Genomic DNA, 82,269 nt, shown 5'->3' with positions numbered 1-82,269 from the left:
GGCAGTGGGGGTAGCCCCCACTGCCGGCGCGCTGCATTATCTGCTCGACCCCACTTCCGGAGTACCCATGCCACGCGAAACCAGCTGGTTTACCCACTTCACCCGTGGGGCCTCCCGGATTTCCGGAAAGCCAGCGACATTCTTCACCGCAGTCGCATTGATCGTGCTCTGGGCAGTGACGGGTCCGCTCTTTCACTTCAGCGACACCTGGCAGCTGGTGATCAACACCACGACCACGGTGATCACCTTCCTGATGGTGTTCGTGATCCAGAGCACGCAGAACCGCGATTCCGAGGCGATGCACGTCAAGCTCGACGAACTGATCCGCGCCATCGACGTCGCCAACAACTGCATGCTCGACCTCGAGGAGCTGGAGGAACAGGACCTCGATGAGATCCGATCGGAATTTCAGGCGCTGGCGGCGCGCGCGCGCCAGGCATTGAAGGACAAGGCCCTTGCCGAGGAGGAACCGTGACTGCACTGCTGTTGACGATGCGGGTGTTGCATGTACTGATGGGTGTCTTCTGGGCCGGGTCGATCTTCTTCCTCAACGGCCTGCTCGGGCCGAGTGTCGCAGCAGCCGGACCGGAAGGGCTCAAGGTGATGGGCGAACTGCGCAAGCGGAAGTATTTCGAACGGATGCTCGCGGCAGCCACCGTCACCATCCTCTCGGGACTGGTGCTCGTGTGGATCGACTCTGCCGGGTTCGATGCGGCCTGGTTCCGGACCCACTTCGGGATGGGGATCTCGACCGGGATGCTCGCCGCGATCATCGCCTTCGGCTTCGGTCTTTTCGGAACCAAGCCTGCGATGGAAGAACTTGCAGCGCTCGGCGCGCAGATGGCGCAGGCCAGCAGCGAGGAGGCGCGCAATGCCATTCTCGGCCGGATCGGTGCTGCCCGGGCTCGACTGATCCGCTTTGGCGGCATCGGCGCCGCAATGCTGCTGATCACCGTGCTCGCGATGGCGACGGCGCGATACCTCTGAACGTGCGTCTGGCACGAGGGTTCCCTCTGGTCGGCCTCCTGCTGTGCGTCCTCGGGCCAGAGCGGGGGGCCGCACAGCAATTGCAGCTCCGCACGCTGTCGCCCGTCGCGAGTTACCAGCTCGCGCCCGCGCTCGGTGTTCCCGAAGATTCCCTGCACACCGCCGGTCGGGGCATCTGGTATCATGACGTGCAGCTCGGCGACGGTGTGCCGCTCGCAGCGGGCGATGCGATCAGCGTACACTTCGTCGGATTTCTGGCGGATGGTACCCAGTTCACCGCGACCGATCGCAAGCCTTTCCATTTTCAGCTCGGTGCCGACCAGGTCATCGCCGGATGGGAAGACGGGCTGACCGGAATGCGTGTGGGTGGTCGGCGACAGCTGATTGTACCGCCCGAACTCGGCTACGGCGCCAAGGGGAAAGGAACGATCCCGCCGAATGCCGTCCTCGTGTTCGATATCACTGTGGTTGATGCGATTCACCCGGAGAAACGCTGATGCTGCGCTGTCCTGCTTTCGCGACAATCACATTGGTACTGTCTGCCGTCTCGCTGACGGCACAACGACCGGTGTCGGCCCCCGTGGTGCCTCGCTCGCTTCCGAAGGGCTTCGACGCATACGTCGCAAGAGTGATGGCGCGATACAAGGTGCCGGGCGTTACGATCGCTGTGGTACAGGACGGCGAGGTTGTGCTTGCCAAGGGCTACGGCGTGAAAACCCTCGGCAAGCCGGAGCCAGTGACGCCGCGGACCGCGTTCGCCATCGCGTCGAACAGCAAGGCGTTCACGGCGACCGCGCTCGGCCTGCTGGTCGAGGATGGCAAGCTCAAGTGGGACGACAAGGTCATCGACTACCTGCCGTGGTTCAGGCTCTCGAATCCCTATGTCAGCAACGAAATCACCGTACGCGATCTGCTGACGCACCGCAGCGGCCTCGGTCTCGGTGCTGGCGATCTGCTCATCTGGCCGAGCACCGACTACAACCGTGAGGAGCTGGTACGGCGACTGCGGTTCGTGCCACTCAGCACTTCGTTCCGAAGCAGCTACGCCTACGACAACGTCCTCTATCTCGTCGCTGGCGAGGTTGTAAAGGCCGCCAGCGGAATGAGCTGGGAAGAGTTCGTGCAGCGCCGGATACTCACGCCGCTCGGGATGCGTGATGCGAGCTTCCTGACGGGAAAGAAGCTGCTTCCGACGGTGGCGACACCGCACGCGGAAGTTGGCGGAAAAATGCAGGTGGTCGAAGCGAGCATCGGGACGAACACCAATCCTGCAGGAGGCATTCTCGCGAGTGCCGAAGACATGGCGAAGTGGCTCCAGGTACAGCTCGACTCGGGCAAGGTGGCGGCCGGGAAGCCGCTCTTCTCGCCGCGGGTCACTCGCCAGCTCTGGCAGATGGTGACGCCGATTCCTGCTGGACTCCCGCCGGCACCCCTGGCCCCGCTCAAGGCGACGTTCAACGGCTATGCCCTCGGCTTCGGCGTGCGCGACTGGCGCGGACAGCAGCTGCTCACGCACACCGGCGGGCTCGCCGGCTTCGTCTCGCGAGTCGCGATGCTGCCGGGGCAGCGATTCGGAGTCGCGGTGCTCACGAACGCCGAGTCCGACGCGGCTCGCGATGCGATTGCGTGGCGCTTGATCGATCACGCGGTGGGTGAGGACTTCGACTGGCTCACGGCATTTGACGCGGCCGCAAAGTTGCCTGGCGCGAGCGACAACCTCGACCCGGACAAGCCGACCATTGCGAAGAGCCCCGATGCGAAGCCGTCGATGCCGCTCGCGCGGTACGCCGGGAAGTTCGAAGATCCCTGGTATGGCGGCGTGACCGTCACGCTGGAGGGTGCCGGCCTGGTGATGCGCTTCTCGCACACGCCGGGGATGGTCGGCGATATGGTGCCATGGGGCGGCGAGACCTTCGTGGTGCGGTGGCGTGACCGGAGCCTGCGTGCCGACGCCTTTGTGAATTATCAGCTGGCGGCGGGCGGGAGTGTGGCGGCGGTGCGAATGGCTGCCGTGTCACCGGCCGTGGATTTTTCCTATGACTTCCAGGACCTGCTGCTCAAGCCGGTGGGCGCGCCGTAAAGTCGTCATCGGTGGGCACGCGAAACGAGACGTCGAGTGCGAGATAGAGCGTCTTCGACCAGGGGAAGAGCACGAAGGGGAGGAGGACGGCCACGATGACCGTGCCGATGGTGATCGCCTCGTAGTTCGGTGAGGGCCACGAGAGTGCGATCGCAGCCGGGATGCCGACCACCAGCGAAACCAGGGTGACGGCGGTGTTGACGGCGAGGGAACCGACCTCGTAGCCGGATTCGAAGCGATCGAAGTGGAAGCCGCAGCTGGAGCAGGCGCGCCGGGCCTTGAACCACGATGCCATCACCGGCGCCTTGCCGCAGACCGGACAGCGGAGCCGGAGGGCCCGGCCGAGGGCGCGGAGGCCGTTCACGGCAGCGGGATGCGATCTCGCACGAGAACGAGAATCGCGGCCTGGGGCACCACGAGGAAACGCTTCTCCTCGAAGGTGATCTCGACTGCCGCCTTGCGGAAGAAGATCGCGTGGTCGCCGACGCGCGCCTGCAGCGGGCGGTGGCGTGGAGTCTTCTCCTCGACGCGCCAGGGCTCATCATCAAACGCCGACGGGTCGGGCAGCGGATCGCCGGGTCCGGTCGCGACAATCAGCCCGGTCTGTACCGCTTGCGACTCGATGGCCGTGGCCGGGAGGTAGAGCCCGACGCGAGTGCGCTGCTCCTCGCCATCCTCCGGTGTGATCAGGACCCGATCGCCGACGACAAGCAAGTCCTTCGGGATCGAGTCCACCGCTATTCCTCGACGGCCATGGCGTGGATCGTGGTGAGTTCGAGTACCCTCAGCTTGCGGCGCATGGTTGGAAGCTGGAGGTGCACTTCTTCGCCTACCTGGCGGTCCTTGAGGGCGCGTCCCAGCGGCGAGGCGAGCGAGATGTGCCCGGCATCGATATCCATCATCTCGGCGAGGACGAGGGTGTACTCCTCATGGTCGCCAGAGGCGATGTCCTCGACCTTGACCCGGGAGCCGAGGCCGACGCGATCGGTCGGGGCCTCGGTGTTGGCGAGTTCGTGGAGCTGATTGAGGCGCTGATGGAGCTGGCCGAGTCGGGCCTGCACGAACTGCTGGCGCTCGAGCGCCGACTTGTATTCGGAATTTTCGCGAAGGTCGCCCATCTCGACGGCGGTCGCGATCGCCTGCGGCAAGGTCACCGCCAGCTCATGGGTGAGCTCGGCGATCTCCTTTCCAAGCTTTTCCCGCATGGCCCTGATCATCGACTGCTTCTCCGGGGGACAGTAAGACCGTGCGGCCCACCTGGCGGGAGGCCGGGTGGACCGCGATTGACAGGGTGAACATACGCCCGGGACCGGGGAAAGGGGAGGGAAGGGAGGTGGCATCGGGGGGGCCCGACGCTAGATTCGCGGGATGCGACCCCACATTCCGATGTTGCTGGTTGCCGCAATCGCCGCCTGCGGGGGGAAGCCCGCGGCTGCCGTGGTGGCCAATGCCCAGGAGCAGCCGGTCGCGGCCGATTCCGTCGCCCGGACGCGATTGCTGGAACTGAGCCGGGCGGTGCCCGGAATCCAGCTCGATATCCGCTACGCCACAGCCAACAATTTCACCAAGGCTCCGCTGCCGGGGTACGGCGTCCCGCGCGCGTTTCTACGGCGCGAGGCTGCCGTGGCGCTGGCCCGGGTTCAGGCCCGGCTGGCGGCCCGAGGCTACGGCCTCAAGGTCTGGGATGGCTACCGGCCGGTGAGGGCCACCCTCGCAATGGTGGCCTGGTGTGAGCGCACCGGCCAGACCAAGCTGCTCGACGACGGATATATCGCCCGTCGGTCGCGCCACAATCAGGGGGTCGCGATCGACCTGACGGTGGTCCAGCTCGCGACCGGAAGGGAGCTCGAAATGGGGACGCCGTTCGACGAGTTTTCCGACCGGGCCCACACCGCCAACGCCACGGGAGAGATTGCCAGCCATCGCAAGCTCCTGGGCGATGCGATGGCGGCCGAGGGCTTCGTGAATTACGAGAGCGAATGGTGGCACTTTTCCTTCGCGGTTCCTGATCCAGTGCCCTTCGATTTGCCACTTGAACAGTGGTAAATGGAGGATTTTAGCTTGACCGCACCCCCCTCCGCGGGGTATCCTGTACCCGCGAAAAATCATCTTGTGAATCTCTTCACAAACGTCGAGACCCGAAGCGGGGAACCTCAGTTGATGCGACTCCTGCGCGTGCCGCGGTGGCGAAAGCTTCCGCTCGGCCTGCTCGCTGTCCTGGCGGTGGTGACACTGGCCGGCTGTACCGGTGGCACCCATCCCCAGTCGACGCTGGCGCCGAAGGGCGACTATGCGGAGATGGTGGACGGTCTGTTCATGAAGACGGTGTACCTCGCGACGATCGTGTTCGTGCTCGTCGAGGGGGCGCTGCTCTGGGCCATCTTCAAGTTCCGCGGCAAGCCCACTGATCCCGCTCCAGAACAGACTCACGGCAACACGATGGTCGAAATTGTCTGGACCGTGATCCCGGCCGTGGTGCTGGCGATCGTGGCGGTCCCGACGGTCAAGACGATCTTCGCGACGGCGAAGGTGCCGACGGTCTCGGCCGACGGCCAGGTGCCGCTCAAGGTCGAGGTAATCGGGCATCAGTGGTGGTGGGAGTTCCGCTACCCCGAGCTCGGCATCACCACCGCCAACGAGCTGCACGTGCCGGTCGGTCGGACCATCGATCTCCGGATGAAGTCGTTCGACGTGATTCACTCCTTCTGGATTCCGCAGTTCGCCGGCAAGCGCGACGTCTTCCCGAATCGCGAGACGCGACTCTGGTTCACGGCGAAGGTTGGCGGAGCGTACCCGGGTGCCTGCGCCGAGTTCTGCGGCCTGCAGCACGGCCGGATGGACTTCTACGTGATGGCCGACTCGCCGGAAGAGTTCGCGACCTGGAAGAACAACCGCCTCGCCGACACGATGCTCGCGGCCACGGGATTGCCGAAGCCGGCTCCGAAGCCCGACACCACGGTGAAGGCTCCTGCCGTCAAGACTGGAGCTGCTGCGCCGGCCGCACCAGTGGCTGTCGCGATGGGCCCGGCGGTGGCCGATACGGCGATGGACCCGCAGGTGGCCGAGGGGATGAAGCTGTTCAGCACCAAGGGGTGCATGGGCTGCCATACGTCGAGCGCGATGACACCGATGAAGGGGATGGTCGGTCCGAACCTCAGCGGCATCGGCAGTCGCAAGATGATTGCTGCCGGCTGGCTGCCGAACACCGATGACAATCTCAAGCGCTGGCTGCACGATCCGCAGGCGGTCAAGTCGGGCGTCGGGATGATCATCCCGAAGTTGACTGATGTCGAAGTCAATGCGCTCGTGGCCTACCTCCGCACCAAGCGCTGACCGGGACGAGGAGAGAGACTCTAATGGCAACTACCGTACTCGACCCGACGCACGCCCACGCGGCCAAGCGCAGCGCCGTCGTGGAGTGGCTCACGACTGTCGACCACAAGAAGATCGGCATCCTCTACGGGGCGTCGGCCTTCATCTTCTTCCTGATCGGCGGCCTCGAGGCGCTGATCATCCGCACCCAGCTGATGAAGCCCGACAACACGCTGGTGTCGCCGGAGATGTACAACCAGCTGTTCACGATGCACGGCACCACGATGATCTTCCTCGCCGTGATGCCGCTGAGCGCGATGTTCTTCAACTTCTTCGTGCCGCTGCTCATCGGCGCGCGAGACGTCGCCTTCCCGCGCCTGAACGCGATGTCGTTCTGGGTCTTCCTGCTGGGCGGGCTCTTCCTGAACGCGTCGTTCCTGATGGGCGCCGCGCCGAATGGCGGCTGGTTCGGCTACGCACCGCTCTCGTCGCGGCAGTTTGCCGGCGGCCTGAACATGGATTTCTGGGTCATCGGCCTGCAGATCCTCGGCATCGCATCGCTTGCGGCCGGCGTCAACTTCTTCACTACGATCCTCAACATGCGCGCACCAGGGATGACCCTGATGCGGATGCCGATGTTCGTCTGGATGACGCTGATCACCCAGATCCTGGTGCTGCTCTCATTCCCGGTGATCACCGTTGCGCTGATCATGCTGATGGCCGACCGCACCTTCGGGTCGAGCTTCTTCTCGTGGGCCGGCGGCGGCGATCCGATGCTCTGGCAGCACCTCTTCTGGGTGTTCGGTCACCCTGAGGTGTACATCCTGATCCTGCCGGCGTTCGGGATCATCTCCGAGATCCTGCCGGTCTTCTCGCGCAAGCCGCTCTTCGGCTACAGCGCGATGGTCTTCTCGGGCGCGTTCATCGCCTTCCTCGGCTTCGGCGTCTGGTCGCACCACATGTTCTCGACCGGGATGGGTCCGCTCGCCGACTCGTTCTTCTCGCTGATGACGATGCTCATCGCCATTCCGACCGGCGTGAAGATCTTCAACTGGATCGGCACCATCTGGGGCGGTTCGGTGCAGCTCAAGACCCCAATGTGGTTCGCCCTCGGCTTCATCGCGATGTTCATCATCGGCGGGTTGTCGGGCGTGATGCACTCGGTGGCACCGGCCGACCTGCAGCAGACCGACTCGTACTTCGTGGTGGCACACTTCCACTACGTGCTCTTCGGTGGGTCGATCTTCGCGCTCACCGCCGGCGGCTACTACTGGTGGCCGAAGATGTTTGGCCGGATGCTCGACGAGAAGCTCGGGATGACGCATTTCTGGCTGATGCTCGTCGGCTTCAACCTGACCTTCTTCCCGATGCACTTCGCCGGGTTGCTCGGCATGCCGCGCCGGATCTACACCTACCCGGCCGGGCTCGGGTTCGAGCTCTACAACATGATGGCGACCGCGGGCGCGTTCCTGCTCGGCATCTCGTTCCTGGTCTTCATTGTCAACGTGATCAAGACGTGGCGTGGCCCGGCGAACGCTCCGGCCGACCCGTGGGGTGGCGCCACGCTTGAGTGGGCGATTCCGTCGCCGCCGCAGGAGTTCAACTTCCCGAAATTGATCACCGTGCACGAGAAGGACGCGCTCTGGCAGATGAAGCGTGAGGCGGGTGTCTCGCGCCTGCCCGAGCCGGATCTCGTGAGCGGCAAGGGGATCCATATGCCCGGGCCGTCGTGGTGGCCGCTGGTGGTGGCCTTCGGGATCCTGATCTTCTTCATCGGCTTCATGATGAAGGATCCGTGGGCGTTCCCGTTCCGCCCGGTCAACATCCTCGGGTTCGCGATCACGACGTTTGGCATCTTCAAGTGGGCGTATGAGGCACCTGATGCCCACGCCCCACAACACTGAGGCAGCGGCCACGATGACGACCGCCGTAATCGACCACCACGACGCACCCGAGCACGAGGAGCACCACTCCTCGATGCCGATCGACAACCGGAAGCTGGCGATCTGGACCTTCATCGGTTCGGAATGTCTCTTCTTCGCGTCACTGATCTCGACCTTCCTGGTGTACCGCGGCCAGAGCCTCAAGGGCCCCGGACCGAAGGACATCTTCTCGGTGCCGCTGGTGACCTTCGGCACTGCCGTCCTGCTCTTCTCCTCCTTCTTCGTCGTCATGGCGCTGAACGGGGCGCAGGAAGGGAACCGCAAGAAGCTGATCACCTGGCTCTCGCTCACGGTGCTCGCGGGCTGCTTCTTCATCGGGATGCAGGTCTACGAGTTCTCGCACTTCTATCACGAGGGGATGGGATACACCACCAACCTCTTCTCGGCGAGCTTCTACACGCTCACCGGGTTCCACGGCACCCACGTCGCCATCGGTACCCTCTGGCTCGCCACGGTGCTCAAGGATGCGATCAAGGGAAACGTGCCGAAGGAGAAGGCGCTCAATCTCGAACTCGCCGCGCTGTACTGGCACTTCGTCGACGTGGTGTGGATCATCATCTTCCCCGTCGTTTACCTGATGTCCCTGGGGAGCTGACCAATGGCCGCCCATGCTGTCGAGGAGCACACGCACACGAGTGCGAGCAAGTACATCCAGATCGCCGTGGTGCTCTTTGCGCTCACCGCGCTCGAAGTGCTGCTGTACGAGGCCTGTTTCGGCCACCTCAAGGAGTCGATGCCGGGACTGGCATCAAGCCTCGGACCGTACTTCGTCCAGCTCCTCCTGATCCTCTCGGCGTTCAAGTTCTGGCTCGTCGCGATGTTCTACATGCACCTGAAGTTCGACATGAAGGTGCTGAGCTGGGTCTTCGGCTTCTCCCTGGTGATTGCCTCGGTGGTGATCCTCGCGCTGATCGCGTTGTTCACGTACAACCGGACGTTGTGGTGGATTGGCGGCGTGAAGTGGTAACCTTTGGGTGATGGGTGATGGGTGATGGATGATGGATGATGGATGAGGGGCTCCGGGATTCCGGGGCCCTTCGGCGTTATGGGGATTTGTGTTGCGGTGGTGCAACGTTTCTTGTGGAATGGCTGCCCGGTGAGGTATTGGCTCACCGTGCAATTTGTAGACACCTCGCAACAGATATGACGTAAGTAATTGTATTGCAATGACTTATATGGGGTTGACGCCTCGCCGTGTCGCGGCCCGGTAGTTGCCCTATCAGGGGGCAACTGATAGCTGACCGCGTCCACGGAGCCATTGCATGTCCAGTCCTGTTCGTTCGCTGCTTTTCGCTGCCCTCATCGCCGCCACTCCGGCGATCGCGTCGGCAAAGCCGCACGACAATCCGCCACCGCCGCCTGCGAATCCCGCGTTCAACCTGAACGCCGGTGTGGTGTCGAATCTGACCTGGACCAATGTCTGCTCGACTTCGGGCTCGGGCGGTTCATTCTTCTCGACCTGCGCTTCTGCGTCGCTCTTCCTCTTCGATAACGGCTGGATGCAGCTCCGCTACTGGAACCGCGCCGGCGTTGACGGGACCTACGCCAGCTCGACCACCAATGCCATCGCCCTCGGCGGCGTGCCGGGTGCCACCGGCACCCGTGGGACCAGTGCCGGCAATGGCTGGGATGCACTCTTTGGAGCGACGCAGATCAACTGGAATCCGGCCTCGAACATTCCGGGCCCGAACACGGGTGACGGCTTCCGTACCAATGGTCAGGGCGCGTCGTTCTGCAGCGACCTGGAAACCAGCTGCCCGGGCGGGATTACCACGCCTTGGACCTCAATCACGGGCGGCGGCTACGCGGCGTTCGACTGGTATGTTGGCTCTGCACTGACGACCCTCGATGCCGCGCTCATCAACCTGCAGTTCCATGAGCAGGCGGGCCCGAATGGCTGGTCGACCGGTTACCTCTGCTACTCGGATCAGTCGGGGATCACGTCGAAGGTTGAAGGAAACGTGACCTGGGCCTGCGCCGGCGAGCCCGATGGCAACGCGGGTGGTCAGGGTGGCGAAGACAACGTGGCGCCGGAGCCGGCAACGATGTCCCTGCTCGCGACCGGCCTGATCGGCATGGCTGCCGCAAAGCGTCGTCGCAAGAAGGGCTGATCAGCGCAGAATGGCCGCCGCGATGGTGGTCACGGTCCACCCTGCTGCCGTCACGACCTCATCGACCTCCTCTGCTTCATACTCGAAGCGGAGGAGGTCGAATGGCGTTGGGGCGAGCGACTCGTAGTCGGGGAAGTCGGCCTGGATCGGGCAGGCGTTCTCCAGCACGTCGCCCTCGGGCGTGACCAGCGAGAGGCCCATGAGGCGGCAGGTCGCGGGGCGGTGCGCATAGATGCCGCAGCCACCGGCGTCATCGAGGGCGGGGCAGGGCAACTCGGCGAGCGCTTCGGAAAGGACGTCGAACTTCTCCTCACCGAGTGCGGTCACATCCCACGGGCTCTGCCATTCGGGGAGCACATCGCGGTAGCGCTGCAGTTGCGCTTCAGCTCGCGCACGCAACTGTAGCTGCGCATCCGGCGTGAGCTGGCGCACGCCCTCGGCAACGAGCGCGGCATCGGCAGGCGAGATATCGAAGGGGCCATGGCAACAGGCGGTGCATCCGGTGGTGCAGGGCACTACACCGGACCCGGCCGCCGCAACGCCGTCGCGAAACCAGGCGTCCAGCTTAGCCAGGAGCCCGGGATAGTTCGTCACATTTCCGTCTTCCACGCGGCCTGCGCCAGCAGCAGCCAGCCGAGGATGAACGCCAGGCCGCCGAGCGGAGTGACTGCGCCGAGCCACCGCTGTCCGGTGCCGACGAGCAGGTAGAGCGAGCCACAGAAAATGATGCTCCCTGCCAGAAAGGCCCACGCAGCATTGCCGGCGCCACTGCCCCCGCGCGCGAGGACCCACGCCGCTGCGAAGAGCGCAAAGGCGTGATACATCTGGTAGCGTACCGCCGTCTCGAAGGTCGCGAGGTCGCGAGCATCGAGACGATCCTTCAAGGCGTGCGCGCCGAATGCGCCGAGCGCCACTGCGATGGCGGCTGAGAGGGCAGCAATCGTAGCTGCGGTGCGAGGCGTCATGTTGCGGGGGGCTCCGGCGGAGCCACCGCCATCCCCATCGCGTGGTAGCCGTTGTCGACGTACATCGTGGTGCCGGTAATGCCGGCCGCCAGCGGCGAAGCGAGGAATGCCGCGGCATTGCCGACATCCATTGCCTCGAAATCGCGGGTGAGCGGCGAATTGGTCTTGCAGTAGCGGATCATCGTGTCGATGAAGCCGATCGCGGATGCGGCGCGCGACGCGTAGGGGCCCGCCGAGATGGTGTTCACCCGCACGCCGTGACGCCGGCCGGCTTCGTAGGCGAGGGTTCGCGTGTCGGACTCGAGCGCGGCCTTCGCCGTGGACATCCCGCCACCGTAACCCGGGATCACGCGCTCACCGGCCATGTACGTGAGTGAGAGGAAGGAGCCACCCCGGCGCATTAGCGGTGAGAGTTCCCGGATGAGTGCGACGTTGCTGTAGGCCGAGACGCCAATCGCATCGAGATAGCCGCGACGCGAGGTGTCGAGCAGCTGCTTCTTGACCTCGGGGCCGTTTGCAAGCGAGTGCACCACAATGTCGAGTGGCGAATCGCCGAAGTCGGCCTTGAGGGAGGCGACGACGCCGGCGATCGTGAAATCGCCGCGCTCGCGATAGCGCTTGTTCTCGCGGATTTCTGCCGGCACATCATCGAGCGTGTCGTAGGCCGCATCGAGCGGATAGATCCGCTCGAACGCCATCGACTGGCCGTTCGAGAGCGTCATCGACCCCGCCATCTTGCCGCGCTCGATCAGGTTCTCGAAGATCCCCATCGCCGGTGGCCAGGTGCCCACACAGACGGATGCGCCCGCTTCGGCGAAGGCCTTGGCGATGGCAAATCCGAATCCGCCATCATCGGCGACTCCGGCAATGAAGGCACGCTTCCCCGACAGATCGATCCCGAGCATCCGCTGAACTCTCCACTGGTGAGTGCCCCGAATATAGAAGCACCGGGGGAGAGCAGTAAGCAGGTCGGGCTATTCGGCGCGGAGAACCTCAAGTGGCGGGCGATTCAGGACATCGAGCGAGTTCCAGAGCCCGACGGCGGTGGTCAGCGCGACGAGGCCCGCGGCCAGCAGCGTCATCGAAAGCCACGGAATCGAGAAACTTGCCTCGAAAACGAACTTCGAGAGCGCCCACCCCGCACCGGCCGCCAGGACGGTGGCGACCAGCGCCGCTCCGAGGCCGAGGGCCGCGTACTCCACGCTGAGGATCTGGAGAACCTGAGGCCGCGTGGCGCCGATGGTTCGCAGCAGGGTCCCTTCGCGAATGCGCTGCCAGCGCGACGTCGCGATGGCGCCGATCAGGACGATGGTGCCGGTCACGAGCGAGAAGAGCGCCATGAAGCGGATGGCCAGCACAATCCGGTCGACCACCGTCTCGAGGGCACGCTGAATGTCGCCGAGGTCCACCGTGGTGACGTTGGCAGCGCGCTCGGCGAGGCGGCGCTGCACCTGCCCGCGCGTCGCAGCATCGGTGATGCGGGCGAGCGTGACCCACGACTGCGGTGCCTTCTCGAGGGCACCCGGGGCAAAGACGACGAAGAAATTCGGCTCGAAGCGCGCCCAGTTCACCTCGCGCAACGACGTCACCTTGCTGTAGACCAGCACGCCTTGCAGGTCCCACGTCACCACATCACCCACCGCGATCGACAATTCGCCGGCAAGAGACGTTTCGACCGAGATCGGCACTGGATCCTTGGCGCTGCGACCACTCCCCCACGGTCCGCTGCCGAACCACGCGCCCTTGGTGAGCTTCTCCGACGCGCCGAGCGTGGCGCGGTAGGTCGAGCGATACTCGCGCCGATAGGCCCAGAGCGAGCCTTCGCCGCCCGGGCCGCGGGCACCTCGCGGCCGACGGGTTGTCGCGGTGGTGTCGTCGTGCAGGGTGTCGGCACGCGCGAGGATCTCCTTCACGGGCCGCCCCTTCACCGAGGCGAGGCGCATCGGGACAATCGGCGTGAACGCCGACGGCGTCGTCTTGCCGATGGCACGCACTGCCGAATCGACGACGGCCTTCTGGTCGTTCTGGATGTCGAACAGAAAGAGATTGGGACGACCACCGCCCACGTCATCGATGCGCAGGTCGCGCAGGAGATTGTGCTGTGCGGTGAACAGCGTCGTGAGCAGGAACGCGCCGAAGCCGAGCGCGAGCACGACGGTAACAGTCTGGTTCGCGGGGCGATGCAGATTGGCGAGCCCTTGCCGCCAGAGGTAGGGCCAGCGCGCTGGTGTCCAGCGCCGGGCAGCAGCAATCAACCCGAGCGATGCGAGCCAGAGCACCAGCAATGCCACACCGATCGCGGCCGCAAACCAGGTCCCCTGCTTGAGAGATCCGACCTGCACTGCCGCGAGGCCCACGACACTCACCACGAGCGCCGCGATGGCGGTGAGGCGGAGGATGTCACGCCGGGCCCGCGGTGGCACCACGTCACGCCGCAAGGTTGCCAGCGGCGAGATCTCGCGAATGCCGAGCAACGGCAGCAGCGAGAAGACGCCGGCAGTCCAGACGCCGAGCCCGATGCCGATCAGGATGGCGCGGGCCGAAGGAAGGACGTGGACATCGACCGGGAGGAAATCCTTGAGCACCAGCGGCATCACCTGCTGCAGTCCAACGCCGACGAGGGCGCCGAGAACGGAACCAAGCAGTCCCATCGCCAGCGCCTGCAGCAGGTGGATCGCGAAGACTTGCCACGATGTGGCACCCAGGCAGCGGAGCATCGCGATGGTGTCGAGCTTCTGCCGGATGAAGACATGTACCGCGCTGGCGACGCCGAGTCCGCCGAGCAGCAGCGCGGCAAGCGCGACCAGGCCGAGATAGTTGCCGAGCCGCGTGAGACCATCGGTGAGATTGTCGCGATCGTCGGCGACGGTGCGCACCCGCATTCGGTCGGCGCGCAACGCGGGTCGGGCTGCCTTCGCGACGACCTGTGCATCAATGGCAGGCGGGAGCTTGATGTAGGTGGTGTAGTCGGCGCGGGCGCCAAAGCCGAGGAGCTTGGTCGAGGCCAGCGCCGAATGGGGAATGAAGACGCGCGCGCCGAAGGCCATCTGCAGCCCGACATCGCCGGGGACATTGACGACCGTGCCAAGAATCTTGAACCGCGCATCGCCGAGACCGATGGTGTCACCGACCTTGGCGCCGATCGCCTGCAGGAGTGACGGATCAACGATGGCGCCCCCCTGCTGCAGGGAAGTCCAGATCCCCGCTGGTGCGGTCTCGATGGTGCCGTAGAATGGCCACCCCGGATCGACCGTGCGCACTTGCACTAGTCGCGCGCCTCCAGCGGTAACGAACGCCATCGCCGCAAACGAGGTGGAGTTGGCGGTGTGCAGCGCGGGGCCACCGGCCTTCGTCAGCGAATCGAGGAGCTTCTTCGCTGGCGCGACCTCTGCCACCGCCTTGCGGCCGCCGAGCGAGAGATCGGCGCCCAGAAGCGACTGGGCCTGTTCGCTCACCGAGGTCTTCAGGTTTTCGGTGAACGAGTTCACAGCCACCAGCGCCCCGACGCCCGCCATCACCGAGGCAGTCAGCAGCATCAATCGGCGGCGCGCTGCACGCGCTTCGCGCCACGCCATGCGGAGCACGAACGCGGTGCTGGTCACTGTGCGCTATCCGAGACGACGACGCCGTCGGCAAGCCGAATGGTGCGCCGGGCCAGCGCGGCGAGCTCGAGGTCGTGGGTGACCAGCACGAGCGTCGTCCCGAACTCCTCATTGAGTGCGGTCATCAGCTCAACCACGGTCGCGCCATTCGCGGCATCGAGGTTGCCCGTGGGCTCATCGGCAAAGAGGAGCTTGGGTCGCGTGCTGAAAGCGCGCGCGACTGCCACCCGCTGCTGTTCGCCGCCGGAGAGCTGTGCCGGGTAGTGGTGTCCGCGCTCGGCCAGGCCAACGCGCGCCAGGAGGGCCTCGGCGCGGGATGCGGCATCGTCGGCACCGGCGAGCTCGAGTGGCACCTGCACATTCTCGCGTGCGGTGAGGGTCGGGATGAGCTGGAACGACTGGAAGATGAAGCCGACCTTTTCGCGGCGGAGGCGGGCACGCGAATCCTCGTCGAGCGAACCGAGGTCGACGCCATCGAGAACCACGCGACCGTGCGATGGACGATCGAGGCCAGCGAGGAGGCCGAGGAGCGTGGTCTTGCCGCTTCCCGATGGACCGACGATCGCGAGGAAGCCACCGGGCTCGAGGCGAAAGGTGATATCCTTGAGCACGGTCAGCTGACGGCCGCCCGAGAGATAGGCGTGACTCAGGGCTTCAACCGACAGCATGGCGGACTCCGAAGCAGAAGCAAGCGAGGATACGAATGCGTTGGGCACGAAACGGATACCGGTGGACCTGGTGGATTGGTTCCCTGCTGGCAGCGTGCAGTGGTGCGGCCGATCGCCCGGCGCCAGCGCCTCCGGCGAAGGATATCCCCGCCCCGGCCGATCCGCGCCGGACGGTGCTCTTTGTCGGGACATCACTCACTGCCGGCCTCGGACTCGATCCCGCTGACGCCTACCCGGCACAGGTCCAGCTCAAGATTGACTCTGCCGGCCTCCCTTTTCGTGTCGTCAACGCCGGCGTGAGTGGCGAGACATCGGCAGGTGCGTTGCGGCGCATCGACTGGCTGCTGGGCCAGGGTCCGACGGCAGTGCTGGTGATCGAAACTGGCGCCAATGATGGACTGCGAGGGCAGCCGATCGACTCGTTGCGCTCGAACCTCGCAGGTATCCTCGCCAAGGCCTCGACTGCGACACCGCGGCCCGCGCTCGTCGTGGCGGGAATGGAGGCAATGCCGAACCTTGGCCGACAGTACGGCGATGACTTTCGCGCGCTCTTTCCAAAGGTGGCCAGCGAGTACGGCGCCCACTATCTGCCGTTCCTGCTGAACGGTGTCGCCGGGATCGACACACTCAATCAGGCCGATGGCATTCATCCGACGCCGCGCGGTGCGCGGATCGTGGCGAGTAATGTCTGGAAGACGTTGAAGCCAATACTGGATTCGATCTCCAAGTAGCGAGAAGGGAGAAGGAGAAGGGGGAAGCGGGAAGGGGGGAAGGGGGAAGGGGGAAGGGGGAAGGGGGAAGCGAGAAGGGGGAGGGAGCCGGAGCTCCGCCCCCTCGCTTCGCTCAGGGTGACAAACTGGCCCCTTCTCCCTTCTCCCTTACCCCTTCCCCTTCCCCTTCCCCTTCTCCTACTCCGTCCGGATCGCATCGATGGGCGAGAGGCGTGCGGCGCGGGTCGCAGGATACAATCCGAATGACATCCCGATGATGATGGCGGAGAGCGCTGCGATGAGCAGCGTACTCGCCGACAGCGCCGCGTGCACTGGCGCCTGGGTCTTCGCACGCATCACGGCAGTGGTGGCGATGGCGACCCCGGCGCCGAGGAGGACACCGAGGGCACTGCCCGCACCGGTGACCGCGACCGACTCCGCGAGGAACTGGGTCAGGATGTCACGACGCCTGGCGCCAGTGGCGCGACGTACACCGATTTCGCGCGTCCGCTCGAGCACCGACGCGAGCATCACGTTCATGATGCCGATACCTCCCACGAGCAGGGAGATTCCGGTGATCGACCCCATCAGCAACTTGAAGATCAGCATACTCTGCCGGGCCTGATTGATCCGCTCCGTGCGACTCTGCACGTCGACACGATCCTTGCCTCCGGGCCAGCGCGCGGCGGTCCACGCTGTTGTCTTCGCGATCATCGCCGGCATGACTTCGATCCGTTGCGCCTGCACCAGCAGCATCGGCGGGCGCGCGGTCGCAACGGGGAGCACGGTGCGCGGGAAGGTCCCGAACGGCACCCGGGTGATCATTTCCGGTGTGGCAGGCGTGGTGGTCACGCCAATGACCTGGAGTGTGGTGCCCTGCACGGTCACACGCTGTCCCAGCGCCCTGGTATAGTCGGTGGAGCCGGTGAGTCGCCCGGCGAGCGCGGGCGAAATGATGGCGATGGCCGAATCGCCGTTCGCTTCAGCCTCATTGAACCAGCGGCCTGCGGCGAGTGCGGTCGCCTCCACGATCGGTGCTCCGGCGCCCTGAGCGACGACCTGCGTGGCCCGCAAGGAATCATTCGGCAATCCGGTAACGATGGCTGCTCCGCTCCAGCGAAGGACTGCGCTGGCTTCGGGGCCCAGCGCGCGCGTGAGGTCGGCGAGATCGGCCGGCGTGAATCGCAGTGTGTCAGGTCGGGGGAACGAGACGCCATCGACTGAGCGAGTGGTGCGAGGCACCACCGAGAGAAGTTGCAGGTCAGTGGTTTCGGCGAGCTGCCGGCGAGCAAACGCCTCGACGCCGTCTCCCACCGAGAGGACTGCCACCAGCGCGCCGGTTCCCATGATGACGCCGAGGGTCGAGAGGACGGTCCGCAGGGGATTCGCTGCCAACGCACGGCAGCCGATCAGAATCGAGTTGGCAGTCATCCCGGAGATGACGGCGCAAAGCCAGGGAAGTTTCATTCCGGAACGACCGCCACCTTTGGGTAATGGCGACGGCAGCCGGGCGGGGGTAGCCTTGGCGATGCCATTCTTCGATACCAATCGTGAGCGCGCTTCCTGGCTGGTCGCCATCCTCGGCGTGGTCATTGTCTTTGCGCTCTTTCCGTATGCCTCGGGGCTGCTGGGCGCTCCAGTCCTCTATGTCGTTTTCGCACCGATGCACGAGTGGCTCTCGAGTCGACTGCGCAGTCGACCGATTGCCGCCGCGATTGTGATCGTGGTCGCCATTGTCGGGATCGTCCTGCCGACGGCCTACATGGTGTCGCTGCTGGTGGGTCAGGCGCAGGACGCAGTCAAGTCGGTGCTCTCTTCGCCGCTGCTGCAGCGACTTGATACCTTGCGCATCGGCACCTTCAACATCGGGCCGCAGATCAAGGCCGCGGGGGCGCAGGCGCTCTCGCTGGTAGGTGGCAGTGCCATCTCGCTGCTCGGTACCGCGACGCGGCTGACGCTGAATCTCCTCTTCACCTTCTTCGGACTCTACTACATCCTGCTCGATCCGAAGGGAGCGTGGGACGGCCTGCGACCGGCGATCCCATTCTCGGATGCGAATGTCGAGATCCTCAAGGATCGCTTCGGTGCGGTGACCAAGTCGACGCTCATCGGCACCGGACTCGCTGCGGTGGTGCAGGGCCTGATGGTCGCCCTGGCGTTCTTCGTGACGGGGATTCCGAATGCGATGTTCTGGGGATCGGTCACGATACTGCTCTCGATTCTGCCGGTTGTCGGCAGTGGAATGGTATGGGCCCCTGCCGCCGTGTACCTGTTCACCCACAATGAATCGGGATGGGGAATAGGAATGATCGTGTGGGGGCTGATTGCCGTCGGTAACGTCGACAATTTCATCCGGCCGTACGTGGCCAATCGGTATGCCCAGACCCATCCGCTGATCACGCTGGTCGGCGCCGTCGCCGGCGTGAGTTATCTCGGCATCATCGGACTGCTGATCGGACCGCTCGCGTTGAGCTACTTCTTCGAACTGCTCGCGATGTATCGACGCGAATACCTGCATCCGGTGGTGACTTCGAGCACGATCATCTAGCGAGATCGCTACGAAAAAGGCCGCCGGAGCAATCGCTCCGGCGGCCTTCTTCGTTACTGGTCGGGCGAGATCAGTTGTTCTGCTTGATCTCGGCACGACGGTTCTTGGCACGGCCTTCGGCGGTGTCGTTGGTTGCCGTCGGCTCTTCCTCGCCACGCCACTTGACCATGATCCGGTCGGCGGCAACGCCCTGGGCGATGAGGTACTTCTTGACGGTCTCGGCACGCGCCTGCGACAGCTTCATGTTGTAGGCGTTGGTTCCGACCCAGTCGGTATGTCCGACCACGTCGACATTGACCTCAGGATGGCTCTTGAGGGTGGTGGCGACAGTGTTCAGGGTGTCCATCCCGCCCTTGGTCAGGTCGGAGTGGTCGAATCGGAAATTCACCGACGCGAGCTCGAAGGTGTACATCGGCTTCGCAGGGGTGACCGGCGCCGGCGGCGGCGGCGGAGCCTGCTGGACCGGCGCCGGCGGCGGCGGGGGCGTCGGCGTACGCGTGCAGACATTACCCGTCGAGGTCAGCTTGCCCTTCTTGCTGGTGGCCGTCACGGTCGCGCAGCCATCGCCGGCCGAGGTGTAGAGACCCGTCATGGCGTCGATGGTACCCGGGCCGCTGGTGCTGTACATCACGTCATCAGCCTTGCCGCAGTAGGTCGACGTCGCAGTGAACTGCTGCGTCTGGCCAGGGGTCAGCGTGGCGCTGCTCGGGTTGATGCCGATCATGTCCTTCGAGTGATCGCAGCCACCGCCGAACAACAGCGAGGCGCCGAGCTGGGCACCGAGATAGGTGTTGGCATTGTCGCCATACCCGCTCGGGAGGTAGTCCAGCGTTCCTTCGGCGCGGATATTCAGCCACTTGGCGAGCTTGAGCCGGAGGCCGGTCATGGCGCCGACAGAGACGTCACCTGCGTCGATGCCCTTGCGGAGCTTGGTGTAGCCCGGGCCAGCGCCCAGCATCCACGAAATCCCCGAAGTGAGCGGGGCGTTGTAGACAGCCTGGAGATGGAAAGGGATGTACTGGAGCGGGAGCGACCGGAGGCCAGCCGTGGCAGGCACCTTGGCCTGATTGCCGGCGAGGTCGGTCGGATTCAGCGAGCCATCAACCTCGATCGCCCAGTTGTTGGCGACGAAGAGTCCGAGGCGGGCGCCGCCGCCGAAACGGTTGTCGTCCGGCTTCCGGAGGTCGTAGGCTTCTGTGAACTTGGTATAGCGGCCAAAGCCGCCGATTTCAAAGGTCCCCTTCTCCTGCGCTGCCAACGGGGCAACGGCGAGAATCGAGGCCGCGAGCACCAACCCAGCGTGACGCATACTTCTCCTCCTTGTGTGCGGTTCCTTCCGAGGCTGATTCCAACCCCATCAAAAGACCGTAAGTCAAGCCTGCACAACGGTGTAGAACGGAAACATCCGGGATATCCCTGCGCAAGGTTGACGCCAGAGCGGCCGCTTGTGACACACTCCGGAACAATCCGGCCTGCGGGGTCGTTGGGGAATTCTGCCGCTCTGGCGTATACCGGGATCAGCGGCAGGTTGCATTACTTAACGGCGGGGCTCCCCATGCCGTTACCTTCTTCCGCCGTCTCTCAGCCACAGGACCCGAATGCCGTCTCTCAGAAAGGTTGGTAACCCGCTGGGTGCGATTCGACGGCTGGCGAGTGTGCTGTCGCTGGTCCTGGCGGCGCTCGGCGTGACGCCGGCACCGGCGCAGGCCCAGTGGCGCCTTGAGGCCTGGTTCGGAGACGCCTATAACGCGCGCGCCCCGCTCACCATTCATCAGGATGGTCAGCCCGACATCAAGCTCACACCGAACTGGTCGACCCGCCCCTGGCGCCCGACCTGGTACTACTCCGGGCGGGTCTCGAAGTGGTCAGGCAGCCACGCCTGGGCCTTCGAGTACATGCACCACAAGCTCTACCTCGACAACCTCCCGGAGCCCGAGGTGACCGCCTTCCGGATTACCAATGGCGTCAATCACCTGATGGTGGAGCGGCTCTGGCGGAGTCGCGGTTGGGAGTATGGCGTGGGAGCTGGGCCTATTCTCGCCGTGCCTATTACGACAGTCCGCGGGAAGACCTATGGGCGGGCCGACGGGATCTTTGGGTCGAAATACGAGCTGGACGGTGGGGTCGTCTCGGCAAACCTCGCGAGGCGGTTGAAGCTCCTGCCGTTTACTTATGGCTCGCTTTCGGTGAAGGCCACGGTGGGGTACCTCAATGTCGACGTCGCGGACGGCAATGCCACCACGATGAACTACGCCCTGCACTTCCAGTACGGGCTGAGCCTGCAGTCGAAGAAGTAGAGACTAGAGACTAGAGACTAGAGACTAGAGACTAGAGACTAGAGACTAGAGGCTAGAGAAGGGGGAAGGGAGAGCCGGGTGTGTGGGCTCCGTTTGGGGTGTTCGTCGTAGTGCCAACCCCAAAAGGAGTAGTCCCTATGTCAGTCGCTGCGGCGCTCAGCCTACTGGCCGTGCTTGCGCCCACCCCTGTCCGTCCGCTCACTGCTGTTGCTCCAGTTCCAGCCATTGTCTCTCCACGCTCCGATTCCGCCGCCATCCTGTTTGCCCGGGCTCGAGCCCTTGCGAGGCAGGGTGAGCCTGCGGCTGCGATGGCGAGCTACGTGGCTGGCGTTCGCGCTGCCGATGGCGCCACCGATTGGGCGCTCTACCGCCGCGACCTCGCATGGGTCGCAACCCGCGCCGAGCTGACGTTGTGGGACAAGGCGGCACCTGCGGAGCGACCTGCCCTGGTGCGTGCCTTCTGGAGCGACCGCGATACCCGGGACGAGCTGGCCGAGGGGGGCCGATTCGCGGAGCATGTCCGTCGGCTCGATGTCGCCGTGCAGGAGTACCGGATTCATCCGCGACGGGGGAAGACGCCGATCACTCGGGCGAGTCTTGCCGATGTTCGCCGTTCATCGCTCCGTGACTACATCCCGACCCAGGGTGAGCTGGATGACCGCGGCGTGATCTTCATGCGACAGGGCGTGCCGGATGCCAGGGTGCTCTCGGCGGCACCGTCGGTAGAGAGTTGGGTCTACCAGCGCGACAACACCACGATGGTGGTCCACTTCGCCGAATCGACCTATGGCGGTTCATCGGGCAATGGCGTCCTGATTGCGACGCCGCCGCCCTCGACCTTTGCGAGCATCTGCGAGGTCGATCAGGAGTCGTGCCGCATTGCGGCGCAGGGCAGCTTTTCGACGCCGGAGATGCGCGAACATTTCCGTCAGCGGGCGCTGGCGGCGATCAAGTTCCTCACCAGCACGGATACGGCGGCACCCGGCCAGAAGTAAGCGGGGCACCGCCGGTCGGCCAGCGCGCAACGGTGTCGCGCTGGCCGATTCGCGGTTATGCTCAACCCGCAGGCCTTCCGTCCCCCCAGCGGAGTCCACCATGGCGCTTTCTGGCAAGGCTCGTGCGGTCCATTTCGCGCTCGGCGCTGCACTCGTGATGAGTGCCGTGCCGGGCGTTTTGCGGGCGCAGGTTGCGGCGAGTGATCCGCCGATCGTCGTGCATGGCAAGGTCTCATCGAGGGAGAGTGGCGCTCCTCTCGCTGGCGCACTGGTGACGCTCGAAGACAGCACCGGTGTTGCGCGGTTGCGGGTGGTGACGTCACCGAGCGGTGCCTACTCGATCCCGGCGCCGAGTGCGGGTCGCTGGCGATTGCGCGTTGCGGCGATCGGATACGACCCGTCGCCGGCGCGCTCCTTCACGCTCACGCTCATGGGCGATCAGGTTGTCGATGTCGTGATGATCCGCCGCCCGTTCCAGTTGCCTACGCTGGTGGTGCGAGGGAAGGGCGAGAAGTGTTTCCCGGATCCGGTCGGCGATCCGATCGTGACGCGGCTGGTCGGCGAGGCCGAGACGGCACTGCAGCTGGTGGAGGCGTCGATCGCGTCGCACCGACTCGAATTCGTCACCGAGGCCTGGCAGTCGCGGGCGCTGCTGGGGAGCGCCGACACCTTGCGAGGCTTCGGTCGCAGTCAGGCGCGCGCGTCGTGGCCAATCGCGAGCACGGATCTCGAGCTGCTGCGCACCGGCGGCTTCGTCCGCGACACTGGCGGGCGGCCCCCGTCGCAGGGCTATTCCAGGGACAGCGGCCCGATCTATTACGGTCCGGATGCCTCGGTGCTCTTCTCGCCGTGGTTCCGGGCGCAGCATTGCTTTGCCCTCGACCAGCGCGCCGGTGGCGACTCGCTGGTGGTGCGCTACACCCCGAAGTCGCTCGCGAAGGGGCGGGTCGACGTTGAGGGGGCGCTCGTGCTCGATCGGACGACTTTGGCCCTTCGACGGCTCGTCTTCCGCTACGTGGGGCTGCCCGGCTGGGTGCCGCGCCAGCGGGCGGGCGGAGAGGTGAGCTTCCTCCGCCTCTCGACCGGACTCTGGGCCGCGAATTCGTGGCAGATGCGGGCACCAATCCAGCTGTGGCGACGGTGGGGGACCGGCGGGCTGACGCTCGGCGGCTGGGCGGAAATGGGGGGCAGGGTGGTGGAGATGTGGGAGGCGGGTGTTCGCGAGCGGCGGCCCCTTGCGGACGGCCCCGCCTGACTGCATAGTTATGCACTATGCAAAATCCCATTCTGGCGCTCGCCTTCTCCGGCGGCCTCGACACCTCCTACTGCGTTCCCCGGCTCACCGAGCGGGGCTACGTGGTGCATACCGTCTTCGTGAATACCGGTGGTACCACGCCGGAGCAGTGCGCCGCGATCCGGGCCCAGGCAATCGCCGTGGGCGCGGTGGAGCACCACGAGGTTGATGCCCGGGCGCTGGTGTTCGATCGCTTCGTCAAGGTCCTGATCCAGGCCAACGTCCTGCGCGGCGAGGTCTACCCATTGTCGGTCGCGGCCGAGCGGACGCAGCAGGCGATCTCGGTGATCGACGTGGCTCGTGAGATCAAGGCGGGTGCCGTGGCCCACGGCTCCACCGGAGCTGGCAACGACCAGATCCGCTTCGACATTGCCCTGCGTGTCCTCGCGCCCGAGTTCGACATCGTCACGCCAATCCGCGAGGAGTCACTCTCGCGCGAGCAGTCGATCGCCTACCTCGAGGCGCGTGGCCTTCCGGTGCCGCCGAAATCGGGCGCCTTCTCGATCAATCGGGGGCTTTGGGGTACCACCTGGGGCGGTGGCTGGACGCACGACACCTGGGCCGCGCCGCCGGCTGAACTGCTCGATCCGCCCGCCGACGCACCAGCGCCTGCGGATCACGTGATCGAGTGGCACGAGGGCGTGCCGATGTCGCTTGACGGTGTGGCGATGGCGGGCCACGAGATCGTCGATGCACTGACCGAACGCGCCGCGCAGTTCGGGATCGGCCACGGCATTCACGTGGGCGAGACGGCGCTCGGCATCAAGGGGCGCATCGGCTTCGAGGCCGGTAGTGCGTTGATCCTGATCGCCGCGCACCGCGAACTCGAAAAGCTGGTGCTCACCAAGTGGCAGACGTTCTGGAAAGATCAACTTGGTCGCTTCTATGGCGATCGGTTGCACGAGGGTCACTATTTCGACCCGACTCTGCGGGACATCGAAGCCATGGTGACGTCTTCTCAGCGGAAGGTGTCCGGTGAGACCCGGGTCCGGTTCGCGCCGGGGCGGTTCCTGGTGACGGGCGCACGCTCGCCGTATTCGATGATGGATCGTGCCGTCGCCACATATGGCGAGGAGAACCGTCTCTGGACCGGCGACGAAGCCAAGGCCTTTGCGCGGGTGGGCGCGATCCCCGAGTTGCTCGCGATGCGCGCCGAAGCGCGCGCGACTGGAGCGGAGTGAGATGGTAGTGACGACTCGGGTCCGGCTCGACCGGATTGCTTCCTCGACCAAGAACGCGGCGCTCAGCACCGAGGTGATTGTCGGCGACCAGATTGTTGCCGCCGAAGGGTACGTGCTGGCGGTGCGCCTGCTGACGGACAAGAGCACCTACAATCAGGTTGAGGATCTCTCGGGTCGGATGGTCGCGCTTCGTGCTGGCGATGTGCTCGCCGGGACGCTTGGCGTGCGGCGGGCGCTCCGCGGGTATGCAGGCGAGGTGCCCAAGACGATCGCCGTCGGCGATATCATCGAGGTGCTGAACCTCGGCGGCATTCTCGGCAAGTGCACGTCGGCGAACCCCGACATCGGCCCGCCGTTCCAGGCCGAGGTGCTCGGGGCTGTGCTGGCATTTCCGGAACTGGGTGACCGGATCGGACGCCCGGCGCATATCCGCGATCGCGCAGTGCCGCCGGCCGAGACGCTCACCTGCGATGTGCCGGTGGTGTATGTGGCCGGGACCTGCATGAACTCCGGCAAGACGGTGGCAGCCACCGAGCTGGTGCGGGGCCTCGCGCGGAGCGGGTTGCGAGTGGCCGCCACCAAGCTCACGGGTGTCTCGCTGATGCGCGACGCGCTGTCGATGCTGGATGCAGGTGCCATCGCGGCGCTCACCTTCAACGACGCGGGTGCCGCCAGCACGCATGCCGGGATGACGGTGCCAGTGGCGCGCGGGCTCTTCAACCGTCTCTCCGATCCGCGCGGCCCACGGCCCGATGTGATTGTCGCTGAACTCGGCGACGGCATTCTCGGCGAGTACGGTGTCCAGGACATCCTGCGGGCCAAGGACCTGATGTCGATCGGCGCAGCCTATGTGATGGCGGCGCCTGATCCGGTCGGGTGCTGGGGCGCGCGCGAGCTGATGCGCGACGACTTCGGTCTGCCGATCACGGTGATCACTGGCCCCGCGACGGACAATCACGTTGGCAGCGATTACATCACGGCGTCGCTCGGACTCCCGGCGCACAACTCGCGGCGCGATGCGCCGGGGCTGGTGGCGCGCGTGCTGGAGTCGCTCGAGGTGTGGCGCGCGGCGCACGGAGTGACGTCGTGAAGGTCGCCGTGCTGGGCGGTGCCGGTTACGCCGGTGGCGAGTTGCTGCGGCTGGTGCTGCAGCATCCTGACATCACCGAGGTCGTGACGACGTCGCGCTCCCAAGCGGGCAAGCCGATCGCGGATTTGCATCCCGCGTTGGCAATGCTCACGGATGCCCGCTTTGCGGCCCACGCGCCGGGTGATGTCGCCAAGGGGAAGGATGTGGTCTTCCTGGCACTCGAGCACGGCGAGTCATCGCGACTGATGGGCGAGATCGTCGATGCCGGGCCGGGGATGATCGTGGATATCTCCGCCGATTTCCGGATTCAGGATGGCCGCCTGCACGAGCAGTACTACGGCGCGCATCCGGCACCGGCGCTGGTGCATCGCTTCCGGTACGGCCTCGCCGACGTGCTGGGCAAGGAACTCCTCGGGGCGCGGGCGATCGCCGCGCCGGGCTGTTTCGCGACGGCAGCGCAGCTCGCCCTCTATGCGATTGCCGACCTGCCCCTGGCCGCGCCACCAGCCATCTTCGCCGTGACCGGCTCGAGTGGCGCGGGCGTGACACCGCGGCCCACGACGCATCACCCGGCGCGAGCACACAACTTGTTCGCCTACCAGCCGATGGGCCATCGCCACGAAGGCGAAGTGCTCGAGCAGTGGCGGAGCTGGCGCAACGATCCGCTCGCACGGGCGCGATTGATGACGCATTCGGGGCCGTTCGTGCGAGGGATTCACGTCACGTTGCACGCGCATCTCGCGGAACCGGTCACCCATCACAAAGCTGCGGCGCGATTCGCGGGGCGACCGTTCGTGCGCGTGACTGACACGCCGCCGGAGTTGACTCACGTCGTGGGGACCAACCTCGCGCAGATCCATGCGGTTGCGTCACCTGATGGCCGTGAAGTGCAGGTGATGTGCGTGATCGACAATCTGATCAAGGGCGCCGGCGGACAGGCCGTGCAGGCGATGAACCTCGCGCTCGGCATCGATGAACGTGCCGGGCTGCTCGCACCAGGACCGTTTCCATGCTGACTGCGACTGAATCGCCGACGCTGTTGCCGGTGTACGGCACCTTCCCGCTCCGGGCGGCCTCCGGCTACGGCTCGTGGCTGGTCGATGAAGCAGGCAACGAATGGCTCGACGCCTATGGTGGCCACGCGGTGGCGAGTTCGGGGCATTCCCATCCCGACGTCGTCGCAGCGATTGCCGAGCAGGCGGCGAAGCTTCTGTTCTATTCCACAGCCGTGCCCCACGCCGGCCGTGAAGATCTCGCCGAGAAGCTGGCGCTCCTCGCCCCGGACCCGCTCGGCAAGGTGTTTTTCTGCAACTCGGGCGCCGAGGCGAATGAGAACCTGCTCGGTCTCGCCCGGCGGAAGACTGGCCGGATGCAGGTGATCTCGATGCTCGGCGGCTGGCACGGCCGGACGGCCGCCACGCTCGCGTGCACCGACGGCGCCAAGTACGAAGCTGGCGCGAAGCGCGCCGGCGTGCCGCTCTCGATCCGGGTGCCGTTCAACGACATTGCCGCGCTCGAAGCGGTGATGGATGACAGCATTGCGGCAGTGCTGCTCGAGCCGGTGCAGGGCTTCCAGGGTGCGCGTTCGGCCACCGCGGAATACCTCCAGGCAGTGCGGGCGCTCTGCGACAAGTTCGGCGCGAAGCTCCTCTTCGATGAAGTGCAGTGCGGCGTCGGGCGCCTCGGGACCTTCACGGCGGCCGAATTCTTCGGCGTGGTGCCGGATGCGCTTTCGATGGCGAAGGGACTTGCGGGTGGACTGCCGATCGGTGCGGTGCTCGCAGTTCCTTCCCTGGTTGATGACATCAAGGTTGGCGATCTCGGCTCGACCTTCGGTGGTGGTCCGGTCGTGTGTGCTGCAGCGCTCGCGAATATCGGCGTGCTGGAGCGCGAGGGGCTGCTCGAGAACGTCCGCCAGGTGAGCGAACAGATCCAGGCCGCGGCGGCCACGATGCCCCATGTGCTGAGGGTGCACGGACATGGTTTCCTGCTTGGCCTCGAACTGGATATTCCGGCCGCGCAGGTCCAGCAGGCGTTGTGGCCGAAACGCATCCTCACCGGGACTTCCACCGACCCGATGACGCTGCGGCTCCTGCCGCCGCTGGTCTTTTCGCGGGACGAGGCGGAACTGCTGCTCAACGGACTGCGCGAGGTGCTCGCCGGATGAAGCGGGACTTCCTCGCCATGGAGGAGTGGTCGCCGGAGCTGATCGACCAGCTGCTCGCACTGGCGGTGCGCTGCAAGCGGGGCGAGATCGATGGTGGGCTCGCGAAGAAGGTGCTGGCGATGGTATTCCTCGATCCATCGCTGCGTACACGCTCGTCGATGGAGACGGCGATGTTTCTGCACGGCGGCCACGCCCTCGCGCTCGAGCCGGGGAAGGGGAGCTGGGCGCTGGAGACCGAGCTGGACACGGTGATGGACGGGACGTCGGTCGAGCACATCATCGAGGCAGCGCGGGTGCTCGGCCGCTACGCTGATGCGCTCGCTGTGCGCTCCTTCCCCAAGGGGACGGACTGGCAGGTCGAACGACAGGATCACACGCTCCGGACCTTCGCGAAATACTGCGAGAAGCCGGTGATCAATCTCGAGTCGGCGCGACGGCATCCCTGCCAGGGACTCGCCGATGCGCTCACGATGCGCGAGCATCTTGGTGAAACCCAGGGCAAGCGGTTCGTGCTGATGTGGGCCTGGCATCCGAAGGCGTTGCCGACGGCAGTGCCTGCCAGTGCGGCGCTCGCCGCGGCACATCTCGGCATGGAAATCACGGTCGCACGTCCGGCGGGGTTCGATCTGGATCCCGAGGATTACCTCGCGATCGACATGCTCGCGTCGGCGCGCGGTGGCACACTGCGGGTGACGGACGACGTGGACGGGGCCATCGATGGGGCGCACGCGGTCTATACCAAGGCCTGGGGATCACTGCTGCACTTCGGCAAGCCCGAGGAAGAGCGCGCCCTCCGCGACGGCAAGCGCGACTGGCGGCTCACGCAGGCACGGATACGTACCACGGCACACGAGCGTGGCATCGCGCTGCACTGCCTGCCGGTCCGCCGCAACGTCGAGATCGATGGCGAGGTGCTCGACGGCCCGAACAGCGTGGTGATCGATCAGGCGGAGAACCGGCTGCATGCGCAGAGGGCGTTGCTTCTGGAGTTGATCGGCGATACGAGATGATGGATGACAGATGACAGATGACAGATGACAGATGACAGATGACAGATGACAGATGACAACCGCGCACGCGGTGCACTATCTGTCATCCATCATCCATGATCCTTTTGACAGCAATTTTGACTGAGGCGGGGAGATAGATGGCAATCGATACCACAAAGGGCATCGCCGGACTCAAGGGAGCGCTCCGCTATGTGCGAGCGTACCGTGATCACGTCTTTGTTGTGAAGCTCGGTGGCGACGTCCTGTCGGACGCGCACAATCTCGACATGGTGGCCGGGCAGCTGGCGCTCCTGTCGTCGCTCTCGATCCGGATCGTGGTCGTGCATGGCGGGGGGCCGCAGGCGAGTGCGGTCGCGCGGCGGCTCGGGCAGGAGCCGCAGATGGTGGCGGGGCGGCGGGTCACCGATGATGGGGCGCTCGAAGTCGCCAAGATGGTGTACCGCGGCTTGCTCAACACCGACCTGGTCTCGGCGCTGCGCCGGCATGGCGTGCAGGCGACCGGTGTCTCCGGTGTCGATGGCGACCTGCTCACGGCACACCGTCGGTTGCCGATCCGCGTCGTGGATGATGCCGGCGAGTCGCGCGTGGTGGACTATGGCCACGTCGGCGATATCGACAAGGTTGACCCACGGGTGCTCACCACGCTGATGGATGCCCGCTTCGTGCCGGTGGTCTCTTCGCTCGCGGGCGACAACGAGGGCAACGTCTACAACGTCAATGCCGACACCGTTGCGGAGTCACTCGCGATCGCACTCAAGGCGCAGAAGCTGATCTTCCTCACGGGCGCCCCGGGCGTCCTGCGGAATCGGAATGACCCCAGCACGCTGGTGACGTTCGCCGATCCGGACGATCTCGCGGAGCTGATGGCCAGCGGTGCGCTGGTGGGCGGGATGAAGCCGAAGGTTGAGGCCTGTATCCGGGCGGCGACTGGTGGCGTGGAGCGCACCCATATCATCGACGGCCGCGTCCCCGACTCGCTGTTGTACGAAGTGTTCACCGGTGCCGGCTTCGGGACCATGATCGTGGGCCGGAAGGAGAAGGCGACCTACCTTGGCGTTGACCTCGCCGACTGAAATCGACTTCCTCCGCGAGCTGGTCGCCGTCCCGTCCATCAGCGGGAACGAGGCGCCGGCAGCGGAGCTGGTCGAGCTGGCCGCGCGCCGGCTCGGCCTCGACGTCGTGCGCGACGAAACGTCGGTGCGAGTCTCGGTCGGCGACGAGCACGCCGGTCCGACGCTCGCACTGGCCTCGCACCTCGATGTCGTGCCGCCCGGCGAAGGGTGGACGCGCGATCCATTCACGCCCGTCATCGAGGGCGATCTCCTCTATGGTCGCGGCTCGGGTGATGCGAAAGCATCGGTCAGCGCGATGCTATTTGCGCTCGCCGACCTTGCCGCGAGCGGCAGCACGCTCAAGGGACGTGCCCTGGCCATCTTCGCCTACGGTGAGGAGACCAGGAACGCCACGATGCCGCAGGCCGTGCAACGCGCGGGCCGGCTCGACGCGGCGCTGGTTGGCGAGCCGACCAACCTGAACCTCGCGATCGCCCAGCGCGGCCTGATGATGGTCGATCTGGTCACCAAGGGCGATCAGCGGCACGCGGGGTATGCGGCGAGTTCCGGCTTCACCAATGCCATCACGGTACTGGCGCGCGAACTCGTAAAACTCGATGACATCGTCGCGGAGCGGGTCCATCCGCTGCTCGGGGTCACGACCGTGACTCCGACGATGCTGGAAGCCGGTGTCTCCCGGAATGTCACGCCGCCCGTGGCACGGGCGATCCTGGATGTGCGCTCGACCCCGGCGTGGACGCACGACGAACTCGAGCAGGCCCTCACCGAGCGGCTCGCGTGCGAAGTGATCGTTACGTCGAAGCGACTGGTGCCGTGCGAGACGCCGGCGGATTCCCGCCTGCTCACGGCCGCACGCCAGGCGGCGCCCGCAGCGGGCACTTACGGTTCGCCCACTTGCTCCGACTGGTGCTTCCTGCGCCACCTCGATGCGATCAAGGTCGGACCAGGCACCTCGCAACGATCGCACACACCCGATGAGTCGGTGAACATTTCCGAAGTCACAGCGGCCCGCGCGTTCTACGCGCGGGTGGCGGAGGCCTACCTGGCGTGAAGCGCTCCGAGACACTCTGGTCACCCGGCGCCGCTCCCGATGCCCAGATGCTCGCCTACACGGTGGCGGACGACCGGGAAGTCGACAGCCGACTCCTGCGCTGGGACGTGCTCGGCTCGCTCGGGCACCTCGAGGCACTCGCCAAGGGGAAGATCATTTCGGCGAAAGAACGCGCCGGCATGCGGCGGTCACTGCTCGCCGCCCTCAAGGCAGTGGACGCTGGTGAGTTGCGGATCACTCCCGCGCACGAGGACGGACATTCGGCGGTGGAGTTCTGGCTGACCAAGCGCTTCGGCGATGTCGGCGAGCGACTGCACGCCGGGCGTTCCCGCAACGACCAGGTCGTCACCGATCTGCGGCTCTGTCTCAAGGACGAAGTGCTCACACTGCACGCGCGGATGCTCGAGCTCGCCGATGCGCTCCTCGCCTTCGCCGCACTCCACAAGCGCGTACTCTGGCCCGGGTACACGCACCAGCGCATCGCGATGCCCTCGTCGGCCGGCATCTGGGCTGCTGGCTACGCCGAGGGTCTGCTTGACGCGGCGGAAGGAGTGCACGGATTCTGGAATCGGCTCGATCGGTCGCCGCTGGGGAGCGCGGCGGGGTATGGCGTGCCGCTTCCGCTCGCGCGTGAGGCGGCGGCGAAGGCACTCGGCTTCGCCGGACTGGATCAGGTGGTGACCTCGGTGCAGGGCGGACGCGGCACGCTCGAAGCGGCGGTGCTCTTCTGGTGCACCGAGGCGGCCCACCACTGCGCCAAGCTGTCGGCGGACGTGATTCTCTTCTCGGCCGATGAATTCGGCTGGATCACGCTGCCACACGAACTCTCCACGGGGTCGAGCATCATGCCGCAGAAGCGGAACCCGGACCTCTTCGAGCTCAGCCGCGCGCGGGGCGCCGCCATCGAGGGTGACCTGGCGACCGTCCTCGCGCTCAAGGGGCGACTCGCTGGTGGATATCACCGGGATTTCCAGTTTCTCAAGGCGCCGCTCTTTCGCGGCATCGACCGAATGCGTGAGATGCTGGCGATGCTGACGACGGCAATGCCGCGCCTTGGCGTCGATGCGGCCGCCGGGCGCGCCGCGCTGGCGGGGGACGTCCTCGCCACCGATGAGGTGATGCGACGGGTTCGCGCCGGAATGCCGTTCCGGCGGGCCTATCGCGAGGTGGCCGCGCAGGTGAAGAGTGGGGTGCCGATGCCGGCACTGAGTACGGCCGACCTGATTGCCGCGCGAAGCCGGAGTACCGGCGGAATAGGCAACCTCCCGCTCGCCGGATTGCGGCAGCGGATTCGCGCCGCCGCTCGGTGGAATGCGATGCGACGTGCGAGCTTTGCGCGCGCGCTCACTCGCCTCACCGTGGCGAGGCCGCGATGAGCCTCGAGCGCCGCAAGCGTCACCTCAAGATTCTCGAACTCGTGGCGACGCGACCGATGCGCACCCAGGACGAGGTGGCCGATGCGCTTGCCCAGGAAGGGTGGGACGTCACCCAGAGTTCGGTATCGCGCGACATTTCCGCTCTCGGGCTGGTGAAGTCCGACGGCATCTACCAGCGTCCCGCCTCGGCCCGACTGAAGGAGATCGCCGATCCCAACGAGCGACGCCTCGCGGAGTCGTTGCTCGCGGTGGAGGCGGCCGGCGAGGCATTGCTGGTGCTGCACACGCCCCCGGGCGAGGCGCAGCGAGTTGGTAGTGCCCTCGACCTGCTGGCGTGGCCGGAGATCGTCGGCACTATTGCGGGTGACGACACGATCTTCATTGCGGTGCATCACGCCAGCGCGCAGGCCAAGATTCTGCGACGGCTCCGCACGATCATGGGGAAGGAGCGCGCTGAGTGATCCCGCGCGTGCGTGGCACGCTCCTGCTCGCCCTCGTGGCGGGCTGCACCACCGATGCACCCGTGCGTCCCGCCGGACGCCCCTCGATTGAATGGCCGAACTACGGCGGCGACCTGGCCGCGACGCGCTGGTCTCCCGCTGCCGACATAACTCCCGACAACGTGCATCGGCTCCAGCCGGTCTGGCAGTGGCGCACGGGCGAGTATGCGCACGTCGATCGTCATACCGGCGATCACATGCTGCCCGGACTGTTCGAGGCCACCCCGGTGATGGTGGGAGACACGCTGTTTCTGAGCACGCCGTTCTCGCGAGCCGTGGCACTCGATGCCATCACGGGGAAGCAGTTCTGGGCGTTCGACCCCGATGTGACCCGTTACGGACTCATCGCCAACGAGCACTCCGGCTTCGTGCATCGCGGTGTTGCCCTGTGGCGCGGCGGTGGCGCCCGACGGGTGTTTCTCAACGCGCGCTGGCGGCTCTTCGCACTTGATGCGCACACTGGCAAGCCGATTCCGGAGTTCGGCGATGGCGGCGCGGTCGATCTCTCGAAGGATCTTCGCTGGCCCGTCAACCGGCTGCATTTCGGCCAGACCTCGCCCCCACTGGTATGGGGCGACATCGTCATCGTCGGGAGCGCGATCGGCGATGGCCTGCTCTATCCGCGGGATCCGCCGGGCGACGTGCAGGCCTTCGACGCGCGCAGTGGCAAGCGGCTCTGGCGTTGGGATCCGTTGCCACCGCTCGGAGCGCCGGCGGATTCTGCCTGGGGTGCTGGCGCCGCTGCGGTAGTCGGGCATTCCAACGTCTGGGCGCCGATGTCGCTCGACAGCGCACGTGGTCTGGTCTATCTCCCGGTCAGCGCTGCGAGCAACGACTTCTATGGTGGCCATCGCCCGGGAGACAACCGCTGGTCGCAGTCCGTGGTCTGCCTCGATGCGCGGACGGGCAGGATGGTGTGGGGTCAGCAACTCGTGCATCACGGCCTCTGGGACTACGATCCGCCTGCGGCCCCGGTGCTGCTCGATCTGGTGCACGAGGGAGTGTCGGTGCCGGTGGTCGCGATCGCGGGGAAGACCGGATTCCTCTACCTCTTCAATCGACTGACCGGGGCGCCACTCTGGCCGATTGAAGAGCGCGCCGTACCATCGAGTTCGATCCCAGGCGAGGTCACCGCGGCGACCCAGCCATTTCCGACACGCCCGATTCCGTTCGCGCGGCAGGGGATCGCCGACAGTGATCTGGTCGACTTCACGCCGAGGGTGCATGCGATGGCGCGGACCCTGGTGGCCGGCCGCACGCTCGGACCAATGTTCACCCCGCCATCGCTTGCCGGTACGATCGCGGTGCCTGGCTGGATCGGCGGCGCCGGCTGGGGCGGCATGACGGCAAACCCCGATCGCGGAATCATTTTCATCAAGGGCACCAACAAGCCGTCGTTGCTGACTCTGGTGGCTGCTGATTCGATGCGTGGCTACGTGCGTGACCCCGCGCCCCGATCGATCGAGACGCCGATCATGCTGCAGCTGCCACCGTGGCGAGACTACGGCATTCTGGGTTCGCACGTCGCGACGCTGCCCGTCATCAAGCCCCCCTACGGAACACTCAGCGCCTACGCGATCGCGACCGGCGAGCGGTTGTGGCAGATCACCCTCGGCGACCTGCCGGAAGTCCGCAATCACCCGTGGCTGCGCGATCTGCATCTGCCGCCGCTTGGTGTGCCTGGCGCACCCGGCGGGATGACCACGCGCGGTGGACTGATCTTCATCACCGGCGGCGGAACGGTGCTCTACGCCATCGATCAGCGTGATGGGGCGGTGCGTTGGAGCAGCGACCTCGGGGTACCCGGCTACAGCAATCCGATGTCCTATCGCGCGAGCGACGGACGTCAGTATGTGGTGGTCGCTACCGGCGATGGCGCCGAAGCGAGCTTGCGCGCGTTCGCCCTTCCGCTGTAGCAGGAGGAATGATGAGGGGAATCCGTCGAGGACTCCTGATACTTGCTGGCGTCTGCGTGGTGCTGTTGCTGGGATCCGCCGCGGGATTCGTGGTCGGTCGCCGCTGGCCACTCGCCCGGCTCGAACGAGCCCGCGCCAGGTTTTTCGGTAAGCCCCCCGAGGGGTGGAGTATCGTCGCTCGGACCGATCTCAATCGCTACGAAGTGATGCGGCTGCAGCACGGCTCGTCGCTCTTTCTTTTCAGCGGCTTCTATACCGACGACCAGAAGGTGACCGCACGCGTGGAGGCGCTTGATTTGCTCAATGGCGTCTGGACGCGGAAGCGGGACATTCCCCAACCACTGACCCACACGGCCCCGATCGTGGTGCGCGATACCGCGTGGTTCGTCGGCGGCTTCGAGGGGAATCATCCGGGACCGGCCACGACCCGGGTCTGGCGCTATGCCATCAACGATGACAGCTGGTCCAATGGCCCGCCGCTCCCCGCGGCACGCGGCGGTGGTGGGCTCGTGGCGGTGGGTGACACGCTGCACTTCTTCGGGGGATGGCTCCCTGATCGGAACACCGATTCACCGGACCACTGGACGCTGGTGATCGGTGATTCAGCGTGGCGCTCGGCCGCGCCGCTACCGCTGCCGCGCGGTCACCTCTCGGGGGGACTGCTATCGGGCGCGATTTACGCGATTGGTGGCGTGCTCGGCCACGACCCGGTGCCTATCGACGTCGATGCCGTGCATCGATTCAATCCTGCGACGCAACAGTGGGACAGTGCGCCGGCGTTGCCGTTCCCGGTCTCGCACACCGAACCCTCGACGACGTTCTACGACGGTCACCTGCTCATGGTCGGTGGACGTTCCCGTGGGAGTGGCCGCGAGAACATCGACGACATTCTTGCATTTGATCCAGCCCTCGGTCGCTGGCTTCATCTTGGCAGAACGCCAAAGCCATTCCTCGGCGGGATCGCCGCAACCATCGGCGACACCCTCTATGCCGGACTCGGCGCATCGCGCGGTGCCGACCCGGACAATCCGATCGTCTGGCGGACCACACTGCGCAATCGCTGGCGACGTGCTGATTCGCTGCTGGTCCCGCTCGGAGAAGTCGCCGGCGGGATCATCGATGGCCGGCTCTATCTCGTCGGCGAAGGCGATCGATCCACGGCGGTCTACGACATTGCGGCGGGTCGCTGGCAGTCCGGTGCAGTGCAGGAGCGGCCGGCCGCTGGCAATCATCACGCTGCCGAGGTTGTCGATGGCAATCTCTATCTCCTCGGTGGGCTCGGCCGCGACGCCGAAGGGCGCGTGCAGATCTACGACCCCGTGCGCAATCGCTGGCGACTCGGGCCATCGATACCCTTCGCGGCCGGGTCGAGCAGTTCGGCGTACATCAACGGCAGGATCTACGTCGCGGGCGGCATCGTCGGTAAGACCACCACGGCCAACGCGGCGGTGCTCGACATCGCATCGGGAAACTGGTCCACCATCAAGTCGATGCCTCGCCCGAGAAACCACGCGGCAGGCGGCACCGACGGCCGTCGCTTCTATGTCTTTGGCGGACGCGGCCCCGGCAGCGGTGACAGCAATGCGGTGGCCAACGGCTTCAATGACGTGCAGATCTACGACCCGGAGAGCGGCACATGGAGCGTGAGCGATGGCTCGCCAGGGGCGCCGCAACCGATGCCGCAAGGACGCGGCGGTGCCGGGAAGGCCGTCTGGCTCGATGGGGAGTTCTGGGTGATCGGCGGCGAGACACTCACCGGTGCCGGCGCGTCGAAACAGGGCACCTACGCGCGGGTCGACATCTATGATCCCGTGCGCAACCAGTGGCGCATGGGCGCCGGGTTGCCGACGCCTCGCCATGGAATATTCCCACTCAGCTACGGCGGGATGATTTTCGTGGCGGGTGGCGGGAGCGTGGCAGGAGGAAGCGAATCAAACGTGTTCGAGATTATCTGGCCGAGGAAAGCTGCCACGCTGAAATAGTCACGTCCTTCGGCAGATGGAAACAAGACGGGGTCGCCGATGGCGACCCCCTCTTGTTTACCGGCGTGCTGCGTGACGAGTTCAGAGCGCCGGGCCGGCGTTCGCGCCGAGCATCGCGGCCCGCACCAGCGGCACCGGTGGACCGCCGAAATTGAGGAAGGCATCGTGGAAGGCCTTCCACGAACTCTTGCCACCGTGCGTGGCGGTCCAGTCCTCGCGCAGCTTCCGGATCATCAACTTGCCGAGGGTGTAGTTGAGGTAGGCCGGGTCGTAGGTGCCGCGCGCCGCCTGCTGCCGCGCGGTTCCGGCATCCTGGAAGGCCTCCTCGCGGAAGAGCTTCTCGCTCTCGGCGACGGTCATCGTGCCGCTATGCAGGCCGATTGCGGAGAGATAGCGAGCGTTGCGCAGCAGCGCGTTGGAGAGCTGGCCAATGTGTGTTTCCGGATCGCCGGCACCGAGCCCGGCGTCCCACATCATCTCCTCGCTGTAGTGCGCCCATCCTTCCGAAAAGGCATAGCCTACGAAGAGCCGTCCGATGCGAGACGGTGCCCGATTGGCGTGGAGAAACTGGAGAAAGTGCCCTGGCCACACCTCGTGAACCGAGGTGAAGAGCAGGTCCTTCACGCCGGGGATGTAGGAATCCTGCTCGGCCTTGCTCCATTTCGGGTCGGCCGGCGCGATGTAGTAGATCGACGGCAGTCCCTTCTCGAACGGCCCGGGAATGTCGATGTAGGCGGAGTTCGCGCGCTGGTATGGGGGTGACTCGTGCACCTGCGCGATCTCGCTACCGGGAATCGTGACGAGGTCCTTGGCCCGAAGAAACGCCTGCAAGGTGTCGAGCTGGGAGGTGGCCTCTGCCACAGCGCCGAGCTTGGGTTTGTGGGCATTCATCTTCGCCATACACTCGGGGACGCTCTTCCCGGGGGCGAATGCAGCACATGCTTCCTTGAGTGCGGCAACATTGCGCGCCATATCCTCTCGGCCGACCTGCACCAGTCGGTCGAGCGGCACATCGACGCGCTCGGTGGCGTGCAACAACTCGGCGAAGAGCTTCGGCCCGAGCGCAAAGGTCTCGGTCTGGGTCGCCCGCTGCGCTTCAAGCCAGCTGTCGAGGTCAGTGAACGCCGCCGCAGCGGCGGCGTTGGCTGTGCGGAACTCGCCCTGGAGCGCTGTATCGGTCACGGAGGTGAACACGCCCGGCACGTCGTTCTTGAGGTAGGCCGCGAGTCCGCCGTAGCGCGTGCGGCCGATGTCGATCAGCGGTCGTGCGAGGGGCGGGCGGAGGTTGCTCTTGACCTGCGCCAGCGCGGCCGGAAGGCCCTTGGCCCAGGCAATGTAGGCCCGCATCCGGTCGGGAAGCGGTGCGTATGGGCGAGTCAGGTAGACGTCGGGGGATACGCCGGGTCCGAGCATGAAGAAGCCGATGTAGAAGTCGGGATTCTTGTGCGGCGCGTCGGCAGCCTCGGTCCAGAAAAGCGACTGATCGACAACGGCGACGAGGTAGTCGCGCTCGAAGCGACGCACCGAGTCGAGTGCCTCGGTCGGGAAGGCTTGTGCGGTGTCACGCGCTGTCCTGAGCCGGGCGATTTCTGCCGTGATGCCGGCCTCGCTCCAGTCGGGGAACTTGCCGTCGAATTCGTGGCGGCCCTGATACACTGCGAAGGTCGGATTCGCGGCGAGGTGGCCCTCGATGAACTTGTCGCGAAAGGCATCCCAGTCGGCGTTGCGGTCGGGTGGCGCGGGTTTGGCGCAGGCGGCAATGAACGCGAGGGCGGGCAGGATCAGGTAGCGGCGACTCACGGATTTCTCCTCGGGGAGAGCGAGTGGAATCCGGACGATAGCGGGGATCGGCTCCCCCTGCTAGGCGCGAATCAACCTCAGTAGTTCGTCGGGGGTGTCGCAGTAATAGTCGGGTGCAGCGAACTCGAGGTGGGCGCGGTCGAACGGCCCCCAGGTGACTCCGGCCGTCAGTACACCGGCCGCGCGACCAGAGTAGATGTCGTGATGCGAGTCGCCCACGAAGATCGTGGTCTCTGCCGACTCGCCGAGTCGCTCGAGCGCCAGCAGCACCGGCTCGGGGTCGGGCTTCGGCTTCACGACATCGTCGGCGCCCACGATGACTTCCATCACGCCCTCGAGTCCCATCAGCCGGAGCCCGCGTTCGGCGCCACCGCGGTTCTTGCTGGTGACCAGGCCGAGCCGGTGTCCCGCGGCCGCAATGCGACGGACCATCTCGACCGCCCCGGGATAGGCCCGGGCGCGCGCGTCGTGGTGGGCGAGATTGTATTCGCGATAGGTCGCGACCCACGCTGCGATGGTCGCCGGATCATCGGTCATTCGCCCGAAGACGGCGTAGAGCGTGGTGCCCAGGCCGGCGAGAATTTCGTCTCGCGTCATCGGTGTCAGCGAGTGGGCCGCCAGCGTATGGTGATAGCTGTCGACGATCAGGTCGACCGAATCGAGGAGGGTTCCGTCGAGGTCGAAGAGTACGGTCTGGATGTCAGGCATCCGGGCAACGTAGCGGCGCAGCCGAAGAACGGAAGAGGAGCGCCGCGACGACGCGAGCCGCGACGGCCGATTGCCGCGGCAGGTCGGGAACCGGGGTCCGGAGCAAGTCGCGATCAGGGGCCGCCGCAAGCGTGTCGATCAGGATTCGACCGCCGAGCGTTGGCGGAGCGATCGCGAAGCGGAGCAACCGATCGAGCGCCGCCAGCGCCGCGGCGTCGCGACGCGCGGCCGCGGTGCGCGCGAGTCGCTGGATCCTGCCGGTGAGGGAGGGAGTGCTTCCCGGGGCGGGCGCGAGCGCACCCACGACTTCGCGCAGGGCTGTGGCGAAGTCGAACGCGAGATCATCAGGAATGGCTGCGAGGGTCCCACCTATGCCCGCGTGTGCACGTTGCCACAGGGCGGCGGCAGCAGCGGGGTCAGCGCACCACGATTCATCGCCAATGCGAACCAGTATTCGCGCGCCGGTGTGTGTCCCGCGACTTGTGGCCACGACAAGTAGCGCGGCATCGGGGGAGCCGTCTGCAACTGTTGCCACGAGGGGCACGGCGGGAAGCGCTGTCACTGTTGCCGCGGAGCGACCGAGGGCTGCCAACCAGCGCTCGCTGAGCGAGCGCTTGCGTCGAATGCGTGCGCGGCTCGCAAGTGCCGCTTCCATGGCAGGAGGCGGAACCCTGACGACCACTCGTACCTGCTGGTGCTGCTGCCCGATCCGGAGCAGACGCCCCTCACGCTGCTCCACGCGCATCGCCGTCCACGGCAGGTCCACGTGAACGAGGCATCCGGCGGATTGCAGGTCGAGCCCCTCCGCGGCGACATCGGTCGCGATGAGCAGCCGGGGTGGCTCCCGCCGGGCCCGCCAAAGGTGCCGGCGCGTTCCAAACGCTTCCAGCAAGACCGCGCGCGTGAGGCGATGCGGACCGATGCCCGCGTCACTTCCCGTGACCCAGCCGACCGCATCCCCAAGGGATTCGCGTAGCGCCTGGGCCGTGGCTCGATGACGGGTGAAGCAGACGGTCACACCGGCGTCGGCTTGGCCTCGGACCCCGTCCCCAGAATGAAGTGGCGGTATCGCAGACACGAGTTCTTCAATCCAGGCGGAGTCGTCGGGGGGAGCTGCGCGAATGGTGTCGACTCGGTCGATATCCTCGAGGGCGAGTTCGCCATCGTGGTCGGTGCCGAGCAGATCCCAGAACACCAGCTGCTCGAGGGCCTCGCCAGCGAATTGACGAATGCTCGCCCGCGAGACTCCACCGGCATCGCGGCCGTGCAGCAGGAGTGCGCGATAGCGCGCGCAAGCGCGGTGCAGTGCGGCATCGCTCGATGCGGCGGCATCGAGGAGCACGCTCCGAAGCAGGCGACGAAAAGCCGGGGTGCGGCTCAACACCAGCGAGTCTATCCCGGCAATCGCTCGCTCGATCCGTGCCGCTTCCTGTGGACTGGTGCCGATCCGGTGGAGCTGGCGATCGGCGTAGCGTGGTGTGGCCGCGCTGCGGATGACCAGTCGGCGCAACGCGACCGGTGGTATCTCGAGCTGTGCGATGGCAGGGAGACTCGGAATGCCATCGAGCAGGAGGGCATCCTCGGGTACGATGAGACGAAGCAGCGTGACGAGATCCCGCAGCTGGTTGACGATTGGTGTTGCGGTGAGCAGCAGCGTCCGCCTGCCGAGGAGCCACGGCGCGAGCGTCGCAACGCGGCGAATCGCCGGATCGCGGAAACGATGTGCCTCATCGACGACGACAAGTGAATGCTGCCCCGGTGGCAGGGAACCACGACTGAGCCGTTCGTGCGACCAGGTCTGGATGGGCACTCCGGCTGCCGCTGACGTCTGGTGCCATTGTTCGAGCAACACGGCAGGTGCGATCACGAGTGCTGGTCGGTGCTCGGAGTGCGCAAGACCAAGTGCAATCCAGCTCTTGCCGCTGCCGACCGGCTCTGCGAGCAGGGCGCCACCAAACCGGGCCATGGCAAAGTGTGCCCGGCGCCAGGCGTCGACCTGATGCAGCTGAAGAAACGCTGGCGGTCGCTCGATAGCGCGCCCCACTGCAAACGCCGCGACTGCTGCGGCCTGCACCGCCGCGAGCGTTGCGCTCTCTGGCCGGCGACCCACGGTGCGGAGGGGGTCGCTCACACCGGCCAGCGACTCAGCGACGATGCGCGGCCAGCGGCGCGAGGAGGGCGCGGTCATTCCGGTCGAGTCCGAGGAGGTCAGCAGTGCAGTCATCGAGTGCCTCGGCCACATCGTGAGTCGCCGCCGAGTGGGTCAGTGCGGCGAGCACCGGATGTCCGAGAACGGCGCGAGGCAGTGGTACCCGGCCAACCGCGCGCGCACCAAATCGCGCGGCACCTCCGGCTGCAGGCTCGGCGCGCAATCGCGCGAGGGCGCGGATCCAGCTGCAATTGAGCCAGGCAGTGAGGGATTCGGCGGCGCTCGCCGTGGGGAGTGCCGCCACATAGCAGCTGTTGATCGGAATGACGCGCGGGTCGGTGACGACGGTGGCCTCGAGTCGCCGGGCGAGATCGCCCCACGCCACCCGATGCGCGGCAGTCGCGGCCCCGGTACGGAAGAGCCGCCACCAGGTGTCATCGTGCAGATCAGTCCGTCGACGCAGCATCGCCTGGTGAGGAGCGAGGTGTTCCTGCAGTTCCGGTGGCAGCGTCGGCCACGGTGCTCCGTGCGAGTCCGCCGGCCAGAGCATCCGGGCACTCGGGTGACAGCGGAAAGCGCGCACATCACGCCCGCGAAGCGCCAGCAGTGACCACGCCGCAAGCGCATCAGGCGGGTCAAGAAAGGCATCGTTCGCCCCAGTCTTCACCCCGAGTTGCAGCGCGACGACATCACTTAGCGCCGGGTGCTCGTCGAGCATGCGATGGGCGAGGCTCTGGACGGCTGGCGATGCCAGGAGCCAGGCATCGGCCCGGGACCACTCCGCTTGCGGTGTGGCTGGTGCGTCGAGGGTGAGGCCGAGATGCACCTGATGCCTCGCGTGTGGACCGCGCCGAGAGGCGACAATGGCGAGTGGGTAGGTGGTAGCGTCGAAGCCGGCGCGGGCATCATTGGCGAGGTCGGCGACGCGATGCAGGGTGGCCACCGTCCCAAGCGCATCGCGGCAGACCCGCGCGTAGCTGGCGGTGGCGAGTTTGGCGGGGACCAGGAGGGCCACTGTGCCATGTTGCGCCAGCAACTGGTAGCTCCGCTCGAGGAACGCAACGGAAAGGTCGGGAAGGTGGCGCCACCCGCTGCCGGTGGATCGCCACCAGCGGTATCGAACGGCGAGCGCGCGGCGCATCGGCTCGGGGAGCCGCTCGGCTCGCACCCAGGGTGGATTGCCCACGACCAGATCGAAGCCGCCGCGACGTGCCAGCACGGGGCCGAATGCCGCAGCGATTGCGAACGGCGCGGCGCTCTGTGCCCGGCCCGTCCGGCGCCGTTCGCGACGCACTTCGGCACGCTCCTGCCGCAGCACAGCGATGGCGCGACCGTCACTCTGCGGCAGCCGGGCGCGCTCGCCAAAGAGATCGGTGCGCCGGCCGGAAGAGAGGAGGTCGGTGATTCGTCGCTCGAGTGCCGCTTCACGATGCATCAGGGCGTCCACGATGCCGCGGGATTCCAGGCGCCGGAGGTCGGCGAGGACGCTGCGCTTGGTCGAGCCACTCGCAGCGGCGAGGGCGCGCTGTCGCCGGGCGAGCGCTGCGATACTCCCCGGCGCCAGCGGATGCCCTGCGAGCGGATCGAGCAGCGCGTCACCCGCTCGCACGGCCGCATCAAGATTGGGGAGCGGTGGCACGCGATGGGCCGGGCGACCACGCATCGCGCGGAGCACTTCGAGCCAGAGCCGGAGTTCCGTGAGCCGCACCGCGTCGGGGTGACGATCGACGCCAAAGAGTCGCCGCGTGACGAGATGTCGCACCCGTGCTGGATGTCGTGGTCCCGGCCCGTGAAGCAGGCCGAGCGCGCCCACCAGGAAGGCGCCAGAGCCGACGGCAGGATCGAGAATCGTGACGTCGAGCAGCGCGCGGGAGAGTTCGGTGTCGGGGTCGTGAAGCGATCGCAGCACCGCGGCTTCCGAGCGATGCAGGCGGTATGCGAGGTGACAGCCCAGGGCCTCGCGAACGATGCCATCGACGAGGCGGGGCGGAGTGAAGAATGCCCCTTCCTGTTTTCGCTCGTCGACATCCATGACCCCTTCGAAGACTCGCCCGAGAAGTTCTGGCGTCACTCGGCCATCGCTCGCTTCGGCATCGAGCGAGACCTCAACCCGATCCACCAGCGCAGCGAACGTGTCGCGCCAGAATTCTGTGGGGAGGCGCATCGGGCGCGCCCGCTCGATGGGATGCGGTTCGAAGAGGCCACCGTTGAGAAAGGGGACTGCGCCGAATCGCTGTGCAAAGCGTGAGCGAAGTGCGTGGGGCCGATTCAGCGTCCCGAAGAAGAGCGGATGCAGCAGGTGACGAGTCGGGTCACGACGCGTGCCGAGGCACTGATCAATGGCGTCGGCGAGGAAACGGGGATTGCCGTCGAGCCACCCTTCCGATTCCACGAAACGGAGGAAGAGGAGCCGCGTGAGTTGCACCAGGGTCCAGGCGTGGCGCTCTTCGCGAGGCACTCGGCCGGGGAGAAGCGCCGTGGCCCGATCGAGCAATCCGCGCAGCAATGAAAAGGTACGCCGACCGGCTGCGTCGACGTCGAGGGCCTCGGCAAAGGCGATCGCCTGCTCGAGTGAGGTGGCGCGCGCGTGGTGCATCCCGAGCGCAACTCGACGGAGGGGAAGCGCCGTCAGTGGCTCCGGCCCCAGCGCCACCAGGCGGAAGGGCGCGATGGTGACGCCGATGCTGTGATCGCCGCTCGCGGGATCGCGCGCGAGCAGGAGGCCCAGATGCCCACCCCGGGTAAGCAGCCGGCCGAGTGCGCGCGCGGTGGCGGCGGTGGCGGCAGTGCTCCACACCGGGAGCTGAGCGAGCTCTCCGACTTCGAGGTGCGCGCCGCGCTGTGATGCCGGCACCGGTACAAGGCACGCCGCACCACCGAGCTGGTGGATCAGGGCCGCGTGCAGTTGCGCTGTCGATAGCGAGGTGGAAGTGAACACGCCGGCATCCTCGCGGGATGCCGGCGTCTGACACGGCGCAATTGCGCGCGCCCAGGTACTGCGTGACGCGCGGCGCTACGGCAGCCTGGTCAAGGTCGCCGAGACCGTGGTGGTCATCGGAATGCTGGTGCCGCCCATCGCCATCGCCATCTCGGCCTTGGTCTCACTGGTGCCTTCCCGCGGCGGTCCCTGCCTGGTAGCGACCAGATGCTGCTTGCCGCTGGTGGTGGCCTGCACGTCATTGCCCATCAGGTTCATCGTCGTGGTGCCCGTGGTGGTGGCGTCGAGGACGACGTTGTCACCGTCGCGCGCGGTCACCGTCCATGTGGTCAGGGTCTTGTTGGCGATGTGCATGTCGGTTCCGGCCACCGACGCCGTGCTGTCGACGACAAGCGTATCCACCCACGACGAACCAACGGCCCGGTCCGCCTTGATGCCGGAGAAGAGCATCTGCACTCCAGGGATGGCCTGCGCCGCGCCCATGCTCATCTGCGATGGAGTCATCCCGCCCTTGATGCGACCGTCCACGATGTAGAGATGGAAAAACGTCCCGGCCTTGGTCTGCAGCATCGAGTCCGGCAGCATCGCTCCCATCTGGCCAGCGTCGAGCTGGAGCGAATCGATCAGCACGTGCGCGATCTGGCCGCCAGTGGTGTCGGTCATCGTGACGGCGAAGAATGCGGTGACGCTCATCGCGATATCCTGCTTGCCCTGACCCATCGCGGAGAGATCGGCTGAGGTCACGTTCTTCGACGTGAACTTGTACTTGATCGGCGGGCCGCCCGGGCCAACTCCAGCAAGGAGCGAAAGCGCCAGCAGCGAGGGGAGCAACACGAGGGCCTCAGCGGAGAAGGGAAGGGATGGCGAGCGGCAGGAAAGCTAACCCGCCGTCAGGATCTCCGTCGTATCTTCCACCGACTGATTTCGTGACATCCAGTGAGGAGTGGCCCGATGAAGCTTCAGTGGCCGGTCGTGTTGGTTCAGGTGGCTTTCGTCCCGGGTCTGATGGCCCAGGCGCACGATCATCAAGCGATGTCGGGGCCGCTGTCGCCCAAGGCCGCCGCCCAGGTCGCAGAAGCCCGGCAGGTTGCCAGCGCGTTCGACACTCCCGCAAAAGCGGCGGCGGCAGGGTACGTCGCGCGCTTCGGCGATGTGCCGCTCCAGGGTGAGCACTGGATCAAGCGCGACCTGGTGCTGAACGCGACGTTCGATCTGGCGCACCCGCCGGTCCTGATGTTCTCGCGCATGAACGGCATGGCGAAACTTGTGGGCGTGGCCTACGCCTATCAGGTGACGCAGGCTGCGCCGACGCCCGAGGGATTCGATGGCGACGCCGACGAATGGCACGAGCATCCCCTGCTCTCGTTGCCAGGCAGACGCCTCACGATGACCCACGTCTGGTTTGTCGATTCACCCAACGGCGTCTTCGCGCATGACAATCCGACATTGCCATTTCTCTCGCGCGGATTGCCGTTGCCGCCGACTGGCTGGCTCGATCCCCAGGCGTTCACGTCACTCGCGCGATCGCTCGGATTGGCGGAGGCGCCCGCGGGGCCGCGGATGCGACTCGAGCAGCTTGCGGGCGATTCAGTCCATCGCGCCCTCGAGGTGCACCGTGGTACCATCGCGGCCGAGGTCGCGGTGCTGGACCGCGCCGTCCGCGCCAACGATGTCGCGGCCTACCGTGCGGCGGCCACTCGTGCGATCGCGGCAGGCGCCGGGATCCTTGCAACGTGGCGAGCGGCGCCGAAGAATCCGCTGATGCAACAGCTGATGGGGAAGGCGATGCAGGAACTGCTGGGGGGTGAGATCAGTGTCGCGCCGTAATGGCACCGAGCTCCGATTCGAAGACATTCAGCTGCCGGCCGACCGAATCGGCGGTGGCTTCGGTGAGCGGGTGTTCGGTTTGCTCGTCGGTCATCATCAGCGAGGCCACCAGCGCATCGGTGTAACCCACCACGGCGAAGGCGATACCGCGGTCGATGATCGCGTTGAGGCGGAGGAAGACGGCCACGGCCCGACGCGGCCGCATCGCCGCCACGAACGGACCGATATACTTGATCAGCATCACGCGGAGCTGCTGCAGCTCCTCGACCACCTCGCCGGCGGCGAGCCCTCGCGCTGCGGCCGTCCGGCCGTAGTGTTCCATGGCTTGCTGCCAGACCGGGTTGGCTTCGCGACGAAGCGGCCCCAGCATTTCGACCAGGGTGTCGATGATCAGGCGATATTGCCGCTCGATGCTCGGGCGCGGAATGGCGCTGGAACCGGCGCGATCGTCGAGCCAGTCAGCCCATTCGGCGACCATCGCCTCGCGGGCATCGAGAACGGCCTTGGCGGCCGCCAGTTGAGTCGGATGGGACGAGCGCAGGCGCCGTCTCCTGAAAAAGTCGTTCAATCGTAACCGGAGTTCTGATGCTTCCCAAGCCGATTCTGCCACCTCGCCTCGCGCCCGGTGCACGCGTTGCCTTGATCGCACCTTCCGGGCCATTGCTGGAGCGCGACGACCGCGACCGCGGTGCCGAGCTCTGTCGCGCCCTCGGCTTCGAACCGACCGTGGGGCCAAACGCAGGCAAGGCCTACGGTTACCTCGCCGGGACCGACGACGAGCGACTTGCCGATCTCAACGCCGCGCTCGCCTCGAGCAGCGTGGATGCCGTCTGGTGCCTGCGTGGTGGCAACGGGATGAACCGGATTATCGACCGGGTCGACTTCGCCGGGTTTGCGCGTCACCCGAAGCCGGTGATCGGCTTCTCGGACATCACCGTCCTGCTGCTGGCACTCTGGAAGAAAACCAGCGTCGTGACATTTCACGGACCAATTGCGCGCACGCCGATGCCGAATTTCCAACGGTGGCATTTCGACCGCGTCCTGACAACCGTCAGCGCGCCCGGCACCCTCGGCAGTCCGGCTCCCAAGCCGGATGTGCTGGTGCCGAAGGAAGGGCGGATCATCTCCATTTCCCCTGGCGCAGCACGCGGCCCTCTCATTGGCGGCAACCTGACGTTGCTTCAGGCGCTCATCGGCACGCCGCACTTTCCTGACCTCGATGGCGCGATTCTCTTCATCGAGGATGTGAGCGAGGATGTCTATCGCATCGACCGGATGCTGGCGCACTTGCGCGGCGTTGGTGCCTTGCAGAAAGTGGCCGGTGTGGCGGTGGGGCGATTCACCGAGATGAAGAACGGCACCGATGGTGGTGCACTCGGGCTCGACGAGGTGCTGCACACGTACTTCGCCCCGCTCAAGGTGCCCGTGGCCGCCGGTTTCCCGATCGGCCACATCGACGATCAATGGACACTCCCCATCGGCGTGACAGCCGAACTCGATGCCACGCGTGGCGAGCTCGCCCTGCTTGAAGCCGCGGTGCGCTAGGGGTTCGCCGCACTCCCCTTGGGCCACGGATTGCTGAAGAGGGTGTTACCGACGAAGTCGCTGTCGGTGAGTGCGTTGAGGAAGGCCAGCAGGTCGGCGCGCTGCTGCGTCCCGAGAACGAATCCGTTGACGCGGTTGCTCTTGAACGGATTGTTGCGACCGTCGCCGGCATTCGGGCCGGTGGCAATCAGGCGGCCACCCCGGGCGTAGATATCGAGCACTTCATCGAGGGTCGCCACGCTCCCGTCGTGCATATAGGGCGCGGTAAGTGCGATGTTACGAAGCGTCGGCGCCTTGAATCGACCCATATCCTGCACAACGCCGGTCACGGCAACAAGGCCGGTGTTGTCGGCGGGATAGGCACCGGTCCCGCCCAGATTGTAGAGCCCGTTGTTGAAGAACTCGGTCGGCGGTGCCCCCGGCGGTGGCTGAGACGTTGCCCCCGAGAAGGTGAATCCGCCGTGACAGGTCGCGCACGCCAGCTGTGGTGAACGAAAGAGCTGCTCGCCGCGAATCGCCGACGCCGACATCGTCCCCTTGTCGAAGGCGCTCCCTCCCGAAATCAGTGTGCGCTCGAAGGCGGCGATCGCCCGGGTGATGTTGTCGACATTGATGCCGTTGTTACTCTGGCCCGGGAATGCGACGCCGAAACGGGTGCGATATTCTGCCTCCGCAGCGAGCCGAATGGCCACGGCGTCGTCGAGTGCGGTGAATCCGAGTTCAACGGGATGCTGACCGAATAAGGGCACCGCCGCCTGGAGTTCCAGCTGCACCTCCTGCGGGTTGGCCCAGGTCAGCGCTGCCGCATAGGCCATGTTCACGACACTCATGCTGTTGCGCGGATGCGATTCCCCGGTACTTCCCAGACCAGTCATCCGGCCGTCGGTGAAGGCGAGTGCCTGTTTGTGGCAGGAGCCACACGACTGCGTCCGGTTCTGGCTCAACCGGACGTCGTAGAAGAGACGGCGACCGAGCTCCACCTTCGCGCTCGACATCTGGTTGTCGGCCGGCACGACCGGGGTCGGGAAGCCCGCCGGGACGCTGAACGAGAATGGCGGATCTGCCGTGGGGTCGGTGCCGACAACACTCGGAGAGCTGCACGCCGCCGCAAGGCAGGCGATCGCTGTCGAAAGCGTCCTTATCTTCCACCCATGGCCACGCCGACACTCTCGCATCACACCCTCCCTGGTGCACTCGGTGACATTCTTGTCGATGTGCGGTCGGCATCGCGCAACGCGAAGCAACCAGCGGTCCTGCTGCATCACGGCTTCAAGGGCTTCAAGGACTACGCCTTCTTCCCACCGCTCGCCGAGCGACTCGCTCGAGCGGGATTCGCTGCCGTAACTCTTTCCGTCAGCGGTTCCGGAGTCGACGAAGCCGGGGAATTCACCCGCCTCGACCGATTTGCGCACAACACCTACTCGAAAGAGCTCGACGATCTCGGTGCCGTGATCCGTGCCCTCGCGGCCGGCAACCTCGGTGTGGCGCCACCAAGTTCACTCGGCGTTGTCGGTCACTCCCGCGGCGGTGGCATGGTGCTCTGTCTTGCCAGAGAGACCCCAGCGATTGCCGCCGTAGCCACATGGGCCGCGATCGGCACTGCCCGTCGCCACTCCGACGCCGAGCTTGAGGCGTGGCGACAGGCCGGCACGATCCAGATCCTCCACCAGCGACTTCGCATCCAGATGCCTTTGAGCTTCGATGTTGCCGCCGATTGCCTGCTCCACGAGCACGACCGACTCGACATCGCCGAGGCCGCTCGCACGCTTGACCGGCCCTGGCTCCAGGTGCACGGACGAGCCGATCAGTCGGTGCCGTTCGCCGAGGCCGAGGCACTCGATGCGGTCGCGGGCGCGGGCCATGAGACACTCTTTCTCGATGGCGCGGATCACATGTTCGGCACCAGGCATCCCTGGGGTGGCCCGTCAGCCGACAGTGAACGACTCTTTGACGCGACGGTGAAGTTCTTCTCCCGGACGTTGGACTGAGGATGGCCCGCTTTGATTTCATCGCTGCGGCCGAGGTGACCGGCGATGCGTGAGCTGACCCGCCTGGAGCGGCTCATCGCCGGGGTTGCTTCGCGGGATCCGATTCGCGTCAACGACCCCAGCCGGCCCGAGGCTGCCGTGGCGCTGCTCCTGGTGGCCGATCCCGACCGGTTGCTCCTGATCCGACGCGCCGATCGGGTCGGCGACCCCTGGTCCGGACAACTCGCTCTCCCGGGCGGCCGCCGCGACGGTCAGGACGAGGACCTGCTTGCGACCGCCATTCGCGAGACTCGCGAGGAAACCGGGCTGGAACTCGAGCGGGCCTGGCATGTCGCCACCCTCGATGACCTCGCACCACGGTCGGCGGTATTGCCGCCCATTCTGGTGCGGCCGTTTGTCTTCCATCTCGAGGCCGAAATGGTGCCGCAGGTCAGCGACGAGGTGGCGCAGGTGGGGTGGGTCACCCTCGACTACCTCACCGGGCCGGGAGTATTTCGGACCGCCTCGATCAACATCCGCGGAGCCGATCGCGAGGTCGAGGGATATCACCTGCCGGAAGGATTTCTCTGGGGGATGACCGAGCGGATCGTGACGCCGGTGCTGCAGCGGTGGCAGTTGCTGGGTACTGACAGTCCAATCAGGGAGGGGCAATGAACCGGCGGAATGCCGAAGAACGAGTCGAGTGGAAGTGGGAGTTCCTCGGGGAAATGGCTGTCCTCGGGCTGACTATTGTCGTGACACGCCTGATGGGATGGAGCCGGAACCCCCGTTCACTGGTCTTCCTCCTGGTCGCGGTCCCAGTTCTCGCGGCTGCCAGCGCGACGGGCCATCGAGCTATCCGGCGGTGGAGCGCCGGTCGGCGGGCGAGGCGGGCCGCCGCGGCGCGGCGTTGATTAGCCTGGCCTTGTATTGACAATTCGGCCGAGCAATTACAAATATTAGGCATGACTAAATATGCCGCCGCCGACCTGACCCGGTCGGTCGAGGACTACCTCAAAACCATCTATACCCTCTCCGAGGCCGGTCAGCCCGCCACCACCAACGGGATCGCCGAGGCGCTCGACCTCGCGGCCCCGTCGGTGAGCGGGATGATCAAGCGGCTGGCCGAAGCAGGCCTGCTGGAGCATCTCCCCTACAAGGGCGTGACCCTTACCGGCGATGGCCGTCGTGCGGCCCTGCGGATGCTCCGGCGCCACCGGCTCATCGAAGCCTATCTGGTAAAGCTCCTCGGCTATTCCTGGGACACCGTACACGACGAAGCCGAGCGGCTCGAACACGCCGTCTCCGACGACCTGATTGATCGAATGGCGCGCGCACTCGGCAACCCGCGGGTAGATCCGCATGGCGACCCGATTCCAACGGCCGATGGGATGATGCATGAAGTGGCTGCGGTGCCACTCCCCGACGTGGCCATTGGCGAAACGGTGGTGATCACGCGCGTCGATTCCGGGTCGGCCGAACGGCTCCGCTGGCTGGGCGATGCCGGCCTCGTGCCGGGCGCCGAAGTCACGGTGCGTGCGGTCCAGCCATTTGCCGGACCGATCACGCTTGACCTCGGCGACGAGCAGCGAGTCGTCGGGCGCGATCTCGCGCAGCAGCTCCATTGTTGCCGCCAGTGCGAAGTGGACACAGCGGTATGAGCGCGGTACCGGCGGTCTCGGCCGAACCACCCAGCAGCGGAGGCATTGGCGGCTGGCGCTATCCGCGACATCAGCCCTCGTTGCCCGAAGTCTTCCAGAGCGTATCCGTACCGATCGGTGGACCGTGGTGGCGCAAGGCGCTCGCCTTCGCCGGGCCGGGATACATGGTGGCGGTCGGCTACATGGATCCGGGCAACTGGGCCACCGACCTCGCGGGCGGCGCCTCCTTCGGCTATCGCCTGCTCAGCGTGATCCTGATCTCGAACCTGATGGCGATCCTGCTGCAGATGCTCGCCGTGAAGCTTGGCGTGGTGACCGGACGCGACCTCGCCCAGGCCTGTCGCGATCACTATTCGCGGCCGGTGTCTTTTGTGCTCTGGATCCTCTGCGAAATCGCGATTGCTGCGTGCGACCTGGCCGAAGTGATCGGGTCGGCGATCGCGTTGAACCTGCTCTTTGGCATTCCGCTCATCTGGGGCGTGGTGCTCACCGCACTCGATGTGCTGCTGATCCTGGCGCTGCAGAATCGCGGCTTTCGCTGGCTCGAGGCGCTGGTCATCGCGCTCGTCGCCACGGTCGGCATCTGCTTTGCCGCCGAGATGTTCCTCTCGCGGCCTTCGATGGCGGGGATTCTGGCGGGGCTGGTACCGTCGGCGCAGGTGATAACCAACCCGGCGATGCTCTACATCGCGCTCGGCATTCTTGGCGCCACGGTGATGCCGCACAATCTGTATCTGCACTCGGCCGTGGTGCAGACGCGTAAGATCGAAGCGACGCCAGAAGCAAAGCGACAGGCGATCCGATACGGCACCCTCGACTCCACCTTCGCGCTGCTCTTCGCGTTCCTGATCAACGCCGCGATCCTGATCCTTTCTGCGGCAACGTTCCATACCACCGGTCACCAGAGCGTGGCTGACATCGGGGATGCCTACAAGTTGCTGACCCCGCTGCTGGGAACGTCGCTGGCCTCGACACTCTTCGCGGTGGCGCTGCTCGCGTCGGGGCAAAATTCGACTATCACTGGAACCCTCGCAGGTCAGATCGTGATGGAAGGCTTCCTCGATATCCGGCTGCCACCGTGGCTGCGACGGCTGATCACCCGGATGATCGCGATTATTCCGGCGGTGATTGTGACGGCGATGTACGGCGAAAAGGGCGTCGGTGCGCTGCTGATTCTGAGCCAGGTCATTCTTTCGCTGCAACTGACCTTTGCCGTCGTGCCGCTGGTGCTATTCACATCATCCAAGGGGAAGATGGGCGAGTTCGCCAATCACCCCGTCACTGCGGGGGTCGCGTGGCTCGTGGCAATAGTGATCGCCGGTCTCAATGGCTGGCTGCTTTGGGGAACGGCGCGGAGCTGGCTCGCATGATCGGCCGTTTCGTTGTGGCGATGAGCCTGCTTGCAGCGTCGACTCTGTCCGCGCAGTCACCCAGCGAACCGATCTCCACTGACCGACCGGATTTCACCGAGTCGAGCACGCTGGTGCCAAGAGGCCGGGTGCAGTTCGAGAGCGGTGTGACCTTTTCGGAATCGAGTCGCAACAGCGGCGCGGTCAAGAGCAGCACCTATCCGGAATTCCTCTTCCGGTTCGGCGTCAGCAACCACATCGAGCTTCGGGCGGGGCAATCGTTCACGAGCATTGCGCCGACGGTGGGGCAGCCGGCACGCGTCACCGGGCGCGATGACCTCTACCTCGGTTTCAAGATCGGGCTCGTCGAGCAACGGGGGAGTCGGCCCGAGTTTGCGATTCTGGCACAAACGACCCTCGCGACCGGCGACAGCAAGACCACGGCGAGCGGCACCTATCCCGGCCTCGCGCTGCTGGCCGGATGGCAGCTCGCACCGGCGTGGTCGCTGGCCCTCGGAGTCGAGGGCACCCGGGTCAGCGGCGATGCGTACGAAGTGACGCCATCGGCGTCGCTGGGCCGAGCCCTGTCGTCACACCTGAAGGGCTACGCCGAGTTGTACACTGTCCTGCCGGTCATGAGTGAGTCGGGCGCGCCGAAGCCGGCCTATGCCAACGGCGGGCTTGCGCTGCTGCTCTCCAATAATGCGCAGATCGACGCGCGTATCGGCGCCGGGCTCGGCGGCGCCGCCGATCGCTATTTCTTCGGCTTCGGGTTTGGCTTCAGGCGATAGGCCGCACTGGCGCGCACGGAAGCGGGGTAGATTCCCGCCGTGAATCGCTTCCTGCTCGCCCTGCTCGTGTGCGCACCGCTGCCTCTGCGGGCGCAACTGCTCGAGATCGCAGTCGAGCGGCGATTTGCCGAGGATGCGAAGGTGCAGGTGGGCGACACCGTCTGGGTAGCGGCGTCTGCAGACGCACCTGAGCACGCCGCACGTGTCGTGGCGATCACCGAGCCTGCCGCCGATCCTGCCACGATCATGCGTCGCGACTATCGTGTCCGTCTCCACCTTCCTGATCTCGCCGCCTTGCTCGGTCAGCCCGATCGGGTCGACCGCTTTGGCGTGGCACTTGAACCGGGGGTCGATCCCGACAGTGCAGCCGAACGCCTCAATCGCGTGGCGTTCGGCTACCAGGTCTTTCGATCGAGCGAGATCGCCTCGCAGTCATCGACCACCTTCCTCGTCGTCAGCCGCTTTCACCGCGCCATCGCCATCATCTCGATTCTCGCGAGCGCGATCTTCCTGCTCTGCCTGATGGTGCTCAAGGTGGAAGAGCGCCGCCTCGATGTCGCCGTGTTGCGATTCACCGGCATCTCGCGCCGGACCGTCTTCCGTTCATTGCTGCTTGAGGCAATGGTCGTGGCGGTCGTCGGAGCATTGCTCGGGACCGGCATCGCCGCAATCGCAAGTGCGATCGTGAACTGGTACTACCAACGCACCTTCTCGACCGCCTTGATCTTCTCGTTGCTGCAATGGCGCACGATTCTCTTCGCCGTTGTGCTCTCCATCGTCCTCGGGCTCGGCGCCGGCTCTCTCGCGGCATGGCGACTGGTTCGAACTCCTCCCCTGGCGCTCTGGCGGCGCGCCGGATGAGGTGGCACTGGGCGCTTCGCGATCTGCTACGTCATCCCGTTCGGAGCGGGCTGGCGTTGCTCGGCGTGGCGATCTCGGCGGCGTTGCTCCTGGATATGGTCCTGTTGAGTGGCGGTATCGAGCGTTCGTTCGAGAAGCTGTTGCTGAGCCGTGGCTATCAGGTGCGGGTGAGCCCGAAGGGGACGCTGCCCTTCGACACCGAAGCGACGCTCGGCGATGCCGCCCGCACCATTGCCGGCATCCGTGCCACGCCGGGCGTGGTGCAGGCGGGCCCCGTGCTGGGTGCATCGCTCTTTGCCCGGCACCGCGGCACGCTCCTCCCGCTCGTGGCATATGGGCTCGACCCGACCGCACAGGGGATCTATGTCCTCGAAGAGGGGCGCGACCTCTCCCTCGGAGACACGTCCCACGTCCTGCTCGGCAAGCCCGCCGCACGACGGCTCGGCGCTCATCTCGGTGACACCATCGTGCTCGTGGGGCGGCTCGATCCGGAGGTTGCCGCGCCAGCGCGAAGCGTGAAGGTGTCTGTCGGCGGATTCGTGCACTTTCTCTACGACGCCAAGGATCAACCCTCGATCGCGCTAACGTTGCCGATGGTGCAGTCGCTTGGCGGCCCGCATCTCACCGATCGCGCATCGGTGATTCTGGTGCGCGCCGCCGATGGTGTCGACACCGGTGCGGTTGTCTCGCGTCTCCGACAGCAGTTTCCAAAGCTTGGTGTCAACACCGTTGGCGATCTGGTCGCGAAGTTTCGTGAGCGGCTGGCGTACTTCCGGCAGCTCTCGCTCATTCTTGGCTCCATCGCGCTCATTGTGACGGTGCTGCTGGTGGGGACGCTGCTCGCGATCACTGTGAACGAGCGTCTCGGCGAAATTGCCACGATGCGGGCGATCGGGATTTCACGCTGGACGGTGATCTCGCAGGTGGTGGTGCAGGGGTTGTTGCTGGTCGTACCGGGTGGCGCGTTGGGGATTGTCCTCGGCCTCGGTACCGCACGCTGGCTCGACGCCATTCTCACCTCGTTTCCCGGCCTTCCGGCCGCGATCTCCTTCTTCGTCGCCGAACCGCGGCAGCTCACCATTGCCGCGCTCACACTGCTGGTGACCGGCCTCCTCGCGGGAGTTCCACCGGCGTGGCGGGCCGCGAATGCCCCGATTGCGGCCACCCTCAGGAGCGACGCACCGTGACGACTGTTCTGGCCGCCCAGGATCTCGAGAAGCGCTATCCGTTGCACGGTCAGGAGGTAGCCGCGCTGCGTGGCGTGACACTCTCGATCGAGCAGGGCGAGTATGTCGCGATCGTCGGCCCGTCCGGATCGGGCAAGTCCACGCTGCTGACGCTGCTCGGTGGCCTCGATACGCCCACCGCCGGAACGGTACGCATTCTGGGGACTTCCCTCGGCGAACTCGACGATCGTCGGCTCACGCGGCTACGGCTCGAACGGATCGGCTTCATCTTCCAGCGATTTCATCTGCTGCCGGTCTTGAGTGCCCGCGAGAACATCGAGCTGCCGCTCGCGGAACGAGGCGTTGGCACGGCCGAGCGCCGCGCGCGGGCCGAAGAGTTGCTGGCGTATGTCGGCCTCGCATCACGGATGGACCACCGAGCCACCCAGCTGTCGGGCGGAGAAATGCAGCGAGTCGCGATTGCGCGGGCACTCGCGAACAGGCCCGCGATCGTCCTGGCCGATGAACCAACCGGCGAACTCGACGCTGCGACCGGCAAGGAAATTCTCGGGCTCTTTCGCCGGCTGCACGACGATGGCACGACGCTCGTCGTCGTGACCCACGATGACCAGCTCGCAGCCGAGGCAGGGCGGGTCATTCGCATGCTTGACGGACGGATCGTCACCTGATGGAGTGGACCCTCGCGCTGCGACACCTCCTGGTGCGCCCCGGTCGAGCCGCCGTCCTGCTGCTCGGCTTCGCGCTTGGCGTTGCGGTGATGATCGTCCTGCTCTCGGTTGGCGATGCGATGCTGGAACAATCGCGTGACATTGCCCTCGTTGGTGGCGGCGAACTCACCGTGCTTCCCGAAGGGGTCGACGTCGAGGCCCTGCGCACCGGCGGCATGACCGGGATGTTCTTCGGCGTGGACCGCGCTCGATTCGTCACGCGCCAACTGCTCGGCGGGCTCCGGCAACGAGGCCTCGTGCGCGAGGTATCGCCGGTGCTGGAGCAGAAACTGCTGGTGGTCCGGACCCGCGACAGCAGCTGGACGGTGCGTGCGGGCGGCGAGCTGCCGGGAACGGCACGAAGTGTCGGAGCCGGGGCAACAGTCTTGCGCGGCGCCTGGCTCGACAACCGCCGCGACAGCAACTGGCGCGCTCCGACCGCCCAGGCACTCTATGATGAGCTCGATCGATTCCACCTCCCCGCGGGGCACGACTCGACCTGGGGCGAATGGCACTACTTCAATGTTGCGGCCAGCGCCAACGAGTGGTGGTACGTCACCTATCTGGTTGGCGGAGATGTGGCTGGTGCGCGATGGGGCGGCCAACTCCTCGTGACGCACCGGCGACCGGATGGCCACTACCAGCGATTCGTCACTGCCGTCCCCGGAAGCCAGGTGCGGTTCGATACCGCCCGCGCCGATCTCGCGATCGGAAATCACACGGTCACCCAGCGCGATGGTGTCTATCGTGTCGAGGGAGGTGCCGGCACGGCCTCGTTCGCCTTTACCCTCACTCCGCGCCCGCTGCGATACTTCCCACCGGTCGAGTTGCGCGACGACAAGCTGACGTCGGGCTATGTCGTGCCGGGGCTCGTGGCCGAGGCAACGGGCCGATTCTGCGACGGTGGAAGCTGCCGGGAGCTTCGCGACGTTCCGGCATACCACGATCACAACTGGGGTGTCTGGCGCGACGTGACCTGGGAATGGGGGAGCGGTCGGGGGGCTTCGCATGCAATTCTCTACGGCGGAGTCTTGCGAGCGGGAGAAGACGCCTCCGGGGCGCCGCTCTTCTTCACCCTGGTGGACTCGCTCGGAGTGCGCCAAGTCTACCGGTTCGAGCGGGTCGAGCGGATCGGTGGCCACCCGATTGCCGGGGTGCCAGGGCTCCTGGCTCCCGACTCGCTGCGGTTGGTCGCGACGCGGAAGAGCGATAGCGTCACGGTCCGGGTCGCCATCGACGATGCCGCCGCAACGCAGTCGGGGGGGCTGAGCATCAAACGGTGGTTCCTCCAGCTGCGCGGCCGGTGGTGGCTCACTGGTCGGGCGGCCGGACAGGAGGTGGCCGACAGCGGCAGCGGCTTCTTCGAGATCTGGCGACAACCGTAGGCCCATGGGTCGTTTCCCGGCGGTTCAGAAGGCGACCCGCTTACCGCAGGCGCCGGATGGCTTAGTTTCCAGTCACTCCCCACTCAGGACACCGACCCGGCAATGTCCGATATCCTCGAGCGTCTGCGTACGGCGCTGCGCGAGACCTATGCGGTCGAACGCCAGGTCGGTGAAGGTGGCATGGCCACGGTCTTCCTTGCGGAAGACCTGAAGCACCACCGCCAGGTGGCGATCAAGGTCCTCCGCCCCGAACTCTCCGCAACTCTCGGCGCCGAACGCTTCCTCCGCGAAATCGAGATGGCCGCACGGCTGCAGCACCCGCACATCGTGCCGGTGTACGACTCCGGCGCCGCCGACGGCCTGCTCTACTATGTGATGCCGTTCGTCGAAGGCGAGTCGCTACGTGACCTGCTCACGCGGAGCGGTCGGGTGCCGCTGGCCCGCGCTGCTGTGATCGTCGGCGAGGCTGCCAGCGGACTCGCCTATGCGCACGCGCAGGGGATCGTGCACCGCGACGTCAAGCCCGAGAACATCATGCTGTCGGGTGGTCACGCGGTCGTTACCGATTTCGGGATCGCGCGCGCGGTCGATGCGTCGCGCGCTGATGGCAACATCACCGGCTCCGGAATGGCGATCGGCACGCCAGCGTACATGAGCCCAGAGCAGGCCACGGCAGACAAGGTTGACGCGCGTAGCGATCAGTACGCCCTCGCCTGCGTGTTCTACGAGATGGTCACGGGCAAGCAGGCGTTCTCCGGGCCGTCGATGCAGGCGATGCTTACTTCGATGCTCACGGGGCCGCGCCCGCGGCTCGCTGCCGTGATGCGCGAAACGCCGCCCGAGGTTGACCTCGCCACGCAGCGTGCGCTCGATACTGACCCGGCGAAGCGCTTCCCCAGCATCACGGCGTTTGCGGAAGCGGTGGCCCAGGAGAGCACCGGTGCGGCTGCCGCGACCCGCGAGAGCCGTCGCTGGAAGCGACTCGCGATCGTGCTTCCGGCGCTGGTCGCGGTCGCAGCAGGGCTCTGGGTGGTCTTCTTCGCGAAGCCGGCCGCGATTGTCGTCTCGGGTGCCGAGACCATCGCGGTGATGCCGTTTTCCACCAGCGGCGCTGCTGCTGCCGGGCTCGGCGAAGGAATGGTTGATCTCCTCTCGAGCAACTTCGAGGGAGTCGGCGGGATTCACGCCATCGAACCGCGCACGGTCTTGCGCGAGTGGCGCCGCCGGGTGAAGAACGGTGATGGTGCCCGCGAAGATGCGCTGGCAGTCGGTCGCAGTGTGAAAGCTGCCTCGGTGCTCACGGGCACCGTGGTCGCCACGGGCAACACCGCACGGCTCACGGCCGAACTCTTCGATATGCAGGGGAAGTCACTCGCCCAGGCCACGCTGGATGGTCCGTCCGACTCGATTCTGGTGCTGGCCGATCGTCTCGCGCTCAAGGTGCTGCAGGACATCTGGCGCTCCAAGGAGCCGATGCCGTCGGCGAATTCCAGCGGCATCGTCTCCGCGTCGATGCCAGCGATTCGTGACTACCTCAAGGGCGAGTGGTTCCACCGGCGCGGCCAGTGGGACTCGGCGCAGATCGCGTTCGAAGCTGCCGTGGCCGCCGACTCGACCTTCGCCCTCGCCTGGTATCGCCTCGCGAATACCCTCGGCTGGACCGGCAACTATCTCTCGCCCGCGGCGATGAAGGCCTCGGCCAACGCCGTGAAGTACTCGACCACACTCTCGCCACGACTCCGCACGATCCTGGGCGCGTATTCGCTCTTCCAGCAGGGCGATCCGTCGGCCGCAGATTCGATGCGCGGATATCTGCAGAAGTTCCCGAATGACGCCGATGCGTGGTACCTGCTCGGGGAGTCGCAGTATCACGCCAACGGCTACGCCCCAATGCCGCCGGCCAAGCTGCGGGCTCCGTTCGATCACGTACTCGAGCTCGACTCCTCGCTGACACCCGCTGCCATCCATCCGATGGAACTCGCCCTGGGCCAGCGCGATACCGCCGCGATCCGGCGCTACGCGGCCGTCTTCAAGCTTGCCGGCGCGAAGGCCGAGATCGATCAGGTCGAGGCGGCGCAGGCGATCATGGCGGGCGATGGCAGTGCCTTCGCGCGGATCGTCCAGGGGCCGGTGTCGGGTTCGGGTCTCGCCCGTGCCGCACTGAATTCCGTGATTCGCGATACCCGCTCCACCGGTGATTCACTCGCCAAGCTGGGGAAGGCGATTGCCTCGACGCCAGCCAATGGTGGCCTGAAGTTGCAATTTGTCGGCCTTGAAGCGCTGCTGAGTTCCTCGGTGGGGCGGCCGTCAGGTGCGAAGGGGATCGTGGATTCCTTGCGCGCTGCCGGCGAGATGCAGACCGCTTCGACGCTTTCGATGACACCGTTCTACGGTGGCTACGCTGACAGCCTGCTGCTACAGCGACTCGAGACCAGTCTCGCCGCGGCACCGCCCAACATGTACGTCAATTTCATCAAGGCGATGCTCGCGTTCGACCGCGGACAGCCCGCGCGCGCGGGAACTCTGATTCAGCAGACCCTCGCGGCGGCGAGCGACACGATGCCGTACTGGTTGCGTGGCGCACTCATCGCGCTGGATGGTATCCGGATGGTGAGTCAGGGTGATACCGTCCGCGGGATGGCACGCGCAGATTCGGGGCTGCGGGTCGCCGGCGGACTCGCGATCACCGGCTTCACGACACCGGTGCAGCTCCGGTATGCCTTGTTGCTCTCGTCGCGCCCGGCGACGCGCAAGCAGGGAATCGAGCGGCTGCGGTACGGCTTCGAACTCTCGCCCGAACTGATGCCGATCACGATGTATTATCTCGGCAAGGCCTACGAAGCTGATGGCCAGCGCGAGGAGGCCCTGGCGTCGTATGGGCAATTCGTGCGACTCTGGAATCACCCTGATTCCAACTATGTGAGTCGTCAGCGGGAAGCGAAGGAAGCACTGCAGCGGCTCACGGCCGAAGGTGCCAAGAGCAGGACCTAGCGTCGCTGCTCGATCTGCACCGCGTGACGCTCGCCGTGCGTCGCGGCCATCAGGAACCATTGCCCAAGATCGATCCGCCCAAGCAGGGGGTGCGCGAAGTGATGCGCATCCCAGGCCACGTCGAGCGAACGGGCGAGGTCGAGCGTGGTATTGCGGCGCTCGCGGAAGATGCGCAGCGCGTCGGCGAGACTCTCGTAGCGGCCCTTCGGATGGACCATTTCGGGCGCGCTGACGGCGGCGGGGTAACTCGCGAGACCGGCGACCATCGCATCCTTCTGGCGGGTCCGCAACTCGCCGGGTGCCTCTCCGGCCGCTGTGGTGATCGCCTTGTGCACCGCGCGCTCGACCACGGTGAGGTGCTCCAGGATCTCGAGGACCGACCACTCATCGGGTGTGGGACGCAGGGCCGACGTTGCAGGGTCGGCGTGAGCGACCACCCGTTCGATATGGCGCAGATTGGCTTCGAGTGCAGCGACCACAGCGGGCCGGTCGGTCAGCGACATCCGTCCTCCGGGGCGAGTCCTTCGAATGTAGCCGCGCGGGTGTAGGTTCCAGTGATGAGCACCGATTCGATGCCTGATATCGCCGTCATGCGGGTCGTGGCCCGCGAACTCGTCGACGCGTTTGCCACGGGGTGGAGCCGGGGGCGGACCGACCAGATGCTCGGGGTGTTTGCCGAGGGGGCCGTGCTGATCGAGACCCCGTTCTCGACGCCGCTCACCGGGATCGAGGCGATCCGCAGCTGGGCCTCGGACATCCCCTACCATCAGTCCGAAACCGTCTTCACCACCGGCGAAGTATTTCTGGCAGGGCCCTGGATTTCGACCGAGTTCAAGCTGGTGTTCCGGCGCAGGAAAACCGGTGACTGGGTGGAGGCGCGCGGCGCCTTCTTTGCCGAGACTGACGGCGCCAAGATCACCGAGCTGCGGATGTACTGGCATCGGTGGAATGGCGGGCGAGACACCTCTCTTCCCTGAAGAAGCGTCCCAAAGCGTGTCGTTGGGTGTCCGGTTCTGGGGACACCAGGCCGTCGTCATGAGTGCTAAGTCGTTGCAGGACAACGTCGTTTGTCTGGCACGGAACTGGTAGCTCTCCCGGCCATCCAGCACTGTCCCAGGTCCGTCGTTGGTGGAGGTTCTTATGCTGACGCTGCTCGCCGCACTTCTGGCTGCCGCCCCGGGTCCCGTTGGGACCGCCGGCAGCCCCGTCGTACAACCCATCTCGCAAGCCACGGTTCGCATCACCCTCAACGGCGGCGATTACGCCCCCGGTGATCGGGTGCGTGTCCAGGTCGAGCCCAGCCAGGACGGCTATCTGGTCGTCTTCCGGGTCGACGGCGACGGTCGGATCCGGGTTCTCTTCCCGCTCGATCCCGATCTCGACCCGTTTGTCCGCGGCGGCAAGCGCTACGAACTGCGCGGCCGGGGCGAGCGCGAGACCTTCCTCGCCGATGACCGGGGCGGCAGCGGCATCATCTACGCCGCGCTCTCGCGCCAGCCGCTCGCCTTCGGGCCCTACGCCGTCAACGATCACTGGGATTACGACGCATTGCGACTTCGTGATCAGGACAGCGACCCCGAGGCCGACCTCGGCGCGATCGTCCGGCGGATGGGCGACAACGGCCGCTTCGACTACGATGTCACCAGCTATCGCGTGCACGAAACGCGGGTGATCGTGGCGGGCGGTGGTCGCAGCTACGATCCGAATTACGATCCCTACTGGAGCTGCCTCTCCTGCGGCTGGGGCTACGGCCGCGGGACGTCGATCGGAATTTCGTTCGGCTCGCGCTACAACAACTGGTACGGCTACCCGGCCTACGGCGATCCCTGGTCGTACAACCCGTGGGGCTACGACCCGTACGCGTACGATTCGTATTTCGGCTACTACGGGTACCCCTACTACGGCTCCCGCTGGAACTATCCCGGGCAGTACCGCCCCATCACCGTGGTGAACCTGCCCCGGCCGGTAACGCCGAATTCTCCTTACGGCGTGCGGGCGCGTTCGCGCCAGCCCATCAACGCCGCCGGGCTCTTCGCGCCCGACCTGACGCGTGGGATGCGGCCGGAATCGCGGCCCGGTGGCAGTGGCAGCAACGGCGGCGTCGATCGAGGCAGTTACGACACGCGCGGGCGGCAGCGTAACGATGATGCCCCGCGCAGCCGTCCGGCGTCGGGCAGCGATCGGCGTGAGTCGCCACCGCAGTCTTCGCCGCCGCCGTCGAGCCGCCCCGGCAGCTCGGCCCCGCCACCGAGATCCGGCAGCAGTGGGTCGGATCGGGCCCGCCGTCGGCCGGAGATGTCGGCAGACCTGACGCCGCGCGTGTTCGAGCCCGCCGTCGAGCGGCGTCAGTTCGAGGCGCCGCAGCCAATCTTCCGCGAGCCGCGCCGGGAAGAAGCGCCAGCCGATCGCAGCCGGCCCGATCGTTCCAGTTCGAGCGAGCGCCCGGTGTATCGTGAGCCGGCCCGGACCGAGCGCGCCTCGCCGCCGCCACAGCAGTCGGCACCGCCGCGGGTCGAGCGGCCGTCGGCTCCGCCACCCGCGGCGCCGGCCACTCCGTCGAGCGGTGGCGACCGGGCACGTCGCCGGCCCTGATCGCACCGCGACATCCGCAGAAACGAAGGGCTCCGCCGGTTGGCGGAGCCCTTCGTATTTCGAGCGTGCTGACCGGGCTATCCCTGCTTGCTCCGGGCATAGTCGCTGCCCCATGCCATGAACTCCGCGCTCCGCAGACCGACGCGCATCGCCGCGTCGATGCCATCCTGCTCACTCATTCCTTCGTCGAGAATGAAGTAGGGAAGCAGGGCGCCACCGACCCGGTTCGCACTGGCGCAATGCAGGATCGTGGGCGTGCCTGCGTGCGCACGCAACGCTGCCAGAATCTTTTCGAGCGTCGCGGTGCTCAGGGCCCCGGACGAGACCGGAATGTTGATGTACTCGATACCGAGCGCACGAAGTGTGGCCGGCTCATCGAAGGGGCGCTGTTCCATCGGATCCCGCAGGTCGATGACGACCTGGACCCCGGCCTCCCGGGCCGCCGCGAATTGCTCCGCGCTCGGCTGTCCGGCGGTGGCGAGCCAGGGGAGGGGTTGAGAGGCGTTGGTTGCGCCGGCGAGGGCGTTGAGCAGGGACATCGGAGTTCTCGCGATAGGTGACGCGGCAATATACGTCCTCCACGGGGTATCTTTGAGCATGTCTGCGATCACCGTGGCGCTCTGTTCATTCCGGCCGACCAAGGGGTCGCCGAGCGCGAATCTCGACCGGATCGAGGAGCTCTTCCGGACCTTTGCCGCGTCGCCGGCACCGCCGGACCTCATCTGCCTGCCCGAAACGATTCTCACCGGTTACTTCCTCGAAGGCGGGGTGCGGGAGCACGCCCTGACCGCCGAGGCGCTCTTTGCGGAGCTCTCTGCGCGGCACGCGCGGGCCGGGACACCACCGGTGGAGATCACCCTCGGGTTCTACGAACGCTGGAACGACCGGCTCCACAACTCGGCGATCTGGATTGCACTCGGTGGCGACGACGCCGGGGTTCGTCACATCCATCGCAAGATTTTCCTGCCGACCTACGGTGTCTTCGACGAAGAGCGATTCGTCGAGGCCGGGCGCGAAGTTCGCGCGTTCAACACCCGCTTCGGTCGCGCGGCCATGCTCGTGTGCGAGGATGCCTGGCACGCGATCACCGGAACGATCGCCGCCGTGGACGGAGCGCAGCTGATCGCCGTGGTCGCAGCGAGCCCGGCGCGCGGAATCGCCCCCGACGAAATTCAACCGGGGCAACCTGGGTCACTGGCACGTTGGGAGCGACTCGCGCGCGACATCGCCGGTGAGCATGGCGTCTACGTCACGCTGACCCAGTTGGTCGGCTTCGAGGGCGGCAAGAATTTTCCTGGTGGCTCGGTGATGGCCGGGCCGAGTGGCGATACGCTGGTTCGGGCGCCGCTGTTCGAAGACGCGGTGGTGCAGCACACCATCGACCTCGAGGAGATCGCGCGAGAGCGGGCGGGGTCGCCGTTGCTGGCCGATCTCGAACAGCGGCTGCCGCACATGATCGAGGAACTTGACCGCGCCCGGAAGCAGTCGCTCACCGGTCGACCCGAGACGGCGGTGCCAGCGAGCATTGCGCCTGCCGCCTCATCGAAGAGCCGGCTGGCGGCCCCGGCGCCGCGTTCTCGTCTCGCCATCGATCCGGAACTGACCCGTCGCTGGCTGACCGGATTCCTGCGCGACGAGGTCTCGCGTCGGCGCGGCTTCAGCAAGGTGATCGTCGGACTCTCCGGAGGCGTCGACTCCGCCGTCGTCGCCACACTTGCAGCCCAGGCGTTCGGACCGGAAAATGTGATCGCCGTGCGGATGCCCTACCGAACTTCGAGTCCGGATTCGCTGGCGCACGCGCGACTCGTCGTCGAATCGCTCGGCATCACCGAGCGGACGGTCGAGATCTCTGCGGCAGTTGACGGGTACGCCGCAGCGTGCGGATCCACACCCACACCAGCCCGTCTCGGCAACGTGATGGCCCGGACGCGGATGCTCACACTGTTCGACCTGAGTGCGGCATATGCGGCGCTCCCGCTCGGCACCGGCAACAAGAGCGAGCGCCTGCTCGGCTATTTCACCTGGCACGCCGACGATGCGCCCCCGGTGAATCCGCTCGGCGACCTGTTCAAGACCCAGGTCTGGGAACTGGCCCGTCACCTTGATGTCCCGACCGAGATCATCGACAAGCCGGCGAGCGCCGACCTGGTGCAGGGGCAGACCGACGAGTCCGATTTCGGCATCTCGTATGCTCACGCCGATGCTATCCTGGATCTGCTGCTGCAGGGGCACGCCGAGCAGGCGATTGTTGCGGGCGGCTTCTCCCAGGCGGAAATCACTCTTGTCCGCAAGCGGCTCGACACGACGCACTGGAAGCGCAAGCTGCCGAGTGTGGCGATGCTGAGTCAGACCGCGATTGGCGAGTATTACCTCCGGCCCGTGGACTATTGATGTCGCTTCCCGAAAGTCGTCCGATGTCGTACTCGCGTGGCGAGATTTCCACGCTGGTGATGCCGCACATGTCGAACCTGCTCGGCGACCTCTTCGGCGGGAACCTGCTCGCGCTGGTCGACCAGGCGGCCGCCATCGCGGCGATTCGCCACGCCGGAGGCCGCTGCGTCACTGCCTCGATTCACACGATGGACTTCAGGGAACGGATTCCAATCGGATCGCTGGTGACCTGCTGCGCGACCGTGGACTTCGTGGGCAAGTCGTCGATGGACATCACGGTCGAGGTGTTCGCCGAGAAGCCAAGCACCGGTGAGCGACACAACACCCACACCGCGCACGTGGTGTTCGTGGCGATCGATGACTACGGTCGGCCAAAGCAGGTGCCGCGGCTGATTCCGGGGACCGAAGAAGAGCAGGCGCGCTACACGGCGGCCGAGCAATACCGCGAACATCACAAGAAGAAGTGAACGCGCCCCGGGTCGTGCTGGTGCTGAGCGGGGGCGGCGCGAAGGCGGCGGCGCATCTCGGCGCGGCGCGGGCGCTCTACGAGGCAGGGATCCGTCCGGTGCATTTCGTCGGCACGTCGATGGGGGGCGTGATTGCCGTCGCACTGGCGAGTGGGGAGGAGCCAGCCGCGATTCTCGATCGCTTCGCCCGGGTGAAGCAGCACGACGTGATCGCGCCGGAGCGGCTACAGCTCTTCAAGGGGATCTGGGCCCGCGCGCTGCTCAAGACCGGGCCTCTGCGCGAGGCGATCCGGCGTATCATTCCGGTGCAACGATTTGCGGAGTTGACGACCCCGGTGACGGTCACCGCGACGGAAGTGAAGAGTGGCAGGGAAGTGGCGTTCGGAACGGGCGGCGAGGATGCGCCGATTCTCGATGTACTCGTCGCTACCTGCGCCCTGCCGCCTTATTTTGCTGCAGCGCCGGTGAACGGTCGGGAGTTCTATGACGGGGGGCTGCGCGCCGTGGTCCCGCTGCGTCAGGCCCGTAGCATTGCGTGTGATTTCGTGATTGCGATTCATGTTGGCCCCGCGTTCGACGAGCAAGGGGCGCCAGTGCAGGTGCCTCCGCCATTTGTTGCCGCGGCAGACACCGCGATCGGCTGGCTGATGGCTGGTTCGACCGAGCTGATGCGCGAACACTGGGAACTCGACCCGGGCGCCCCGCCGTTGATCTGGTTGCGCCCGATCAGCGACCGGGCGGCTACTTTCGCGATGGAAAAGATCCCCGAGTATGCCGAAGCGGGTTACCTGTCGATGCAGAAGGCACTGGCTGACCTGCAGGAGGGTGCATGACCGAGACTGCTACCGTTGATGTCCGCCAATTCTCTGTCGACCAGGCGAACGCGACGCTCCCCCTGGTGCGGCGGATCGTGCAGGACCTGATCGACCTGCATCCGCGGTGGCGGGCCGCCGTGGCCGCCTACGAACTCGCCCAGGCCGACGTGACTGCCGATGGCGAAACCGACTCGGCTCGCGAGCAGCGTCTCGCCGCGGGTCGGCTCGCCGGCGAGATCGAGTCGTGCCTCGACGAGTTGACGCAGATCGGCTGCCATTTCAAGGACTTCGAGGCCGGCCTGGTCGACTTCCCCACCATGCACGACGACCGACTGGTCTACCTCTGCTGGCGTGCGGGCGAGGAGCGGGTGGAGTACTGGCACGAGATCACCGGTGGCGTCGATGGCCGGCAGCTGATTGATGCAAGCTTCGATGCGGTGGCCCGATGAGCGGCACCTGGCGGCTGGTGCACTTCCTGGCCTTCGTCGCGTGGCTCGGCGGTGGACTCGGCGTGATGATGGCCGGGATCACGATGAACCGGCTCGATCGCTCGCTCTGGGGTGGTGTGGCCGATGTGCAGGCGGCGCTCTATCGCTGGCTGGTGGCGCCAGGATCGCTGCTCACGGTCGCTTCCGGAGTGGTCCTCACGCTGCGGATGTACGGTGCCCTCTCCGGACAGTCGGTGCCGTGGCTCGGCATGATGCAGGGGATGGGTCTGCTCGGCGCGCTGGTCACACTGCTCGGTGCCATGCCCGCGGCCGGTCGCCTCTCGAGGCTCGAGCCGCTCGGCGACACGGCGGCCGCATTCGATGCGGCGCGCACCCGGCTTCGGATCACCGGGATGATCGGCGGGATCTTCTCCTTCCTCGCGCTGGTCGCCGGCGCCCTCTACCGCACCGGATGACGATCTCGCGCCGCGACCTGCTCGCGCTGGCCGCCGCGCTTCCGGGCTTCTCCGGTCTGGCCCACGCGACGCTGCCGCCGCGCACGACCTCGGCGCTGCCGCACGGCCCAGCGCCAGACGACGAGCCGGCGTGGGAGCGGATTGCCGCCGAGTTCGTGATCGAAGGGACCCATCTCAACACCGGGACCTACGGCGCCTGCCCGCTGCCGGTGCTCGACGCCACCATCCATCATATGCGCGCGTTCGAGCGGATGATCGGCCAGGAAGCGGTCGACGTGAAGGCCGTGCACGCAGAGCTGGAGAGTTTTCTCGGCGCGTGGCCCGGCAGTGTGGCGATCGTCCGCAACACCACCGAAGCGATGAATGTGGTGGCCAACGGCCTCGAACTCGCCGCGGGTGATGAGGTGCTGGCAACGACGCATGAACACATTGGTGGCCGGTGCGCGTGGGATCTGCTGGCGAAGCGGCGCGGTGTGGTCTTCCGTCAGTTCACGCCGCCGCTCGATCCCAAAGACGAGGGCGAGTTGCTCGCGGCGTGGCAGCGCGAAGTGACGCCGCGCACCAGGGTGGTGATGATCTCGCAGGTCCTGTTCACGACCGGCATGATCCAGCCTGCGGCCGAGCTGGTGCGATGGGCGCGAGCGCGAGGCATTGTGAGTGTCATTGACGCCGCACATCCGCCCGGCATGCTGGTGAACAACCTGCAGGCGCTCAATGCCGACTACTACTGCACCTCGACGCACAAGTGGTTGCTGGCGCCCAAGGGCACTGGCCTGCTGGTGGTGCATCCCGACCGCATCAAGAGCACCTGGCCGCTGATCGGCTCGGGCGACTGGAACAGCGACCTGATCGCGCGCTTCGAACATGTCGGTACCAGCAATGACTCACTCGTCGCCGGAATGCGGGCGGCAGTGGCCTTCCAAAATGCCATCGGCTCGACGGCGATCGAGCAGCGCATTCGTCGTCTCGGCACGCATCTCTTCGACGCGCTGCGGGAGAATCCGCGCGTGAAGCTGCTCTCGCCGCGCGCGGCGGCGATGCGATCGCCGATGGTGTCGTTCACGATGGATGGCATCAGTGCGGAACAACTGCAAGGGTACCTTGGGCGGGAGCGGATCCGGACACGACGGATCGCAGAGTACGGCTACGAATATCTGCGCCTGAGTTCGCACATCTACGTCCTGCCGCGTGACCTCGACCGGACCGTGGCACTCTTGCGGGTCGCGCCACGCAGCTGAACGGCGCCGGTGCGACAGAGGTCGCGCACCGGGCAGCGGTCGCAGTGCTTCACGCGGGCGGTGCAGATCAGGGCGCCGAGTTCCATCAGCGCCTGATTGATGGTCCAGGTCGTGAGTCCGCGCCGCGACACGAGGGTGCTCGCGGTGGCCCAGAGTTGCTTCTCACCCTTCGCGCCGGGAGGGAGTCGGGGGTGAAAGATCCGGCGTAATACCCGCGCGACATTGGTGTCGACAGCAGGTTCGGGGAGCTCATAGGCGAACGAGGCGACCGCACCTGCGGTGTAGGCACCGACCCCCGGGAGCGCCCGGAGTGCCGTGACGTCGCGTGGCAATTCTCCGCCGTGGTGCGTCACCACCTCGCGGGCAAGCAGGTGGAGGTTGGTGGCACGGCGGTAATAGCCGAGCCCGGCCCACGATTCCTGCACCCGGCGCGGCGGTGCCTCGGCGAGATGGTGGATGGTCGGAAAGCGTTCGAGGAAGCGGGCCCAGTATCCCTCGACCCGCGACACCTGCGTCTGCTGGAGCATGACTTCAGACACCAGGATCTGATAGGGGTCGCGCGTCCGACGCCAGGGCAGGTCACGGCCGTGGCGCCGGAACCAGGTCAGCAGGCGCCGCTTGACCCGGATGCGTTGCTCGGCGATGGCAGGGATAGACTTGAGGTTCACTGGAGCACAAGATAGAGGTGTGATGATCCACGGTCGAGGAGTCGCAAGCCGGTGAGTTCCCTCGTTGCGCGCGTTCAGCATAGCGCCGGCCGGGCCGTGCTTGACGCGCTGGCTGCGGTCGGCCGCTTCGCCGCGCTCATGGTCGAGCTCGTCCGCGGGCTGACCGAATGGCGGATCTGGGTGCCGCGGGCCTTTGACGAGGCGTGGAGCATCGGCATGGGCTCGCTCTTCATCGTGCTGCTGATCTCGTCGTTCGCCGGGGCGGTGACGGCGCTGCAGGCGGGATATCAGTTCACCGGCAACATTCCGATCTACGTGGTCGGTTCGCTGGTCACCGAGTCGGTGGTGCTGGAGCTCGGTCCGGTGCTCGTCGGGCTGATCCTCGCGGGCCGGATCGGTGCGTCGTATGCTGCCGAACTTGGCACGATGCGGGTGACCGAACAGATCGATGCTCTCGAATCGCTCGGTCGTTCACCGGCGAGTCACCTGCTGATCCCGCGGGTGATGGCGTGCCTGCTGATGATCCCGGTCCTGGTGATCTTCGCCGATGTGGTGGCGGTGCTCGCCGGCTGGCTTGCCGCCAAGCAGGCGCTGCCGATTACCGACCAGGATTTCATCTACGGTGCCCGGATCTTCTGGCGCCCCTTTGATGCGACGTATTCGGTGACCAAGGCGTTCTTCTTTGCCGCGGCGATCTCGCTCATTTCCTGCTACCGGGGCTACACCACCAAGCAGGGAGCGGAGGGCGTTGGCAAGGCCGCGACCGGGGCCGTGGTGACTTCGTCGGTCCTGATCCTGCTGCTCGACACTGTGCTCGCAAAGCTGTTGCTCAAGGCATGATCGAACTCCGCGATGTCGCCAAACGCTTCGGCGCCCAGGTCGTCCTCGACGGCGTCACGCTTACCGTCAATGAAGGCGAGACCCTGGCGCTCCTCGGGCCGTCGGGCACCGGCAAGAGCGTGCTGCTCAAGCATATCATCGGGCTGCTGCGGCCCGACCGGGGTGAAGTGATTGTCGACGGGCTGTATGTGGCCAAGCTCAAGCGCAAGGAGCTGGCGGCGCTGCGTTCGACCATCGGCTACGTCTTCCAGAATGGCGCGCTCTTCGACTCGATGAACGTGCACGAGAATATCCGGCTCGGCCTGACCGACCCGGCACAGTTCAACGACACCGAGTTCGTCGAGAAGCGGGTGGGGGAATGCCTCAAGATCGTGAACCTGGTGCCTGAAACCGCTCGGAAGATGCCGTCAGAACTCTCGGGCGGGATGCGCAAGCGGGTCGGGATCGCCCGGGCGATCGCGGGGAAGCCGAAGTACCTGCTCTATGACGAGCCGACCTCGGGGCTTGATCCGGTGAACTCGGATGTGATCGACACGATGATCAAGCGGCTCGATACCGAGCTTGGTGTGACCTCGATCATGGTGACCCACGACGTCCGGGGTGCCTTCCGCACGGCTGACCGGATCGCGCTGCTGACGCAGGGAAAGATCGTCGCGATCGGCACACCGGAAGAATTCCGTGATTCGACCGTACCAGAAGTCAGAGCGTTCCTCGAACGCGACTTCGACAATGAGCCCATCTGACCGGGACTGACCGATGAATTCATATCAGAAGGAAGCCGCCGTCGGACTGCTCGTGATCCTGGGCGCGCTCGCGTTCGTGGGTGGCGGGATGTTCCTGCGCAACAAGAGCATCAAGAGCCCCGATGTCATGGTGCTGTTCGACAACATCGGCAACCTCAAGGATGGCGCGCCGGTGCGCATCTCCGGTGCACCAGTTGGCCGGGTCGACGGGATCACCTTCGAGGGTGTCGGCAAGGTGCGCATCGGCATCATCTTCTCGGAGAAGATCGTGCCGGCGAAGAATGCCAAGGCCTCGATCGGCAGCGTCGGGATGCTCGGCGACGTGATCGTGAACTTCGACCCCGGGACCGGCGAACCGCTGGCGAAGGGTGCGACGATCATCGGCACGGTCGAGAAGGGGATCTTCGACAAGGGCGCCGTGATTGCCGACCAGGCGTCGCAGACGCTGACTTCACTCAACCGGATGCTCGACACGGGGCTGGTGATCGACTTGCGCCATACCCTGACCACGACAGACAAGCTGCTCCGCTACCTGAGCGACCAGAAGGGCGGCCCCACGGCCGAGGTTAACAGCACGATGCGGTCGTTGCAGCAGACGTCGGCACGGCTCGACACCACGCTGCAGCAACTCGACGCCAAGTCGCTCCAGACCCGGCTCGATTCCACGATGCGCTCGACCGGGGCGCTTGCCGACCGTCTGGCTGCGACCTCGACCCGGATGGACTCGCTGCTGGCGAAGATTCAGCGGGGCGACGGAACCCTGGGCAAGCTGGCGTCGGACTCGGGGTTGTATGTTGATCTCCGGAAAACCCTGCAGGCCACCAACGGGCTGATCGACGAGCTCAAGAAGAATCCCGGCAAGATCGGGGTGACTGTCAAGCTCTTCTGAGGAGAGACTGCGTGACCGAGTTCCAGGACCAGATCCGCGCCATCCTCAAGGCGGTCGGCGAAGATCCCGACCGTGACGGCCTGCAGAAGACGCCGGAGCGAGTCGAGAAGTCGTTGCGCTTTCTGACCCAGGGTTACGAGCAGAGTGCGGCCGGGGTGATCGGCGAAGCGCTGTTCGAGGAAACCCACCACAACATGGTGGTCGTGCGCGACATCGAGTTCTACTCGATGTGCGAACATCACATGCTCCCATTCTTCGGGAAGGCGCACGTGGCCTACATCCCGAGCGGCCGGATTGTCGGCCTCTCGAAGATGGCGCGCGTGGTCGATGTCTTCGCCCGGCGGTTGCAGGTGCAGGAACGGATGACCGACCAGATTGCCGACGCCCTGTCGGCCGAACTGGAACCGCGCGGTGTGGGGGTGGTGCTGGAGGCGGCTCACTTCTGCATGATGATGCGGGGCGTCCAGAAGCAGGGCTCCCAGACCGTGACATCGGCGATGCGCGGCGCGTTTCTCGACGATCCGCGAACCCGCGAGGAGTTCCTCCGACTGGTGCACGCGACCCGATGATCCAGGTGACCTTCCTCGGCACCAGCGCGGCGCTGCCGACCACGGAGCGCAACGTCTCGGGGCTGATGATGCAGCGGGAAGGGGAGTTGCTGCTGTTCGACTGCGGCGAAGGGACTCAGCGACAGATGATGCGCTACGGTGCCGGCTTCACGATGTCGGATATCTTCTTCTCCCACTATCACTCCGATCATACCCTCGGACTGCCGGGGTTGCTGCGCTCGCTCGGCATGATGGCGCGGACGGCACCGCTCACGCTGTACGGCCCACGCGGGGCGCACAAGCATCTCGGCCAGCTGGTCGCGCTCGGGATGGAGAAGGTGAAGTTTCCGGTCGAGATCATTGAAGTGGCCCCGGGACAGGTGCTGCCACGTGGCGAATACGACCTTCACGTCGGCGAGGCGAGTCATCGCGGCGACTGCGTCGCCTATGCGCTGGTGGAGCACGACCGGCTCGGTCGCTTCGATCCCGAACTCGCGCGTACGCTGGGCATTCCCGAGGGGCCCCTCTGGGGCAAGATCCACAGGGGGGAAAGCGTCACGCTCGAGAGCGGGCGGGTCGTGACGCCGGCGGAGCTGGTCGGGCCCGCCCGAGCAGGCCGGCGGGTGACCTACTCCGGTGACTCGGCGCCGACTGATGCCATGCTGCACCTCGCGGTTGGCGCCGACCTGCTGATTCACGAAGCGACCTTTGGGGAAGACGAGCGCGCGCGCGCGAGAGAGACGATGCACTCGACCGCGCGAGAAGCCGCGACCGTCGCGATGGAGGCGGGAGTGAAGCGGCTGGTGCTGACGCATATCTCTGCTCGCTATTCACGCGAGGCGCCCGAGCTGCTGGCCGAGGCGCGCGCGGTGTTCGAGGCGACAACGATCGCGAAGGACGGGATGGTTATCGAGGTGCCGTACCGCACGTAAGCCGTCACCCTGAGCGAAGCGTTGTCGCCCTGAACGCAGTGAGGGGGCGGAGTTCGATGGCGAGGCCCACCCGACCTCGCCTCCGGTCCTCTGATTTGCTCAATCAACATTTCGCGCGCGCACTTCGAAACCGACGACGCCTCACGCTCGTCGGTTTCTTCGTTCTGCAAACTCCTGGAGAAAGTTGTGAAGACTCTTAACATCGCCGTGATGCTGATCGTGAGTACCGCGAGCGCACTCGCCGCGCAGGCACCCGGCGCCCTCGATGCAGCCGAGAAGCAGACCGCCATCAACGCTCTCGCCGATCAGCTCACCACGCTTTACGTGTTTCCCGAGAAGGCCACGGTGATGGCGACAACGTTGCGCGCGAACCTGGCGCGTGGCGACTACGACTCCCTGGCCAACGGGCCGGCCTTCGCGCAGCGTCTCACTCGCGACCTCGACGCCCTGGTGCACGACAAGCATCTGCGGGTGGCGTATTCCATGGATGTTCTCCCCGAGTTCCACGGCGACGCAGGGCGCGAGCCGAGCGAGGAGCAGGTGGCGCGGGCCCGGGCGAATCACTTCGGCTTCGTGAATGTGAAGGTGCTTCCCGGCAACGTCGGCCTGCTCCAGTTCACCGGCTTCCAGCAATCCGAGGGCGAGATCCGCGACACGGCCATCGCGGTGATGAAGCGGCTCGCCGGTGTCGACGCGCTGCTGGTCGATCTGCGGAGCAACGGCGGCGGCGATCCCTATATGGTGGCGCTGCTCTCGTCGCAGCTCTTTCCCAAGGGGAAAAAGGTCCACCTCAACGACCTGTACTGGCGCCCCACCGATCACACCGACGAGTTCTACACCGATCCCGACCTCGCCGTCGGCCGGATCACGGGCCCGGTGTACACGGTGACTTCCTCGCGCACCTTTTCGGCGGCCGAGGAGTACACCAGCAACCTGAAGGCGTTGAAGAGGGCGACGCAAGTTGGTGAGACTACCGGGGGAGGTGCGCATCCTGGCGGACAGGAACGTCTGTCGGATCACTACTCGGCCTTCATTCCCCGCGGCAGGGCGATCAATCCGATCACCAAGGGGAATTGGGAGGGGACGGGGAACGTGCCGGAGATCGCGACTACTCGAGCTGAGGCGCTCAAGGTCGCGTATCTGGACGCGCTGAAGACGCTGGAGAAGTCCGCGAAGACCGACCTGAAGATCAACGAGCTGCGGGCGGCGCGGGCCAAGGCGGAGCGAGGGGAGACGCTCCTCAACTAATCGGAGGCGCGCGCATGCGCGCGCCCTACACCTGCGAGGCGATGAACTTCTTGACGTCGAATTTGGTCGTCGCGGCCTTGAGCGACATGTAGCGCACCGTCCCGAAGACGGGGCGGCGGTAGAACGGGCGGTCGAACTTCCCGAAGCACCAGAGGATGCCGCCGTACGAGTTGGGATCGCGACCGTCGAGTGAATACTTGTTGTTGAGGTGTTCCAGGATGCGGAGTGCAGTCGCCGCATCCTTGCTCCAGCCGATCACCGACTTTCCCCAGAGCATCCTGAGATAGTTCGGCATCCAGCCATCGCGGAGGTAGGCGCGCTGGCAGGCGTTCCAGAGCTCGTCGCCGGTGGCGGCGTGCTCGAGCTGTGAATCCGAATAGAGCGTCCGCGGATCGTCCTCGTGATCGGCGAGTTCCTTGCGGGCCCAGTCGGGAATTGCGTTGACGGTGCGGTGCTTCGGATTCCGGGCGCAGAGGTTGAAGGCGAGCTCGCGCCAGGTGAGCGTTTCGTCGAGGAATTTCTCCCACTGCTCCTGCGGCCCTCCCTTCTTTGCGGCCAGGAGCACCTCATGCGGCGAGATGTGCCCGAAGTGGAGCCAGGGCGACATCTTCGAGGTGACGTCGAGGTTCGGATCGTTGCGCTCGAGATAGTTCGGCAGTCCGTTCTTGACCCACCACTTCAGGCGCGCGCGTGCCGCGGTCGAACCGCCGCGCCAGCCCAGCGCCGGTGGTACGTCGTGATCGATGGCGCAGGAAGCGACCAGCGCGGCGATGGAGTCATCGGAGGGCGCGGCAGCAACGAACGGCAACGCGACGGTGGTGCGGTACTTTGGCTCGGGGTTTTCGGGCGGTAGAAGCCAGTCGTCGAGATCCTTCATCAGCACCGGGCGAATGTGTCGGGCACCGGAGAAGGCCTTGTCGAGTCGTTTCGCGGGGATGATGGTTGCCGAATCGATGGCCACGACGGGACAGTCGACCCTGGTGCGGAGCGCCTTCGTCTGTCGCGGCATCAGGAAGGTCGGGAACCAGTCGGTCACCACCATCGCGGCCCGCGAAGCAAGTGCCACGAGTGGGGAGAGCCCTTCTGTCTCATCGCTCGCGGTGCGGGTATCGAGGTAGCAGGCGTACTGAATCCCCTTCGCCGCGAAATCACGCTGGAGGTCGACCATCCCTTCGAGGATGAAGGTGTGGAATCGGTCGCTGGCCCAGGGGTAGTCGTGTCGGAGGCCGTGATAGACCAGCACCGGGAGCCCGAGCTCGTCGGCGCGTTCGATGGCGAAATTCAGGGCGAAGTTGTCGTGGGCCCGCTGGGTGATCTGCATCCAGTAGAGCACGAACTCCCGGCCAGGCAGGGGGCGAGTGGCCCCGGCGGTCCAGACCCGGTCGTCGGTGAGCGGCGCGTAGCGTTGCATTGCTCCAAGGTACGTCGGTCGAGCTTGCCCGGATTGCCAGGGGTGTTCGGAATCTGCTCATCTGTGAGCAGGCCGGCCCCGGTACCCCGCGAATTGCCCTTGCCCCGGATGCCCTCAGACCCTATTGTTTCGCCCCTTCCCGGGGCTGTAGCTCAGCTGGGAGAGCGCTGCTTTCGCATAGCAGAGGTCAGGGGTTCGATCCCCCTCAGCTCCATAGACGCCCGCACTGATTCCGGTGTGGGCATCTTTTTTGCCCCTACCTCAGTCCATCATGTCGTCCGGACTCCTTGCCCTGACCCAGAAGGCCAGCACCCTCCGGTTCCCCCGGACCCTCAGGGTGGCCTATCCGGCCCCGGCGCCCGCCGTCCTCCGTTCCGACTCCGCATTGGAGTCAGGCGGGGGGCGGGCGGGCGCTACCACTCCCCGACAGGTGCTCCCGAATTCCCGGGCCACCAGGGGGACGTCGGTCCAGGCGCTGAAGCAGGATCCGCCGATCGATGGCGTGCGACTCTCGGAGGTCGTTGGTGCGCTCTCCTTTGCGCTCGACCTGACCGAAGGGCAGCCGATGGGGCACTCGGTGCGCAGCACCCTTATTGGGATGCGTATCGGTGACACCCTCGGCCTTACGGATGAACAGAAGAGCGCGCTCTACTATGCGCTGCTGCTCAAGGACCTCGGCTGTTCGAGCAACGCGGCGCGACTGACGTCGCTCTTCGGCGCTGATGACCGGTTGCTCAAGCACGCGCACAAGCTCACCGACTGGACCGCCGGCTCAGGCCGCGCGAAGCTCGCCTTCAAGTTTTCGGTGCCGGGGAAGTCGAGGCTCGCCAAGGCGTGGCATCTGCTGATGCTCGGTGTGAACGAGCGGGGCAGCGCCCACCAGATGATGCAACAGCGATGCGAACGAGGCGCCGACATCGCGACGCTGCTGCAGCTTCCGCGCGGGACCTCGGAAGCAATCCGGACGCTCGACGAGCACTGGGATGGTAACGGCCTGCCATTCGGCTTGCGCGGCTCCGGTATCCCGATGCTCGGGCGGATTGTTTCGCTGGCCCAGACGGTGGAAGTCTTCCAGAACGCCTTCGATGTGCGGACCGCGTACGAGATGGCGCATGCCCGTCGCGGCCGCTGGTTCGACCCGGTCCTGGTCGATTGCCTCGATGCATTCCAGATGGACAGCGACTTCTGGGGCCGGCTGCGCACGACCGACACGTTGAAGGCGGTCAGCGCGCTCGAACCAGAAGAGCGAGTGATTGTCGCCGATGACGCAAGACTAGATACCGTGGCCGAAGCGTTCGCGCGAGTCATTGACGCGAAGAGTCCATACACCGCGCAGCACTCGCAGAACGTCGCGACCATCGCGGTGACCGCGGCGACTGCAATGGGGATGGCGGACAAGGAGTTGCGCACGCTCAAGCGGGCGGCGCTGCTGCACGACATCGGGAAGCTCGGTGTCAGCAACACGATTCTCGACAAGCCATCCGCGCTTGATCCGGTGGAGTACGAGACGATGAAGCAGCACACCCGCTTCACGCTCGAGATTCTCAAGCGGGTGACCCGGTTCCGGCAGTTCGCCGCGACCGCGGCCGCGCACCACGAACGGCTCAACGGTGATGGCTATCACCTCGGCCTCCGTGGCGAGGAGCTGGGTCCGGTGGCCCGGATGATCGCCGTCGCCGACGTGACCGAGGCGCTCTCCGCCGACCGGCCCTACCGGGCCGGGATGCCGCTGAATGAGACCTTCGTGATCCTGGAGAAGCTGGTCCGGGAGGGGCACCTCTGCGCGGCGGCGGTGGAGGGGGTGACCGCCACCTTCACTGGGCTCGCCTCCAGGGACGTCATCCTGAGCGAGGCGGCGTGAAGCCAGGCTTGTCATCCTGAGCGAAGCGGCCTGAAGGGCCGCGAAGTCGAAGGAGCCGGAGTTTCGCCCCTTCGGGCTCTGCCCTCAGGGCGCTGCCGGCCGGCTGGGGGGAGGGCTCCCCAGCGTCATTGCGACCCGGCCGGCGCGCTTTTACCTTATCCCTCCCAGTAGCAATGCCCTGTGGTGTAACTGGCAACACGTCTGCCTCTGGAGCAGAAGACTCCTGGTTCGACCCCAGGCGGGGCAATTTCCCAAGTGTTTGAGCCGTAAAAGGTTGGCCGTTCAGCGATTAGCGCTGGGCGGCCAATCGGCGTTTTGGGGTAAGGTTGGGGTAAGGAAGATAGGTTTCGTGAGTAGGGCGAATGGTGGGCTTGCCCTGTTCGACGCTCGGCCTTCGCTAGTATCTCATGGTCCGTCGAACCTCCCGGGCTCGGTCGTCCCGGCCGGGCTCTAGCCACGGTGAACGCCCATCCTTGCTACGGGACAAAGCAATGAAGGCAGAACTCGCTATTGCGATTGTGGCAGCCATTACAGGCATTGCAGCGCTTGTTGTCGCTATCCTGTCGAATCGAGTTTCATCGAGAGAGGCTCGCCGGGGGAATTTGCTCCAGGAGCGGATGCTTGCCTTGGAAAGCCACCGAGAAGGCGTCCGACGCCGCGAGAGCGACATCGCGCTCGTAGTTGCAGCCCTGGCCCCCGGCGACGCTTTCGCACATCCACGGCTCGTCATCAGAAACCGTGGTCCGGCGACGGCAACAGGCATCGCGGTGCTGATTGATGGGACGCCAATTCTACAGCACGACGAGCATTTTGGTCCGGATCAGGAAGTTCCTCCGCTCGGACCTGGCGGCGAATTCGAGTATCGCCTCTTCATCACCGCGACCAGCTCCACCCTCGCAAGGAAGGTTGATCTCAGGTGGACCAATGCTGACGGGACCGATGACGCGAACGTGACGACAATCCAGCCGTAGGGCGTCGAGGAGCCCATGTTCCATTCCCCACCAAGGGCCGTGGCGCACACAGGACCAAGGCGGGCAGAAGGCTCTCGGTGAGAGTGCCAAGATTGGACGGGTGCAAGGGTGAGGGAGGGTGCCAAGTGCGGAAATGCATGTTTTGTGGCGCGGGATCCTTGACAAAGGAAGATGCTTGGCCACTCTGGTTGGTACGAAAGTTCGTGACCAACGAAGGCGTGAGTGTGGATGCAGAGCGCGGAGGGATAGCCCTGCCTTCTTGGAAGCAATCAGGTCACTTTGCCAAGGTGCGGTTCGTCTGTGCCTCGTGTAATAGTGGCTGGATGAGCCAGTTGGAAAATCTTGCCAAGCCCATACTCGAGTCGCTCCTTGAAAGTCGTACGTCCGCGCTTACAGTCGAGGATCAGGTCATCCTCGGACGGTGGTCGCTAAAATCGGCGATGGTTTTCGAAGCACTGCGTGACAATATGGACTGGTTCTATCGACCCGAGGATCGCGCCGGTGTCCGAGCTGGCTCGATGCCAGAACGGTTCACGAGAATCTGGATTGGCACGTGCGTAAATCTGCCGAGCCTGCATTGCGTGGCCTCTGACCTGGCCGATGCGCCATCTCGCGACGAATCAGCCGCTAGGGGGTATGTGACGACGCTCGCGTTCGGCACGTTAGCCGTCCAGGTGATGAGCGTGCGGCTCTCTAAGGACGATGCTCGCATCGGCCAGATAACTACAGATGTTCAGCCAGGCCCGTGGGATAGCACATTGCTCAGGGTCTGGCCCCCGACCGAACACGCCCAATGGCCACTCGCGATGGGATTTGACGGTGAGTGTGGGGTCGAGGCACTTAGCCGGAGGTTCCGTCCAATTGCCCTAGGCTCAGAGGCTGCCTGAGCTTGCCGATTTCCTTCTCGCGCGATCCACGCCAACGGGGCTGCACATCAGGGGTAGGCCTGTGACGGAACGCCGGCGCGACGAAGATCAAAGAACTCACGCGGGTCGCCTAGCTGATCACGCTATTGCGCTCTCCGCCCGCGTAGTGGCGACGACATTCCCGATCTATCAGGCCGATGATCAAGGTAGACCAGACGCCCTTGGGAGCGGAGTCCTTCTTCACCTAGGTGGGACGCGTTTCGTGCTTACGGCGACTCATGTTGCGCGGGTCGCGCGAGTTCGACAAGTGGCGGTCGCAACAGGTGAGATGCTGGCCCCACTCACCGGGCCCCGGGTCGAGATTTTCAGGGAAGGTACGACGCTTCCGAACGAAGATGACGTGGACGTCACGGCTATTCGGGTTAGTGGCGACATCTGGAGCACGGTGTCAAATGAAGCCTTCCTTTCTTGGGACGAGCTGGACCACTCGGTCCCTGTCCTGTCGCGGGATGCTTTCGGGTTGGCAGGGTATCCCGTTTCGAAGCAACGCGGCCTCCGGAGAGGGGATCAACTGCCCGCCCTTATGTACCAAGTTGTCGCTAAGGAGAGTCGAGGTGAGGGCTATCTGGCAGCTAGGCGCAATCCGCATTCTAGTCTGATGGTTGGCTTCGAAAAGCGAAAAGTTTGGGGGCCAGAAGGTCGATCCACTGCGCCTGACATGTTTGGGATGAGTGGGAGCGGGGTTTGGCGATTCGGCCCGAATCTATTGTCGGCGACGGTCGCACCAAAACTCGCAGGGATCGTGGTCGAGTGGGTTGCGCGGGGGAGGCACCAGCACATCCTGGCGACGCGAATTCAGTCCATTGTCGCCGGACTGGCCAACAGTCACGAAGATGTCGCCTCGTTTATTCAATCACAATCTCCATCGGGTTCCCTTCGCCACACTTGAGGTGAGTTAGGGACTCCAAGTACTGCTACACCGGAGGTATCGTGGAGGCGCGCTCTCTTGTAAAGATCTCCGAGTCCGAGCTTCTGCGATGGATCTTTACGGAATTCGTGGGCCGATGCCACGTCCTCTCCGAGCTAGGATTGCCTTTGGAGGCAACGGTCTGCCTGGAGGTCGCGGGCCCAATAATTGAGCTGGAGAGCGGTCCGCCAGGCGACATTGATGCACTAATAGGTGACGTTGACGTGCCGGAGCAGGCGGTTGCACTCGAAGCGAAACGGGTGCTAGTTCCTTCCTCGGCTTTTCGCACCCTACAACCAAACAAGTTGCACGAGCTTCGCAAGGGTGCGCGCCAAGCGAATGGCCTCGCAATCCGCGGATTCTGTCAAGCCTGGCTCCTGGTGATTGTAGTGACGGATGGGCGTGAGCGAGGGAGCTACAATTTCATAGGCCGAGGAGCCTCTCCTGAGCTCATAGAGCTCATCGACACAGTGGTGCAGGACCTGAACCTCCGCCCGGAAGTTGGAGTGCTCTCCCTGCAGCTGACTCAGCCGGTGGATCGAGACTTCACGCTTGCCGGGGGAGTGAGTCTGCGAGTCGTCCGTCGAGCATCATCCGGTAGGCCATCAGCGCGGCTCACTGAGGCGGTTCGACTTGTCCTTCAATCCCGTGTTGCACGTACTCGACCCACCGGGCAACGGATTCGCCCCTAGTTGCGTGGTGATGGACGGATCGCCCTCGGTTGGCCGACGTAAGCGACAATTTAGGCTCTACGCAGGACAGTGAAGGAACAGGTCTACCTCTGCTATTGCGAGGCACTGCCAATAAGATGTCAGCTATAGAGCGATCGAAAGTAAAGGACTTGGTTGAGGGGGCAGAGCAACTCGCAGGCGAGCATGAAGAGCTGCTTCGACTGTTACCGATAGGGTCGAAGGCGTTAGCCGCCTACAGATGGGCGAAGCGTCGGCGATTGGTCCGGTTTCTCCAGGTGCTCGACTATGAAGTCGCGCGCAACGGGGGAGAGGCGCGACAACGCCTCGACGAGTTACTGGCCACTGAAGCCGGTGCGGAGATCCTGTCGGATTTTGCCGACACGGCCGTCCGCACGGCATCCAGAACTGTCGGCGCAGCCCTCGCAATTCTCTATACCGACTCTGACAACGCGTCCTATGCACCCGAGTTGAAAGGGCAGGCATGTGTGGCACTTGACGGGCT

At 65.7% G+C, this 82,269-nt stretch carries 77 protein-coding genes and 2 tRNA genes (1 of these 79 running past the window's edge); 58 read left to right on the top strand and 21 right to left on the bottom strand.

Annotation, left to right across the window (positions count from 1 at the left end; all coding sequences use genetic code 11):
• Positions 1-4: 4 nt before the first annotated feature.
• From V4558_04475 to V4558_04460, 4 genes are read left to right on the top strand one after another with little or no spacing between them, the layout of a single operon-like run.
• Entirely contained in the window at positions 5-475 is a 471-nt protein-coding gene (locus V4558_04475; protein ID MES2304734.1) for a low affinity iron permease family protein, read from the top strand.
• Complete coding sequence (locus V4558_04470) at positions 472-987, top strand: hypothetical protein (GenBank protein ID MES2304733.1); 516 nt, start codon at positions 472-474, stop codon at positions 985-987. The genes V4558_04475 and V4558_04470 overlap by 4 nt, the downstream gene beginning before the upstream one ends.
• Positions 988-989: 2 nt before the next feature.
• The gene (locus V4558_04465; protein ID MES2304732.1) at positions 990-1,484 is read left to right on the top strand and encodes an FKBP-type peptidyl-prolyl cis-trans isomerase; all 495 of its coding nucleotides are present in this window, start codon (positions 990-992) and stop codon (positions 1,482-1,484) included.
• Complete coding sequence (locus V4558_04460) at positions 1,484-3,067, top strand: serine hydrolase (protein ID MES2304731.1); 1,584 nt, start codon at positions 1,484-1,486, stop codon at positions 3,065-3,067. The genes V4558_04465 and V4558_04460 overlap by 1 nt, the downstream gene beginning before the upstream one ends.
• On the opposite strand, the gene V4558_04455 is transcribed toward V4558_04460, so the two are convergent.
• From V4558_04455 to V4558_04445, 3 genes are read right to left on the bottom strand one after another with little or no spacing between them, the layout of a single operon-like run.
• The gene (locus tag V4558_04455) at positions 3,045-3,431 is read right to left on the bottom strand and encodes a DUF983 domain-containing protein (protein MES2304730.1); all 387 of its coding nucleotides are present in this window, start codon (positions 3,429-3,431) and stop codon (positions 3,045-3,047) included. The genes V4558_04460 and V4558_04455 overlap by 23 nt on opposite strands.
• Positions 3,428-3,802, bottom strand: coding sequence for a co-chaperone GroES family protein (locus tag V4558_04450; protein ID MES2304729.1), 375 nt, complete (start codon positions 3,800-3,802; stop codon positions 3,428-3,430). The genes V4558_04455 and V4558_04450 overlap by 4 nt, the downstream gene beginning before the upstream one ends.
• Before the next feature lie 2 nt (positions 3,803-3,804).
• Entirely contained in the window at positions 3,805-4,284 is a 480-nt protein-coding gene (locus V4558_04445; GenBank protein MES2304728.1) for a GreA/GreB family elongation factor, read from the bottom strand.
• Between the two features lie 151 nt (positions 4,285-4,435).
• Here V4558_04445 and V4558_04440 point away from each other — a divergent pair, with 151 nt between their 5' ends.
• The 6 genes from V4558_04440 (at position 4,436) to V4558_04415 (ending at position 10,433) form a co-directional block, all read left to right on the top strand.
• Positions 4,436-5,113: a M15 family metallopeptidase gene (locus V4558_04440; protein MES2304727.1), complete on the top strand. Its 678-nt coding sequence runs from the start codon at positions 4,436-4,438 to the stop codon at positions 5,111-5,113.
• Between the two features lie 114 nt (positions 5,114-5,227).
• Positions 5,228-6,400, top strand: a complete 1,173-nt coding sequence (gene coxB, locus V4558_04435; protein ID MES2304726.1) for a cytochrome c oxidase subunit II — start codon at positions 5,228-5,230, stop codon at positions 6,398-6,400.
• Positions 6,401-6,423: 23 nt separating this feature from the next.
• Positions 6,424-8,283 carry a cytochrome c oxidase subunit I gene (gene ctaD, locus V4558_04430; GenBank protein MES2304725.1) on the top strand — a complete coding sequence of 620 codons (1,860 nt, stop codon included), beginning with the start codon at positions 6,424-6,426 and terminating at the stop codon, positions 8,281-8,283.
• Positions 8,261-8,917: a cytochrome c oxidase subunit 3 gene (locus V4558_04425; protein ID MES2304724.1), complete on the top strand. Its 657-nt coding sequence runs from the start codon at positions 8,261-8,263 to the stop codon at positions 8,915-8,917. The genes ctaD and V4558_04425 overlap by 23 nt, the downstream gene beginning before the upstream one ends.
• Positions 8,918-8,920: 3 nt before the next feature.
• On the top strand, positions 8,921-9,289 hold the full coding sequence (locus V4558_04420) for a cytochrome C oxidase subunit IV family protein (protein MES2304723.1): 369 nt from the start codon (positions 8,921-8,923) through the stop codon (positions 9,287-9,289).
• 295 nt (positions 9,290-9,584) lie between these two features.
• Positions 9,585-10,433, top strand: a complete 849-nt coding sequence (locus V4558_04415; GenBank protein MES2304722.1) for a PEP-CTERM sorting domain-containing protein — start codon at positions 9,585-9,587, stop codon at positions 10,431-10,433.
• Here V4558_04415 and V4558_04410 read toward each other — a convergent pair whose 3' ends face one another.
• The 5 genes from V4558_04410 to V4558_04390 all read right to left on the bottom strand — a co-directional run bounded on the left by V4558_04410 (position 10,434) and on the right by V4558_04390 (position 15,668).
• Complete coding sequence (locus tag V4558_04410; protein ID MES2304721.1) at positions 10,434-11,027, bottom strand: YkgJ family cysteine cluster protein; 594 nt, start codon at positions 11,025-11,027, stop codon at positions 10,434-10,436.
• On the bottom strand, positions 11,024-11,398 hold the full coding sequence (locus V4558_04405) for a DUF423 domain-containing protein (GenBank protein ID MES2304720.1): 375 nt from the start codon (positions 11,396-11,398) through the stop codon (positions 11,024-11,026). The genes V4558_04410 and V4558_04405 overlap by 4 nt, the downstream gene beginning before the upstream one ends.
• Complete coding sequence (locus V4558_04400) at positions 11,395-12,303, bottom strand: enoyl-[acyl-carrier-protein] reductase (GenBank protein MES2304719.1); 909 nt, start codon at positions 12,301-12,303, stop codon at positions 11,395-11,397. The genes V4558_04405 and V4558_04400 overlap by 4 nt, the downstream gene beginning before the upstream one ends.
• 69 nt (positions 12,304-12,372) lie before the next feature.
• Positions 12,373-15,000, bottom strand: a complete 2,628-nt coding sequence (locus V4558_04395) for an FtsX-like permease family protein (protein ID MES2304718.1) — start codon at positions 14,998-15,000, stop codon at positions 12,373-12,375.
• Positions 14,997-15,668, bottom strand: coding sequence for an ABC transporter ATP-binding protein (locus V4558_04390; GenBank protein MES2304717.1), 672 nt, complete (start codon positions 15,666-15,668; stop codon positions 14,997-14,999). Before V4558_04390 ends, V4558_04395 begins: the two co-directional genes overlap by 4 nt.
• A 35-nt stretch (positions 15,669-15,703) precedes the next feature.
• Here V4558_04390 and V4558_04385 point away from each other — a divergent pair, with 35 nt between their 5' ends.
• Positions 15,704-16,399 carry an arylesterase gene (locus V4558_04385; protein MES2304716.1) on the top strand — a complete coding sequence of 232 codons (696 nt, stop codon included), beginning with the start codon at positions 15,704-15,706 and terminating at the stop codon, positions 16,397-16,399.
• 177 nt (positions 16,400-16,576) lie between these two features.
• Here the strand turns inward: V4558_04385 and V4558_04380 are convergent, their stop codons facing one another.
• The gene (locus tag V4558_04380; protein ID MES2304715.1) at positions 16,577-17,845 is read right to left on the bottom strand and encodes an ABC transporter permease; all 1,269 of its coding nucleotides are present in this window, start codon (positions 17,843-17,845) and stop codon (positions 16,577-16,579) included.
• Positions 17,846-17,906: 61 nt separating this feature from the next.
• Between V4558_04380 and V4558_04375 the strand changes: the two genes are divergently transcribed.
• Positions 17,907-18,926, top strand: coding sequence for an AI-2E family transporter (locus tag V4558_04375; GenBank protein MES2304714.1), 1,020 nt, complete (start codon positions 17,907-17,909; stop codon positions 18,924-18,926).
• A gap of 70 nt (positions 18,927-18,996) precedes the next feature.
• Here V4558_04375 and V4558_04370 read toward each other — a convergent pair whose 3' ends face one another.
• The gene (locus tag V4558_04370) at positions 18,997-20,235 is read right to left on the bottom strand and encodes an OmpA family protein (protein ID MES2304713.1); all 1,239 of its coding nucleotides are present in this window, start codon (positions 20,233-20,235) and stop codon (positions 18,997-18,999) included.
• A 289-nt stretch (positions 20,236-20,524) separates the two neighbouring features.
• On the opposite strand from V4558_04370, the gene V4558_04365 reads away from it, so the two are divergent.
• The 14 genes from V4558_04365 (at position 20,525) to V4558_04300 (ending at position 36,858) form a co-directional block, all read left to right on the top strand.
• Positions 20,525-21,223, top strand: a complete 699-nt coding sequence (locus tag V4558_04365) for a hypothetical protein (GenBank protein ID MES2304712.1) — start codon at positions 20,525-20,527, stop codon at positions 21,221-21,223.
• A gap of 137 nt (positions 21,224-21,360) precedes the next feature.
• On the top strand, positions 21,361-22,218 hold the full coding sequence (locus V4558_04360; protein MES2304711.1) for a hypothetical protein: 858 nt from the start codon (positions 21,361-21,363) through the stop codon (positions 22,216-22,218).
• 100 nt (positions 22,219-22,318) lie between these two features.
• Positions 22,319-23,473: a carboxypeptidase-like regulatory domain-containing protein gene (locus V4558_04355; protein MES2304710.1), complete on the top strand. Its 1,155-nt coding sequence runs from the start codon at positions 22,319-22,321 to the stop codon at positions 23,471-23,473.
• 17 nt (positions 23,474-23,490) lie between these two features.
• A complete protein-coding gene (locus tag V4558_04350; GenBank protein ID MES2304709.1) occupies positions 23,491-24,693 on the top strand; it encodes an argininosuccinate synthase domain-containing protein in 1,203 nt (400 codons plus the stop codon).
• Positions 24,694-24,700: 7 nt separating this feature from the next.
• Positions 24,701-25,783, top strand: a complete 1,083-nt coding sequence (locus V4558_04345) for a hypothetical protein (GenBank protein ID MES2304708.1) — start codon at positions 24,701-24,703, stop codon at positions 25,781-25,783.
• A complete protein-coding gene (gene argC, locus V4558_04340; protein MES2304707.1) occupies positions 25,753-26,799 on the top strand; it encodes an N-acetyl-gamma-glutamyl-phosphate reductase in 1,047 nt (348 codons plus the stop codon). Before V4558_04345 ends, argC begins: the two co-directional genes overlap by 31 nt.
• Positions 26,793-27,950 (top strand): aminotransferase class III-fold pyridoxal phosphate-dependent enzyme, encoded by a 1,158-nt coding sequence (locus V4558_04335; GenBank protein MES2304706.1) that lies wholly within the window; start codon positions 26,793-26,795, stop codon positions 27,948-27,950. The genes argC and V4558_04335 overlap by 7 nt, the downstream gene beginning before the upstream one ends.
• Entirely contained in the window at positions 27,947-28,960 is a 1,014-nt protein-coding gene (locus V4558_04330) for an N-acetylornithine carbamoyltransferase (protein ID MES2304705.1), read from the top strand. The genes V4558_04335 and V4558_04330 overlap by 4 nt, the downstream gene beginning before the upstream one ends.
• Positions 28,961-29,097: 137 nt before the next feature.
• Positions 29,098-30,033, top strand: coding sequence for an acetylglutamate kinase (gene argB / locus V4558_04325; GenBank protein MES2304704.1), 936 nt, complete (start codon positions 29,098-29,100; stop codon positions 30,031-30,033).
• Positions 30,017-31,084: a M20/M25/M40 family metallo-hydrolase gene (locus V4558_04320; protein ID MES2304703.1), complete on the top strand. Its 1,068-nt coding sequence runs from the start codon at positions 30,017-30,019 to the stop codon at positions 31,082-31,084. Before argB ends, V4558_04320 begins: the two co-directional genes overlap by 17 nt.
• A complete protein-coding gene (gene argH, locus V4558_04315; GenBank protein ID MES2304702.1) occupies positions 31,081-32,460 on the top strand; it encodes an argininosuccinate lyase in 1,380 nt (459 codons plus the stop codon). Before V4558_04320 ends, argH begins: the two co-directional genes overlap by 4 nt.
• The gene (locus tag V4558_04310) at positions 32,457-32,921 is read left to right on the top strand and encodes an arginine repressor (GenBank protein MES2304701.1); all 465 of its coding nucleotides are present in this window, start codon (positions 32,457-32,459) and stop codon (positions 32,919-32,921) included. Before argH ends, V4558_04310 begins: the two co-directional genes overlap by 4 nt.
• Complete coding sequence (locus tag V4558_04305; GenBank protein MES2304700.1) at positions 32,918-34,876, top strand: PQQ-binding-like beta-propeller repeat protein; 1,959 nt, start codon at positions 32,918-32,920, stop codon at positions 34,874-34,876. Before V4558_04310 ends, V4558_04305 begins: the two co-directional genes overlap by 4 nt.
• 11 nt (positions 34,877-34,887) lie before the next feature.
• Positions 34,888-36,858, top strand: a complete 1,971-nt coding sequence (locus V4558_04300; GenBank protein MES2304699.1) for a kelch repeat-containing protein — start codon at positions 34,888-34,890, stop codon at positions 36,856-36,858.
• Between the two features lie 81 nt (positions 36,859-36,939).
• Here the strand turns inward: V4558_04300 and V4558_04295 are convergent, their stop codons facing one another.
• The 5 genes from V4558_04295 to V4558_04275 form a co-directional block, all read right to left on the bottom strand.
• Positions 36,940-38,658, bottom strand: coding sequence for a DUF885 domain-containing protein (locus tag V4558_04295; GenBank protein ID MES2304698.1), 1,719 nt, complete (start codon positions 38,656-38,658; stop codon positions 36,940-36,942).
• A gap of 60 nt (positions 38,659-38,718) precedes the next feature.
• Complete coding sequence (locus V4558_04290) at positions 38,719-39,366, bottom strand: HAD-IA family hydrolase (protein MES2304697.1); 648 nt, start codon at positions 39,364-39,366, stop codon at positions 38,719-38,721.
• The gene (locus tag V4558_04285) at positions 39,359-41,590 is read right to left on the bottom strand and encodes a DEAD/DEAH box helicase (GenBank protein ID MES2304696.1); all 2,232 of its coding nucleotides are present in this window, start codon (positions 41,588-41,590) and stop codon (positions 39,359-39,361) included. Before V4558_04285 ends, V4558_04290 begins: the two co-directional genes overlap by 8 nt.
• Positions 41,511-44,453 carry a hypothetical protein gene (locus V4558_04280; protein MES2304695.1) on the bottom strand — a complete coding sequence of 981 codons (2,943 nt, stop codon included), beginning with the start codon at positions 44,451-44,453 and terminating at the stop codon, positions 41,511-41,513. The genes V4558_04285 and V4558_04280 overlap by 80 nt, the downstream gene beginning before the upstream one ends.
• A 75-nt stretch (positions 44,454-44,528) precedes the next feature.
• Complete coding sequence (locus tag V4558_04275; protein MES2304694.1) at positions 44,529-45,287, bottom strand: hypothetical protein; 759 nt, start codon at positions 45,285-45,287, stop codon at positions 44,529-44,531.
• Between the two features lie 117 nt (positions 45,288-45,404).
• On the opposite strand from V4558_04275, the gene V4558_04270 reads away from it, so the two are divergent.
• Positions 45,405-46,280, top strand: a complete 876-nt coding sequence (locus V4558_04270; protein MES2304693.1) for a hypothetical protein — start codon at positions 45,405-45,407, stop codon at positions 46,278-46,280.
• Here the strand turns inward: V4558_04270 and V4558_04265 are convergent.
• Positions 46,264-46,848, bottom strand: a complete 585-nt coding sequence (locus V4558_04265; protein ID MES2304692.1) for a hypothetical protein — start codon at positions 46,846-46,848, stop codon at positions 46,264-46,266. The two genes, V4558_04270 and V4558_04265, sit on opposite strands and share 17 nt — an antisense overlap.
• Positions 46,849-46,865: 17 nt before the next feature.
• Here V4558_04265 and V4558_04260 point away from each other — a divergent pair, with 17 nt between their 5' ends.
• A complete protein-coding gene (locus V4558_04260) occupies positions 46,866-47,825 on the top strand; it encodes an LD-carboxypeptidase (GenBank protein ID MES2304691.1) in 960 nt (319 codons plus the stop codon).
• Here the strand turns inward: V4558_04260 and V4558_04255 are convergent.
• Complete coding sequence (locus V4558_04255; protein ID MES2304690.1) at positions 47,822-49,000, bottom strand: MbnH family di-heme enzyme; 1,179 nt, start codon at positions 48,998-49,000, stop codon at positions 47,822-47,824. The genes V4558_04260 and V4558_04255 overlap by 4 nt on opposite strands.
• On the opposite strand from V4558_04255, the gene V4558_04250 reads away from it, so the two are divergent.
• From V4558_04250 to V4558_04200, 11 genes are all read left to right on the top strand, one after another.
• On the top strand, positions 48,977-49,813 hold the full coding sequence (locus V4558_04250) for an alpha/beta fold hydrolase (GenBank protein MES2304689.1): 837 nt from the start codon (positions 48,977-48,979) through the stop codon (positions 49,811-49,813). The two genes, V4558_04255 and V4558_04250, sit on opposite strands and share 24 nt — an antisense overlap.
• A gap of 45 nt (positions 49,814-49,858) precedes the next feature.
• The gene (locus tag V4558_04245; GenBank protein MES2304688.1) at positions 49,859-50,467 is read left to right on the top strand and encodes a CoA pyrophosphatase; all 609 of its coding nucleotides are present in this window, start codon (positions 49,859-49,861) and stop codon (positions 50,465-50,467) included.
• The gene (locus tag V4558_04240; protein MES2304687.1) at positions 50,464-50,706 is read left to right on the top strand and encodes a hypothetical protein; all 243 of its coding nucleotides are present in this window, start codon (positions 50,464-50,466) and stop codon (positions 50,704-50,706) included. Before V4558_04245 ends, V4558_04240 begins: the two co-directional genes overlap by 4 nt.
• Before the next feature lie 51 nt (positions 50,707-50,757).
• A complete protein-coding gene (locus tag V4558_04235; protein MES2304686.1) occupies positions 50,758-51,453 on the top strand; it encodes a metal-dependent transcriptional regulator in 696 nt (231 codons plus the stop codon).
• Positions 51,450-52,823, top strand: coding sequence for an Nramp family divalent metal transporter (locus tag V4558_04230; GenBank protein ID MES2304685.1), 1,374 nt, complete (start codon positions 51,450-51,452; stop codon positions 52,821-52,823). The genes V4558_04235 and V4558_04230 overlap by 4 nt, the downstream gene beginning before the upstream one ends.
• The gene (locus tag V4558_04225; protein MES2304684.1) at positions 52,820-53,593 is read left to right on the top strand and encodes a transporter; all 774 of its coding nucleotides are present in this window, start codon (positions 52,820-52,822) and stop codon (positions 53,591-53,593) included. Before V4558_04230 ends, V4558_04225 begins: the two co-directional genes overlap by 4 nt.
• 39 nt (positions 53,594-53,632) lie before the next feature.
• Positions 53,633-54,454 (top strand): FtsX-like permease family protein, encoded by an 822-nt coding sequence (locus V4558_04220; protein ID MES2304683.1) that lies wholly within the window; start codon positions 53,633-53,635, stop codon positions 54,452-54,454.
• On the top strand, positions 54,403-55,641 hold the full coding sequence (locus V4558_04215) for an FtsX-like permease family protein (protein MES2304682.1): 1,239 nt from the start codon (positions 54,403-54,405) through the stop codon (positions 55,639-55,641). The genes V4558_04220 and V4558_04215 overlap by 52 nt, the downstream gene beginning before the upstream one ends.
• Entirely contained in the window at positions 55,638-56,309 is a 672-nt protein-coding gene (locus V4558_04210) for an ABC transporter ATP-binding protein (GenBank protein MES2304681.1), read from the top strand. The genes V4558_04215 and V4558_04210 overlap by 4 nt, the downstream gene beginning before the upstream one ends.
• Entirely contained in the window at positions 56,309-57,733 is a 1,425-nt protein-coding gene (locus tag V4558_04205) for a hypothetical protein (GenBank protein ID MES2304680.1), read from the top strand. Before V4558_04210 ends, V4558_04205 begins: the two co-directional genes overlap by 1 nt.
• Before the next feature lie 102 nt (positions 57,734-57,835).
• Entirely contained in the window at positions 57,836-60,724 is a 2,889-nt protein-coding gene (locus V4558_04200) for a protein kinase (GenBank protein MES2304679.1), read from the top strand.
• On the opposite strand, the gene V4558_04195 is transcribed toward V4558_04200, so the two are convergent.
• Entirely contained in the window at positions 60,721-61,227 is a 507-nt protein-coding gene (locus tag V4558_04195; GenBank protein ID MES2304678.1) for a DinB family protein, read from the bottom strand. The genes V4558_04200 and V4558_04195 overlap by 4 nt on opposite strands.
• Before the next feature lie 54 nt (positions 61,228-61,281).
• Here V4558_04195 and V4558_04190 point away from each other — a divergent pair, with 54 nt between their 5' ends.
• Entirely contained in the window at positions 61,282-61,701 is a 420-nt protein-coding gene (locus V4558_04190) for a nuclear transport factor 2 family protein (GenBank protein MES2304677.1), read from the top strand.
• A gap of 163 nt (positions 61,702-61,864) precedes the next feature.
• A complete protein-coding gene (locus V4558_04185) occupies positions 61,865-63,316 on the top strand; it encodes a DUF4384 domain-containing protein (GenBank protein MES2304676.1) in 1,452 nt (483 codons plus the stop codon).
• Between the two features lie 77 nt (positions 63,317-63,393).
• Here the strand turns inward: V4558_04185 and V4558_04180 are convergent, their stop codons facing one another.
• Entirely contained in the window at positions 63,394-63,855 is a 462-nt protein-coding gene (locus tag V4558_04180; protein ID MES2304675.1) for a sulfur transferase domain-containing protein, read from the bottom strand.
• 58 nt (positions 63,856-63,913) lie between these two features.
• On the opposite strand from V4558_04180, the gene V4558_04175 reads away from it, so the two are divergent.
• From V4558_04175 to V4558_04150, 6 genes are read left to right on the top strand one after another with little or no spacing between them, the layout of a single operon-like run.
• Positions 63,914-65,707: an NAD+ synthase gene (locus tag V4558_04175; protein ID MES2304674.1), complete on the top strand. Its 1,794-nt coding sequence runs from the start codon at positions 63,914-63,916 to the stop codon at positions 65,705-65,707.
• Positions 65,707-66,174 (top strand): acyl-CoA thioesterase, encoded by a 468-nt coding sequence (locus V4558_04170; protein ID MES2304673.1) that lies wholly within the window; start codon positions 65,707-65,709, stop codon positions 66,172-66,174. The genes V4558_04175 and V4558_04170 overlap by 1 nt, the downstream gene beginning before the upstream one ends.
• Positions 66,171-67,007 carry a patatin-like phospholipase family protein gene (locus V4558_04165; GenBank protein MES2304672.1) on the top strand — a complete coding sequence of 279 codons (837 nt, stop codon included), beginning with the start codon at positions 66,171-66,173 and terminating at the stop codon, positions 67,005-67,007. Before V4558_04170 ends, V4558_04165 begins: the two co-directional genes overlap by 4 nt.
• Positions 67,004-67,438 (top strand): DUF2203 domain-containing protein, encoded by a 435-nt coding sequence (locus tag V4558_04160; GenBank protein MES2304671.1) that lies wholly within the window; start codon positions 67,004-67,006, stop codon positions 67,436-67,438. Before V4558_04165 ends, V4558_04160 begins: the two co-directional genes overlap by 4 nt.
• Complete coding sequence (locus V4558_04155) at positions 67,435-67,893, top strand: hypothetical protein (protein MES2304670.1); 459 nt, start codon at positions 67,435-67,437, stop codon at positions 67,891-67,893. Before V4558_04160 ends, V4558_04155 begins: the two co-directional genes overlap by 4 nt.
• On the top strand, positions 67,890-69,131 hold the full coding sequence (locus V4558_04150) for an aminotransferase class V-fold PLP-dependent enzyme (protein MES2304669.1): 1,242 nt from the start codon (positions 67,890-67,892) through the stop codon (positions 69,129-69,131). The genes V4558_04155 and V4558_04150 overlap by 4 nt, the downstream gene beginning before the upstream one ends.
• On the opposite strand, the gene V4558_04145 is transcribed toward V4558_04150, so the two are convergent.
• Complete coding sequence (locus tag V4558_04145) at positions 69,068-69,799, bottom strand: A/G-specific adenine glycosylase (GenBank protein MES2304668.1); 732 nt, start codon at positions 69,797-69,799, stop codon at positions 69,068-69,070. The two genes, V4558_04150 and V4558_04145, sit on opposite strands and share 64 nt — an antisense overlap.
• Positions 69,800-69,850: 51 nt before the next feature.
• Here V4558_04145 and V4558_04140 point away from each other — a divergent pair, with 51 nt between their 5' ends.
• The 6 genes from V4558_04140 to V4558_04115 all read left to right on the top strand — a co-directional run bounded on the left by V4558_04140 (position 69,851) and on the right by V4558_04115 (position 74,999).
• The gene (locus V4558_04140) at positions 69,851-70,639 is read left to right on the top strand and encodes an ABC transporter permease (GenBank protein MES2304667.1); all 789 of its coding nucleotides are present in this window, start codon (positions 69,851-69,853) and stop codon (positions 70,637-70,639) included.
• On the top strand, positions 70,636-71,382 hold the full coding sequence (locus V4558_04135) for an ATP-binding cassette domain-containing protein (protein ID MES2304666.1): 747 nt from the start codon (positions 70,636-70,638) through the stop codon (positions 71,380-71,382). The genes V4558_04140 and V4558_04135 overlap by 4 nt, the downstream gene beginning before the upstream one ends.
• A 13-nt stretch (positions 71,383-71,395) precedes the next feature.
• Positions 71,396-72,271 (top strand): MlaD family protein, encoded by an 876-nt coding sequence (locus tag V4558_04130; protein MES2304665.1) that lies wholly within the window; start codon positions 71,396-71,398, stop codon positions 72,269-72,271.
• Between the two features lie 11 nt (positions 72,272-72,282).
• Positions 72,283-72,840, top strand: a complete 558-nt coding sequence (gene folE, locus V4558_04125; GenBank protein ID MES2304664.1) for a GTP cyclohydrolase I FolE — start codon at positions 72,283-72,285, stop codon at positions 72,838-72,840.
• Positions 72,837-73,751 carry a ribonuclease Z gene (rnz, locus tag V4558_04120; protein MES2304663.1) on the top strand — a complete coding sequence of 305 codons (915 nt, stop codon included), beginning with the start codon at positions 72,837-72,839 and terminating at the stop codon, positions 73,749-73,751. The genes folE and rnz overlap by 4 nt, the downstream gene beginning before the upstream one ends.
• Positions 73,752-73,937: 186 nt before the next feature.
• Complete coding sequence (locus tag V4558_04115) at positions 73,938-74,999, top strand: S41 family peptidase (GenBank protein MES2304662.1); 1,062 nt, start codon at positions 73,938-73,940, stop codon at positions 74,997-74,999.
• A 25-nt stretch (positions 75,000-75,024) separates the two neighbouring features.
• Here the strand turns inward: V4558_04115 and V4558_04110 are convergent, their stop codons facing one another.
• Positions 75,025-76,410, bottom strand: a complete 1,386-nt coding sequence (locus V4558_04110; protein MES2304661.1) for a deoxyribodipyrimidine photo-lyase — start codon at positions 76,408-76,410, stop codon at positions 75,025-75,027.
• A gap of 141 nt (positions 76,411-76,551) precedes the next feature.
• Here V4558_04110 and V4558_04105 point away from each other — a divergent pair.
• The 5 genes from V4558_04105 to V4558_04085 form a co-directional block, all read left to right on the top strand.
• Positions 76,552-76,624 (top strand) — tRNA-Ala (locus tag V4558_04105).
• A gap of 57 nt (positions 76,625-76,681) precedes the next feature.
• Complete coding sequence (locus tag V4558_04100) at positions 76,682-78,271, top strand: HD domain-containing phosphohydrolase (GenBank protein ID MES2304660.1); 1,590 nt, start codon at positions 76,682-76,684, stop codon at positions 78,269-78,271.
• Between the two features lie 174 nt (positions 78,272-78,445).
• Positions 78,446-78,518 (top strand) — tRNA-Gln (locus V4558_04095).
• Between the two features lie 244 nt (positions 78,519-78,762).
• Positions 78,763-79,242: a hypothetical protein gene (locus V4558_04090; GenBank protein ID MES2304659.1), complete on the top strand. Its 480-nt coding sequence runs from the start codon at positions 78,763-78,765 to the stop codon at positions 79,240-79,242.
• A gap of 2,800 nt (positions 79,243-82,042) precedes the next feature.
• Positions 82,043-82,269 carry the 5' portion of a hypothetical protein gene (locus tag V4558_04085; GenBank protein ID MES2304658.1) on the top strand. The gene runs 346 nt beyond the window's last position, so the window shows 227 of its 573 coding nt (coding positions 1-227); the start codon lies at positions 82,043-82,045; the stop codon falls past the right edge of the window.

Source organism: Gemmatimonadota bacterium (assembly GCA_040388535.1).
Taxonomy (GTDB): domain Bacteria; phylum Gemmatimonadota; class Gemmatimonadetes; order Gemmatimonadales; family GWC2-71-9; genus Palsa-1233.
Note: the sequence above shows the minus strand (reverse complement) of the source record. Positions and strands in the feature narration are given on the sequence as shown.

Coding starts and splice junctions, on each gene's coding strand:
- V4558_04460 (MES2304731.1), top strand. CDS start 1,484: ATGCTGCGCTGTCCTGCTTTCGCGACAATCACATTGGTACTGTCTGCC.
- V4558_04445 (MES2304728.1), bottom strand. CDS start 4,284: ATGATCAGGGCCATGCGGGAAAAGCTTGGAAAGGAGATCGCCGAGCTC.
- V4558_04440 (MES2304727.1), top strand. CDS start 4,436: ATGCGACCCCACATTCCGATGTTGCTGGTTGCCGCAATCGCCGCCTGC.
- coxB (MES2304726.1), top strand. CDS start 5,228: ATGCGACTCCTGCGCGTGCCGCGGTGGCGAAAGCTTCCGCTCGGCCTG.
- ctaD (MES2304725.1), top strand. CDS start 6,424: ATGGCAACTACCGTACTCGACCCGACGCACGCCCACGCGGCCAAGCGC.
- V4558_04425 (MES2304724.1), top strand. CDS start 8,261: ATGCCCACGCCCCACAACACTGAGGCAGCGGCCACGATGACGACCGCC.
- V4558_04420 (MES2304723.1), top strand. CDS start 8,921: ATGGCCGCCCATGCTGTCGAGGAGCACACGCACACGAGTGCGAGCAAG.
- V4558_04415 (MES2304722.1), top strand. CDS start 9,585: ATGTCCAGTCCTGTTCGTTCGCTGCTTTTCGCTGCCCTCATCGCCGCC.
- V4558_04405 (MES2304720.1), bottom strand. CDS start 11,398: ATGACGCCTCGCACCGCAGCTACGATTGCTGCCCTCTCAGCCGCCATC.
- V4558_04400 (MES2304719.1), bottom strand. CDS start 12,303: ATGCTCGGGATCGATCTGTCGGGGAAGCGTGCCTTCATTGCCGGAGTC.
- V4558_04390 (MES2304717.1), bottom strand. CDS start 15,668: ATGCTGTCGGTTGAAGCCCTGAGTCACGCCTATCTCTCGGGCGGCCGT.
- V4558_04385 (MES2304716.1), top strand. CDS start 15,704: ATGCGTTGGGCACGAAACGGATACCGGTGGACCTGGTGGATTGGTTCC.
- V4558_04380 (MES2304715.1), bottom strand. CDS start 17,845: ATGAAACTTCCCTGGCTTTGCGCCGTCATCTCCGGGATGACTGCCAAC.
- V4558_04375 (MES2304714.1), top strand. CDS start 17,907: ATGCCATTCTTCGATACCAATCGTGAGCGCGCTTCCTGGCTGGTCGCC.
- V4558_04370 (MES2304713.1), bottom strand. CDS start 20,235: ATGCGTCACGCTGGGTTGGTGCTCGCGGCCTCGATTCTCGCCGTTGCC.
- V4558_04365 (MES2304712.1), top strand. CDS start 20,525: ATGCCGTCTCTCAGAAAGGTTGGTAACCCGCTGGGTGCGATTCGACGG.
- V4558_04360 (MES2304711.1), top strand. CDS start 21,361: ATGTCAGTCGCTGCGGCGCTCAGCCTACTGGCCGTGCTTGCGCCCACC.
- V4558_04355 (MES2304710.1), top strand. CDS start 22,319: ATGGCGCTTTCTGGCAAGGCTCGTGCGGTCCATTTCGCGCTCGGCGCT.
- V4558_04350 (MES2304709.1), top strand. CDS start 23,491: ATGCAAAATCCCATTCTGGCGCTCGCCTTCTCCGGCGGCCTCGACACC.
- V4558_04335 (MES2304706.1), top strand. CDS start 26,793: ATGCTGACTGCGACTGAATCGCCGACGCTGTTGCCGGTGTACGGCACC.
- V4558_04330 (MES2304705.1), top strand. CDS start 27,947: ATGAAGCGGGACTTCCTCGCCATGGAGGAGTGGTCGCCGGAGCTGATC.
- argB (MES2304704.1), top strand. CDS start 29,098: ATGGCAATCGATACCACAAAGGGCATCGCCGGACTCAAGGGAGCGCTC.
- V4558_04310 (MES2304701.1), top strand. CDS start 32,457: ATGAGCCTCGAGCGCCGCAAGCGTCACCTCAAGATTCTCGAACTCGTG.
- V4558_04300 (MES2304699.1), top strand. CDS start 34,888: ATGAGGGGAATCCGTCGAGGACTCCTGATACTTGCTGGCGTCTGCGTG.
- V4558_04290 (MES2304697.1), bottom strand. CDS start 39,366: ATGCCTGACATCCAGACCGTACTCTTCGACCTCGACGGAACCCTCCTC.
- V4558_04285 (MES2304696.1), bottom strand. CDS start 41,590: ATGACTGCACTGCTGACCTCCTCGGACTCGACCGGAATGACCGCGCCC.
- V4558_04270 (MES2304693.1), top strand. CDS start 45,405: ATGAAGCTTCAGTGGCCGGTCGTGTTGGTTCAGGTGGCTTTCGTCCCG.
- V4558_04260 (MES2304691.1), top strand. CDS start 46,866: ATGCTTCCCAAGCCGATTCTGCCACCTCGCCTCGCGCCCGGTGCACGC.
- V4558_04250 (MES2304689.1), top strand. CDS start 48,977: ATGGCCACGCCGACACTCTCGCATCACACCCTCCCTGGTGCACTCGGT.
- V4558_04255 (MES2304690.1), bottom strand. CDS start 49,000: ATGCGAGAGTGTCGGCGTGGCCATGGGTGGAAGATAAGGACGCTTTCG.
- V4558_04245 (MES2304688.1), top strand. CDS start 49,859: ATGCGTGAGCTGACCCGCCTGGAGCGGCTCATCGCCGGGGTTGCTTCG.
- V4558_04240 (MES2304687.1), top strand. CDS start 50,464: ATGAACCGGCGGAATGCCGAAGAACGAGTCGAGTGGAAGTGGGAGTTC.
- V4558_04235 (MES2304686.1), top strand. CDS start 50,758: ATGACTAAATATGCCGCCGCCGACCTGACCCGGTCGGTCGAGGACTAC.
- V4558_04230 (MES2304685.1), top strand. CDS start 51,450: ATGAGCGCGGTACCGGCGGTCTCGGCCGAACCACCCAGCAGCGGAGGC.
- V4558_04225 (MES2304684.1), top strand. CDS start 52,820: ATGATCGGCCGTTTCGTTGTGGCGATGAGCCTGCTTGCAGCGTCGACT.
- V4558_04215 (MES2304682.1), top strand. CDS start 54,403: ATGGCGACTGGTTCGAACTCCTCCCCTGGCGCTCTGGCGGCGCGCCGG.
- V4558_04205 (MES2304680.1), top strand. CDS start 56,309: ATGGAGTGGACCCTCGCGCTGCGACACCTCCTGGTGCGCCCCGGTCGA.
- V4558_04200 (MES2304679.1), top strand. CDS start 57,836: ATGTCCGATATCCTCGAGCGTCTGCGTACGGCGCTGCGCGAGACCTAT.
- V4558_04195 (MES2304678.1), bottom strand. CDS start 61,227: ATGTCGCTGACCGACCGGCCCGCTGTGGTCGCTGCACTCGAAGCCAAT.
- V4558_04190 (MES2304677.1), top strand. CDS start 61,282: ATGAGCACCGATTCGATGCCTGATATCGCCGTCATGCGGGTCGTGGCC.
- V4558_04185 (MES2304676.1), top strand. CDS start 61,865: ATGCTGACGCTGCTCGCCGCACTTCTGGCTGCCGCCCCGGGTCCCGTT.
- V4558_04180 (MES2304675.1), bottom strand. CDS start 63,855: ATGTCCCTGCTCAACGCCCTCGCCGGCGCAACCAACGCCTCTCAACCC.
- V4558_04175 (MES2304674.1), top strand. CDS start 63,914: ATGTCTGCGATCACCGTGGCGCTCTGTTCATTCCGGCCGACCAAGGGG.
- V4558_04170 (MES2304673.1), top strand. CDS start 65,707: ATGTCGCTTCCCGAAAGTCGTCCGATGTCGTACTCGCGTGGCGAGATT.
- V4558_04160 (MES2304671.1), top strand. CDS start 67,004: ATGACCGAGACTGCTACCGTTGATGTCCGCCAATTCTCTGTCGACCAG.
- V4558_04155 (MES2304670.1), top strand. CDS start 67,435: ATGAGCGGCACCTGGCGGCTGGTGCACTTCCTGGCCTTCGTCGCGTGG.
- V4558_04150 (MES2304669.1), top strand. CDS start 67,890: ATGACGATCTCGCGCCGCGACCTGCTCGCGCTGGCCGCCGCGCTTCCG.
- V4558_04135 (MES2304666.1), top strand. CDS start 70,636: ATGATCGAACTCCGCGATGTCGCCAAACGCTTCGGCGCCCAGGTCGTC.
- V4558_04130 (MES2304665.1), top strand. CDS start 71,396: ATGAATTCATATCAGAAGGAAGCCGCCGTCGGACTGCTCGTGATCCTG.
- rnz (MES2304663.1), top strand. CDS start 72,837: ATGATCCAGGTGACCTTCCTCGGCACCAGCGCGGCGCTGCCGACCACG.
- V4558_04110 (MES2304661.1), bottom strand. CDS start 76,410: ATGCAACGCTACGCGCCGCTCACCGACGACCGGGTCTGGACCGCCGGG.
- V4558_04100 (MES2304660.1), top strand. CDS start 76,682: ATGTCGTCCGGACTCCTTGCCCTGACCCAGAAGGCCAGCACCCTCCGG.
- V4558_04090 (MES2304659.1), top strand. CDS start 78,763: ATGAAGGCAGAACTCGCTATTGCGATTGTGGCAGCCATTACAGGCATT.